Here is a 108,236-nt window from a genome sequence, read left to right on the forward strand (position 1 = left end):
CGTCGATCGAACCGAGGTCATCCTGTATCAGCTCGCGCGCCTGCGCGACGCCGGCCGCATCCCGAGCGCGCCAATCTTCGTGGACAGCCCGATGGCGCTGGCGGCGCTGAGGGTTTACGAAGAATCCATCGCTCGCGGCAGCTCTGAAATCCGCGCCGACATCGCGCATGCGAAAAATTTCTTCAATGACCAGGATCTCACCGAGATCAAAACCGTGGCGGCGTCGATCGAGCTGAACTCGATGCCGGGGCCGATGATCATCATCTCCGCGTCGGGGATGGCGTCCGGTGGCCGCGTCCTCCATCATCTCAAAAGACGGCTTCCCGACCGCCGCAACATTGTCATCCTCGTCGGCTATCAGGCCGCGGGAACTCGCGGCAGGTCGCTGCTCGACGGCGCTACGATGCTGAAGATGCTGGGAGACTACGTCCCGGTCGCCGCGGAAATTGTCGACGTCCCCGGCTTCTCTTCGCACGCCGATCAGCGCGAAATTATCAACTGGCTCAAGCTCGCTTCGGTTCGGCCGCAGATCGTTTATATCGTTCACGGTGAGCCGCCCGCATCCGAAGCTCTGCGCGCGCGCATCACCAATGAGCTGGGATGGAACGCCGTGGTACCGCGCAATCTCGAGCAAGTGCGTATAGGCTGACCAGGCTGTGACGCACTTCCGGCTCAGACACTTACCGCTCGACACGCTACGCGAGCACGTGATCGTCATTCACGAGCGCGCAGTCCGGCATGGAAACCTGGGCTTGCACCCGCTCGACCGGGCACGCGTCTTCGGCGTCGATCGCCAAACCGGGCTACCGCGCGAGATTACCGGCGTCCTCAACGTCTGCAGCGACGACCTGCTCGAAGCCGACGAGATCGGACTATCGGACGAAGCATTTCACGATCTCGGCTTGCCCGATGGCGCCGAAGTCCGCGCAAGCCTCGCGGTCGCGCCGCTGAGCGTGGATTTGGTCAGGGCCAAGCTCAGGGGAAGACACCTTGGACGCCAGGATTTCGACGCGATCCTGACCGACGTCGCGGCACGGCGCTATTCGCGCGTCGAGCTTTCGATGTTCGTGCTCGGGTGCGCTTTTCAGAAGTTTGATTTGTCGGAGCTGACTGACTTCACGCTCGCGATGATCGCCACCGGCGAGCAGCTCACGTTCGGCGGCTCGGTCGTCGCCGACAAGCACTGCATCGGCGGTGTTCCGGGCAACCGAACCACCATGGTCCTGGTCCCGATTCTTGCGGAACTCGGACTCAAAATCCCCAAGACTTCCTCGCGCGCTATCACCAGCCCGGCCGGCACGGGAGACACGATGGCGGTGCTGGCCGATGTCGCGCTCTCGCCGGATCGGCTGTATCGGGTCGTCGAGGAAGTCGGCGGATGCATCGCGTGGGGCGGCGCGCTCGAGCTGGCGCCCGCTGACGACATTCTGATCACCGTCGAGCGCCCGATGGAGATCGATACCGAGGCGCAGATGGTCGCCTCGATTCTCGCCAAGAAGAAGACCGCCGGCGCCACCCACGTTCTGATCGACATACCCATCGGGTCTTCGGCCAAGGTGAAGACTCCCGAATTCGCCGAGCATCTCAGCGGGTTGTTCATGGCCGTGGGCGAGCGGATCGGCCTGCGCCTCGAGATTGCGACGACCCCGGCGCTCGGCCCGATCGGCTACGGCATCGGACCGCGATTGGAGGCGCTCGACGTCCTTTCGGTCCTCCGATGCGAACCCGGTGCGCCCGCCGATCTGCGCGAAAAGTCGCTGATGCTCGCCGGTCGTCTGCTGGAGATGACCGGAGTCGAGCCGGCCTCGCGCGGCTATGAGGCGGCGCGCCGGACACTCGATTCTGGCGCTGCGCTCAAAAGGTTCGAGCGAATCGTGGACGCACAGGGACGACGCGAGATGCCTGCGCCGGCGGCTTGGCGGCGAAACTTCGCGGCTGGACAAGCCGGGATGATTGCCCAGATCGATTGCTGGCAGATATCGCGAATAGCAAAACGCGCCGGTGCCCCTTCCAATGCTTCCGCGGGCGTGAAGCTCTACAAAAGCGTCGGCGACACCGTGATGCGGGGCGAGCCGATTTTCGAGATTCACGCCGAAAGCGATGCGCAGCTTCAGGCCGCGCTCGAATACGCCAACTCCGCGCCCCGCCTGCTCCGCTATGCCGAAGGTGCTTAAGCCGACGCCAGGCGCCACAGTGATTGACTCGTGTACACTCCCAGTCAACACTCGGTTCGTTGGATGACTATGAATAAAACTACCGTTGTACGGCCGCTGTTCCTGGTCCTTGCCTTGACGCTGCTCGCAGGATGGGGCATCTCTTCCGCTCCCGATGCAACCGCGGCGTCAACTCCGGCTGCGCTGAGCGCCGACAACATCAACTTGATCTTTGTGGTAAGCGAGGATTTGGCTTACCGAGCTTCCGGGGACATCAATCCAGCCACGGCAAACCTCACCAACCGGGGTTTACAGCGGTCGCTCCGGATGGCCACGTTCCTGCGACGGCACGTATTGCGGAAGAAGAATGTAACCGGCATCTATGTGCTCGAACCGATGACCCATCTGCAAACCGCCGGCAATTACCCCGATATGGCGGCGCCCGAGACCGTTGAGCAGTTCGCCCTGCTCAACCAGATCACTCTGTCCAGCGCGCTCCCGCCGCTATATTTCCCATATACCGGCAACAGCTATCCGCTCAACGCATCCTATTCGTCAGCAGTGCCGCTGCCCACCGGAGTCGCTACACCGTCAGCATTCTGCGGTAATTGCCAGGGTCTCGATTTCAGCGACCAGAAAGGCGACAACGAAACCCTGGTCACCGGTATCATCGCGGCAAGCGTCCCGGGCTTTTATGTCTTCTCGGCGCCCTGGGAGATCACCAGCGCCCTGATGGCAAATATCAACAAGCTGGAAACTTATAACCTGACTCTTCCGGATAGCTATGCGGGTCCTAACTATATCTATGCGATCTCGATCGCGCCGTCGGGAAGCGCCAGCCTGGTTACCTTCGACAGCAATCTGCACCCGCCTTCCAGCTACCCTAAACTGCCTTCGCCGAGGCCGGTCAGCGTTGCATGCGCGATGCAGACGCCGTTCCTCGTCCAAGTGACCGGCGGTAGCGGCGGCGCCGTAATTCCGGCGAATATCAACACCAACGAAACCATTTACATAATTCGGCACGCAGACGCGCATCCGCTGGCTGATTGGACCGACGGCAACTATGTCTGCGCGGGGCAATGGCGCGCGCTGGATCTTCCCAACGCACTGCGCGGCAAAATCAGCCCCCAGCAGGTCTATTCGAGCGATCCCGCTCAGGTTAGTCCGGGCACCGAGGGCTTCTCGTGGTCGGGTGTTGCGCCTTCATTGACCGCCGAGCCATACGCAATCGCCAACAACTTGCCCTATGGTCTGGCCGCCAGCTTCGATACGACCTCGGCCCGCGCAACCAGTGATTTTTTCTTCACCGACGGCACCTTCTCCAGTCAGACCGTGCTGATGGCGTGGTCGTACCAATTCATCCAACCGACGGTAAATGCGCTGATCGCGGCCTATTTCCCGCATGCCGTCCCGCCCCCGCCACAAGCTCCCGATTGGCCGCCCGACGACTACGACACCGTCTGGAAGGTGACGCTTGACGCCGACGGCAACTTGACGGTGAACAACACGCTGTGCGAAGGCATCGACTCCGCGGCGCTGCCGGCCACCTGTCCGAAATTCTGACCGTCTCTACCGCGCCAGCCACGCGCGCGGCGCTTTGACCAGTCTATTCGGTATCAGCGAAATATTTCCGATTGAGGCTGTTCGTGTATCCGTCTTCTCTTAGCTTGAGCAGCTCTTCATCGATCGCCGTACGAAGCGGGCTGTTAAACGGCAGAGCAAATCCGTATTGCCGGGGATCGAACACAACGCCAACCTCGTTGAGCCGCAGCTCGGGATGCTGTCTGGTGTAGTATCGCAAGATCGGCGAATCGTACACGATCGCATCAACCCGGCGCTCCGTGAGCGCCGCAACTGCGCCCTGGAGGCCGTCAAAAGTCCGCGTGTCAAGCCCTGCGGATCGGCAGTAGGCCTCGCCGGTGCTGCCCGCAATGCTGCCCACCTTCTTTCCCGCCAAATCCTGAAAGCCACCTATATGACCGCGGATTTCGTTCATCGTCATCACGCTGGTCATACTCGATGTGAAGTAAGCGATCGCGATCACGCCGCACGCCAGAGAGATCCCTGCCAGCAAGTAGCCGAAAGGTCCGGGTACCAAACGCTTGTGAGATGAACTGCCGGCCGCGGACGTCGACATGACATGATAGAATGATTCCGCCATTCCGCTCAGCCAGGCACGGGGGAACTCGGGGTCCAGCCTGCGGTCGAAAATCGTCAGTACAAGTGTCGCTAAAATCATGGCGCCGAACGCGATCGCGAAGATTCGCAGGTGGCCCCACTCATATAGGCCCCTGAAAAGTTCAACAAGGCCGGCTCCCCGGTTGGAGGCGACCATCACCTGAAGGCCGGATTCAAAGTATGGCTGTGAAAAATCTATTTTCTCGAGACGGCTACTGGTGATGAAAAGGTCGGTCACCCCCACCTGCGCCTGACCCTCGCTCACCATGTCTATTAGTTCCGGCAGCGTCCTGGCTTCCACGTATTCGATCTTCCAGCCCTTCGCCGCCGCAATCGTTTCCCATAGCTCGATTGTAAAGCCGCCAAAGCCGGTCGAGGTTCTGGCGACGAACGGCGGATCGACGTAAACGACCACTCTCAGCGTCGGCGCGTTCCCCGACGAGGAGGCCGCCGCCCATGCCCCGCCCATGAGGACCACAATCACGACCGCGATAAGTGCTTTCTTCATCGCTCTATAATTTTATGCCGATTGGAGTTTCAAAAGACGCAATTTCGTTTGAATGGCGTCAAGCGATTAAGCGGACGCCAGGCGCTTGAGGCTGTCCGATTCGCCGATCACCACCAGCAAATCATCGGCTTCGATCCGCGTATCGGCGCCGGGAATCATCTCGAGCCGTTGGTCGTTGCGCTTCAACGCCACGATCCGAAGCCGCGGATTCTCCCGCTCCACCGCCGCGATCGTCTTTCCGGCCGCCGGGCTGTCGCGCGAGATCCTGATCTCTTCGAGATCGACCTCGGACTCGCGGCCGGGCACCGAGAGTTGCAGAAAATCCACCACCGACGGACGGATGATGCTCGCCGCGATTCTCATCCCGGCCCATTGATAGGCCGCGACCACCTGGTCCGCTCCCGCAAGCTTGAGCCGCCGCAGCCCCGCATCCGAGTCGCCGCGCGCGTAGATGAGAATCTTCGGATTTTTCTCGCGCGCCGAAAGCGTGATGTATACGTTGTCCGCATCCGATCCGGTTGCGACGATTATCGCGCGGGCCGAACCGATCCCGGCATCTTCGAGCACTGAATCTTCCAGCGCCGATCCCACCACGTGCATCACGTCGGCCGTGTCCAGCTCTGCTTGCCTCGCGGCGTCTGCCTCGATCACCACCATCGGTACCGCCGTGCGATTTAGCTCTTCGACTACCGCGCGGCCGAAACGCCCGAAGCCGCATACGATGACATGGCCCTGGAGACCGTGAATTTTGCGATTCATTGCGCTCTTCCCGAGAAACTCTCTAAGCCGTCCCTCGACCACAAGTTCCCCAATCACCGAAAACAGATAAATCGCGCTGCCGACGCCTGTGACTATCAGTCCAATGGTGAAAAGACGACCGGCCGGACTGAGCGGCTTTACCTCGCCAAACCCGACCGTCGAGATGGTAATGACCGACATGTAGAACGCGTCGAGAACCGACCAGTGCTCGATCAGGATGTAACCGGCGGCGCCGATTACGGTCATCACCGCGACCAGCGAGACTGCGAGCGCGAATCTGCGAGTTGGGGTCATCCTGATGGCGTGCGCGCGATCCTTGGCGACGAGCTATCAGCCGGGAAATCCCGCCAAGAATTACATGTCACACTCCAAATGGGAACGTCTCCGGGACGCCGCGTGCGCTGGCGCGTGGCGAAAAAAATGAGTGCATCCGATCGAAACACAAACGCGTCTTGACAAAAAGTCAGGTAGGCATAAAGAGCGGTATAGAGTGGGCCTGATTTCTGGGGGACGATTCCGCGTGCACGGGAGTTCGCCTCGACATCAGTTGTGCAGCGCAGACCTCGCGCAACGGAGGGGAAGATGAAAGGCGCCCATGGAAGGGCAAGGCTCGGAACGATTGCGATTCTGGGCATCGCCGCGTTCGCGATTATGGCCGCCGCGGCGCTGACCGTATCGGACGCGCAACTGCAAAGCCCATCGGTCTGGCCGATGTTCCATCACGACCTCTTGCATACGGGGCTCAGCCAGTACGACACCAGCACCAACCCCGGCACGCAGAAGTGGGCGTTCGCAACCGGCGGTTATGTAGAGTCCTCGCCGGCGATCAGCGCCGACGGGACCATTTACGTCGGCTCCGATAACCAGAACCTCTATGGTGTAAATCCCGACGGCTCGCAGAAGTGGGCGTTCGCAACCGGCTCTCCTCTTAACGCTGTGGGGGGCTCCTCGCCGGTGCTCGGCGCCGACGGGACCATCTACCTCGGCTTCTATATCTACCTATACGCGGTAAACCCAGACGGCACGCTGAAATGGAAATTCGCTACCGGCGCTGGCGTGCAATCCGCGCCGGCGATCGGTGCTGACGGGACCATTTATTTCGGCTCTAACGACGATCATCTCTACGCGCTAACCGACGGAGGTCAAGGCGTCGTCACGCAGAAGTGGGCGTTCAAAACCGGCGGTATGGTGTACTCCTCGCCGGCGATCGGTGCTGACGGGACCATCTATTTCGGCTCTAACGACGATCATCTCTACGCGCTAACCGACGGCGGACAAGGCACCGTCATAGAGAAGTGGGCCTTCACGACCGGCGGTTGGGTGTTTTCCTCGCCGGCGATCGGCGCCGACGGCACCATTTACATAGGCTCCGATGACGATAACCTCTACGCGCTAACGGACGGAGGACAAGGCACTGTCACAGAGAAGTGGGCATTCAAGACCGGCGCTGCTGTGACCTCCTCGCCCGCGATCGGCGCCGATGGGACCATTTATGTCGGTGCCTTTGATGGTAACCTCTACGCGCTGACCGACAACGGCACCAGCACCACGGAGAAATGGGCGTTCGCAACCGGCGCTATGGTGGAGTCCTCGCCGGCGATCGGCGCCGACGGCACCATTTATGTCGGCAACGATGACGGCAACTTCTACGCGGTGAACCCCGGCGGCACGCAGAAGTGGGCGTTCGCGACCGGCAATAGCTTTGTTTTGCGATCCTCGCCGGCGATCGGCACCGACGGAACCGTTTACGTAGGCTCGGATGACGACAACCTTTACGCCGTGGGGATCCCGAGCCCGACTCCAACCAAGACGGCAACCGCAACGAAGACGGCCACACCAACCGCGACGCCAACCGCAACGGCCACTCAAACCGCGACTGCGACGGCCACCTTAACCGCGACACCGACGGCGACGGCTACCTCAACTTCGAGCGCTACCGCTAGTGCGACCGCAACCGCCACTGCAACCACAACGCGTACTGCGACGGCAACGGCAACGGCTACTCAGACTGCGACTGCGACGCCCACCGCGACGGTAACGCCGACCGTGACCGCTACGGTCACTCAGACCGCGACGCCGACTGCGACCGGCCCGGCCACTCAAACCGCGACGGCCACACCGACGGCGACGCCCACTACTTCAATGTCGGTGACTGCATCGCTTGCTTTTGGGAATGTTCTTGTCGGGCAGACGCTTACAAAGAATCTGACGGTCCAAAACCACGGGACTTCCAATTCGCTGGTCATCTCGGGTGCGACACCGTCCGACTCTGAATATGCCCTAAGCGGCACAGGGTCGTGCGGTGCAATCCCGGTGATGGTCTGGCCCAGATCGTCCTGCACGCTTGGAGTCGCATTCACTCCTAACGCGACCGGCGCGCATAGCGCGACGCTGATGCTCACCGACAACGCGGGCACTGGCTCTCAAAACGTTGCGCTTAGCGGCACCGGCCTCGCCGACGTGACAATTACGAAGACTGGTCTGTCGTGGGGCGAGGAGAAGTTCGGGATACTCTATAAGGGAGCGTTCGCGGTGGTGAACCATCAGAACACGTCGGTGACGCTCAGCGAGAGTTTCAGCGGGTCCAATGCGGCCGATTTCAGCGTCGTGGGAGGGACCTGCGGGAGCATGCTGGCGGCCAAGTCATCGTGCACGATTGTGGTTGGATTCAGTCCCGGGGCGCTGGGTAGCGAAGCGGCGAGCCTCTCGGTCACGGCCAGCCCCGACGCGGAAAGTCCGCACCTGGTTTCGCTGACCGCCGGAGATACGATTCCCGCGACTGTGAGGCCGGCGCTTCTGCTTATTACGGCGCCGGTAGTTTACGAGGGTGCGGCGTCGGGAAGCAAGTACGTCACCGTGACCAATAAGTCTCCGTTCACGCTCCCGGTCAGCACCGCAATCACCCCCGCTGGCGAGTGCTACGCGGCGGCTGGCGGAACCTGCGGTACGGCGGTGGCTGGTAATTCGTCGTGCACCATCGAGGTGTGGTACACTTCATTTGGCGAATGCGAATTTGCAGATTTTGCCACGCTGGCGGTAACCATAAGCAACGACCCGACCAGCCCGCATAACGTGACTGTGGAGGGGGAGGCGGTTCCGTGTTCCGGAAAGCAATGCTTGTAGAAACGAGGATCGCGGCTCTGCGGAAGTGGGCGCATCTGACGATACGGCCAGCCCGCACAATGTGAGCCTCAGCGGCACCGGCTCATAGGCGGTGCGCTCGGGCGGGATCGATCCCGCCTCAATGGAACCAAACGCCCTGTCCGGCGACCGTGGCTGGGCAGGGCGTTTCGCTTACACGTCACACTCCAAATGGGAACGTCTCCGGCACGCCGCGCGTTGCGACTGAGGATAGCGGTGACACGGCTTTGGTTTCATCGAACCAGATGTACTCGTCGAATTGCCGCGGCAGAGACGCCTGGAAATAGTGACTCTCCAATTCCGATTGCGGCCGATAGATGACCCCGATAGCTCGTTCGAGGCGAGTCGGCGCGAGCTCATCCCGCACCGCCTGGCGCCGGGGCGCGCGCAGATGAACCGCGCACGCCGCGATGCCTGATTCGTGAAACAGCCGTTCGTAACTGCGTTCGTGCGCAGGCCGCACCTGCTTTATCTCCATCGGGCCGTCCCAATCCGATGCTGCCGCGACGGTCCCGTGATCGGTTCCGAATCCGATCAGGTACGCTGCGCCGCCGAACCGATTTCGGGACAGCTGCCCCACATTATGTTCTCCGCGCCTACCCATCTCCGTAGCGGACGCATCGCCCACGTGGGAGTTGTGCGCCCACACAATCGCCTTGCTGCCGACGCCCCGAAATTCGAGCAGCCGCTCGAGCGTGTCGAACATATGCTGGTCGCGCAGGTTCCACGACTCGACGGTGCCGTAGTACATGACGCGGTAGTATTGTTCCGCGGCGGCAATCAGGCGCGCATTCTGGATCGCGTCGAAGAATCGATCGCCGTCGCGCTCCGAATACTCGATTCGGCGCTTCAGCAGATCGCCCAGCATCTCGACTATCGGCTGTTCGCAAATGCGATACGGCTCGCCCAGTGCTACGCGCCCGTACACGGCGGGATCGTTCTCCCACGGCGTCAGGCAGCCGTAACGCTGCCTGGCGACGGCCGCCATCGCCGGATCGACACCGCCTAAGTATTCGATGACCGCGTGAATCGAAGTGAACAGACTGTACAGATCGAGTCCATAGAAGCCGGCGCGCAGCTCGGGGTCGCGAATCTCCGCATTGTAGGCGCGCAACCATTCGACCAATTCCAAAGTCTCGCGATTACGCCACATCCAGGTCGGGAAGCGCGTGAAGGCGTTCCATTGCTGCTGTCGCGCGGGCGCGTGATGCACGTATTGGTTGATTCGCGCGGCGTCGGGCCAGTCGGCCTCGACCGCCACCATCCTGAATCCGCGCCGCAAGATCAGCTCGCGAGTGATCCGCGCGCGCATCTGGTAGAACTCCGAGGTGCCGTGCGTCGCTTCGCCGAGCAGCACCACGCGCGCATCGCCAATCCGCTCCAGGATTGGCGAGAGATCGACTTCGCCGATGTTACCGATCGGCTCGGCAACCTCGCGGATGAGTTTCGCCACCGACTGCGGCCGGCTCGCGCGCGCCGGAGTCCGGCCCGATGCGTCTGCCCATCCTTGCGCGCCAATCAGCGGAACGAACTGCACGTCACCAAGATTTTCTTCCTCGCAGTGGTCCTCCGTGACCCGCGTGACTCGTATCAGTTCTTGAGCGCGAGAAGACGACGACCCGACCGGAATTACCAGCCGCCCGCCAACTCGGAGTTGTTCGAGCAGCGGTTTTGGTATCTGAGGACCGCCCGCCGTCACGATGATGACGTCGTAGGGCGCATGTTCCGGCCATCCCAGGGTGCCGTCCCCGGTGAGAACATGGATGTTGTCGTAGTGCAGTTCCGCCAGGCGCCGCCGCGCAATCGTCGCGAGTTCCTCATGGCGCTCTACGGTGTAAACGCTGTCCACGATCCGCGAAAGTACCGCTGCCGCGTAACCCGACCCAGTGCCGATTTCGAGCGCCTTCTCACCCGGCTTTGCCGCGACGCATTCGATCATCAGCGCAACGATGTATGGCTGCGAGATCGTCTGACCCGCCTCGATCGGCAATGGAGTATCCTGGTATGCAAACTCGGCGAGCCGGCTCGGAAGGAATGCCTCGCGAGGAACCGCGCCCATCGCATCCAGCACCGCCGCATCCGCGACACCGCGCGATGCGATCTGAGCGTCTACCATCCGCTGCCGCTTGATCGAGAAATCCTGCATCGGCGTCGCCCCCTTGAACCGTTACCATACAATGGAGTCCGTCAACTATCCTGATCCTGAGCTTGCAGCGGAGTATGCTGTAAATAGCGCAACGCGCTGAGGGTGGGCTATCGGAGATGGCCGCGGTCTTTTCGAAAATACTGTGTCCGATTGACTTCGAGCATGACTCGATGGACGCGCTCGGACTCGCCTGCCAGTTGGCGAAGCAGAACTCCGCTACGGTTTACCTTCTAACCGTGATCGGCGCGCCGCCACCCGCGGCTGCCGCACTGCCGCCCGTCGCGCTGAACCCTAATCCTGAATTTGAAGCAGCATGTATCCGCCGGTTGGAAGTAATTGCGCGGGAAAAACTGGCGGGAGCTTCACATGAGATTTTCGTCGCAACCGGGAACGCGGCGCCGGAGATTCTCAATCTCACCGCCGCACAAGGCATCGACCTGATCGTGATGGGTACGCACGGCCGCACCGGCTTGAAGCACTTCCTGCTCGGCAGCGTCGCGGAGCACGTGGTTCGCCAGTCGCCGGTTCCGGTCTTGACGATCCATCCCAAGGCCGCCGGGTAAAGGAGTGTTCTTATGTCTTTGCCGTATCGCAAAATCCTGTGCCCCGTGGATTTCGACGAAAACTCGATCGCGGCGCTCGAGGCCGCGGCGGAAATCGCGCGGCATTTCGACGCCACCGTTCATGTCCTGCACACCATCCTGTTGGTCATAGCGCCTACCTCGATGCCCGTGTACGTGGATCTCTACAAGGCGCAGGAGGACACGGCGCGCCGCAACCTTCAGGAACTCGCGCGCAAGCATCTGGCGGGAATCAAATACGAGATCATGGTTAATATGGGCGAACCCGCCGCATCGATTCTCAAGGCAGAGCGCGGGATCGGTGCGGATCTGCTCGTCATGTCCACCCATGGCCGCCGCGGCGTGTCTCGTTTCTTCCTCGGCAGCGTAGCCGAACTCGTACTGCGCGAAGCTCGATGTCCGGTGATGACTGTCCATCAACATGCACCTCAGAAACATCTGGTCGGCGCCTGGATGACAGCTAATCCTGTCACCGCGCAAATCGACGAGAAGCTCTCGACGATTCATGCAAAGATGCTCGAGGGCGGCTTCCGGAACATCCCCGTCCTTGCGGACGGGCGCGTCGTCGCGATGCTTACCGAAGGCGATGTCCGCTCGTTTGTGGGGCATTTCGACGACACGCCCGCCAAACGAGCGATCACCCAGGCGCTTGTGACCGTAGGACCTCAGACGCCCATTCGCGAAGCCGCGCGGATTATGCGCGAGCGAAAAATCGATGGACTGCCGGTCGTCGAGGACGGCCGCCTGGTCGGAATTATCACGACCAGCGATGCGCTCGCAGCGACAACCAGCGAGGGATGAGTCCGGGCTGCGAAGCTGACCGCCCAAGCGCGCAGCCACGCGGCCGTCACCTGTCTCTCAAGCGGGTTTTCGAACGCGCGCGGTTGCATGTGCGGTCAGAACTGGAATCGGTGATTCCCGCACGACGCGCTCGGCGACGCTGCCGAGCACCAGGTGGCCCAATCCCTTGCGGCCGTGCGTGCCCATCACGATCAAGTCGGCATCGAGGTCGCGCGCGGTCTCGAGCACTTGCTCGGCCGGATCGCCGCTTGTCACGATCGTTTTGCAGCGGACCGCGGCGGGAATCCGTTCCCGCGCGAGCTTTTCCAGTTGCTCGCGTTTGTCCTTCTCAACAATTGGGTAAGCATCCATCGGCACCGGCTGGAAGCCGGCCGCGCCGGCTGGCATCGGCGCGACGTTGAGCAAGTACAGCGCGGCGTCGTTCTGCTGCACCAGTTTCAGCGCGACGTCGAGAGCCGCCAACGAGTGCTCCGAAAGATCGATCGGACACAGGATCTTCCGAAATAGCTGAGTCATCGCCGCCTCCTGTGTTTCGCGCTAGTCCGTCAGACGGTGTTACTTCTCCACCGACTCCTTCAGTTCCTCGGGCGGCGTCCAGACATGACGCGATGGCTCGTCGACGTCTCCCTCACCGGGGCGTCTGCCCTCGTTGCGCGTTTTCTGGCAATCGATGCAATACGCGGCGAACGGCACGGCTTTCAGCCGCTCGAGCGGGATCTCCTCCTTGCATTTCTCGCAGATTCCATAACGGCCGCGTTCCAGGCGGCTAAGCGCGGCGTCTATCGCCTTGAGCTGAAATTCGTATCGCTCGATCAGGCCGGCGTCGGTCTCGATGTCTTCCAGCGAGCGGGCCACGTCCAAGCCGTCGGCGGGCAGTTCCACCGCGTCGTCTTGCTCCTCTTTGCGAAGCACGCGTACTCGCGCGAGCACTTCCTGGCGCGACCGCGCAAGGAGCTTGCTCAGATCCTTCAGTCGCGCGTCGGCCTGGCTTTGCCGTGATGTTTTGGTTTTCCCGCCGGTCTTCGATTTCATACAGGTTCTCCGCCAGTTGCTCGTAAATCGTCGTCCACAACACTGAAGTCCATTATGCCGCCAACCCGGTGCAAAGCGCCAATCAGACAATCCAACTCTGGGGTTTTGCGATAGCACGGAAGGCGCTACATTCGTTTTGGGTTGCCTGTGAAGCCCTGACGCTGGAGAACTGAGCATGAAAGATCTGAAAGTTCGCGACGTGATGTCATCGGACCCCACCACGCTTAAACGCAACGACAAACTCACCCTGGCCGACGACATCATGCTCTTGGGACGGATTCGCCATTTGCCCGTAGTCGATGACGACGGTCAGACCCTCGTCGGTATCGTGAGCCAGCGCGATCTGTTTCGCGATGCGCTCGCGCAGGCGCTTGGCTATGGCAGGCACGCGCAGCGCAAGATCCTGGACACTCTCTCTGTCAAGGACGTGATGACCAGCGAGGTAATCACCGCCGGCCCGGATATCTCTTTGGTCGAGGCCGCACGACTTTTGGCCGAGCGCAAGATCGGCTGCCTTCCGGTCGTCGAACATGGGCGCCTGGTCGGCATCCTCACCGAAGGAGACTTCGTCGCGCTCATCGCGCGCCGCGGCATTTAGCGTCGCAGCGCACCGGTGAAAAACGAATTACGAATCACCGCCGGCGCGGCGCCTGCTGGTGTCTCTCACTGATGTACCTTTGCTCCGGCCAACTGATGCAGTTTTAGTCCGGCGTTGACAGACCGCCCGGGACAGCTATTCTCGGCGGGCATTCGGAGGCGCGTGGCGCAAGAAAAATGAGCAATCAGCCTGACGCGAGCGCGGCCGCCGCCGATGCGGGGGTTTCGCGCGGCCTCGGTGACGAGGAGACCGCGCAGAAAAATAGCCGGCTGACCCACTCGATCGCGCGCGTGCTCGCCTTCGAAGGCTTCACGATGTCGATCAACGGCATCGGGTCACCATGGATCGCGAAGAGTTTTCACCTTGGCGAGTCGGGTATCGCGGGCCTGTTCGCATGGATTTCGCTCTCGGCGATCGGCGCGCTGGGACTCTCGCGGATGATCGATCGGGTGGGGCGCCGCCGGATGCTGCTCGTATGCATGGCCGGCACTTCCGCTAGCGCGCTCGCCGCCGCGCTCTCGACCAACATCGCGGCCTTTGCGCTGAGCGAGATCGCGCTCTACGCCTTCATCGGCGCGACGGTCGCCGACGGTATCGTGATTCTGGCCGAGGAACTCGCGACCGAGGAGCGCGCGCGGGGGCAAAGCTGGGCCGGGTTGGGGGTTGGCCTGGGCAGCGGGCTGTGCCTGATCGTGATGCCGATGGTGGCGAGCCATCACTCGTGGCGATGGATGCTGGTGCTGGCGTCGGCGATGGGAGTTGCCGCGTTGTGGCTGGCCGCCCGCGTCATCCCGGAGAGCGGGCGCTGGCAACGCGCTGCCGAGGCCGGCACGACTTCGGCCAGCAGCTTTTACGACGTGTTCGGACATCTCTATCGACGCCGCGCGGCCACGATTCTGGTCTGCTCGTTGCTGGCCAACATCGCGGGGATCGCGGCCAGCAGTTGGGCGTACTTCCACCTCGTCTCGGTCGTCGGGTTGGCGCCGAGCGCTGCCAGCGTCCTGATGCTGGTCGGAGGCGGGGTGGGGATGCTCGGCTTTCCGATCGCCGCGCGAAACTGCGAGCGTTACGGCCGCATCCCCACTATCTTCGTTGCGGCCTTGGCGAGCAGTCTCGGCGCGATCACCTTCTATTGGGGTCCACCGGCGCACTTGGGCCTTCGCTGGCTGTGGATCGGGGTCACGTATTGCTGTTTCACCGCTGGCCTGAGCGCGGGGCAGGTGGGCGGCAATTCGCTGGCCACTGAACTTTTCCCCACCGCGATCCGGGGCGCGATGATGGGATGGTTCTCGCTTGTCGGCGCGGTCGCCGCGGTCTCCGCACAGACCCTGATCGCGGTCCTCGCCGTGCGGCTTGGCGGTCTGTCGATCGTGGTCGGATACCTAAGCCTGCTCGCGATACCCAACGCGATCATCGTCGCACTCTTCCTGCCCGAAACGCGCGGCCTCTCGCTCGAAGCCGCCGCGATGGAAGAAGCATTCGAGAAGCCGGCTTAGTCTCCCGGGACAGTACTCAAGCCGGAATCGTCGGGCGCCGCCGCAATTAACCTCGAAGAAGGATGGCTTCCAAGTGCAGTTCAGCCCAGAATACGGACGACGGCCCACCCGCCCGCGCGGAGGTCGACCCGCTCGCCAGGAACATCAACGCAGCAATCGGAGAGTGACTTCGCGACTGCGGACCAAACGACCGGAGATCAGAATGCGCGTCATTCGGCTGCTCCGCTTGCTTGTCGCCGCAACCCTTCTTGCACCTCGCATCGCCCTCGCTGCCCCCGTTTGCAACTTCCCCGCAAAGGCATCGTCCGCGCTACAGCGCTTGACAGATGTTATGGCGACCGGACGCTTTGTTGATTACGATCCAACCTCCTCCCAGATCATCAATGGGCACTCAAGCAGGGCCGACGAGGAGAGTATCCTCCAGGATCTTAAGGTCCTTAGACCACGCTTTGATGGTCTCATCACTTATACATCGACAAACGGAGCCGAACGGATTCCCGATTTGGCCGTGCAACTCGGCTACCGGGCAGTCATCATGGGAATCTGGGACATATCCAGCACCAAAGAACTTGAGAACGCCCTTGCTGCGGTGAAGCGGAATCCTGAAATCGTAGTTGGACTCTCGATCGGCAGTGAATCCGTTTTCAGCAAACGAGCCAGCTTCAAGCAGCTTGCTGATGCCGTGAGGGCAGCTCGCGAGCATGCACCCGATTTAGCGATTTCTACGAGCGAGCCTTTTCATATCTTCCTGGAACCTGCTGCCGCTCAAATGTTGTCGGAGCTCGACTTCATGCTCGCCAATGTTCATCCGATCTACGAAACTTGGTTTAGTGTTGCTCCGGACCCGAACGCGGCAGATTTCGTTGCGAAGGTCACTGACGAGCTTGCGGCGCTGTACTGTGGGCCCATTTTGGTCAAAGAAACGGGCGTACCGACAGCACCCGCCGGGTCCGGATACACTCCTGCCCGACAAGCTTCGTTCTACCAGGCCTTGCGGCAGCGGCTCCCTCCGAACAATCGACGCGCGTTCGCGTATTTCTGCGCGTTCGACGCGCCATGGCGACTCAAAGACGCACCAGTTCTCGGCGTGCGTCCCGGGCCGCAAGAGGCGCATTGGGGTCTGTACGGCGAGAAGCGGCAGCCCAAACCGGTTGTCGGCACGATCCCAGCGCTTCCAAGCTCTTCGAAGCCAGAATGAACCCCAGGCCGCACGAGACTGCTGACAGCAGGGACCGTGCCCTGACGGCGGCCGCCACGGCGCTACGAAGCCGGTCCGAAGATGATCGGGATAGCCCTAGATACTCGATCCGGTCACTGAGACCTCGGGAATCGGTGCGCCGCTCGCCTTCAGCTGATAAGACGCGAACTTCGCGATCGTTCCGTCGGAGTAGTTCATAACCACCAGATCGCCGCTGTTGTCGAATACGGCTCCCCATGGCGCGTCAAGGATGCCACTGTTTAACGTCACCGCCGGAGAGGGTTTGCCGGAGCTGGCCAGTTGATCCTTCGTATACTCAACGACCGTGTTCGCGTCTTCGTTGGGGACCCAAAGGTTGCCCTTTTGATCGAATGCGATCTCTCCTGGGCTGCAGAGGTTGGTGCAGCCGCCGTCGTCGGACAACAAGATAGTAGCCGACTTGTTACCGCTGCGCGTCAGTTCGTCGGCGGAGAATTCGACGATCTGATCGCCCTTCTTGCTATCTACCCACGCATTGCCAGCTTTGTCGAACGTTATAAATTGCGGACCATTCATATCGGACGAGGTGATGACGACGGCGGGCGCTACATTTCCGCTGCCCGCAGCCAGCTGTCCTGCTGCCAGTTCATTGATCGAGCCCCGCTCGGCGTCCACTACCCAGAGGTTGCCCTCAGGGTCGAAGCCGCAGCCATAGAGCGAGCTGAACATAAACGAACTTTTGATGATCACCCCGGGCACCGGGTTCGGATCGTGCTCCAGGTTCTTGAGTTGCGCCGCAGTGAATCGCACTACCTCGTCGCCGCCGACAACCGCCCAAAGGTTATGAGAATCGTCGAATGCAATACCTGTGGCGGAGTCAAACGTGCTCAGATGAATTGGCGTTGCCGGTCCACTCCTGGCGAGTTGTCCTGGCGTGTATGACTCGATGCCGCCGCCTGAGCCGCTGGTGACCGATACCCACAGGTTCGCGCAACATGCGTGCGACGGCGTGCCGCAAGCCAGCATCAGCAGGGCGATGGCCGCAGCCATGCGGCGCCCGCGAAAAATATTGATGTTCATCTTCACTCCCCCGCCCGGTCCCCCGGGGCCCAATGTTGCCGTGGCGCTCGGCGTTGCAACGATGCCACCCTCGGCGTCTCTTCCTCGCTCCCGCTCAGCCGCCCCCGTGCCGCTGAGATCAGCCTTGCGCATAGCGCGGGACAGCGCCTTCAAGCGATACTGCACATCTGTTTTGCTTGCAAGTCACCGCTGTCCGAACGTAAACGCCTAGTAACGACGCACAATCCATGCCACGGCTTAATAGAGTCTCTCGCCGCTAGAGAGCATGCTTTTTAGTCTTCGTAAGACCCTTGCGGGAGATTCAAGGCAGAGCTTGGGCCTGTAGAGGCACCGTGCTGCTGGAAGCCAGCCCGAACTCTGCCGAAGAGCGCTCGGCCGACTTCAGGCAACTTCTACGGGCTCTTTTGATGATGCGTTTGCGCTGATTCCGAAGGAGACATTCGGGGGAAATTGTATCCTTTCGTTCCTTGGGCGCGGTCTAAAGCGGGCGCTATTTTTGGCATATTTGCTGCAGCTACTGAGCGCAACTGCCTGAACAGTGCTTCTTCATGGACACCAGGCGGAGAACATGCCGCAAAAGGTGAAAACGGAGACTGCGGAGCAAACTCGCCTCTCTCCTTCTGTGCTGCTCCTCTCTGATGACGAGGCGTTGGCGAAGCTCGTACTCGGAATCGTCAAGCGCCCTTGGAAGCTGGTTCGCCATGCAGCCGACAAATACGTGAGTCGCGAGGTGTTCGCTCAGCCAAATGTGCGACTCGTTATACTCGACGATCAGGCCGTCGAAGAAAACGATCGCGGCTGGCTACTCGAGCAGATTCGTAAGCACTTCTCCGCCCCGCCTTTGCTCTACGTCGCCGGTGGCCAAAGCGATGCCAACGAGAAACGGGCGCGCAGCAAAGGCGCCCACTACTACGTTTCGAAGCCGCTGTCGCTCGAACGATTCGGACAGGTGCTGCAATCATTTTTGCAGGCGAAGCAAGCCGACGGACAATCCGCTCATTCAACGGTGGAGAAATCCGGGATCAACGCGCGCGAATCGAGCGCCGAGACCCCAACGCGCATCGACACGGGGATCCGTTGTCTCTCGGAGGAACTCAATCGCGAAGGCTCCCAGCTAAGATCACGCCTGCTCGATGCGGCGCTGGCGGGATTGCGCCTCGCGCGCAATCCAGAGTCGCCCGAACTCAGGCGTGATGCTGCCCAGATTTGGGCGGCGATGCAGCCAACCCTATCCCATCACCTGGACGCCCAGGACGGCCGGTTACTTCCGTGGCTGGTGCAGCAAGGGCGTCTCTCGGCAGAAGCGGGGCGCAAGGTCCGCGCATTCCACGACCGGCTGCGAACCCTGATCGGCGCAATCGTCGATACCGGCGCGGACCGTCTTACTGAAGCTCAGGCGCGTGACGCCGGAAAAGCGTTAAGCGGCCTCGCGGTCTACCTGGACGACGCAATCGACAACGAAGAGTGCAGGCTCTTCCCAACGATTCAGAAGGCGCTCTTCGGAATCGATCGCCGCAGTTGAAATCGAATCGTAGTTCAAGGAAGCACCTCCCGATCGCGGTGCCTTACCGATGCGGGCCAGCGTCGCGCAGCCCGTCGACAGCGGCGGATCGTTATCGACCCGATGAAATAATCTGCTAAGTTAGCCGGGAACCATGATCGATCGCGGGATTAAGCGACTGTTAGGCGTCGCGGTGCTGGCGGCAGCCGCCGGGTTGTACGGGTGCGCGTCATCCACGACTGATCAAGACGCTGCGGTGAGCGCTTCATGCCAAGGAAAGAATCAGCAGGACTGCGAAGCCCGCGATAATGCCCGCCAGCTACGCGACGCAGCGGACTACAAAAATGAGCCCGCCTTGGGATACCTGCAGTCGCCGCCGGGATTGCTGCCGGTGCCTCTCACCTCGCGGAATGCTTCCTCGAATTAGTTGAAAGAACGGGCGCGTTGCGCTCTGCCCGACCGCGTTATCCGCCAATGAAGCGTCTCCAGTCTTCAGGTCGGACTCCCGCACAAAAACAAACAGGCCCCGGACCGACGCGTAGGCGCGCCGGATCCGAGGCCCCCTGGGAGAGGCTATTGGATTATCTTCTCATCGAAGAAATCAGTCCGTTCGTAATCATCCTCCGCCACTGGTGGTGAGCGTGTGGATGACTGTGATCATTGCCGGTCCGACGATTAGCGCGATCATCGAGGGCAATACGAAGATGACCAGCGGGAACAGAATCTTAATCGACGCCTTCTGCGCGTCTTCCTCGGCACGTATCCGGCGATGCTGTCGCAATGCGTCCGAACTGGAGCGCAAAGCAGGTCCGATCTGCGCGCCAAGCTGTTCACTCTGAACCAAGGTTGCGGCGAGCGGTTTGATATCATCAACCGCAGTCCGCTCGGCCAGCCCGCGCAACGCCTGCCCGAGCGACGCGCCCGCGGAAATATCGGTAGCGACCAGATTCAACTCGGTGCCGATTTCCTGCCCATGACGGTCGCATTCCGCGCCGACGATTCGAATCGCCTCGAACAGTCCCATGCCCGCTTCGACGCATACCACCAGCAGATCGAGCACGTCCGAGAGCTGCTTTGAGATGTTCTCCTGCCGCGTCCGCGCGCGCCGTCCCAGGTAGTAGGCGGGCACGAAAATTCCGATCGCGACGCCGGCCAGTCCAAACAGCAGCGGCTGAACCGCCGAGCTATGAAAAAAGAGTCCGACCAACAAACCCAATACGCCGCATCCGATCGCCAGCAGCACGCGGATGACCTGGTAGGTCTGTGGCGCGCTGGACTTCAGAAATCCCGCCTGTGCCAGAGTCTGCTGGAGCTTCTCCCCGGTGGGAGTATCCATGTTCGGCGGCGGGACGCGCTTGGAGGCCCATCTGAAAAGCATGCGGAGCACGTTGTCGTCCTGAAGGTCGCCTGCCAGTGCGCCTTGCGAGGCTCGCATCCTGACCGCCAAATCTGCGAATCGTTCATCGACCGCCCGGCTCTGCGGCGAAATGGCGAGGTACAGGGCCACGCACGCCGCGCCAGCCAGGAGGAAGACCGCTAAGCCAATTATGAATGGACTCATGTTAGTAGGTCACCCGCAGCAGTCGCCTGATGGTCAAGATGGCGAGCACGTCCGCTCCGATCGCGAATTTCAAAATCTTCTGACCCATTGGGTCATGGAACAATTGATCGGTGTAACCGGGCTGAATCAAGCTGAATATACAGAGCACCACGATTGGCAGGCAGCCGACGACCATGCCGCCGAAACGCGATTGCGCGGTCAGCGCTCTGATCTGCATCCGCAAGCGCTGGCGGATTCGCACGATTTCGGATAGCCGCCCGACAATCTGAGCCAGGCTCGAGCCGACCTCCGTTTGCACGCGCACTGCGATGACCAGGAGCCGGAGGTCGTCCTGAGGAACTCGCTTGAGCATGTCTTCGAGCGCGCGCGGCAGTGGCAGCCCGATCCGGTTCTGTTCGAGCACGGTGCGGAATTCGCCGCCCAGCGGATCGGCGAACTCGCCGATCAGGACTTGCAGCGCACGCTGCAGCGAATGTCCCGCCTCGAGCGACGATTTGATCAGGTCAAGCGCGAACGGCAACTGGGTCGCAAAGGCCGCAAGGCGCCGCTTCTTGCGGAATTGTATGAAGGCGAGCGGCAGGCTGGCCATCACCAACCCGCTACCCAGCGCGATCCACATGCCGTGGAACAGGATATTGCCGCCGAACAATCCCGCGCCGAACAGCAGCACTATGATCAACAGGATGTCGGCGACCCTCATGTACAAGCCCGCCTGCCACATCATCTCTTCGAGGCTGCGCAGCAGGTCCAGGTTGTAGAGCGTGCCCAGCAGCGGTCCCTGCTCGGGCCGGCGCCTGCGCATGACGTCGACCTCCAGATCGTCGGCGGGGCGCGTCAGGCGTCGTGCCACCTCGCGCTGTTGCTCGACATCGGTGCCGCGACGGCTGGTGAAGATCAGCACGCCCACGAAGACGAGCGCGAATATGCCGCTTGCCATCAAAAAATCCATGGTATTTATCCGATTGTGCTGCGGAAAACCTTGGCGTCGAGTTTGTAACCCGCAGCTTCCAGCCGCTGCGAGTAGTTTGACCGAATCCCGGTGGCGAGAAACTGTCCGAGCACTTCGCCACCCGGCCCGATTCCGGTGCGCTTGAATTCGAACAGATCCTGCATCATCACCATCTCACCCTCCATCCCGCTGATCTCGGAAATGCGCATCACTTTGCGCGAGCCGTCGGGTAGCCGCGATACATGGACGATGATATTGAGCGCCGACGCGATTTGCTGGCGCATCGCGCGTTGCGGAATCGACACTCCCGACAGCAGCATCATCATCTCGAGGCGCCCCACGCTGTCGCGCGGAGTGTTGGCGTGGATGGTGGCGATTGAGCCGTCATGGCCGGTCGACATCGCTTGCAACATGTCGAACACTTCGTCGCCGCGGACCTCGCCGACGATTATGCGGTCCGGCCGCATACGCAAACAGTTCCTGACCAGGTCGCGCTGGGTGACCTCACCCTTGCCTTCGACGTTGGGCGGCCGCGTTTCGAGCCTGACCACATGCGGCTGCTGGAGACTCAATTCGGCCGAGTCTTCAATCGTCACAATTCGCTCGTCGGCCGGGACGAACAGCGACATGCAGTTAAGCATTGTCGTTTTACCCGAGCCGGTGCCGCCGCACACCAGGATGTTGAGCCGCGCGCGCACGATGGTGCGCAGAAACTCGACGATCTCGGGCACCAGCGTCTTCTTCCCGACCAGGTCATCGATGTTGTAGCGCCTGCGGCCGAATCGGCGAATCGACAGCGCCGGGCCGTCGAGCGTCAGCGGCGGAATGATCGCGTTGATACGCGAACCGTCGGGCAAGCGCGCGTCAACCATCGGCGACGCTTCGTCAACCCGGCGTCCGACCTGCGACACGATTCGATCGATGATCAGCATCAGGTGCTGATCGTCCTGGAACTTGACCTCGGTGGCGTGAAGCTTGCCGCCTTTTTCGACGTAAACCTGGCTGTGCCCATTGACCAGGATGTCGGTGATTTCATCGTCCCACAAAAGCGGCTCCAACGGCCCGAGTCCCAGCAGTTCGTTCTTGATCTCCTCGATCAGGTGATTCTTGTCGACGTCGGTGAGCAGGCGCCCCTCATCGTCCAGAATGGCGGAGATCGCCGTGGTGACTTTCTGCGCCGCGAGGCCCGGCTCGAGGCTTTCGAGCCGGGTGACGTCCAGCATCTCGAACAGCCGGTTGTGGACCGCAAGCTTGAGCTGCTGGAAACCCTCGGCCTGCACGTCTTTGACGGCGCTCTTTTTAGCGCCTATCAGCGAGCGCTGAAACGGAACCGGGGTGGCGTTGTTCTGCTGGGAAATTCTCTCAACCAGTTTCATTCGGGCACCTCAGGTGCGCGCGCCGATAACATTCAACAGGCGCGAAACCAATGTATTTGCGGAATTGCCGTCGGTGGTTTCATTGCCCACCTCGAGCCGGCGCGCCAGCTCCTCGACGCTCTTGGCCAGCGGCGAGTTCGGCGCCACCTGCCACAAATCCTGTGCGCTCAACTGCACGCGCTCGAGAACTTTTTCATCGCGCGGAATCCGCGTGTAAATCGGCTGCGCCAGCGTATGGCTGAGCTGCTCTTCACTGATCGGATGACCCGGCACGAAACGGCTCAGAATGAAGCTCGGTTCGATTCCCGGCAGCCCCAGCCGCCCCACCAGATCGACGAATCGCCACGCGCATCGTGCCGCGCCGATCGACTGGTCCAGTACATAGAACAGATTTTTCGAGCGCTCCCAGGCGGCGACCGTGTTTGCGTCGATATGCGTGCCGCAATCCACGATCACGTAGTCGAACAGTTGACGCGTCAGATCGAGAATCGCACCGACCGTCGCGTCAGTGACCAACTCGCTGTCCTCGATGCGCTTGGGCGCCGCGAGCAGGTAGATTCCCGACGCATGCTTGCTGAGCGCTGATTCGAGTTGAATCGAATCCAGCTTTCGCGTCCCCTCGGCCAGAGCCATGATCGTGCGCTCGGGTTCGAGATTCAGGTACACCGACAACCCGCCGGTCTGCAGGTCGAGATCTATTACCGCAACCCGCTTTTCGAACGCGTAGCGCAGGGCCAAGGCGAGGTTCGCCGCCAGGCTCGTCACTCCGGTGCCGCCGATCAGGCTCACCAGCGAAACGATCGTGCCGCCGCCGTTGTGAACGTTGTGAACTTCTTCGCGCCGGCGGGTCTCGCTTATCTTGAGCAGTGCCCGGGTCGCGTCTCCGGGATCCAGCGGCATGAACAGAAGCTCATCGGCTCCGGCCCTCAGCACCCGCTTCATCAGGTCCGGAGAACGATCATGCAGCAGCGCGAAAAGAGCCGGGCGGGGCTCCTGCAACGCCTGCGCGCTCAGATAGTTCAGAGATACTTCGTTGTCGCCGTTGAACACCACCATCGTGACGTCGACGGAGGCGTCGGCCGCGGCTTCCGGATCCGGTTCGACTTCCAGGATGTCCAGCACCGGGTCGCCCATGGCGGCGAGGGCATCCCGCACTTCGGCGCGATGCTCCCCGTCCCCGCCAACTAATTGGACCTTCAGCCCGCCGTTACGTACTTCGCTTTTTTTACCGAGCGCTGACACTTTACATTCTCCCTGCTTCAGCTATGTGGTGTCATATCATGCACTAAATACTCGGTTGTGTCTCGTTCTCCGCCCAACCTCGAACTAGAATCTCGGCCGTGACGCGTCAGGCTGCGCCAAACGACGCGTCTCGATCTGCTCATGCGTCAGCTCAGGCACCGCAGTCGGGTTGTAAACCGAGGCGCCATCGGGCAGCGGGCGCACGATTTGCGGGGTTACGCTTATGACCAGGTCCGTTTCGGTGTTGTTATAGCTGGTGTTGCGGAACAGTCCGCCGAGATACGGGATGTCACCCAAGTACGGGACTTTTTGAACCTGAGTCGTCTTTTGGTGCAGGATGAGGCCCGCGATGATCAGCGTCTGATTGTCCTTGAGCTGTACCATTGTTTCCGCGCGCCGAGTCACGAATGCCGGTATGGTGAAGCCGAACATCGACACGCCTGCGGCGTAATCGGGCTGCGATACTTCAGGCTTCACCAGCAACTCGATATCATCGCGGCCGATGACGGTTGGAACGAATTCGACCATGGTACCGAACTGCTTGAAGACGATTGAGGTATTCAGTGCCTGGGCGATGACGATTGGAATTTCGCCACCCGACAGGAACTTTGCCTCTTCACCGGAATTAGCCAGCAGCTGCGGTTGCGCGAGAAGCTTCGCGAGGCTGTGGGTCTCGAGGAACTGGAACAGCCCCTGCAACTGGTAGTCACTATTCCCCAACGCCAAGCCATAAGTGAGCGACGGCGACAGCAGCATCCCGATAAGCGATCCACCTGGCGGCAGGGTGTTACCGGATGAACTAGTGGTTCCGTTGGCAGCCGTGAAGCTCGTCGAAGCGGAAAACGGCGTCGCCGGAGAGCCTGGAACTTGGACCAGCGATACTCCCGCATGGCTGAGCGCGAGCGACAGGGCGGTGCCCTGGTTCTCGATGGCGGAGCGGTCCAGTTCCGCCACCATCGTTTGCAGCAACACCTGCTGCTTGCCATTGGGATCGATTCGCACCGGGCGTTCGACGTACTGGCCTTGTTGATTCCAGACCGCCAAAGTCGTGAAGCCCGGCTTATGGCCTATCAGATTGACCTGGAACGGATTGATCACCTGGATATCGGCGACGGTAGTGTCAGCGATCGACACGCGGCGCAGCCGGTTCCTAAAGTCGATAATTCTCGACGCGCCCGTCTGCAGCTGCACTCCATCGTCGGGCAGATAGTGGGGTCCGCCTGAAATCGCACCCGATTCCAATACGCCGCCATTTAGGCTGATCGACGGGTCGCTGCGATAGCGCTCGCTCGACAGTGCTTCAGCCGTCTGATTGTAGTGCGGCGGAGCATATGAAGCCGCCGGAACCGACGGAGCGTAATTGAACGTCGACGTATTAACAGTAGCCAGCGCGGTTCCTGTCTCGGGCGCTGTCACCATCGGCGCAGGTGCCATTGGCGCCGTGGTCACCGGCGCGGCTGCGGCTGGCGATGCGGCTGCAACTGTTTCCGAGCCGGCCACGGTCGTGGCGGTTCCTGTCGATGAGGACGAAGACGAGGAAGATGACGAAGACGGACTCACCGGGCCTGCGCCCGCATCGAGCGTCGCGACTACTGGAGCAGCCGCACTGCCCGAGGACCGGCCGGAGCCCGAGATTGGCCCCGGGCTGGTGCCGGGATGATTGATGTTAAAGGCGTTGCCGACTGATCTGACCGTCACGTCATAGTTGACTTGGTCACCATTCGCCGTCTTGATCTGAATGTTCCATTCACCTGCTTCCGCACCCAGCAGGACGACCTTGCCCGGCTCCTCGTTGTGCACGATCAGCGCGTGTGGATTCGTGATCACCTTCACCCCCGGAACATCGCCGGGGCTGACGTTGTTGATTACGTAGCTCTCGCCCGCATTCAGCGCGACAGACATTCCCGCGCCGGTGCCGTCGGCGGCAAGCAGCAGGCCGGGTTGAAGCATGAGTATGCTGATCGCTGCAACCGGCCACGAAAGCAGTCCATATCCTCGTCGAGCTTTCATCTTCTTCACCTTGCCTTCTTCGTGGGTTGCTTATGGTATGTCGATTGTTTTCGGCGTCGGCACGTGATCCGCCGCCGCATTGATGGGCGCCCTGGCCGGCGCGATATCGCTGTTCACGGGCGCCGCCACGAGGTCGTGATGATTGGAATCAGGAGTGCTCGAATCCGCCGATGAGGGCGCCGCAGCGGCGCCGTCGTCGTTGTTGTTATCAAATTGTGCCGCCGCCTTGCGTGAATGGCCCGGCGAGTTCTTTGTGCCGTCGCCGCCCGCCGCCGCTTCGTTCACAAACGAGACTGACTCGGACGACTTGCCGTTGCGAAGAATCTCGATCTCGACCGGCTTGGTCCGGCGCGGTGCCGCTATCTCATGATGAGGCTCCTCGGGCTTCGCAGCCATCACCGGAACATCGGGCGTCAGGCTGTAGGACCGCAGCATCTGAGCGGTGTCGGTGCCGTTGGTCAGAACGATTTTGTTATCATTGTAATTGCGCATCGCCAGACGCAGCGTTCCCGAGCGACTTGCCAGCGCCAGGCGCTCGGCCTCCTGCGGCGTGACCAGCAGCGTGACGACTTTCACCACCGTCGGCGCGTCCTTCGTTTCCTCGACTTCCTGCGCCACGGCGAGCACTTCGACGTTCTGCAGAACTACTTTCGAAAACGCCCGGTCAGGGCCTGTGCTGCCGCCTTGGGTCGATACCAGCACGTCCACCCGGCTATGTGGCAGCACGAAGCCCGCGACATCGCTGACTTCATCCACCGGAACCGACACGGCGCGCATCCCGAACGGAATTAACAGCGGCATCACGCCCGCCGTCTTGTCCCCGCTGAACAGCTTGGAGCGCACCACCGGCTCGTTGGCTACCAACGAGTTCCTCACGAAGCTGCCGATGACCTGTTTGGGATCGGTGTACGCGCCATCCGGGATACTGTCGGCCGACCAGCGCGTCAATTTTACTTCGCCCAGGTCAATTTTTGTGCCGAGCGGAAGATCGTACGCCGCGACCACCACCTGTACGTTATGCGCCATCGCCTGCTGTACTTGGGCCTCTCTCGATTTCAAGGCGGAGTACACCATTACCGAAGCCAGCATCGCCGCCAGCCCTGCTAGTAAGACGAATACCATCGGTCGTCTCATATCGCCCCTCCCCTCCGGCCGCTTCGTGCCTGACCGGCAATCTTCAGATAGTTAAATATACAAGCCATTTTATTATTCTTTCATGCCAACCGAGTACTCGGCAGAATGGCGGGGAAACCAACTACTATTAGATGTAGATGCGAGCCGGGAAAAGTCTCAGGTTTGATGCAGATGGGCAGAATAATACTCTTACGGCGTGTAATTGAATCTACCGCCACGATACGTACCCCCAAATGTGCGGGTCGCTGACTATACGAGAGGACCCACGTGGTTGACTAACGCCGAGACGATATTACCCGCATTCTGAATTAGAGCAATACATGCCGCGGCGACTTTTGCGAGGATTATTGCCTCGGTCATGAGTCTGACCACGCGAACTTACCGATTGTCCGGTAAGCACTCTCCTGCTGGCTCATTGACTTCCCCTCCCAGGGTGGTCGTCACTTCTGGAGTCGTCTCTCTTTGCGGGGCCTCTGTTGGAGCCCCGCCAGGAGACCACGGCTCCTGACGACCGTCAAGCCATCGACAGCTAGATGTTTGAGTCAACCAACCCGAACAGCAAACCGATTGTCGTCCCCGTCGTCTGGTAGCTCACGAAAACGACCGCCGCCACTATCAGCTGCCTGATTATTTTTAAGTGGGGTGGCGGATGGGTTAGTCCGCCACCCCGGGATTTCATCCTTCTGGCCTACAGCTGGCTGTCCACCCTGCCCAGCAAAGACCCGATGTCCGAGCCCATGGTCTGGTAACCCACGTAAACCACGACCGCGACTGCGGCCAGGATCAACGCGTATTCTGTCATCGTCTGACCGCGCTGATATTCGCGCACCTTCACAATCATCCTCGTGATCATATCCATTTTCCCGTGTCCTCCTGTCGTTTTTTTAGCCGAAATTGGCATTGTCCCCATTAATTAATCCGTAGCCTCGTTCAACCTCGCACCGCAGTCCAACGGCACCATCCTGCTTCGAATTCTTCTCCCTTTGAAAGACGATCATCGCTTGCGGCAACTTTTGCTGGTGCCAGAGCGAGATTTAAGGGGAGCATCTCTCGTGCCATCTTGATCTACTCAGCAATCTCTTCGACTTTCTTAATTTATGCCCGATTACCATAGGCTAACGCGCGCAGTGGTGCAACTATCGGTTGCTAAGGCGCAACAAATTCAGTCAGATAAGACGTGCCATTAGGAAGTAAAGACAGTTAAAGACGGCTTCACTAAGAATAGCTTAGCTAAGCAATATAAACCAGAAAAATATTCTTCGTATCGAGCTAAATTATTAAATACTTGGCATGAAATTCAAATAGTGTGCACGAAATCACGCTACAATTGGTACGCATAACATTACAAATAGTGGGCATGAGGTTCCGGATCGGGATAGCCGGCCGGCTTCAGTTGACGGGTTCGAAGGTAATCAGATCGCCCACCTGCGTCGAACTCTCGTCCGCCGCACCAGCCGGAAGTTCGAGTGCCGTTCGTGCTCCAATTACGATCGAGGAGACGTGCCACGGCCTCAGGCGCCGATTGATCTTGATGACCGTGTTGCCGCGCCCCAGGAAAACGATATCGATCGCGAAACGCATGAAGAACATGTGCATCCACATGAACGGCGTGAATCGCCCGTTATCGAATAGCATCCCCGTTCCGGGCTCGAGGCCGTCGCGACCCAGCAACCCGCGTCTCTGACCGCCCCGACCGCCGGCGTTGTCGAGCCGCGCGCAGAGCACGGTCCCGCGGGATCGATTGATCGCTCGGAGTGGAGATTGCGGCGTCGGCGCCGGCGGCCCATCGGGTGGTTGGGGCTGTCTCATTCCGTCATCATGTAATAAACTCGCGTAAGTTTCATGGGATACCTTCCGATATTTTTCGACGTGACCGGCCGCGAATGTGCCGTAGTCGGTGGCGGCGAGGTCGCCGCCGGCAAGGTCGAATCGCTGTTGGAGGCCGGCGCTCGCGTGACGGTCGTGAGTCCGCGGCTGTCGCCGTCGTTGGAGGCAATCGTTGCGCGAGGGCTCGTGACTCACATTGCTCGTGATTATGCGCGCGGCGATATGCGCGGATGCGTGCTCGTCTATGCGGCGACCGACGATCCGAAACTCCATCGCGAGCTTGCCGCCGAGGCGCGCGCGCTCGGAATCCCGATAAACGTCGTCGACGTCCCCGAGTTGTGCACGTTCATCGCGCCCGCGGTTGTCAAGCGCGGCGCGCTCCAAATCGCAATCTCGACCGCAGGTGCGTCGCCCGCCTTTGCGTCCCGGCTGAAAAGCGCACTCGAGCAACAGTTCGGGACCGAGTACGCGGTCACGCTCGAAGTGCTGCGCGCCGCTCGCCGGCGGTTGCACGCCGATGAAATCGATCCCGCCGATCGCATGCGGCGGCTGAAGGACCTCGCCAACTCCGCGCTGCCCGAGGCGATTGCCATCGGCGACCTGGCCGCGATCGAGCGGATACTCGCCACTTGTTTGGGTGGCGGTGTTGGTCTGGCCCGGCTCGGAATCGACTCGGCCGCGCTCGGCCTCACGCGCGCAACGGAAGTTCCGGAGTGAATCGCATGCCGATGGACACGCTATGGCTATTGCCCGCGCTTGCTTGTTACGCGCTCTCTGCCGCGTTGTTCGTGTTCGATCGCTTGTCGGGCCGTACGCAAGCGACCGGCTACGCAGTTGCGATACTTGGCGCGGGCGTGGTCTGTCACGCTTGCGATTTGGCGGCGCGCGGTCTGCAGGCCGGCAATATCCCGGTGGCCAATTTTGCGCAGGCGCTGTCGTTTCTTGCGTGGCTTACCGCGCTGGCGGGGCTGGTGATGATCGTGCGCATGAGACTGGCGGTGATCGGCGCATTCGTGGCGCCGGCGGTAACACTGGCTCTAGGAGCCGCTTCTCTCACGATGAGCAGCGGGCGCGTGGTTTTGCCGGCTACCCTGCGCAGCGTATGGCTGCCGATTCACGTCACCCTCGCCATCCTGGGCTACACGATGTTCGTGCTGGCGGCGAGCGTGAGTATCGCCTACCTGGCCTACGAGTCGCGGCTGAAGTCCAAGCGCGCGATCGGTCCGGCCAACGAAGGCGGCCCGAGTCTCGAAAAGCTCGACCGAATCAACTATCGCCTGCTGGGATGGGGCTTCGTAATGCTCAGCCTGGCGATCGTGAGCGGCGCGATTTGGGCCGACGCGAGGTGGGGGCATTTCTGGTCATGGGAGCCCATTGAATCCTGGTCGCTGGCGATTTGGGTGCTCTACGCGGGTCTGCTCGAATCCCGCCTTACGATAGGATGGCGCGGGCGGCGCGCCGCGGCGCTCACTTTAGTGGTGTTCTGCTTGTTGGTCGGTTCGATCGTGGGCGTTAATCTGATTTTCCCGGGCAAACACGGCGGCAGTTTCGGCTGAGAATGGATCAGACTTTATTTATCGTTGGCATAAACCATCGCAGCGCTGCCGTCGGGTTGCGTGAACGCCTGGCGTTTGCCGAAGACGAGATCGCCGCTGCGCTGGGCCGGTTGCGGGATTCGTCGCCCGCGGTCCTGGAGGCGGCGCTGATTTCGACCTGCAATCGTGTCGAGGTGGTGGGCGTTGCCTCCGATACGGTGCGCGCGGCCGATGAGACGCTGACGTTCATGGCCGCGGATCGAAAGGTCGCGCATGCCGCGTTTGCCGATGTGATTTATAGTTCCGCCGGGCGCGATGCCGCGCGTCATCTGTTCCGCGTCGGCGCGAGTCTCGATTCGATGGTCGTTGGCGAACCGCAGATATTGGGCCAGCTCAAGACTGCCTACGCGCAGGCGGCCGAGGCGGGCACCGTCGGCCCGATTCTGCATCGCGCCTTCCACAAGGCGTTCAGCGTCGCCAAGCACGTGCGCAAGGGCACGCTTATCGGTCATGGAGCGGTCTCCGTCAGTTCCGTGGCAGTCGCGCTGGCGGGCCAGATTTTCGACACGTTGAAAGACAAGACCGTGATGCTGATGGGTGCGGGCAAGATGGCGGAGTTGACCGCCCGCCAGTTGAACGCGCTCGGAATCGAGTCGCTGCTGATCACCTCGCGCACGTTCGATCACGCAGTCGCGCTCGCGCGCGAACTTGGCGGCACCGCGGTGCCGTACGACAACTACAAGCCGTACCTCAAGATGGTGGACGTGCTTATCGGTTCGTTCGCATCCACCAAACCGGTGCTGGGCCCCGAGGAATTCGAGTCCGTGATTCGCGAGCGCCGCTACCGGCCGATGTTTCTGATCGACATGGGCGTGCCGCGCAATTTCGACGAGCGGCTCAACGCCCTGCAAAACGTCTATCTATATGACATCGACGATCTCGGCGCGCTGGTTAAACGATCGCTCGGCGATCGCGAACGCGAAGCGGAAAAGGCCGAACAGATCGTCGAGCTCGAACTCGAATCGTTCCTCAGGTGGCTCGCGGGCCTCGACCTGACCCCAACTATCAAGGACATCCGCTACAGTGTCGAACGGCTGCGCGACGTCGAGATGGGACGGCATCGCGGCTGGCTGGCGCAACTCGAACCCGCGGTGCGCGACCGAGTCGAATTGCTTACTCACGGACTGACCAACAAACTTCTTCATCGCATTCTGTCCGGCCTCAAGCATCGCGACAACAAGACCCTCGATGCCGCGTTTGCCGCCGAGGTCGCCCGCCGCCTGCTGGGCGCTGAATTGGACGCGCAGGTCCACGATCTCGACGACGTGGACGACGATGACGACACGGGCATCGAGTGACCGCGCGGCGCGCTGAACCCACCATGTCGCTCAAACCCAAGCTCAAGATCAGAATCGGTTCGCGGCCCAGCCAGCTGGCGCTGGTCCAGACGTCGATGATGCGGGCGCGGGTCGCGGCGCAGATTTCCGACGTCGATCCCGAAATTGAAATCGTCGAGATACGCACCAGCGGCGACAAGCTGACGTCGGCGTCGCTCGCGCAAGTGGGCGGCAAGGGACTCTTTATCAAGGAGCTCGAGCAGGCGCTCGCCGATCGCAGGATCGACGCCGCCGTCCATTCGATGAAAGATCTTCCCGCAGTCCTGCCGGCGCAGTTTTGCCTGGCGGCGGTGCCGGCGCGCGAGAATACCGCCGATATCCTGGTGACGCGCGACGGCTCGGCATTGTCGGCGCTGCCGGCGGGCGCGCGGCTTGGCACCTCGTCCTCGCGCCGGCATTTCCAGGCGCTCAGGATGAATCGGGGGCTTGAGGTTCTGCCGCTGCGCGGCAACGTCGATACGCGTTTGAAGCGCGTCGCCGACGGCAGCTTCGACGCGATCATAATCGCGATGGCGGGGGTGAAGCGGCTGGGGCGGTTGCGCGAGGTGAAGTTCGTCGAGCTCGACGGCCGCGATTTCATCCCGGCCGGAGGGCAGGGCGCGCTTGCGATCGAGATGCTGGCCGGCCGCGACGACCGGGTTTCAAATGAACTCGATCGCGCGCTCAGTGGTATCAACGACCCGCGCGCTTTTTACGAAACCGCGGCCGAACGATCGTTCCTGGCCGCGATCGATGCGTCATGCACGACGCCGGTCGGCGTACGGGCAAGTATCGTAGGCGACACGCTCGCGCTCGCGGCGATCCTGTTCAGTCCCGACGGTGCGCGAGAGCTGTCGGAGTCGATGGAAGAGCCGCTCGCGCCCGGCCTTGCGCCGTCGGCGGCCGAAAATTCCGGCAAGCGGCTCGCGGGAAAAATGCTCGCGCGGGACGCTGCCGCGATTCTTCGGTCCTGAATGAGCGCATCCGCCAAGCATCGGAATCGGGGCAAAGTTTTCCTGGTCGGCGCGGGTCCCGGCGCCTTCGATCTGATCACGATGCGCGGCGCTGACGCTTTACGCCGCGCCGACGTCGTGATTTACGACCACCTGGTGAGTCCGGAACTGATCCGGCTCGCGCCGCCCAAAGCCGAGTTGATTTACGCAGGCAAGCAAGGCGGCGCGGGAAAAAGTATCGAGCAATCCGAATTGAACGCTATGCTGATCGAGCGCGCGCACAAGGGGCGCATCGTGATCCGGCTCAAGGGCGGCGATCCGTTTATTTTTGGACGCGGCGGCGAGGAGGCCGAGGCGCTGGCGCGCGCCAACGTGCGGTTCGAGGTGATCCCGGGGGTCACGTCGGCGATTGCGGGGCCGGCCTTCGCCGGTATTCCGCTGACGCATCGCGAGCACGGCTCGTTCGTCGCGTTCGTCACCGGCCATGAGGACGAAAGCAAAGGCGCGCACACGACGGTTCCGTGGGACGAACTGGTTGCGGCGGCTCGCAGCGGCGGCACGATCGTTATCCTGATGGCGACGGCGCGGATGCGCGCGACGCTGGATCGAATCCGCGCGGCCGGACTTGCGGCGGAAACTCCGGCGGCTGCGGTCCAATGGGCGACGACCGCCGCGCAGAAAACCGTCAGCGCGACGCTCGCCACGCTCGCGGACGAATCCGCGCGTGCCGGAATCGGCGCGCCGGCTGTAATCGTGGTCGGACAATGCGCGGGCCTGCGCGCGCATCTCAAGTGGGTCGAGCGCATGCCGCTGTTCGGCCGCACCGTGGTGGTGACCCGATCGCGTGAGACTGCGTCGGAGTTCGCCACGGCGCTGCGACGGCTGGGCGCGGAGGTGGTGGAATTTCCGACGATCGAAACCGTGGCGCCCAGGAGCTACGCGGCGCTGGACCGGGCAATCGCGCGGCTGTCGTCATCGGCGCGCGATTCCTTCGACTGGATAATCTTCACCAGTGCCATGGGAGTCGAGAGTTTTGTCGAACGGCTGAAGTCGCGCGGCCGCGATATTCGCGAGCTGGGGGATGCGTCGATTGCGGCGATCGGACCGGCAACCGCGGCGCGCCTGGCCGATTATGCGCTACGCGCCGCAGTGGTTCCCGACGAGTATCGCGCGGAGCAGATTATTCCCGCGATTGGAATCAAGCGGATTCGCGGCAAGCGCTTCCTGATTCCGCGGGCCGAAGTTGCGCGCGAGGCGTTGCCCGAAATTTTGCGTCAAAAAGGTGCCAGAGAAGTCGAAGTCGCGCCCGCCTATCGCACCGTCAAGCCCAAGGGCGCGCAAATCGAGCGGATGCGCGAGCTGATCGCGTCGGAGTCGATCGATCTCGTGACGTTCACCAGTTCCAGTACGGTCACAAATTTCTGCGACCTGATCGGCGCGCCGGCGAGCCTGCTCAAAGCCGCGGCGATCGGCCCGATCACCGCATCGACTGCCACCGAGCGTGGATTCGAGGTGGTCGTCAGGCCGGACAAATACACGATTGCGGCTCTGACCGAGGCGATTGCCGAGTATTTCGCGCCGCGCAACGGGCAGGGGTGACCGCAGGGGTGACCCCTGCACCCAGTGTTAAGGCCGCCCGCCGTTGGCGGGCGCGGCCCGTGCTCAGCCCTGCCTCAGGCGCGGAGTTTGCGGGCGACGTCTTTGGCGAAATACGTCAGGATCAAATCGGCGCCGGCTCGCTTGATTGCGGTCAGCACTTCGAGCGTGGCGCGCTCCTCGTCGATCCATCCGTTGATGCCCGCCGCGCGGATCATCGAGTACTCACCCGAGACGTTGTACGCCGCGACCGGCGCGTTGAACTCATTCTTCACGCGCCAGATTAGATCGAGGTAGGGCAGCGCCGGCTTCACCATCACGATATCCGCGCCCTCCTCCAAATCGAGCGCGACCTCGCGCATCGCCTCATCGCCGTTGGGCGGGTCCATCTGGTACGAGCGCCGATCGCCGAATTTCGGCGCCGACTCCGCCGCCTCGCGAAACGGGCCATAAAACGCAGAGGCGAACTTGGCCGAGTACGCCATGATCGCGACCTGACTGAATCCGTTGCTGTCGAGCGCGGCGCGAATCGCGCCGACCCGTCCATCCATCATGTCGGATGGCGCGACGATATCGGCGCCCGCGCGCGCGTGCGACAGCGCCGAGCGCGCCAGCAGCTCGAGCGTCGCGTCGTTATCGACGTCGTTGCCGGCCAGCGCGCCGCAATGCCCGTGGTCGGTGTACTCGCACATGCACACGTCGGTAATCACCGCCATCCCGGGCACGCGCTCCTTGATTTCGCGTATCGCGCGCTGCACCTCGCCGTTGTCGTTCCACGCCTCGCTGCCTTGCGGGTCCTTGCGTTCGGGGATTCCAAACAGGATGACCGCGGGCACGCCGGCGGCCCACGTCTCGCGCGCCTCCGCGACGATGTTGTCGACCGACATTTGCGCCACGCCCGGCATCGCTTCGACTGCCTTCTTCACGCCGCGTCCGGGGCACACGAACATCGGCAAAATAAGGTCGTCGGTCGACAACCGCGTCTCCCGAACCATCCGTCGAATTGTTTCAGTGCGTCGCAGCCGCCGCGGGCGATTGATTGGAAATGCCATAGTTGTTCCCCGGGTGGATTATATAGGACGAGCAAACCCAACCCCTAACCGCTTCCCAATGTGAGAACCGGAATATCGCGGAGAGGAGGGGAGGTGCGGATCAAGCTTTGGGTTTGAGGTGCGAGTCGTAGTACGGGCGCATCGAGCGCAGCGCGCGCATCTGATGATAGGCGAGTTCGTCGTCGGCGTAGCGATGCTCGGGGCCGAGCACGCATCCGGCCCGCGCATGGCATCGCGGCGCGCAATCCGCCTCGACTTCGACGCGATGCGTCACGCATTTGGGGATGTCCCATCCCGAATCGACGCTTACCGCACGGGCGGGACACGCCGGAATACAGGTCCGCGCGGTGCATCGCGGGCATGGGTCGAAGCCGAGCGCGTCGCCCGGTGAATCGAGCTCCTCGTCGAGCAGTAGCGCGGCGCGAAATGCGATCCACGGTCCATATAGAGGATGCACGGTGACGCCGAGGATGCTCGGCCCGGCGACTCCTGCGACTTTGCCCAGCTCGATGAAGTTGAGCGTTGGGCGCCCGTTCATGAACGGGTAAACCGCGGTGCATCGCGCGCCCGATGCGCGAAGCGGGCCGGCCACGTCGCGCTCGACAACTTCGCGAGTGAATTCGTCGAGCGGATTTGCCCGCTCCCACCATCGCGGATGGCGCGCCGCGTGAGATTTGAGCGCATCCCAGAGCGCGCCGCCGCCGTTGCCGATGACGACGATCGAGCGTGCGTGGGGATCGATCGCCGAGGCGCGCGAAATTTCCTTGACCGCGGCCTGGTTGTCGTAGCGCGCCACGGGAATCGCCGCGACCAGGTTGAGTCCATGCGGCGCGGCGGCGCGGCGGATTTTATCGAGAGTCGATGACACGAAAAAATCCTACGGCAACTGGATTGCGAAAATTGCGCCGTCGCCGCACAAGCCGCCCGCCTCGCTCATCCCGTAGAGCGTGTTGTCGAGAATGATGACGTTGTCGATGGGGTTCGCGGCGTCGGGCGCGTTCTGGAAGTCGTAAATTCGGGAGTAGTTGTTGCCGCTCGTGTCGATTTGAAAAACTGTGCCGTTGCCCTTGTTGCCGCCCAGGCGCGTGGTGCCGTAAAGCGTGGTGCCGTTGAGCATCAACGAGCCGTAGGGATTTATGCCGTCGTTGGTCGAGGGATCGCCGAGGTTGTGCAGAATTGTGAAGTCGTTGCCGTTGGTGTGGATCGAAAAAATCACGCCGTTGCCGTATTTGCCGCCGTAGGTCGTCAAGCCGAACAGCGTCGAGTTGTATTGCACGAAAGTGCCGTGGTCGGTGGTCGCGCCGTTGTTCTTGTCGATGCAGTTGGGGGTGCTGTTACCCGGACAACTGAATTGGTGCAGCTTCTTGAATTTCCCGCTGCTCGTGTCGAAAGAGAAGATGACGCCGACGTCATCCTTGCCGCCGGCGCGCGTCATGCCGTAGAACGTCGTGCCGTTGGGGTCGAGGATGAGCTGGCCGTGCGGATCGGCGCCGTGGTTTCCGTCGAAGGAGTGCAGCCTGGTGTAGGTGCTGCTGGACGGGTCGAAGGAGAAGATCGTGCCGTCGCCGGTCGAGCCGCCGTGCTTGCCGCCCTGCGAGGTCATTCCGTATAGCAGGTCGCCGACGGCGACGAAGCAACTGTGCGGCTGATCGCCAACGTTGTTCTTGGTGCTCTTGGGAAAGTCGAACAGGGGCGGAGACGAGTAGCCAGTCCCGTCGTCATTGATGCTGAAGATGGTGCCGTTGTTGTGCTCGCCGCCGGTGAGAGTCGTGCCGTACAGGACTGTGCCGACCAGGGTCATCGCGTTGTGGCGCGGATCGTTGCCGTCGGTCTTGGCGCCGGTGAAGAAGTGATCGACAGCGTAATTCGACCCGTCGGGCATGATATGGAAAATCGTGCCGTCGCCGTTGCCTTGCGAGGTCGTGGTCGAAGTGCGGCCGAACAGCAGTCCCGTGCCGGCGACGTAGGTCAGCGAGCCCTTGGGGTCGGCGCCGTCGTCGATTTTGCATTGGCCGGCGGTGGGCCCGACGCCGAAGGAATAGAGCACGCTCTCGGTGCCGGTGGTGGCGGCCGCGGGAGAGCGGTCGTCGGTGCGTGCCGGCGCTGATATCAGCGATAGCGCAGCGGTAAGAGTCGCGACCGCGGCGAAGATGCATTTGCTATCGAATCGCATGCGAAAAAACATATTCGGGATTCCTTTTCCTTTTGAGCACCGGTCCAGTTCCAGTGTAAGCGAGCCGATTGAGCAAATCGATCCGGGACGGGGCGATCCCGCTAGGCGATCTTGTAGGTGACGAGCGCGTCGGCGATGAGGGCGCCGGACGCGTCGGCGATTTCGACGCTCAGGCTGGCGATGCGCTTGCCCATCCGCTTCACCCGGGCGCGGGCGATCAGGTCGGAATTCACGGCGAAGCCCGTGTAGTTCACCGTGATCGAGATGGTCGCGGTGCGCACGGTCTCGGCGAGAGACCATACCGCGGCGCATGCAGCAACGTCGGCCAGCGAGGCGATCGCGCCGCCGTGAACGGGAGCGGCACGGCCGCCCTCGTTGAGCAGGCGCAAGTCGAACGGCATCCGCACCAGCGCCGCGCCGTTGGCGGCGGATTCGATCTTCAGCCCGAGCATCGCGGCGAACGGTGCGCCTTCAAGCACGCGGACAAAGCGGCTTCGATCCTGGTCGGCCATTATTCTTGCAAACCAAGCGCGTCGGGCAGTTCCGCGAGGTCCGCGATGACGATGTCCGGCGCGGGAATTCCCTCGGGCAGCTGGCGATCGCGCGTGCGAATCCACGCCGAATGCATCCCGACGCCCTTGCTGCCCGCCACGTCGTCGAGCGGAGTATCGCCGACGAACAGGATATCGGCGGGCTCGAGTGCCATCAGGTCGAGAATTTTTTTGAAGATGAGCGGGTTGGGTTTTCGGTAGCCGGTGTCGGCCGAGATAATCACCGCGTCGAAGAGCTCGCGGATGCCGGTGTCATGCATGATGAGGTGGCCGGTCTCGGAATCGTCGAAGTTCGAGATCAAGCCGACGCGCAGGTGCCTGGCGATTCTTTTCATCGCGTCGATTCGCGGCGCCGGCGCCCAGGTGACCTCGCGCACCCGTCCCATGTGGATTTGGCGCAGACTTTCGGCCAGCGGCGCCGCCAGGTCTTCGCCGACGCCGAGCAGTTTGAGCGTGCGCGAGAAGCGCTCGAGGCAGGTAATCTCGATGGCGTCCGCCTTCGCTCGCTCGCTGAATATCTCGCTGTAAACCGACGCGTGCGCCTCCGCGAAGGCGTCAGGGTCGAAGCTTCCGCCCAGCGCCGTTTCCAGCGCGGAGAAGAGCAGGGGACTCGTGCTTCGAATTTCGCGCCCGCGCCATTGCATGACCGGCAGCGCTTCGACATTCCAGTTGACGAGCGTGTCGAACAAATCGATCACGACCGCCTTGTAACGATGCTCAGCCACGCGCGGTCAACGCTCCCGAAGTGCCGACGATTGCGGCGAGGTTCAACAGCAGCACGGTGCCATTGAGAAACACCGACATCCGGTGCAGCCGGTCGAACTCCGCCTTGCGGGCAGCGTCCGGATTTGGATCTTCATAGACGCTGCGGATGGCGTCGGCTCGCGGCAGAATGACCGTGCCGGCATAAAAGGTAATTCCGAGCGCGATTGCCAGCACGAGCGTGGTGGCGCCCCACCACATCCGCGGTCCGCGCACCGCCGTGAAATACACCGCGGGGATGAGGCTGACCGTTCCCGCGACATAGCCGAGCATGTAGTAGCGCGGGAAGATTACGCTGATCACCTGGCCGGCTTCGGCGGCCGGCAGATGCGTGAAAATTGCCGGCGCGGTGAAGAACGAGAAGAAAACAATTCCGCCAAGCCAGCATCCAAGTGCGGCCAGGTAGATCGACAAAATTAAAATCATTTGGCTGTCAGATTCCCTGTTGTTCGCCGGTCAGTTGAGCCAGCGGTTGGGCGCGCCGGGCAGCGGCTGGCGCTCGGAAAATCCACTGTTCACGCTGTGCCATGCGACGACGCGCGGCTCGCCGAACTGCCAGCACAGGAAAACAACTTCGTCGTCCGCGTCATAGGGAAAATCGATCAGCCCCAGGTCGATATCCTTGAGGATGCATCCGAACGATTCGATCTGGGCGGCGGCGTCGGCCATGTTGGTCGCGAACGATCGCAGCTCGGGGTAACGCCCGACGATTTCGCTCATCGTGCAATGCAAGATTGAGGGATCGGTCACCGACAATTCGTCGATCCGCGCGCGCAACGACGTCGCCTGCATCTGCAGTTGGCGCATCAGAATTTCCAGACGTGGAATCAGCTCGTTGGCTTCTTCCTCACTAAATAGCTTATCGAATCCGATATTAGGCAATGTTTCCTCATCAGTAGCGCGAGCCGGTCACCGTGATTAACTTGTTAGATAAGAGGTGACCTTGTCCGCCCCACGGCCATATATTACGGTGAAATTTGGGTTGTGTGGAAGGCGTGGCGGGGTTTGCCCCTACGAGGTTCGATTGGCCTATGGCAGATAAACCGAAAGGGGAAAAACGCTTCGAGATTGAAGAGGATCTGAGCAAGGCTGAGATTCCCGAGGTCCTGCCGGTGCTGCCGTTGCGCGGCATCGTGATCTTCCCGAGTCAGATTCATCCGTTCCTGGTTTCGCGGCCGTCGTCGCTCAAGTTGATCGAGGACTGCGGACAGACCTCGAAGGTTATCGCGCTGGCGGCGCAAAAGAACCCCGAAGACGAGCAGCCCGCGCCCGAGGGATTGTTCCAGCTCGGCACCGCGGTGCGCATCCTCAAGATGTTGCGCTATCCGGATCAGAGCGTGCGGGTGCTGGTGCAGGGATTGGCGCGAATCGAACTCGGCGAGTTCACTCAGCGCGAGCCGTACTTCCTGGCGCACGTGAAGCGGCTCAATGAGCCGGTTACCTCCGACCGGGAAATCGACGCGCTGCACGCGCATCTGGTGAGCCAGTTTACCAAGTTCGTCTCGCTGGTGCCGTACCTGCCCGACGAATTGCAGGTGATGGCGATGCAGGTGAAGGAGGCCAGCCGGCTTGCCGACATGGTCGCCTCTTACCTGAAGATTCCGATCGAAGAGGGGCAGGATCTCCTCGCGACGCTCGACGTTCGCGCGCGGCTGGAAAAGCTGATCGCGATTCTGGGCCGCGAGATCGAGATGCTCGAACTCGGCCATAAGATTCAGTCCCAGGTTCAGACCGAGCTCAACAAAAATCAGCGCGAGTATTACCTGCGCCAGCAGCTCAAGGCGATCCAGAAGGAACTGGGCGAGGGCGACGCGCGCACTTCCGAAGTCGAGGAGATCGAAAAGAAGATCGAAGAGGCGAAAATGTCGCCCGAGGCGCGCAAAGTCGCCGACAAGGAACTCGAGCGCCTCAAGATGATCCCGCCCGAGTCGGCGGAGCACACCGTGGTGCGCACCTATCTCGACTGGCTGGTCAGCCTGCCATGGGGTGTGTCGACCGAGGACAATCTCGACATTCGCCACGCGCGCCAGGTGCTTGACGAGGATCACTACGACCTCGAAAAAATCAAGGAACGCATCCTCGAGTTTCTCGCGGTGCGCAAGCTCAAGCACGACACCAAGGGACCTATCCTGTGCTTCGTCGGACCTCCGGGAACGGGCAAGACCTCGCTGGGCAAGTCGATCGCGCGCGCGCTCGGCCGCAAATTCGTGCGCCTGTCGCTCGGCGGCATCCGCGACGAGGCCGAGATTCGCGGCCATCGCCGCACTTACATCGGATCGCTGCCGGGCCGAATCATCCAGGGGCTTCGCAACGCGGGCTCGAACAATCCGTTGTTCATCCTCGACGAGGTGGACAAGCTCGGCATGGACTTCCGCGGCGACCCGGCGTCGGCGCTGCTCGAGGTGCTCGATCCGGAACAGAACAACACGTTTTCGGATCATTACCTGGACGTGCCGTTCGATCTTTCGAAAGTATTGTTCCTGACCACCGCCAACATGCTCGACCCGGTTCCGCACGCGCTGCGCGACCGGATGGAAGTGCTCGAGCTGCCGGGATACACCGAGGAAGAGAAGCTGCAAATCGTGCAGCGGCACCTGATCCCCAAGCAACTCAACGAGAACGGACTCGGCGATCAGAAGATCGAATTTTCCCAGGAGGCGCTGCAGGAGATTATCCACAGCTACACGCGCGAGGCCGGGCTCAGAAATCTCGAGCGCGAGATCGCGCGGGTCTGCCGCAAGATCGCGCGTTCGATAACCGAGGGAGAAACCGCGCCCGCGATCGTTTCCGGAGCCGACGTGCAACGCTACCTCGGCGCGCCGCGCTTCTTTTCCGAGGTCGCCGAACGCACGAACGAGCCGGGGGTTGCCACCGGGCTGGCATGGACGCCCAACGGCGGCGAGATAATGTTCATCGAGAGCACCCGGATGTCAGGGCAGAAAGGCCTCAACCTTACCGGCTCGCTCGGCGACGTGATGAAGGAATCGGCGCAGGCCGCGCTCTCTTACGTGCGCACCCACGCGGCGGAGCTGGGAATCGCGCCGGACTTTTTCGAAAAATCCGACATCCACGTCCACGTTCCCGCCGGAGCGATTCCCAAAGATGGGCCGTCGGGCGGCGTGACGATTGCAGCGTCGCTGGCGTCGTTGCTCAGCGGCCGGCCGGTGCGATCCGACGTCGCGATGACCGGCGAAATAACGCTGCGCGGCAAGGTGCTGCCGGTGGGCGGAATCAAGGAGAAGGTGCTCGCGGCAAGGCGCGCCGGGATCAAGACGATCATTCTGCCGCGCCGCAACGAGCGCGACCTCGAGGACATCCAGCCCGAAGTGCGCAAGGAGCTCGAAATGATTTTCGTCGATACCGTCGATGAGGTCATTCGGCACGCACTGCGCGACGGCGACGCCGTGCAGGCTGCCGTCGAGCCCGTGCCCGCTCCCGCGGCGGAGCCGGCGCCTGCGCCCGCGGCGGCGCCCACGCCGCCGGCGGCGCGGCGAACCGAGCGGACGGTGCTGAATTAATCAGGATATCGCGAGAAGCTCACCAATCAGCCCGGCATAATCTGGAAAATGATGCGCGCTGCGATGCTGGAACGGTCCAGCCGCGGCGCGTATGTTTTTGACGGCCATCGGGCCCGCGGAAAACTGGTCTCGTGAAGATAGCGATCGTTGCGGCGGAAGCCGCCCCTCACGCAAAAGCCGGCGGTCTCGCCGACGTGATCGGCGCGCTGCCGGGGGCATTGAAGGCGGCCGGCGAGGAACCGTCGCTGATCGTGCCCGGCTACGCTTCGATTGTGGACTGCGTCGAAGCTGCGCCGGTCTTGCGCGACATCACGATGCGATTGGGCGCCGGCGTCGAACGTTTTTCGGTGTTGCGCGCGGCCGATCCGCATGGCGTGCCGATGTACCTGATCGATCATCCCGGATTTTTCGGCCGGCGCGGAATCTATGGCGAGCAGGGCAAAGACTATCCCGACAACCTGCGGCGCTTTGTCTTCTTTGGCCGCGCGGCCGCGCTCGCAGCCGCGGAGATAGTCGCGCCGGACATAGTACATGCTCACGATTGGCATTCGGCGGCCGTGCCGATCGCGATGCGTGCCGACGCCGCGCTGCATCCCCGGTTCGAGAAGGCGCTTTCGATTTTCACGATTCACAATCTTGCATTCCAGGGGATCGGCACACGCGAGGACTTCGCGCTGCTGAATCTCGACGCGCGATATTTTTCGGTCGATTGCCTGGAATTTTACGGCCACTTGAATCTGATGAAGGGCGCTATCGTTATGTGCGACGGCGCGTCCACCGTGAGCCCCGCCTACGCGCACGAAATCACTACCGACCCCGAACTCGGCTTTGGACTGGAGGGAGTGCTTCGCGACAAGGGCGAAAATTTCGTCGGAATCCTCAACGGCGCCGACTACGACGAGTGGAATCCCGCCACCGACCGCGCAATCGCCGCGACTTACACGCCCGCGAAACCCGACGGCAAGCGTGCATGCGCGCGCGCGTTGCGCGATTCACTGGGTCTGCCGACCCGCAACGATTGGCCGATGGTCGGGATGGTCACCCGCATGACCGGGCAAAAAGGCGTCGACTTGCTCAAGGACGCGCTCGACGCCGTGATGCGCCTGGATTTGCAACTCGTCATGCTCGCGAGCGGCGATCCGGTGCTTGAGAAATTCTTCAAACGGGCCCAGGCACGCTACCCTGAAAAACTCCGGGCGATCATCGAGTTCAACGACCCGATCGCCCATCGAATCCAGGCTGGCAGCGACGCCTTCCTGATGCCGTCGCGATTCGAACCGTGCGGACTCACCCAGATGTACGCGCTGCGCTACGGCACGGTGCCCGTGGCGCGAGCCACCGGAGGACTGCGCGACACGGTAAGCGAGTTCGATCCCCGGCGCGCGACCGGCAACGGCTTCGTCTTCGACAAGTTCGACGCGGCTGAAATGGTCGCGGCGATGGGCAGGATGGTGGCGACGTTCAGGGATCGCACGACGTGGCGGCGTCTGATGCAAAATTGCTTTGCGTCGGACTTCTCGTGGGAACGGGCGGCGGGGCAATACCTCGCATGGTTCACGCGGCTGCGAAAAGTTCGCGGCCTCAGCTAGAATCCGGCCGTGGCAACCGCGCTTCGCGAATATCTCGTTTACGCCGACGGCTCCTGTCTCGGTAACCCGGGGCCGGGCGGATGGGGCGTAGTGATCCGCGATCCCGATGGCGTTGAGGCCGAACTCAACGGCCACGATCCTTTAACCACCAACAACCGGATGGAATTGATGGGCGCGATCGAGGGCCTGCGCGCGACCCAACGCGGCGCCCACGTTGTGGTCCGCAGTGACAGCAGGTACCTCGTCAATTCGATGACGCTTCATTACAAGCGCAACAAGAATCACGATTTGTGGAAACTGCTCGACGCCGAAGCGGCGGCGCGACACGTTCGATTCGAATGGGTTCGCGGACACGACACCGATCCGATCAATAACCGCGCCGATGAACTCGCCGTGATGGGTGCGAATGGCCGGCTGGTTGCCGATGGAGCGTTGCCGGAGAAGAAAAAGACGCGCGGTGCGGCGCGAGGATCGAAGACCGGCGACTCAGCCGCGGAGATCGAGCTCATGGGGCGGCTCAAGCCCGGCGAATCGATTCGCGAATGCGCGGGATGCGGCGCGAAGTTTGTAAGCCTCGGCGGCGGCGCCGAAAACGACTTCTGCTCGCACGCCCGCTGCCAGCTTGAAGCGCGCGGCCGCTGACGCGGTCGTTCTCGTTCTGCTGAATGGCGTTACCAGATCGATGGAACCAACGCGTCCGTCCCGCGTATGTAGGCGTCGTACTCTTCGCCAAATTGCGCGCGCATCTCGGCCTCTTCGGACTTCATTCGTCGATGCGCGAAAACGCCCCCGGCGATCAGCGTCAGGACCGCGGTGATTGGCGCTCCGTAGATCAGCGGCCATCCGAACGTTACCAAATATCTGCCCGCGTAGATCGGATGCCTGACGTAACGATAAAAGCCGCTCTTGACGAGCACCGGATGCCCGGCCGTCCTGCCCGAAGTGAAAAATCCGAGCTGAACGCGCGCGCCAAGCGCCAGCCACATCCCCCACAATGCAATCAGCAGTCCCAGCGCGCTGACCCATGCGGGCGCTGAGCCGCCATAAATGTAAGTGCGCTCAAACGGCGCCGCCGCAAACGTCACGAGGATTGGAAGCTGCACGGCGATCCGCTGGCTGAGTTCTTCGTGTGCGGAACTGTCCTCGGCGTCTTCGCGCACAATCAAATCGGCAAAGCGAAAGCCCGCGTATGCCGCCAGGTATGCGAGCACATAGCGATGCTCGGTGAAGTAGGAGGTGATCCCGAGTCCCATCGCGATCGCGCCGACGACGGCTATCAGTAAGATCGCCTCCTCCGCGAAGCGCAGCGCCAGGCTGCGGATGAAATGCGGATGCGCGCTGGGTGTGGCGGCGTCGGCGCTGGCGAGCAACGCGGTGGCCGGCTTCAATCCTCCGGTTGCCTTGCCGTTGGACTGGGGCGCGTCCTGATCCATTTCACTCGCCATCACGCCACTTTTGCAGATGCACTGAGAATGATCAAAGAGAGGCCGCGCGCAAGCCGATCCGCAGCGAGACAGGTGCAGCGGGCCGATTGCGCTGATTCGCGAAAAAGGAAATTTACCGCGAATCTCGAAAATCTATCAATTTGTACTCGCATTCTGCGATTTTCAATAAACCATTGAATTTGATGAGTTTTTACGACCTATCAAGCGGTGGTTGCAAACGGTCAGTTCGAACAGTTGTTGCTAAATCGAGAGTTTTTCTGATGGCACACAGGTTGCTTTACCCACATCAGTCACTGAACACGGGAGGACCTGAACATGAACGCAACGACCAACGAAGCAACCATCGCGGGAATCGCCAACGCCAACGAAGCGGCCGAATCCACCACCGGAGTCCGGTTCGCGCAAAACAGTCTGCTCAGCGAGCTGCCCGGCGTGGTGTTCGGTTTGATCACGCTCGGATACGTCGTCAGTTCGCTGCTGGCATTGGCCTGAAATCGTCCGACGGAATTTACGGGAGGAATTTGAAATGAACGCAACCACAACTGAACCAAGGCTCACGGGAATCGCATCGATCAACCAGGCGGCTGCCGTCAGCGATGTGACTCGGCTCGCACAGTACAACATGCTGAACGAAATCCCGGGCGCGATTTTCGGCATCATCACCGTCGTGTACATCGTGGGTTCGCTGCTCGCACTCGCGCACTAAATCATGGATTCCGTTCTTTCAGGGTCGCGCTTGGCCAGCGTCGCAAACGTGAGCGGGCGCCCGGAGGCTCGGGTTGCGCGGCCGGATTCGGCGCGCGCGGAAATGCGCGATGCGGTGGCGGGCTGGTCCAGCGTCCGCGATACCATCGTGAGCGCCACCCAGATGATCGCGGCCGCCAGCACGATCGTGAACCATGCCATCGCGCGAATTCGCCGCAGCATCGAGTTCAGCTGTTCGACGGTAAACGCCTCGCCGTCGCCGTGTGCGGCCACCTCTTCCTGCCGGCCGATTCTGAACGCCAGTCCGAAGGTGATGTAGGTCTGGATGAAGATGAGCACGAAGGCGAGCGCCAGCTTCAGCTCGAGCACCGAACCAATCCGCGCGAAGTAGTCGAACTTCATCGACGCTTTCAAGTCCGTCAGGCGCGTCGCGCCGCTAATCACAATAATTCCCAGCACCGCGATCGTGAACGGGTTGTAGAACTTGAACCCGGCGATCAGGCTCGAGCGCCGGGCCGCCTCGTTGGGCGCGGTCTCCGCCGCCGGAATAAGCATATAGATGACCGCGAACTGCGCGCCGACGTACGCAGCCATCGCGCACAGATGCAACCACGTCAGGAATTCGCCGCCGATCATCGCCAGGCTATTTTCCGCGGACCTTCATCGAGTCGGCGCAGGGCGAAGCTCGGCGTATGCGTGAAGTCATCGCCGGCCGGCTTCTTGCGCTTCGAGCCAGCGCTCCGCGTCGATCGCCGCCATGCATCCCGTGCCCGCGGCCGTGACCGCCTGCCGATACACACTGTCGGCGACGTCGCCGGCGGCGAACACGCCCTCGATGTTGGTGTAGGTCGATCCCGGTTTCACCTTCAGGTAGCCGACCTCGTCCATCGTGAGCTGGCCCTTGAAGAGCGAGGTGTTTGGCTGATGGCCGATCGCGACGAAGACGGCGTCGGTCTTCACGTCGGTGAGTACCCCGGTCTTGACATTTTTCAACCTGGCGCCGCTCACGCCGTCCTTCGGGTTGCCAAAAATCTCGTCGATTACCGAATCCCAGATGAACGCGATCTTCGGATTGTGGCGCGCGCGATCCTGCATGATCTTCGACGCACGCAACGCGTCGCGGCGATGCACGATGGTGGCTTTGGTGACGAACCTGGTCAGGAAGTTCGCTTCCTCGATCGCAGTATCTCCGCCGCCAATCACGAGCGCTTCCTTCTCTTTGAAGAATGCGCCGTCGCAGGTGGCGCATGCGCTCACCCCGTAACCCATCAAGCGTTTTTCCGATTCGATTCCGAGCAGCTTTGCCGACGCGCCGGTCGAAATGATCACGGCCTCGGCCTTGACCAGCTTGCCGTCCACCACCAGCTCGAAAGGCCGCTTGCCCAGGCGCGCCTCGGTCACTGCTCCGGTCATGAAACGCGTGCCGAAGCGAGTCACCTGGCGCCGGAACACGTCCATCATCTCGGGGCCTTGGATGCCGTGCTCGAAGCCGGGATAGTTCTCGACCTCGGTGGTGATGGTGAGCTGGCCGCCGGGTTCATTTCCTTCGATCAGGAGCGGGCTGAGATTGGCGCGCGCGGTATAGAGCGCCGCAGTTAGTCCGGCGGGACCGGAACCGAGGATTACGACCTTGTTGATTTCGTCAGCCATTTAATCTGTCCTGAGCAATACTTTGAGATGTTTTGTTGAACTGGAGTCATGAGTTTATTGTATATTCGCGGGCGGTCAACATAAGCTCTAATCACTTCCTTCAATGGCGGGCAAGAAACAATCCCAAAAGCCGAGCGCCGTCGCCACGCGCCTGACGCATCTTGATGCCCGCGGGCGAATCCGGATGGTCGATGTCGGCACAAAACCGGTAACCCGGCGCGAGGCGATCGCACGCGGCCAAATCCGGATGGCGCCGGCGACCCTGCAAGCTATCGTCGGCGGGAAACTCAAAAAGGGCGAGGCGCTGGCAGCGGCGCGCATCGCGGGAATAATGGCGGCGAAACGCACCCATGAGATGATTCCGCTCTGCCATCAGATCCCGCTCGAAGTCGTCGAAATCGATTTCAGGCCCGATCCCGCCGGCTCCTCGATCCAAATCCAGGCGCGCACCGTCACCGACGCGCGTACCGGCGTCGAGATGGAAGCGATGGTCGCGGTGACTGCGGCGGCATTGACGATTTACGACATGGCCAAGGCAATCGATCGCGCGATGGAAATCGGCGGAGTCCGGCTGGTCGCAAAACGCGGCGGCCGCAGCGGCGACTTCACCCGCGCCGGCGAGCCGCCATGGCCGGCGCATTGAGCGCGCCGATCGCGCCAATCGCGCGCGCAGTCCTCAAGCGCGGCCGGGAAGGACCGGTCCGCGGCGGCAATCCGTGGATCTTCTCGCAAGCGGTCGAGCGGATTGAACCGCCTTCGATCGAAGCCGGCGCTCCCGTCACCGTGCACGACGCCTCGGGCGTGCTGCTCGGCATGGGTTACTGCAATCCGGCGACGACGATCGCAATCCGGATGCTTGCGTGGGGAGAGGCGCCCCCAATCGAAGAACTGGTTGCGCGCCGGCTCAGCGGCGCACTTGAACTTCGCCGCCGTTTCATCCGCGACGATACGAATTCGTACCGCCTCGTCAACGGTGACGGCGATGGGCTGTCGGGCGTGGTCGTCGATCGGTTCGGCGACGTGCTGGTCGTGCAAATCCTGACCGCCGGCACGGACCGGATGCGCGCGACGATTGTCGCCGCGCTCAGCGATCTGCTTCATCCGCGCTCTATCATCGAACGAAGCCACGGCGCGGTGAGAAAGCAGGAAGGCCTCGACGACCACGCCGCGGTTTTAGCCGGCGAAGCTGTGACCGGGACGATCGCGGCCGAGAACGGAATTAAACTCAAGATAGATTTCGAGCACGGGCAGAAGACCGGTTATTTTCTGGATCAACGCGATAACCGCGCGATGGCGGGCCGGATCGCGTCCGGGGCGCGGGTGCTCGACGCGTTCTGCTACCAGGGTGGATTCTCGATGGCGGCGATTGCGGGCGGCGCCGCGCGGATCGTCGCCGTCGATACCTCTGCGCGGGCGCTCGAAATCGCGCGGCAAAATCTCGAACTGAACGAGTACCCCGCCGGCGCCGTCGAGTTCGTTCACGGCGAAGCGGGCAAGTTCATGGCCGAGACGGCCGAGCGCTTCGATCTGATCGTGCTCGATCCGCCGCCGCTGGCGCGCAGCCGAGGCGATGCGGACCGGGCGGGGCGGCTATACGTGGAACTCAACTCGGTGGCGATGCGGGCGCTGGCGCCGGGCGGACGTCTGATGACGTTTTCGTGCTCGACGCATTTCCGCGCCGAGGATTTCGTCCGTGCGGTGCGATTTTCCGCATCCAACGCCGGGCGCAAGCTTCGCTTGCTTGCGCATCTGGGGCCCGGCCCGGACCATCCTGTGCTGCTCGGTCACAGCGAGGGCGAGTACCTGACCGGCCTGTTGCTGTCGGATCTGTAATTCGCGGATCCCACCGTGGCAGGGGTGACCCCTGCACCCAGTGTTAAGGCCGCGCTCCGTTGTCGCGCGCGGCCCCTGCCAACGGCTTAATACTGCGCTGCCGTCGCCACGGCCAGGGGTAACCCCTGCACTTTAGTAAGAAGAGAAGATGCTGGCTTCGCCCTGTTAGAACTTTTTTTGTGTCATTCTTGAGCGGAGCGAAGAATCCCGGATCTTAGCCCGCCTGTTATTTCACGGGAGGCGTCACGGACACGCGGTGGCCGGCTGCAACGCGGCTGGTAGGTGAGGGTTCTGCGACCGCATCACAAAAGCGAGCGGCCGCATGGCGGGGCGCGCGGGAGTTCGCCGGGATCGTAGGTGGAACGCGCCGGGCACAGCCGCACGAGCCGAGCTTCCGGTAGACAACGCCTGCGTGGTAGGTTGCAGGCTGCCCCGTCAATAGGGGGCAGCCCCTTTTTTCAGGAGCTGGCATGCCACTGTACATGGATGTTCATAACCTCCAGGGAGTAACCGCGGAGCAGATTGACCAGGCGCACGTCGCCGACCTCAAGGAGCAGGGGAAGTACGGCGTCAAGTATCTCAAGTACTGGTTCAACGAGAGCCACGGCAAGGCTTTCTGCCTGGTCGATGCGCCCAGTGCGGAGGCGGCGCAGTTAGTGCACCGCGAAGCGCACGGCCAGGTCGCAGAGAGAATTATCGAGGCCGATCCCGAGCTGGTAGAGGCATTTGTCGGCGGAGGAGAAACGAGTCCGTCAGGAGCGGTCCTCGTCCCTGGTGGCGCCGGCATCGAGCGAGACTCTGCCATCCGGACCATTCTCTTCACCGATATCGTCGGCTCGACGAATGAAGCCTTGGGAGACGATGCGGGCATGGCCCTGCTAGACGTCCACAACACGATCGTCCGCGACGCTCTGGCCGCGGCAGACGGCCGCGAGGTCAAGCATACCGGCGACGGCATCATGGCGTCCTTCGTGTCGGCGGCGGCGGCGGTTCACTCCGCAACCCGGATTCAGCGCGCCCTCGCCAAGCATCGGGAGGAGCACACAGAGCATCCACTCAAGGTTCGGATCGGCGCCGCGGCAGGCGAGCCCGTCGAGCGTGAGCACGATCTCTTCGGCGCGACGGTGCAACTGGCCGCGCGGCTTTGCGCCCACGCCGAGCCCGATCAAATTCTGGTGTCGAACGTGGTTGCCGAGTTGTGCGTCGGAAAGGGCCTGCCCTTCAATGACCTGGGAGAGGTTTTGCTAAAAGGTTTCAGTCACCCGATCCGGGTTCAAGCTGTCGAATGGTCCGGCGCAGCATAGGACTCTGCGGCAACCCCATAGAATCCTACAACTATGGGATTTGAATTGGCGACGATCTCCCCGCAGCGAATCGAGACGTTCAGGTGAGTCTAACTACCGTCTCCGGCCCAGATTTCCTTGAGTGAGCGATCGGGACAAGAGCTGCTATGGCTTGATGTTCTGGTTTAGGTGGAACAAGTTGCCGGGGTCGTACTTTCTCTTGATCGACACCAGCCGGGTGTAGTTGTCCTTGTAGTTATCCCTGATGCGGCCCTGGTCGTCACCGGCCATGAAGTTGACGTATCCACCGGCCAGCGAGTGGGGCTCCAGCGCCTTGTAATAGTCCTTCACCCACTTGATGTTCTTCTGGTTGTCGGCGGGATCGGGCCACATGCCGGCGATCGTTGTCGCGAACTTGGCGTCGCGGTAGGCGAACGCGGTCGCATCGGAGGGAACACGGTTACAGGCGCCGTTGATCGGATAGATGTGCATAGTCGAATTCACAACCGGCACCTTCGGCCCGAACTGGGCGTGTGCCGCAATCGCACCGTCCGTTAGCTCGGTCGCGAAAGAGGACTTCCAATAGTGCTGCAGGCCCGGCGGGAGTAGCGGGTCGAACAAGCTGTTCATCGCATAGAAGGGCATCGGTGCAACCATCTCGGCCACGGCCTGCGCAGGCTTTCGGAACGCCGCCATCTGGTTCTTGCCGTCCTTGAGTGCGCCGGCCCAGCAGGCCACGATCGCACAGAAGGTCTTGCCGTGCTCCTTCTTGGGGATGAAAGGCAGCGGCGGCGCGATCTGAAACGCCGGGAAGAGTCCCATCTGCTCCGGCGCTGTCGCCACGTAGTCGCGGTAGAAGCTGAGCACGTCACGCGCCTTGTCGACTGGATAGAAGAAGAGGCCCGCGACGACGTCCTTGACCGGGTGCAGCTGGAATTCGAACGATGTCACAACGCCGAAGTTGCCGCCGCCACCGCGCAGCGCCCAGAACAGGTCTTCATTCTCCCTGGCGCTGGCGACGACGAATCGCCCATCGGCGGTGACGACGTCCGCGGACAGCAGGTTGTCGAGCGAGAGACCAAAGGCTCGCGACAGGTAGCCGATTCCGCCGCCCAGTGTGAGGCCGGCGATCCCGGTGCTCGCGATGATCCCGCCGGTGGTCGCCAGTCCGAAGGCGTAGGTGGCGTGGTAGAAGTCGCCCCAGGTGCAACCGCCCTCGGCTCGCGCCGTCTGCTGGCGGGGATCGACGCGAATGCCATTCATCCTGCCCAGGTCGATTACGACGCCGGCGTCGCAGGTGCCGAAGCCGGGTACGCTGTGCGAACCACCTCGCACCGCTAGATCGAGTCCATTGTCGCGGGCGTAGTCGATGCCCGCCATCACGTCCTCGACGTCGACGGCCCTCACGATGACCGACGGGCGCCGGTCGATCATCCCGTTGTAGACCTTGCGCGCCTCTTCGTACTCCGCGTCACTTGTCGTTATCACCTGACCACGAGCGCGCGCTCGCAACATATCGACCGTCGGCTTTCCCATTGCGATAACTCCTTGCGCGGGTGAATCGAGCCAACAATGCCACCAAGACACAGTTACCTCAAGGAGTGGCGGACTGATTGCCGCAAGCAGGCCCGGCGGGGCGGATGATAGGTGGAGCAAAGGCGGCTAGAACCTTGCGGACATAAGCCATTCGGTCTATACGGCGGGTTGGAAGCGGAGAGTTAAAACGGAAATTGTGGCTCAGTCACGAAAAATTGTGACTCAAGCACGAAGATGACCGGGGCAATCCCGCAGTGGCGAGCTCATCCGCCGTTGCGGCTGCGCGCGCTCAATGCGGCCGGCCGCACCGCGCAGAGATTGGGCTTCGGGCGCGCGCCGCTCGATGCGGCGTCGCTGATCGAGGCCGCACGTGAGGCGACCGGGCTGGAAGACTTCGGTCCCGACCGCTTCCGCATCGGTCTGCGCACGCTGATCGAGTCTCTGGAACACGAAAGTCGCCTCAGCCCGATGGGACGCGTCGGGGCCCGACGCGAGTTCGTGGGCCATCTGGTCAACCGGCTGCGCGTGCTGGACTATCGCAAACGCCATCCGGAAGTGGCGGCGGAAGAGATCCGCAGGCCGCTGTTCGTCATGGGGATGGCGCGTACCGGGACCACGCATCTGTTCGGGATGCTCGCGCAAGACCCGGCGAATCGCGCGCCCCAGACCTGGGAGGTATCCAATCCCTGTCCGCCGCCCGAGACGGCCACCTACGACAGCGACCCGCGCATCGAGGAGGCCGAGCGGCGCTTCGGATCGATGAAGCGGGCGATCCCCGGTTTCGACGCGATTCATCCAGTGAGCGCACGGCTTCCGCAAGAGTGCCTCATGATCCACGCGATGGACTTCCACAGCATGCTGTTCGAGGCAATGTACAACGTTCCGTCCTACGAGCGCTGGCTGGAGCTTCAGGACATGCGGCCGACGTATCGGTTACAACGCGATTTTCTTCAGCATCTGCAGTCGCGCTGTCCGGGGGAGCGATGGGTGCTCAAGTCGCCGGCCCATCTGATGACGCTCGACGCACTGCTCGACGTGTATCCCGACGCGATCATCGTTCAGACGCATCGCGACCCGCTCGAGGTGATCGGCTCGGCCGCCAGCCTTCACTGCACGCTGCGTTCCGCCTCGTGCGACGGAATCGATCCGCACGACGTGGGACGAGACCAACTCGACTTCTGGTCGCGTCATCTGGACCGTGCGATCGCGATCAGGGACGGCAGCGCGGACCAGGCGAGCCGGTTCTTCGACGTCCAATTCGAAGACCTGCTCTCGGATCCGCTGGGATGCGTCCGGCGCATCTACTCGCACTTTGGGATGGATCTGACGGACGAGGCGCAGGCGCGGATGGGCAAGTTCATGGCGGAAAACGGGCGCGAGAAGCATGGCGTGCATCGCTACCGGCTGGAGATGTTCGGGATTGACGCTGCAGAAGCATCCGATCGTTTTGCCGCCTATTGCCGGCGTTTCGCCGTCAAGCGCCGAACCGGGCTCGGCGGATAACGAGCAGACCCCTGACCCACGATCGACGCGCTCGCGCGCCGAGGACTTCGTGCGAGCGGTGTGGCTTGCCAAGACCGCCTGATTGCTTGAGTATAGAGCAACTTTTTCCGCGGGATTGGCGCAATGGAGCGAAACCTCCACGCATACAGCTTAATCAAGACGCTATTTGTTCTAATCGCGCTCGCGACCGCCGCGTGTCATCGCGAAGTTGCTTTGCCGCCGTTGCCGCTTAGCAATATCACGCTGACCGACAAGTTTTTCGATGTATGGCCGACCAGCCCGACGCGCGCGTTTGTCGTCGGCGATCGGGGCAAGGTGCTGTTGACCGAGGACGGCGGCCGTCATTTCAAGCGGATCGACATCGGCACCCAGCTGGGTGTCTTCGGAATCCAGATGACCGACGATCGCAACGGTTACCTGTGCGGGCAGGACGGCCTGGTGATGCGCACGCGCGACGGCGGCAAGAGCTGGGAGCGTCTGAACTCGCGAACCAACCTGTTCATTTTCGGCCTGTCGTTTCCCGACGCGCTGCATGGCTTCTTTGTTGGCGACCGCGCGCTGGTGCTGAGCACGACCAACGGTGGCGAGAGTTTTACCAAGCGCCAGTTGCAGCGGCTCTTTCCGCAGGAGCTGTCCGACTACGCGCTGCCGTACGAGGAGCCGGTGCTTTACAGCGCGAGTTTCCTCGACGTCGATCACGGATGGGTGGTTGGCGAGCTCGGGCGGATCTGGGCGACCGAAAATGGCGGCAAGAGCTGGCAGGAGCAGCAGCAACCACTGGTGGCGCAATGGAAGCGTCCGCTCGGACCCGGCGACGATGCGCGCTTCGCGGATTTTATACTGCCGACTTTGTTCAGCGTCTCGTTCCGCGATCAAAAACATGGCGCGGCGTGCGGACTGGAGGGATGGGTGGTGGAGACCGACGACGGCGGCAAGAGTTGGCGGTTTGCCCATCAGGCGGACAAGCCGGGCGCGGCGCCTGACACGCTGGTTCCGGGAGCGGCGCAGATTCCGGCGCGCGATCCGCTGTTCTCGATCGATCTGTTTGCCGGCGACCAGGGAATCACCACCGGACTGACGGGCACCGTGCTTCGCCTTCAGCCCAACGGCGCATGGGCGCACGATCCGAGCGTGCCTGCGATTCCGTTCCCGTTCAGCCAGGTGCGGTTCTTCGACGCGCAGCACGGATGGATCGTCGGCTACGGCACCATCCTTTACACCGAGGACGGCGGCAAGACCTGGCGCCAGTGCCGGGGTTGAACGCGAACGCGCGAGTGCGGGGAATCCGGAGAACCCAATGACCTGGTATCGGTTTGGCGAATGGATTCTGCGCTGGCGCTTCATCGTGCTGGCCCTGGTCGGCGTGCTCACCGCATTCTTCGGCTACTTCGCGGCGCAAACCCAGCTGGTTACCAGCTTCGGCGAACTGCTCCCGCAGAACCATCCGTTCATCCAGGTCGCGCACAAGTACGACCAGTACTTCGGCAGCGTCAACAACGTCACGATCATGATCGAGGCGAAAGAGGGGACGATCTACACCCCCGCGATCATCGGCAAAATAGTCCAGATGACGCGCGACATGGATGTGGTTTACGGCATCCAGCACGGCTCGGTGCGCTCGGTCGCGACTTCCAGCTATTTCCGCCCGCTGGCCGGCGGCGTGATTCTCAACACCCCGGTGCTGCCCAACGGCGACATTCCCAAGACCGCCGGCGAGCTGGATGAACTCGAGAGCAACGTCCACAAAAATCCCGGCGTGATCTTCGGCCGTTTCGTTTCGCTCGACGACAAGGCGGCGGTGATCGAAGGCAGCTTCCTCGAAACGCGACTCGACTACACGCGCATCTTCGACGAGATTCGGCGAAACGTGGTCGAGCCGGAGCGCGACGAGTCGGTGCATATTTACTACGGCGGACAGCCGATCCTTTACGGATGGGTGTATCACTACACGCCGGAATTTCTCTGGATCTTCGTCGCCACGGTGCTCGCGGTCTGGATGCTGCTCTATCTTTATTTCAGCGATTGGCGCGGTGCGCTGCGGCCGACGATTTCCGGCGTAATTTGCGCCATCTGGGGGCTCGGCTTCATCCGGCTGCTCGGTTTCGGACTCGATCCGCTGGTGCTTGTCATTCCGTTCCTGATAACCGCGCGCGCCGTCAGCCATTCAGTGCAAATGCACGATCGGTACTACGAAGAGTTTTACCGTCTGCGCGACAAGGAAAGGGCTATCCTGTCGTCGTTTTCCGAGCTGTTCGTTCCTTCGCTGTCGGGTATTTTGGCCGATGCGTTCGGCGTGCTCATCATCCTGCTCGTGCCGGTTCTGTTTCTGCAGAGGCTCGCGATCACCGCGAGCTTCTGGATCGCCGCGATCATCGTGAGCGAGCTGATACTCAATCCGATCGTGTACTACTACCTCGACCCGCCGCGCATCGAGGTGATCGAGCGCCGCGAGCATGGCTGGTTCAAACGATTGCTGCAGTCAATCGCCAAACCGATGCTGGAAAGGTCGGGCCGCATCACCACCTTCGCCGCCACGATCGTGGTGATTGTGCTGTGCGCGTTTTTCTGGACCGGACTCAAAGTCGGCGACCCGTCGTCGGAATCGCCGATTCTGTGGCCCAACTCGCCGTATAACCGTTCGATGGCCGCCATCCAGAGCGAGTTTGGGGCGATCGAGCAGTTCGTGGTTGTCGCGGAGCTTGCCCGGCGCGATTCGCTCAACGATCCCAAGCTGTACCACGTCATGGACGAGTATGAGCGCTACATGGAGCGCGATCCGGCGGTTGGGCGCACATTCTCGGTTGCCGATCTGCTGTCGAACGGAGGCTCCGCGCTCAGGGAATTCCAGCCCAAGTGGAATGTGCTGCCGACCACCACGCGCGGCACCGGACAGCTGCTCGGCGGATTGCTGGCCGGCGCGTCTCCGCTGTCGACCGCCTACATCATCACGCCACGGCGCGACGCCACCCAGATTACGGTGTATTCCAAGGATCGCGAGGGCGAAAACGTCCAACGAATCGTGTTGCGCAGCCAGCGATTCTTCGACGAGCCCAGGCATCACGTGCCCGGCGTGACGTTTTCTCTCGCCGCCGGAATAATCGGCGAACTCGCCGCCGCCAACCAGGAAATCATCGACAATGATCTTCTACTCAACGTACTCGCGTTCGCCACTATCTACATAATAATACTCATAACCTATCGCTCGTTCATGGCGGGACTCTATTTGCTATTCCCGCTGGCGCTCGCCAACGCCGCGATCAATGCCTTCATGGGCGCGCATGACATCGGTATCAACATTAATACTCTGCCGGTAGTCACTGTCGGCGTCGGGTTTGGAATTGACTATTCCATCTACATAGTAAGCCGGATTATCGAAGGACTGGCGCTGGGCGGCGATCTCAAGGGCAGTACCTATACTGCCTTGATCACCTCGGGGAAGGCCGTCGCATTCACCGCACTGACGCTGGTCGCGTCGGTTCTGTTCTGGTACTGGTCGAGCATCCGCTTCGACGCCGAGATGGGGCTGCTGCTGGCGGTCTGGATGTTCGTTTCGATGCTTGGCGCCATGACCATTCTGCCCGTCTTGATCGTGACTTTCGATCCCGCCTTCATCCGCCGCGAGAAGGAACGCACGATCGCATCGAGGCGCCCCGACCTGGAAAGCCGCACGCTGGCCGCATTTTCCTGATGATCGACTCTCATGAAAAATCCAATTCGGTGGCCGCGATGAAACTCGTGGTTCATCATCAATGAACTCGGGCCCGATCATCCGCGCGGAAGAACTGCGCAAGCGCTACGGCCAGCGCGTGGCGCTCGACGGTGTATCGTTTACCGTCAACGCCGGCGAGATCGTCGGCCTGCTCGGTCCCAACCGCGCCGGCAAGACCACCACGCTCTCGATTCTGTCGGGCGTGATCGCTCCGGACTCGGGCCGCGCTTCGATTGCCTCTTACGATCTCGCCGCCGCGCCGCGCCTGGCGCGCCGTAGCCTGGGCCTGGTTCCGCAATCGCTCGCGCTTTACCCCACGCTCACCGCGCTTGAAAACCTGGTGTTCTTTGGACGGATACAGGGGATGGCCGCGCATGAGGCTTTGAGCCGCGCGCGCAGTTTGCTCGAGGAAGTCGGGCTGAGCGATCGCACTGACGATGTGGTAAACGAATTTTCCGGTGGCATGATGCGCCGGCTGAACATCGCGTGCGGAATGGTGCACTCTCCGGCGGCGATCATGCTCGACGAGCCAACCGTCGGTGTCGATCCGCAATCGCGTGGGCGGATCTTCGCGGTGGTCGAGGCGGCCAAGCAAGCAGGCGGCGCGATCCTCTACAGCACGCACTATATGGAAGAAGCGGAACGGCTATGCGACCGAATCGTGCTGATCGATCACGGGAAAATAGTTGCACAGGGCACCGACCGGGAACTGATCGCATTGGCGGGGACGGAACCGCGAATCGATATCACGACCAAAAGAGCGCTGCCGCCCGGATGGTCCGGCGGGATCACGGGCGTGGGCGAGCTGCCGTGGGAGGGCCTCGACGGCTTGGGGGCTGCGGCCACGCTGCGCACGCTCGACCAGGTGCCCGACGTGATTCGCCGGGCCGCCGAGATTGGCGGCGAGGTCGTCGAGTTCCGCGTCCATCGCCCCAATCTCCAGGACGCTTTCCTGAAACTCACCGGCCGCGCGCTTCGCGATACGCCATGAACATGATGCGCGCCACCACCAACGGACGGGTTGCATGAGGCGATGATGCTGCGCGCGGTGTGGCTGACTATCGGCAAGGAATTCCTGCTCATCCGGCGCGACCGCGTCGGCTTGTTCATGCTGCTGATTGCGCCAATCGCGGTAATCGCTGCCGCCGGTTTTTCGCTGGCGAAGATTTACGGCGGCCGAACCGCTCCGCGCGGCGAATATTCGGTGGCCATTCTCGACGAAGACCACGGCGCTGTCGCGCGCGCGATCCTCGACGCAATTGCGCATCGGCCCGAGCTCTCGGTGATTCATTGTTCGACCCGCCGCGAGGCTCAGCAGACTGTCCGCGAGCAAAAATTGGCGGTGGTCGGAATAGTCATTGCTCCCGGAACCACCGATGCGATCGAACATGGCCACGGCGCGCAGCTCATTCTTTATACCGATCCGGTCAAGTACCTGCAGACCACAAATATCGAGCTGACGCTTGCGGAGTTGTGCCGGCAAATCAGCGCCGGCGCCGCCGCCCAGGCGCAGGCGCAAGCCGCCGAACAAGCTCGCAACTTGACCCGTCAGCTCGAGCAAGCGCGCGAGTCCGCCGAGCAAGCGCGCGCCGAAGCCGCTCGCCTCGGCGCCTCGGCCGCCGCATCGCGCGCCGCGCTCGCGGCGCGGATTCGCGCGCAGCTCGAGACTGCTTTGACCAACGCGCGCGATCAAACCAGGGGCGCGCTCGACGCCGAATTGAATCGGATTCAGCGCAAGATCGACGCCGACGCCGCCGCGCAGCAGGCGAAACTCGATGAGCTTAAGGATTATTTGAAGCGCCTCGAGATCGCGCACGGCCAGTTCGAGACATGGTTCGGCAAACTCCAGCAACTCGCCGGCAGCCACGCCGCCGACATCCCGCCGCCGCCGGCCATCCCGACTCTGCCGGCCGATCTGAATCTCAGCGCGATCAAGCTCGAACCCGGCGCGGATTTCAAGGACGTCCGGACCAGGCTTGAAGGCGCGCTCACGATTGCGCCGATCGATCTTAATCTGCCCGAGCTGCCGGCGATGCCAAAAATCCCGGCGGTCAACATTCCGGTCCTGCCTCGAATCGATTCGAGCCTCGCGATTCCCGGCACGCTCGGATACGTCGAGGTCGATTTGACCGGCAGGGAAAACGGCGCGGTGGCGGGATTCAATGCATTCGATCTCCAGGTGCCGGGCTTCGCCGTGACCTTTCTCTTAATCGGTATGTTGATGGGGGTGTCGCTGGCGCTGATCAACGAGCACGATTGGGGCACGCTCAAGCGTCTGCGCTCGGCGTCGGCGCCGCTGTGGACTACGCTCATCGGAAAGTTGCTGGCCCGCTTCGTGGTCGGCTTCGTCCAGATGGCGGTGCTGTTCGCCGCCGGATACGCGCTGTTCGGGATTTCGCTCGGGCGCACGCCGGCCGCGCTGATGATGCCCGCGGCGGCGATCGCTTTCGCAGGCGCGGCGTTCGGATTGATCGTCGCCGGAGTGGGGCGGACGCGCGACGCGATTCTGCCGGTGGGTGCAATTGTGATCATGACGATGGCGGCGGTCGGCGGATGTTGGTGGCCGATCGATTTGGAACCCGCCTGGATGCAGCAGGTCGCGCTGGCGCTGCCAACCACGTGGGCGATGCGTGCCTTCAATGATTTGATGATCCGCAACCTCGCCGCGTCGAGCGCGCTGGTTCCGGCCGCTGTCAACTTCGGATTCGGGATCATCTACACTGTTGCAGGCGTCGCAATCGCGCGCCGGCGTTTCGGCTGATCGCGCAACAATGGAGCGCTTGCCAATTGAAAAAATTTGCAAATGAATCTCGCGCCTTCCTGACGCGCACGCTGATTGCGATCGCCGGCGCAGTCGTGCTGATTGTTTTCGAACCGTGCGCCGCCAGCGCAGCCGCGATGCGATTCAAGATCGACGTTGACCGCAGCACGGTAAGCGTGTCGGTCGCGGAGCCGGCCGCCTTCATCCGCGGCAGCGCGACCGGGACGTTTCGCATAATCGACGGCGCGGTGAGCGGCGATCCCGCCAACATCCCGGGCACCGCGAAGGTGCGGATACTGATTGACGCATCCAGCTATCGCAGCGACCATGTGTCGCGCGATCGAGCTGTCACCGAACAATCGCTCGAGGCGGACAAATTTCCCACCATCGGATTCGAGAGCAACAGCGTCGTCGGCGTCGTGATGGGCGGTCACAACGAAGGCACCGCGATAGTGACCGGCTTCCTTACCCTTCACGGCGAAGCGCATGCCATGACCATGTCTGTCCACGCGGCGCTCGACGCGAACGGCGTCTTCAGTGGCGACGGCGAAGTGAAGTTCAATTACGAAGATTTCGGCGTCAAGGTCCCCGGCGTTTTGTTTGGCGCGATTCTGGCCGGCGATGAGGCGACGGTTCGCTTTCACATCGTAGCGGTGAATGCCGCAACGCCGGCTCGGGACGCCTCGCCCGCCGCTGCGACTGCGCCTTAGCAGTAATCTCCGTTTGTCCCCGCGGCCATCCATCAACTACAAGCTTGAGCATGGTGGAATTAGCGATTGCTCCGCGCGGCGCAAAACTTCCGGCCGCGGTAACTGAGTTGGCATCGGCGATCGAAGCCGACGGCGGTGCGGCGCTCGCCGCCTATCAAGAGCCGATTGGCGATCACTGGCATCTGTTCGCGATGCTTCCGATTGCGAAAGTGGAGGCGACGCCGTATCAACGCGACCTCTCGCCGGCGCACCTCAAGCGAATGATCGAAGTGATGAAGAAGCTCGATCGTTTTACCGAGCCGATCGTCGCCGTTCACTCCGCCGGCACTTACTGGACTCCCAATGGCAACCATCGCCGCGCCGCCGCGGTGAAATCCGGCGCCAAAATGATTCCTGCGATCGTGATACCGGACCCCGAGGTCGCCTTTCAGATCCTCGCGCTCAACACCGAGAAAGCGCACAACCTGCGCGACAAGGCGCTCGAGGTAATTCGGATGTATCGCGCGCGTCTCGAGGAGCGGCCCAAATCCGCCGAGAAGGACTTCGCCTTCGAGTTCGAGCGTGCGCATTACATCACGCTCGGCCTGCTTTATGAAAAGAAACCCAGGTTTTCGGGTGGTGTTTACGCGCCCCTGCTCAGCCGCGTGGACGGATTCCTGACCAAACCGCTCAAGGATGCGATTGACGATCGCGAGGAGCGCGCAGCCCAGGTCGAGCGCGCCGACGAATTGGCGGTTGAACTGGTGGCCGCGGGCAAGCAGCGCGCCCTGATGCATCCTTATCTGAAGAACTTTATCGTCGCGCGATCCAATCCGCTCACGCGTGCGCGAAAAAATCTTCCGACCTGCAAGGCGGCGCTGGCAAGTCTGATCAAGGCGCTCGAGGAATTCGATCTGGGCAAAATCCACTTCGGGCAGATTCGCGATGCGGCCCAAATCGCTGCCGCCACCTCGGTCGCCGACCCCGGCTGAGCTGTCAGAGGTTTGGTTTCGCCGCCCACAATCCGGAGAACGTATGCTGAGTAACATTGAAGCCGACGATTTTCCATACTCCGTCCAATTTTACGAGTGAGATCTTGATCTCCGCCGGGCCGCGGTCGAATTCGGCCTGCGCCACGTAAATGGCGGTGATGGTCCTTCCGCGGGGCCAATTTAAATCGATGTTCGCCTCGCCTTTCGATCCGTCGTACTTTTTCAGCGGACCGAGTGATCGAAGCACTCCCATCATTAAATGCAGATCTGCTGGATCTTTCACCGTAGCCATGAATTGAGGACTGGCACGGTCGGTAAGGTCCTTTTCGTTCCACTGGGACGTGATTGCGACGATTGCAGCGTCCGCGTACGTCTTGCTCTCCTTGTCGAGCCCGCGTCCCGTGTACGCGATAATTGAGACGAGGATTATCAGGAGAAGGAAGACGGCGACGCACAAGCCTCCAAATATCTTTAATACTTTTTTCAAGGAGGGTGACTATTAGCTATCTGGTCTGCATGATGAGATCCAGTAGCACACCTCCGCGGCCGCTTCACTCCAGACCAGGTGTTCGGTAGCCACGAGCGGGCGGCACTATGGCCGTCAATCTCAAGATGTTAGGGTTTCCAGCGTACCGGGAATTCTCAGTAGCGAGAGAGGAAAAGGAGCCTGGGGCGTCAATATGTCATTCAACGAATATGCCTCCTTCGACGGCCTGACCCTGGGCCGCATGGTGCGAGAGCGCAAGATCACCCCGGCTGAACTGATGGACGCGGCGATTGCGCGCGCGGAAAAACACAACGCGAAGCTCAATGCGATCGTTTTCAAGGATTACGATCGCGCGCGCGCCGTGGCGCGTGCGCACGCGGCCGGTGATGCGCCGTTCGCGGGCGTGCCGCTGCTGCTCAAAGACATCCTGGGCGACTGCGCCGGGATGCCGACGCGCTCGGCGTGCGCGTTCTTTCCGGCCACGCCGATGCCGGCGGACTCGGAGCTGGTGGCCCGCTACAAGCGCGCGGGCTTCATCCCGTTCGCCAAGACCAACGCGCCCGAATTGGGAATTCCCCCTGTGACCGAGTCGCGTCTTTACGGGCCGGCGCACAACCCGTGGAACCTCGAGCGTACGCCGGGCGGATCCAGCGGCGGCTCAGCCGCGGCGGTCGCGGCAGGGATCGTGCCGGTCGCTCACGGCAACGACGGCGGCGGCTCGATTCGAATCCCGGCGGCGTGCTGCGGATTGGTCGGACTCAAGCCGACGCGTGGGCGTATCTCGCTCGCGCCGAATCTTGGCGACATTCTGGGCGGCCTCGTGAACGAGCATGTGTTGAGCAGAACCGTCCGCGACAGCGCGGCTGCACTCGACGCGACCGCGGGTCCGATGCCTGGCGATCCATACTTTCCGCCGCTGCCCATCCGGCCCTATCTGCAGGAAGCGTCGACGCCGCCCAAGCGGCTCCGAATCGGGTTCTCGACCGTGAATCCTCTGGGCGGCGCCATTCATCCGGATTGCATCGAGGCGACCCAGCGAGCGGCGAAGCTGTGCGCGGAACTCGGACACGAGGTCGAAGAAGCGGCGCCGCAAATCAATTACCAGATGCTCGCGCAGCTCTTCGAAACCGTCTATTTGGCGGGAGTGGCGCTCTCCATCGAGGCGGCGCGCATGCTGACCGGCGCCGAGCCGGCGCCCGACAAGTTCGAGACCTTCACGTGGAACCTGTACGAACGCGGGAGGCAGATAACGGCGCCGCAATATCTGATTGCGCAGGCGCTGCTCCAACAGGCCGCGCGTCAGTTTGCCGCGTTCTTCGAATCACACGATCTGTTCCTGACGCCCACTTTGGGCCAGCCGCCGCTGCGGATCGGCACTATCGATTTCATGAGTCCGGCCACGACGCTGCTTGACGAAAAGATTGCGGGCTTCGCGATTCCCTGCCCCGTGTACAACATCACCGGGCAACCGGCGATCTCGCTCCCGCTCCATTGGAATCGCGAGGGCTTGCCAATCGGAACGATGTTCGGTGGGCGCTACGGCGACGAAGCGACGCTGATCCAGATCGCGGGCCAGCTCGAACAGGCGCAGCCGTGGATCGGTCGCAAGCCGCCGGTTTGGGATTGATGTTCAGCTACGCGCGAGGCCGGGGAACACGGCGGCAGCTCTCGGAGGACTAACGATGAAGCTGGAACACGAATTCACTTACGTCGCGACACTCAAGCCGCCGGTGCAAATCGGCGCGGGCCCGTTCGGAACGCGGAACTTTTTCGAAGTCACCGGCGGGACGGTCGAAGGCAAACGGCTGAAAGGTAAAATTATAACCGGTGGCGGCGATTGGCTGCTGATCGGACCGGATGGATTCGGGCGCCTCGACGTGCGCGCCCAGTTCCTCACCGACGACGGCGCCTCTCTGTATGTGCACTACACCGGACTGCTCGAAATGAACCAGAAGGTCTCCGACGCGCTCGCCAAAGGCGCGAGCACCGATTACGGCGACCAGTATTTCCGCACTACGCCTCGGTTCGAGACCGGCGACCCGCGTTATGCGTGGCTCAACCAGAGCATCTTCGTCGCGGAAGGGCGGGTGGGACCCGGCCAGGTCGAGTACAAGGTGTACCGCGTGGCCTGACTACGAACGTCCAGTCTGATGCGGTCGCAAACATCTGACGCCTTGAATTTACGATCCGAACTCGGAACCAGGATGGAGCTTCCCGCCGAGATGGTGCGCGCATCGCGAAAGATTCATCGAGCGATTCTCGCCGCCGCCGCATCCGTGCTTTTGTTCGGCGCGTCCAAGCCGGTTGTGGCGGCGACGATACCGGCCGCCTGTTCCGCCTCCGAATCGAGCGGCGAATATTGCGTAGGCGCATCCAGGCGCGAGATTACGCCGGCCTCGCCGGTCTATCTTGGGGGCTACGGTTTCGGTCCAGTCCGGCGATCGACCGGAGTCAGGAGTCCCATCTACGCGCGTGCAATCGCGATCTCGCGCGGCGAAGGGACCGTGGTCTTCTGCGCGATCGATACGCAAGGGCATTTTCTCGCCTACCAGGGGAACGACGCGCCGTATGGCGCGGCAGACATCCGCCGGCGCGTGTCGAAAGACGCAGGCATTCCCGAGCGCGCCATAATCGTTGCCAGCACGCACGATCATTCAGGACCTGACGACATTGGAGTATGGGGCGGCGTGCCACCGGAATACTTGAAGCTCGTCGCCGATCAGACGGTCGCCGCAATCGAATCTGCTCTGCGCGACGAACGGCCGGCGTCGCTGTACTCCGGGCAAATCAATACCGCGCCGTCCCATCTCCTGAGAAGCATCGTCCCCGGCTATCCGCTCGACACGAAGCTGCGCGTGCTGTTTGCCAAAAGTTCCGACGGCGCGCCGTTTGCGACGCTGATCAACTTCAGCGCGCATGTCACCGCGCTCGGCAAGGACAACACGCTGATCTCGCCCGATTGGCCCACTACGGCTGTGGAAGCTGTCGAGAAGGGCCATCCCGATTCGACGGCACTCGTGATGGTCGCCTCGGTCGGCCGCACCCAGCCTGACCTGAAGGCGATCGGAACGCGCGGGCCGTCGGCAGCCGAAAGCTTCGGTGCAACGGTTGCCAAGCTCGCCTTCGTAGCCGAGGCGCTCGCGGTGAAAATCGACGGCCCGATCGCGACCGCCGAAACCATCCTCGAAGAGCCGGCCGACAATCCTGTGCTGACGAGTCTGATGACCAACGGAAGGGCCGGTGTCGACCGCGTGATGCGCTCGAACCGTGAACCCTTTATGGCGGCCGACAAAGGCAAAATACGCACAGTGGTGGGCTCGGTGCGAATCGGCACGCTCTTCTTCGCTGCGGTGCCGGGCGAGTCCTTTCCCGAAACCCAAATCGCGATGGAAGCGCGCGTGACCGCGCAAGGGCATTACCTCTTCTCGCTTGCCGAGGATCAGCTCGGCTACGATCCGCCACCCTACGAGGTGGGCATGGTCGATTTCGAAAGCCCGCTCGACGAGGGACTGTTCATCATCAATGCTAACTTCGGCACCGACGTGACGCGCACCCTGCTTGCCCAAGCGCGCGAACTCGGCTTCCCCGTTTCCGACACACACTACACCGGTGATGAGAGCCGGGAAGCACGCGGCCTGGCCGATTCAATCGAGGGGACGGTCGGCAGCGTCGAGGAAACGATCGTCAGGCCGCTTATCCTGCTGACACTGTGGCTGGGGTACGACCGCTTCCATTAGACGGACGCGCATCGATAGATGATGAACTCAAGTGATGATCCCAGCGGGGTTGACAAGCAGTTCGGCAGCGGCCGATTCTGCGCGCATCTCCGAGAGGCAGTGACATGAGTATTTTGCAAGAGGCGTTCGTCCCCGACGAGCGCACCATCTTCGGCTGGATCGAGACCGTCTTTGCCCGCGGCGTGCGGCGACCCGGCTATCCGGCCGATCGATGGACCGAGAATTTTTGCCTTGAGCGGTTCCGCCAACTCGGACTGGAGAACGTCCGGCTCGAGCCCGTGCGGCTGCCTTACTGGGAGCCGCTCGAGTCGGTGTTGATCGTGCGTGCGGATGGCCGCGAGTCGCGCATCTCCTGTTTCTCCCTGCCGCATTCGGCGACCACCGACGGTGACGGTCTCGACGCAGCGCTCGTCCAGTGGCGCGACGACACGCCAGCCGCCGTCAAGGGCGCGCTCGCGCTGGTGGACGTGCCGCTGATGCGTGGCCCGGCGGATCTTGCGCTGATGCTCGCAGGGGCAGTGACCAGAGAAACAGATACCAACTGGCGCCGCTACGATCCGGGCGGCACGCTTGCCGGAGCCATCCAGGTGCTGCCCTTCAGTTCTCACTTGATGGCGGTTATGGACGCATCGATCGCGGCAGGGGCGAGCGGATTCGTCGGGGTGTTGAGCGATTACCCCGGCGACTCGCACCGGTACTACGTACCCTACGACGGCGTGGCGCGCGCGATCCCCGGAGTCTGGATCAGCGGGATCGACGGCGCACGGCTGCGCCGGATGTGCGACGCGGGTCGCGTGCAGGTCACGCTGGTCAGCCGCGCAATCCGCCACGACATCACCAGCTATAATGTCGTTGGCGAACTGCCGGGCGCCGATGACGACAGCGTGATTGTCGGCTCGCATCATGACGGCCCGTGGGCGTCTGCCGTCGAGGACGCGTCAGGCGTAGCGATGGTCCTGGCGCAGGTCAGTTACTGGTCGCGCATCGCGCCCGCCGATCGCCCGCATCGCCTGGTCTTTCTCCTCAACGCGGGGCACATGGCCGGCGGCGCCGGTGTACACGCGTTCATCGAGCGGCACAAGGCGGAACTGGCTCGCGTGGTGCTCGAAGTCCATCTCGAGCACGCCGCCGCCGAGATAGTCGAGCGCGACGGTGGCCTGGCACCCTCCGGGCATCCCGAGCCGCGATGGTGGTTCACGAGCAGGCTCGCGCCGGTCGAGGCAATCGTGCGCGAGGCGATCGTCGCCGAGCATCTCGAGCGCTCGATGATCCTGCCGCCCGAGGTCTTCGGCCCATCGCCAACCACCGACGGCGGTCCCTTTCATCTTGCCGGCGTGCCGCTGGTCAACTTCCTCACCGCGCCCTTTTACCTGTTCGACGCTATCGACACGCTCGACAAGATTCACCGGCCGAGCCTGGTGCCCGTGACCCGTGCCGCAATCCGTATCGTCGGGGCGACGCATGGGATGAGCGCGGGCAGGCAGGGCAGGGGGTGACCCCTGCACCCAATGTTAAGGCCGCGCTCCGTTGTCGCGCGCGGCCTCTGCCGGGGGCGCGCCGTGTTTTCCTTTCTTAATACCGTCCTCCCGTGCCAACGGGTCTTAATACTGGCCAGCCGTGCCAACGGCCAGGGCTCAGCCCTGCTCGCGTCGATAACGCGGCGCAACTAGACTTGGCGCATGCTGGCGTTCACGTCATGAGCACCGATCGCGCCCACGTTGCCGCCAATACCGACCGCTTCTCGGGCTTCGCCGAACTCTACGACAAGTACCGGCCGCGACCGCCTGAAGTCATCGTGGATCTCCTGACGCAGTTGGCCGCAAAGGATCGCCCCGTGGTCGTCGATCTCGGCAGCGGCAGCGGCCTTTCGAGCCTCATCTGGACGCGACGGGCAGCCGAGGTCGTCGGCGTCGAGCCGAACGCCGACATGCGCGCGCAGGCTGATGAGCGCCGCGGGGCAGACTCCAGCGCCGGCGCGGTCAGGTTCATCGAGGGGCTCTCGACCGCGACCGGCCTTCCCGACCGTTACGCCGACATCGTGACCTGCTCGCAGTCTCTGCACTGGATGGAGCCGATCGGCACGTTGGCCGAGGTCGCACGCATTTTGCGCGACGGCGGCGTGTTCGCCGCTTACGACTGCGACTGGCCTCCGACGCTCAATGCCGAAGCCGAACAGGCCTACGACGCATGCCGGGCAAAGGCCGAGGCGATCGAGCGCTCGCGGCGTCTCGCGCCCGACGTGCTCAAGTGGAACAAGGGCGGGCATCTGGAAAGGATCAGGCAGAGCGGGCGGTTCCGCTACGTCAAGGAGGTCGTGCTTCATCACGTCGAGAATGGAGGCGCCCAGCGGCTGGTCGGGCTCGCGCTCAGCCAGGGCGAGATCGCCTCGCTGCTCAAGCACGGCATCGGCGAGGATGAGATCGGGATCACGGCGTTGCGCGAGGCGGCGCGCCACGCGCTCGGCGACGCGATCGTGCCGTGGTTCTGGAGCTACCGCCTCAGGATCGGCATCAAATAGCAGGGGTGACCCCTGCACCGCAGGGCTGAGCCCTGGACCCACCGTTAAGGCCGCGCTCCGTTGTCGCGCGCGGTCTCTTAATACTGGTCAGCCGTGCCAGCGGGGCCAGGAGGTGAGGTTGCCCCGGATGTGTGGACACTCGGGTTATGGGGAAAGAGACGGAATGCAAAATGAAATGAGCAATGTTTTAAGCCTCAACGTTTGGAAAGTTCGACAGCCAAAACATCCCGCTCTGCCTACAACTTTTTGCGGGCATAGTTCCTGCTCCCTATCCGGGTGGAGGCTACCAAACCAAACAAGCCCGTATGAAGAGAATAGAAGCAGTAGTCGTGCGCTCGGCCCTGGACGACTTCCACCGATGCGCCAGACGGCTCGGAATTTTCGGATTCGACTTATCTGAGGAGCATCCCAAGCTCCCGTATCACCAACGACTCGCCACCGCCATCGAGTGCGCTCCCGATACCCCGTCGAGGTTCAAAATAGATTTCGCGGTCCTCGACGAAGAGACTAAGCCCACCATTCACGCCGTTCTCGAATCCGTCCATCCCGAAAGCATCGGAATTTTCAAATTTGATCAGGACACCCGGCCGGAAACACCTGCCCGGCGCATCTCACTCCTAAAGATTAGCAGCTTGCCTTAGGCGACACGGCCGGCGAGGTTGGCCTCCCCACCACGACAGAAGAGGTCGTGCTGCCGGCAGAGCTTGCGCGTATATTGAACCCGCGATGATCAGCCTGCACGAAATCGTTATCGTCTCGATGCTGGGACTACTGACGACGTCCTCGTCAATCCTGGGCGCTGCGCTGGGTCTGTATGTCCCAATCTCCAAGCGCACGATGGCTTGCGTGCTGGCCTTTGCTGCCGGCGCCCTCATCAGCGCGTTGGCGATAGAATTGGCGTTCGAAGGCGCCCAGGAACTGCATCAGCAGGGTTTCAACGCCAATGCGTCAACGGCTTTCATCGGCAGCGGCTTCGCGCTGGGCGCAGTCATCTACTATTTCACGGCTTTGTTCCTCGACCAGAAGGGGGCGGCGATACGCTACCCGACGCGATTTCGCGAATATGCGCTGGGACAGAAGCAGAAGGATGCGAAGGAGACAATTGAGCTGCTGTCGAAATGCGATCTGCTGCGCCATCTGCCGCCCGAAGAGGTCGAACGAATCCTGCCCTGCGTCCGCACCCGCCATCTCGACGGCGGTGAGATTCTCTTCAATGCCGGCGATGCAGGAGACGCGCTTTACATCGTGGCGCGAGGCAAGGTCGACGTGTTGTCGGCTGGCGATCATCGCAACGGCGGACACGTCAGCGGAGAAAAGCTCGCGGAACTGGGCGAAGGTCAGGCATTCGGCGAGATGGCCCTGCTCAGTGGAGAGCCGCGTACTGCGACGATTCAATCAGCCGCCCAAACGGACCTGTTGGAAATCGGCCGGGAGGACTTCGATCGTCTGCTTTTGAACGACCGTCAGTTGGCGACCGCGGTGGAACGGCTCAGCCACCAACGGGCGCTCAAGAATCTGAGTTCCGGCGCCGGTAATCCTTCGCGGTGGGCCAAGGTGGCGGCCAGCAATCTCGAGCATCTGAGCAGGAGTGAAGCGGAAAAGATCCTGGTCGAGGCCGGCCATGGCGCGGGGATGGCAATCGTTCTCGGAAACATTCTGGATACGATTCCCGGATGTTTGGTGATCGGTGCGAAGTTCGCCGGCTTGGCGACTTTGTCGATCACACTCATCATGGGGATGTTCGTGGGTGGAATCCCGGAGGCGGCGGCAAGCGCTTCGATGCTCAAGCGGGCAGGCTATAGCCCGGTTGCGATTTTTGCCTTATGGTCGGCCGTTCTTGTGGCGGGAATCGTGGCGGCGGCGGCCGGAAAGATATTCGTCGGTTCCGGATCTCACGTGGCGATTTTCTCTCAGGCGGTAGCCGGAGGCGCGGTGCTTGCACTGGTTGCGCATGCGATGATTCCGGAAGCCATCCATGAGGGGGGATCGTTGGTTGTGCTGCCGACGGTCGCGGGCTTTCTGTTCGCGTTGTGGCTGGCGCTGGCTCAGTCGTTCGCTTGATTCAACGCTCAAGAGATTCAAGCTTTTCGCGCCGGTGATAGCCGCGAACGCTCGATAGCCGATCGAGCGCGCGTGCTAGGAAGTGGCGCCGATGCCCCAGTGCAGAGCGTTACGAATCAGCGTCTGGTATTGCGGCGTTTCCCACGAGCCGCGAAAAACCATCGGCGTAGCTCCTGAAGGCTCGACGCTCGAATCGACAAACGGCTGAACGTTGCTTATCGGCGAGTGACAGTGGCCCAGCGCGATGTAGGCGACTTCGCCCATCCCGGTCTGGCGCGTGTATCCGAGTACGCGGGTTTTGCCGTCGGGCAGTATCGAGGTATCGGCGTCGTAAACGAAACCGAATCCGGGCGGCGATGGGTCTGTTTCGAGCACGGTCGTGAGTATCACGTGGCTGTTGGCGGGGTCCTCAAGCTCGATGAGATAGAGTTCGTCCTTGACCTCGAAGGACGCCGGCAGCCCCTGCGTGAGCGCATGCTCGCGATCGGCTACGTCAACGCGAAACTTGCGCACCGGGGGATGGTTGAGAAAGAAGCAGCCAAGCGTGTCGTGATAGCCGCCCTTCACCATTTTTCGGACGTAACGCTTCCCGCTCACTGGCGCTGCCTTCCCACCGCTGGTGCCGTGAAGCGCGAGCCATCGTCCGCCCGCTTCGAGCCAGTTGCGAATGAACTGGTTCTGTTCGTCATTGGGATACGGCCCGGCAACGTAGGTGATCAGTAACCGGCTGCCGGGCAGCCACTTGGCGACATCGGCGAAGTCATTGCCGCTGGTCGTAAGCACCCCCGAGTTCTGTTGCAGAAGGCCGAGCAGGCACAACCGCACGAAATCCATGTCATGGCCGGCGAAGGAACCAGGAGGAAATCCTCCGGTGATAAGATGGACTCGAATCGGGGTTGTCATATTGCGTTCAAGTCTAGCGGAGAAACGCCGGTCGCGGCACCTCTATCGATGCGCGACACTCGCGTGAATTCGTACTACAACATCAGCTTGACGAGTGAAGACGTTTCCCGAAATTCCCGACAATCCCGCAGGACGCCAGCTTCGATGGTATCTGGAGCGCGTTGTCTCGGCCGGCGAAGGCGCCTCCGAGGCGGAGCTCGACGCTCGATGCGCCTTAAACATGTCCGTCCGCGCGCCATTTCCTTATCGGCATGAAGTGCTCACCGGAGGATGGAAGCGCTGCAGGGATAGCTACGGCGATTTCACGGTGGCGTCGGTCGAGCAAGCGTCCGACTTCAACTTGACGGTCATCCAAACCAGCGGCGATAGGAAATGGCGGCTCTCGATCGAGGTCGAGCACACCGAGCCGCATCGAATAACCGTGCTTGCTCGTGATCGTATCCTCGATTTCGAGGTGGTGTCGCGCGAAGCGACTATGGCTGACGCGGCCGTGCTCGCCGATATCGAGCGGCGATGCCCGATCGTGCTGGGCGACGGCGTCACGATGACTATCGAGCGCGGCGACGACTACTTTGCGTTCACGCGGCTGATGGATAATTTTCTGGCTGCGGTGGGCTTCGTGGATGGAAAACCAGCCGGCGTCAACGTAGCCGCTCTGCATACCGTGCGGGTCGCAGCGCGCGACTATCGAATCCACGCGTTCGCTCACCTGCGCATTCTTCCGGAGCATCAGAAGAAAGGCTTGTGGGGTGCGATAAATCGCGTTTTCGACGAGAAGTACCCGGAGGGTTCGTCGGACGGAAGCACCGCGTATCCGTCGGTCGACAATGCGGCGATGCTGCGAGGCTTCGCGGGGGCGCCTCGATGGAGCACTCATCAGATTCGCGCACAACTGCCGTGCGCATCGCTCGCCGGCCCGCAAGTCGGACGACCGGCTACGCCGCGCGATGCGGCGCGGATCGTCGAAATTCTCAACGCGACCCACCAATCCGACGAGATGTACCTGCCGTACACCGTGGACTCGTTCAGCGCTCGTGTCGAGCGTTCGCCGCGAGACTACTGCTGGGAACGGGTGCGGATGACAGATCGCGCGGTGGTGGGAGTATGGCCCGCCGGCGACACCGTACGGTTTATCATCGAATCGAAGGGAGAGCGGACGGAGTCGCGGCGCGGTCTTGCGCTGGATTGGGGATTTTTGCCGGGCGCGGAGGACGAGTTCGAAGCGATTATCCGCGCGCAATGCGGATGGCTTTCCGATCGCGGCCTGGACCGACTTTCGCTCTTCACGTCGGAGGCGTCCGCCGGATACGAGCGCGTGCGCGCGCTGGCAAGCGAGTTGGAACGGTTTGTGGTGATTTCACACGGTATCCCGGAGCCGGCGGGCGCTGCATCTCGCGGCCTGTACGTGGATCCGATTTACTTTTAGGATGATGCACCTTCAACTTTCGTGGGCGCCTCAGGAACATCATCTGTTCGACTGTCGTCGATCAGCTTGGCGCCGCTGATAGCAAAGTGATTGGAGGAGATGCGCGATGAAAGCTGCTGTCTATTATCAAAACGGTGGTCCCGAGGTTCTCAAGTACGAGGACGTTCCCGATCCCGTATGCCATCCGAAAGGCGTTGTGATCCGCGTCGAGGCCGTGAGCATCGAGGGCGGCGATACGCTCAATCGTTGGCATGGAGCATTGCTCACCAAGCCGCACGTGGTTGGCTACCAGGCCGCCGGCGAGATTGTCGAGGTTGGTTCGGAGGTAACCGACCTTCGGGTCGGCCAGAAAGTGACTACTGTTTACAACTTCGGCTCTCACGCCGCGTTGCGAGCGGTGCCGGCCCGCAACGCATGGCCGGTCCCAAAAGGACTCGACATCCAGCTTGCCGCAGCTATCCCCGTGCCGTTCGGCACCGCCGACGATTGTCTGTTCGAGTACGGCAAGCTCAAGGAGGGAGAGACGGTGCTGGTGCAGGCGGGCGCGAGCGGCGTCGGCGTTGCCGCAATTCAGCTTGCCAAGCGGGCAGGCGCGACCGTGCTCGCGACCGCGTCGAGCGACGCGCGGCTGGAACGGCTCAAGCCGCTCGGTCTCGATCATGGGATCAACTACCGGACCGATGACGTCGTAAAGTCGGTCATGAAAATTACCAACAACCGGGGCGTCGATCTCGTGGTTGACCCTGTCGGCGGCGCGACCCTGCAGGGCAGCCTGCTATCGCTGGCCTATCGCGGCCGCGTCTCGATGGTTGGCGCGGCGGGCCGCGAACCGATGACGGTGGACGTCTCCCCGCTGATGGCGGGCAACCGCTCTTTGACCGGAGTTTTTCTGGGCGCGGAAATAGGCACCGAGCGCGCGCATAATATGATCCAGCGCCTGATCGAGGAGATCGCCCGCGGCGAATACACGGTCGTGATCGATCGAACCTTCCCGCTATCGGAGGCGGGCGCCGCCCACGCTTACATCGAGAGCCGGCAGGCAGTGGGCAGGGTTCTTCTGATCCCATAGGGTTACAATCTTCGCGGACCCAGCTAGCGAAGAATGCCGGCGGCAACCAAAGCAAAACCTCGTAGCGAAGCGCCAACCGCGGCGCCGCGTCCGGCCGCAGCGCGGTGGGGGATTCCTGTTTCGCCGAGGCTCCGCGCGCAAGCCGGCGGGCTGACGCTGCTGGGGCTTGCGCTGATCGTAAATGCAATATTGCTCGCGCCGGAGATTCGCATCGAGCGGGTTCCGGTCAACGACCTGAGCTTTCATATCGCAGCGTCGCAGCGCCTCGCCCGTAGCCTTATCACGGGTGATTCGCTGCTCGATCCATGGGTGTCGCAATGGGCGCTGGGCTTTCCGCTGTGGCACTTCTATCAGCCGATCCCACACATGGTGGCCGGGCTGTGGCTGGCGCTCACGAGTCATTTCGCTTCGGCGCCGGCGTCATTCGCAGTGCTTTACTATCTGTTGCTGGCAGCGGTGCCGGCCTGCACCTACATCGGCGCGCGGCTACTGGGCCTGGAGCCGATCGCCGCGGGATTCGCGTCGATTCTGATCATCGCAGTGAGCGAGGTGGGCGACTTCAGCCGCTACGGGCTGTCTTACGGCGCGTATGTTCGGCGCGGCTCGGGCCTGTACACGCAACTGATGTCGTTCGATCTGCTGATGCCGGCGCTAGGACTCGCCGCCCACTCTCTGAACACGGGCCGGCGGCGAATTCTGGCAGCCTGCCTGGTTGCGGCCACCGCACTCTCGCACGTCGTGTTCGGCTACGCGGCGATTCTTTCGATAGCAATCATGGCGCTGGTCGGACCGCGGGGCGATCGCTCGCGCCGAGTCGTCCGCGCCGCATCGATCCTGATTCCTGCCGTCATCCTGCTTGCGTGGTTCGTCGTTCCGATGCTGCTGGCCAGCGGCGAGATCAACCGGTGCCGATGGGATGACGTTTGGAAGTTCGATTCGTGGGGTGCGGGCAACGCGCTCAACGAACTGTTCTCGGGGCGCTTTCTCGACTGGGGCCGCTTGCCGGTAATGACGTTGGCGCTGGCGGCGGCGTCGTTGCTCGCGCTGTATCGCTGGAAAAGGCCGATGCCGCGGCGCCTGCTGGTTCTCACCGCGGTGTGGCTCCTGATCTTTTTCGGCCGCACGACCTGGGGATATTTCATGCTCGCGCTGGGGCTGCCCGGGACGTTTCACGTCAGCCGTTTCGAGTCGGTTTTTGAACTGTTTGCCGTGCTGTTGACGGCCTGGGCGTTGGCTAAAATCGTCGCCGCCGCATGGCGGGTCGGATACTGGGGCAAGGTTGCGACGGTGATTGCGCTTGGCGCGATCGCGGTCGTGATTTTCGCCGAGCGCGCGAGTTACCTGAAGCAGAACGACAATTGGGGAGACGAAAGTCTCGCGGCGATTGCGCGCGAGGGTGGCGACCTCGACGCCGCGCTCGGCGACATCCGCACCATCCTGCGCGAGCGTCCGGGCCGCGTCTGGGCCGGTCCGGCGGGAATGTGGGGCGCCAAGTTCAAGATCGCCGGGTCGCAGCCGTACTCGTTTCTCTCGCTGGCGGGGTTGGATGAACTCAGCTTTCTCTATCATAGCTTGTCGTGGAACTCGGACGTGACGGCCGAACTCGACGACCGCGATCCCTACCAGGTCAAGCTGTTTGCGATGCGCGCGGCGCTGGCGCCCGTGACTCAGCCGATGCCCCCCGAGTTCAAGCGTCGCGCAGTTCACGGCGCCCTGGCGGTTTACGAGGCCTCCAGCGAAGGCTACTTCGGCCTGGTGGACATTGGCGCCCGTTACGATGGCCCGTTGTCGACCGTGCTCAATCGCGACTGGGGATGGATGCAGGATTCCGCGGTGCGCGCAGGCGCGGTGGTCGCGCTGGGCGGCGATATCAGCGGATTGCCGCAATGGAAGATGTTTCAGCCGCCGCCCGCGCTCGATCCGCGATTTTCGACTCCGCGCGGGGAAGTAATTTCCGAAAGCAAGCAGGGCGAGACCTATCGCGCGCGGCTGGCGGTGCTGCGCCCGTGCTACGCGTTGCTCAAGATCACATATTTCCCGGGCCTGCAGGCCACCGTTGACGGAAAGCCGGCGCCGATCTTTCGCGTGTATCCCGATTACTGCGCGATTCCGGTCGTACCCGGGGAGCAGCGGATCGAAGTGCGATACCGTCCGGGGCCACTCAAGCCGATATTGCTGCTTGCCGGAATCATTGTGGTGGGATTGATCGCTCAAGCGATGCGCAGGCCGGGCTACGCCGCGATGGAACGCAGGATTGCGGCGCGGGTGGCGGAGCTGGCGACTCCCTGGGCGACTGTGCGGATACGGACGGCGCTGGCGCTCGCGGTCCTGATCCTGCTCTTCACGCGCCCGCTGTTCCGCGGCTACCAGCTCGACGGCCATGACACGCTGGAGTACCCGCCCCGGCTGACTGAATTCGCCAAAATATTGGGCGACCATCAATTCCCTCCCGTATGGGCGCCGGATCTCAGCAGTGGGCATGGACAGCCGCTGTTCGAATTCGCACCGCCGCTGATCTACGCGGCGGCATTGCCCTTCTTCAAAGCCGGCATGCGGCTGGCGGATTCGCTTCAATTTGGGCTGGCGATGCTGTTCGCGCTCGGCGCGACCGCGGTCTTTCTGATCGGGCGCAAGCTCGCGTTTTCTCGGGTCGCCTCGATCGGCGCCGCGGCCGCATGGCTGTTCGCTCCCTACCAGGCGCTGGATATCTACGTGTGTGCGCGATTTGCCGAGTCGGCCGCGCTTGCAGTGGCTCCCGTGGCGCTGCTCGGGCTGATCGCGGCGGTTCAGCGCCCGACCGCAATCAGTGTGGCACTCGGCGCGATTGCAGTGGCGATGCTGCCGCTGGCGCATAATGCGATCGCGCTGCTGATGTTTCCGGCCTTCGCGGCGATCGTCGCCGTTCGATCGGCCGTCTCGGATCATCGGCTGAAGACCGCCGCGGCCGGCGCTGGCGTGCTTGCCGGCGGGCTGGGACTCAGTGCGTTTTTCTGGCTTCCGGCGCTGCTCGAGCGCGATTTCGTCAAGACCGACCTGCTGCGGACCGGCTTTCTCAATTGGACCAATTACATAATCTCGCCGTTCCAGTTGCTTTGGTCGCCGTGGGGGTACGGCTACGCGATGCGCGGTCCGGGCAACGGCATCTCGTACTCGCTGGGGCTGGTTCACATCGCCTTGGCTCTGGCGGGACTGTGCATCGCGATGCGCGCGGCGAGCCGTAGCCGCCGCCTTGACGCGGTGGTCTTTGCCGGCGCGTCGATTATAGCCGCGCTGTTGGCCACCGATTTGTCATGGACGATTTGGGCGCACGTCGCCACGCTTCAATACCTCGCTTATCCGTGGCGCACGCTATGCGTTCCGGCGCTGTTCATGCCGCTGCTGGCGCTCTATGCCTTCGACCGCATGGGCGCCCGGCTGGCATCGGTCGCGATTGTAGTGCTGGTGCTGGTCAATATCGCGCACACCGAACCCAAGGGAATTCAGACTTATGATGAAGCCTACTTCAGTGCGGACATGATCGCCCGCCTGGGGATAAACACCACCACTCGTGAAGAGTACGAGCCGCGGACAGTGCAGTACCGTCCAGCCTTCGATAGTCGCCTGCTCAAAGGGGTCCGCTCCGCGCCCGTCGTGCATCAACTCGCTGTCAGCTCGGATAGCCAGTCGTTCAAGGTCGATGCGAGCGAGCCCGCGCTGATGCAGGATTCGCTTTTCGACTATCCGGGATGGACGGTGCTGGTTGACGATCGGGAAGTTGCGGCTTCGCCGGCCTCAGTCAGCGGAGAGATCACCTTTAACGTTCCTGCCGGGATACATCATGTAGAAGTCGAGCTGCGTCCGACTCCCGTCCGCCGCTGGTCGTTCTATCTGTCCTTAGCCACGGCGGTTTTGATGATCTCGTTCGTGATGTTCGCGATCATCACCGCCCGGAAGCGGCCATTACCCGCAAGCCGCCGGTATAATAGTACGGTCCCGGATCGGTGAACTCCTTCTCCATGCCTTGATACTGGAACGGCCAATCGTTCGCCGTCCACCTTGGCTCTAAGCTCTGAGCGCCCTGTATGCCGACCCGGCGGAATAGCACATGAGCGCAACCGCCGGACCAAATAGCGAGAATAGCACAGCGTAGCTGGCCTGCTCCATTGTCGTAATGACTAGCAGAGCCAGCAATGCCTGCCAAACCGTTAAGCACTGCACCTGTCTTCTGACAGCCATGGAGCGCCTGATCTGCTCTGGAAAATCGGTCCAACCGATGGCGAACAGAAGTACCGCGTTCGAAAACAGGACGATGTCCCAACGAAGCACAGGGGTCGCGGCTTGAAGCCAGTTCGACCCCAGAGCAAAGATGCAGGCTATTACTCCAACTATGCTGGCTAGGAGGAACGCCGAAAGGCCCACGGCCAGCAGCTTTTCTGACTTAGGACTGAGTGTGAGCATCCTTTAGTCTTCCACGGGACGAGGTTATTGGTTTGGAAGAGGGCCCCTAGCTGCGGGACCCAGCCGAGAATTGGGAAACGCCGCACCATAGCAGAGCCCTATCCCGCCGAAGTAAGAGCCGCAAAGAACCCCCATCGCTCCACAGGCAGGGATGTCACCTCCTCCGCACCCGACCCCCGTGAGGATGCACCCAACCGTCAACTCTGGGTTGAACGCTGTGAACACCCCACCGCAAGCAAAGAAAGGGCCCAGTCCCGTGGGAGTCTGCGCTCGTGGGGGCGCCTTGCGGTACTCTGGCGCCTGCAGCGGGGTCGTGCCGCAGAATTCAGCGTCGCCGCACAATTCCGGCTTGCCATTGGACGCTTCGTCCGGTATCAGACCGTTCGGGAAACCCAGTATCACGGGATACAACGGGTGGCGTTTGTGGCGCAGCTGGCGCGGCGTCGGAGGCTCGCTGCTGCTGCCGCCAAAGAGGTCGTCGAGCAACTCAAAGAGCCCCTCAGCTATTAATCCCACAACAACGACCGGCGTTGCGTAACCTAGGGAAACGCCTTCAGCACCGACTAGAAATGCGTTGTAGGCGGCGATGAACCCAGCCGTCGCGGCTTCGGCACCCGCACCCACGCCAAAAGCTTCGCCAGATTCCTGAGGGCTTTGCGAAAAGTTGGGAGAAGAACCGCCGCCGGAGGGCGCCGCGAGGGGATTGCCCGCCGGCCCGCCACCGCCGCCTCCCCCGCCGCTGCCCGCCGAGCCGCCGCCGGCGCCTTGGCTGCTGGTCTGACCGGTCTCCGACGGCGAGCGCATGATCTGAGCACTGTAGAACTGGCCGCCGCCGGTATAGTAGTACGGTCCCGGATCGGTGAATTCCTTCTCCATGCCCTGATACTGGAACGGCCAATCGTTCGCCGTCCCGCTCACCGTCGGATTTCCCGCCGGATCATAGGTGTACGTCGTCGCCGGCGGAGACTGGGTCGAGGCGGCATTCACCAGCGCGATGGTCGAGCCCGACGCATCGATCAGCGGCACCGAGGTGGTTTGAACACCAAAGATATTGGTGAATGTGCCCGCCAAAGCTCCGCCCCCCGGCAGAGTCAGGAAGTTGTAGGATACTCCGTAACCCGAGCTCCAGCCAATCATCGCTGCGCCGTCGTATTCGAAGTCCGCTCCCCCGGAACTCACACGCCGCCCCAGCCCATCGTATGCCTCCCCGGTGCCCGAGATGGCTGAGAGCTGGTTGCGGGCACTCCAGGCTGCGGCCGAGGCGCTTCACCTTATACAGGCAAACTATCAGGCCGGCACTGTCAACTACCTGCAATTACTAATCGCTGACTATCAGTATCAGCAGGCGAACCTTGGCTATGTCTAGGCGATGGGACAACGTCTTCAGGACACCGCTGCACTTTTCGTCGCTCTGGGTGGAGGATGGTGGAATGCTCCCCAAAGCGCCATAGGCAACTCATCAGCCGAGAAACCCGGTAGCAGCCTTATTCCGCAAGTGGGCGCGCAGAAGGTCGGCGCGAATCCGCTATAGGCCAACGAACTTCGAACGTGACGATCTGAAAGGGGCGCAGATCCAGCTCGACGGTACCGTCGCGGCGCCGCTTGAGCTTGACGCCTTTCAAAGGCCGCCCGGCGAGATCGATCAATCGAGCTCTCCGGCCGTGGCCGAAGCTGAATCGCGCGGTCTCCGGCGACTCGGAAGCGCTGAACGCGCGTACGATGTAGGCATCGACGCGATGCGTCGTGCGCGCGGTGGAAAACACAACTCGCGGATTGTCGCAGGCGCAAAGTCGATTCTCAGACACATCTTTCGCGGAGCGAGCCTGGAACACGCGCGGCGGATACGCATACGCCTGGCCTAGCTGAACGACCCCGGAGTCCGCATACGAACCGCGCCAGGCCGTGATGGCAAATTGAAAACGATGCTGGCCGATTTCCTGGGCGTCGGGCGTTTCGAACTCCGGGCCCGCATCACCCCGGCGCATCTTCAGGTCTCCGCGCGAAAGCCATCCGACGCATCGCAACAGCGTCAACAGGATTGTCGTACCGCCGCCGTCTCGTCGGACCTCGGTCTCGTAGATTCCACGGCTCATCATGGCCGCCGAAAACTCCGCGGATTCCACCGCGGTGAACGTCCGATGCGGCGCGGTCGGATAGACATCTTCCGAGAGTCCCGCCGGCTCGGTTGGATCGAGCGGGCGGCGGACGATTCCGAAATTCGTGTCGGAGAGCGATTCCATCGTTGCGATCGGCGTGGATAGCGCGACGCGGATGCGATGGTCGCGCGCGCGATTATCTATCACTGCCTCAAAATCCACACGTTCGAGTCCCAGGTAGATGGTGGCCGTCAGTTGTATCGGAATCTCGACGGTCTGCGCCGTGCGCGCCGTGCGATCCGCCGTGAGCGCGCCCGGGAGAGCGTAAACCACCGAGAGTGCGATGCGACTTCTCATCGTTGAGCGCTCGATCACGCTGGCGGCGATCGATACCGGCGTCGAGATCGGTGCTGAATCGGCGACCGGGTCGAAGTTGTATTCGTCGCCGCGATCGCCGTCATCTTCGAAATAAGTTTCAAGGGTCCGATTGTTTTTCAGGTCGTCGATTTTAAGCCCGCGCGGCGATGAACTGAGCCTGAAGTATTCGTTCTCGATCGATTCGATCCCGGCGCCATTGGCCGGCGTATCAGTGGCGAGTTCGTCCGCGCGAACGAGCCGATAAAGGCTGAAGCCGGCCTGCGTGAGAGTGTTATCAACGAAAGTGATTTGCGCCCGCGCGGCCTCCGTAGCATGGATCCGAAGGGTCGCCTCGTCAGGCAGCTCCAGGATTTGCCGGCGAAAGCTGTCCGGATCCAGGTCGCTCGCCGGGCTGCCGCTGACGAACACGCGGAGGTCGAACCGGTTGTCCCCGACGCGTTCGAGTTCGAACCGGTTCACGTACTGGTCCATCACCTGGGCGCCGGTGATCAAGCCTTTGAGGTCGGCCGCCTTCAGCTCGATTTCGAATGGCTGCGCCAGCCGCGCGACATCGATGGCGACGGGAATCCGTCGCCCGCCGCTATCCACCGCGACGTAGCATGCGTGGGGATCCTCGACGTTGGTTTCACCCGTGACGAGCGCGCGGCGGGCGAAGGTCGGATTGAACACCGCGAGCGCGGCTTCGCCGCCGGTTTGTGTTGAAAGCACGACATTCGCTGCGCGGCGCGCCACGACCTCGCCGATCATTGCGGCCTGATCGAAGCGATAGCGCATGTCCTGATGGACCTGGTCGATCGAGCATCCGCAGATCGAGTCGTGCGGATGGTTCTGAATCTGTATGCGCCAGGCAACCTCGAGCAGCGCGGTCAGTTCGTCGGCCTGATTCAAATGAAAAGCGAGCGCGGCAAGCGGATCGGCAATCCGCTCGAGCAGGTAAGCGTTCTGGAAGTCTCGCTGCTTTATCCAGGCTCGTATCGAGCTGACGCCCGGCGTGATATTCGAGCGGGCAGGAGATCGCAATTCTCCGCGGACGCGAGCCGTGCCGTTGCGGGGAAGCTCGGAAAGCCGCTTCGCATAATCGTCGAGCGTGCCGACTTCAGCGGTGAATGGCGCGCGTCCGGCGGCTTCCTTCAGGCGCGCGAAGACGATCGGATTGGGTTCCGCGTGGTCGGTGCCGTTCATCACCAGGATCGGAGCGCCGGCGGAGAACTCTCGTTCGCGCGCGGCGATCTCGCCGGCTCGCGCGATCGTTGCATCGGCCGAGTCGGTCGGCAGACTGGCGCCGTTGGAATAGCCGAATGGCAGAAAGACCGTGAACAGCGAGCTGCCGTCGAGCGCTTCCCAGATGAATCGATTGCGATTCACTTCGCGTCCTACGCCGCGGAAAACGACTGCCGCCTCGAGCCCGAAACCCGACAGAATCTGTGGAAGCTGAGCGGCGTGACCGAATTGGTCGGGCAAATAGCCGGTTTGCGCGGACTTTCCGAATCGCCGCGCGATACGGCTGCCGATCTCAAGATTGCGAATCAGCGCTTCACCGCTGGCGAGAAAGCTGTCCGCGAGCAGGTACCATGGACCGATTTGGAGCTTGCCGGCTTTCACCAACTTCGCGATTCGGCGCGCACTGTCGGGCCGTACTTCGAGGTAATCCTCGAGCACGATCGTCTGGCCGTCGAAGTGAAAGCATGGCAGCGCTCCGCTTTCGAGAAGCGCAAGCATCTTGTCCGTCATCGTGAGCAGCCGCGCACGCATCCGCTGAAACGATTGATACCACTCGCGATCCCAGTGAGTGTGAACGACGAAATAGAGATGCTCCATGAACCGCTCCTCGCCGCTTAGAGTCCCATCGCGACGCATAGCGACGCAACATCACCGATGCGCTCGCCCAATGCAGCCGGCACCACCTGACAAGATCCGGCAGACGCGGGGATGGCCTCGCGCGCCATCACCTCGCGTGCGGGTCCGAGTATCATCTCGCCCGTACGCATCGCCAGCCCACCGATCACAATCCGCTGTGGATTGAGGATATCTACCAGAATCGCCAGAACCTGGCCGAGCCGCTCGCCCGTGGAACGAACGATTCGCATCGCGACCGCATCGCCGCGCTTGGCAGCCGCGCAAACGCCGCGAGCCGTGAGCGTCCCGCGATGAGCCGTCAGAATAGTGCTGCGCCCATGCATCCGCGCGTCTTCGACGGCTCGCATCGCTACCCGCTCCATCCCGCCGCCGCTTGCCCATCCCTCGGCTGAACCGCGCTTGTTATGTCCGACCGGGCCGCCGCGGGTGAGCCGCACATGCCCAATCTCTCCGGCGAGATCGTCAGTGCCGTGATAAAGCCGCCCATCAACGATGATTCCGGCGCCAAGTCCCGTGCCCATCGTGAGGAAGACGATGTTGTCGAATCCATGCCCCGCGCCGTAGCGATGCTCGGCGACGGCGCCGGCGTTTGCGTCATTCTCGACGTTGCATCGAACACCGAATTGCCGCTCGAGGATTGCTTTGACTGGAACATCCACCCACGTGGCAAGATTGGGCGGCGAATGGATAATCCCGCGCAATCGATCGAGCGGGCCGCCACAGCTTATGCCGATACCGCGGATTGCCGAACTCGGAAGACCGCGCCTGCTACGGATGGCGCCGATTCCCTTACCGATCAGGTCGAGCGCGCGGTTGGGTCCCCTGGAGGGCAGGGTGGCGAACTCGAGACGCTCGCTAACCTCCGGCGGCCGCTGCGAGACGACGATCGCCGTCTTGGTGCCACCGATATCGATACCGATCCAGACTTTTGCGGGCACGCGAACTCGCCCTCGACCATTTCAGTAGCGGGCCAGCTGTATCAAACGATCACCGTTTTCACCAGCCGCTGCGGTATGCTGGTCAGCGAAGCGGGTGAATCTACTTTCCCGCAGCCATCGCTGACTCGGGCAATTCCTGCGACTTCGTCGATTCGTGGCGCTTAAGAATATTGTAATAAGGATCGCGCAGCGCAGCAGTGAAGCCGGCGGCTTCGATGCATTTCACCACGTCACGGAGCAGCGCCTCGTTTGGGTCGGGCAAATCCTTGCCGGCTGCCGTGATGCAAGCGTTAATCGCGTTGATCGACCCGGTGCCGCAGAGATCGTTTGCTCCTGAGCGCAGCGCCCGGCTGGCGACCTCGAAGCCCATCGTGCGCCAGACCGCGCGGTGATTTTCGATGTTGTCGAGGGCGAGTCGCGCGACCGCCACATCGCGCAAGTACTCATTGACGACCGCATCATTATCGGCAGCAGGAGTGGCCTCGCTCAGGCGAGTATGCTCGAGGCGTGCGGGCCATATCTTGTACGCCGAAAAGCCGCAACCGTAACGGTCCAATCCGCGATCCTGTTGATCGCGCAGCGCGATCAGATGCTGAACGCGTTGCTCCAGCGTCTCGCCGAATCCGATCACCATCCCCACCCACGGGTTGTGGAGGCCGGCCTTCATGGTTGAGTCGATGATTCGGAACCAGTCTCCGGTCTTCATCCGTGTCGGCGCGGTGCGTTCGCGCACTTCGTCAACCAGGATCTCGGCCGCGGCGCCGGGCGTGCCATCGAGTCCGGCATCCTTGAGCTCGCAGAGAATATCCCACGCATTGCGGCCGGTCAGCTTCTCCAGACCGAGAATCTCCTCTGGGCTGAACGCATCGATGTGGATTTCCGGATAGCGCGATTTGAGGAAGCGCAGCAGATCCAGATACCACTGAAATGGCAAGTCGGGATTGATGCCGCCCTCGAGCAGAACATCGCGACCGCCGATTCGCCTGAGCTCGTCCATCTGCTCCGCGATTTCATCGAGCGTGAGGGTGAAGGCGCCCTCCTGGTGCCGGGCGCGATAGAACGCGCAAAATCTGCACGCGACGACGCAGATGTTCGTGTAATCGATATTCCCGCCGATGGAATAGGTCGCAATCTCCGGGTTGCTACGGCGCTGACGTACTTCGTGAGCGGCAGCCGCCAGGTCGTGGGTGGGCAAATCGTACAGCCCGCGTATCTCGCCGGCGCTGAGCCGATGCCCGGTAACCGCGCGATCGAGCAGCTTGACGGAAGCGTCTTCGCGAGTTGATTGAATCATCGTAGTTCTCCTGTTTATCGCCGCGCGCCGGTCACGAATATCTATTGTCTCCGCTTGTCCGTGAACTCGGACCATGCGCTCATAAATTTATCGGCTCCGCCACGCGCTATCTTTGCCAGCGCGAAGCGTTCATCGGGATCGAGAAGCGACCAGCGCTCCTGCGGCAGCTTAAGCTCGGCGATCAGCCGCGCAACATCGGGCGGCACCTGGCCGGCGTCGGGCGCCGCGTCGCGCGATCCGGGTTTCATGATCGCGAGCTCGGTTCCCGCGCGGCTCTTCACCGCGTCGCGCAGAAAGGCCGCCAGCACGTCGCATTCCTCCGGGGATGCGACCGGGAAGTGGCAGATCACCAGGCGTTCGGACCGCGAGAGCGCCTGCCACTCCTTCAAATGGAGCTTCACGCCAGCCAAGTCCAGCTTGCGCCGTACCGACAGCGGTATGAACTCGAGCGTCTCGTACAGTTCCTTTTCGAAGTCGAAGCGCCTGAACATCGGGCTCCCCGCGCGCAGCTTACGGCGCAGCCTCGGTCATTGCCCTGACGGTGAAGAAACTCTTGTCCACCGCACCCATGTTGATGTACCAGGACTCGCGCTCGGTGGTGTCCTGTGCAGGGAGGAGGCGATGAGCGGCCGATCCCGGTACAGCTGCGCTATCCAACATTGGGGACCGGGAGGTCGATCAATTCGTTGTGCAGGAGCTGAGGCCGCCGGACGTTGTTCGCCGTGAAAAAGCTCTTGCCAACGTTGTTAACGTACCAGGTCCCGCGCGGCGCCGTCAGCCGGAGCGTGCGGTCATCGTCGAGGATCAGCTCGCGCTCCCGCAAGTAGTCGAGCACCGGAGCGTAGAGGGTGTCCATCTCAACGCCGAATAGTTCGCGGAAGGTCACCTTGCTGAGCTCCATGGCGCGAACCCCGAGCGCCGGATAGCGTGACATCCACTCCGCGGCGTCGACTCGTTTCCCCATTAGCACCGGCAGGCGCCCGGCATTGACCGCGGCGACATAGTCGTGGAGCCCGTGGATGTTTACGTAGACGTGGCCGTTTATCCCTGAGGAGGTGGAGCCCGCGCCGAATCCGAGCACGTCGAGCTGGGGCGCCTGCCAATTGCCGAGCAGATATCGCGAGGCGCCGCCGGGCCGGCCAAAGCAGGTACAGGCGTACTGCTCGTACCCGGCGGAAACGCATCGCTGGGTCGTCTCCTCCCACATCTCGAACATTACCTCCAGCGGCTGGACTGGAATCCAGGTGTTCGACGCCACCGCCCGCTTGAACAGTGGCGTGCGCGGCACCACGGAGAATCCGTAGAAGCTGATAGATGAGGGTTCCAGAGCAAGCGCGGTTTCCACGTCCCGGGTCCATTCTTCCCGCGTCTCGCCGGGCTTGTTGTACATGAGATCGAAGCCGATCTTCGGAAACCCCGCCTGGCGCGCCAGTTCGACGGCCCGGATGCCGTCGATGCCCTGATGCGGCGCGCCGAGCGACTGCAAGCGTTCATCGTTGAACGACTGGATGCCGAAGCTTACGCGCGTCACCCCTTTCGACCGCAAGAAGGCGAGCTTCGCGGGCTCGGCCGTAAGCGGATGAAACTCGATCTCGATCTCGGCGTCCGGGGCAAAAGACAGGCGCGCGCGGAGGTGATCGATCAGGCCGCCGAGCTGCTCCGCGCTGAGCACCGAGGGAGTTCCGCCGCCGAAGTACAAGGAGGTAATCTCGCAGCCCTGCACATACGGCATCGCGGCGTACGCGTCGATCTCCTTCTTCAGGGCCGCCACATACGCCTCCCGATCCTCATCAGAAGCGACGTACTTCGAAAAGAAGCAGAAATCGCAGGCTGATTTGCAGAACGGGATTCCAACGTAGCAGCAGATCGGCCGCTTCGCCCAGATGTCGGTGGGAGAGATCGGTTCCAGAGCCGTGGGATAGAGCACGACGAACTCGCGATCCACCGCCGGATACTCCCGCCAGGCGATCTCGAAGGGAAGGTGTTTCCACCAGTTGGTGACGTCGCGCTTGCCGTTTACGGGCATATAGGTCTCCTTCCTCGCGCGGTGCGTTCAGCCCCCGAGCACGTGCATTCCTACATTTCCGCGATCCATTGAAGCGGAGCTGTCGACGAAGCCGGGGGACTTATTCCGGATCGCCGCTTCCATCCGCGATTCAAGCAATTCTGAATTGACCGTGGGACGGATCGCGCTTTTGAGATCGACGCCGGTGGGCGAGAACAGGCACGCGAACAGCCTGCCATCTGCCGTTAGCCGGACGCGATCGCATCGCGCGCAGAACGGATTGGAGATTGTCGAAATCACACCGAGGCGGAAGTGTCCGTTCAAGAGATAGTAGCTCGCCGGTTCCTCGGTGCGCGCCAGCGGCTTGATCTCGAAGTCCCGCGCCAGCAGCGCGACGATCTCGCGCTCGGTGAAGACCTTGTCGGCACTCCAAAGACCGCGGCTGTCCAGCGGCATGAACTCGATAAAGCGCAGCGGGATGCCGGCGCGATATGCCCAGGCAGCGAGCGCTGGAATTTCCGTATCATTGGTCCCGCGCATCACCACGGCGTTGAGTTTCACCGGCAGTCCCGCCGCTCGCGCACTGTCGATCCCGCGCAGAACTTCGCGCAGGTCGCCGCCGCCGGTTACCTGGTGAAATCGGTCGGAAGACAGCGAGTCAAGGCTGACGTTGACGCCGTCGAGGCCGCAATCCGCCAGTTCGCGCGCGTACCGCGCCAGCAGGGCGCCGTTGGTCGAGAGCGAGACGCGCCGAAGGCCGCGGGCTCGCAGGCCGTGGAGCATCGACACAAATCGTGGCGCACCGCTGCGCAGGAGGGGCTCGCCGCCGGTCAGGCGTATCTGTTCGACGCCGAAGCGAGCGACGAAAACGGTCGCCAGATGATGAAGTTCTTCGAGGCTGAGGACGACATTCTTGGGACCCCAGACCGGAGACTCCGGCATGCAGTAAACGCAACGGAAATTGCAGCGATCGGTCAGCGAGATGCGCAGTTTCTTCATGGTGCGTCCGAATCGGTCGCGCAGCTGCGACGGCTCGGTTCGGACGGTTGCGCTTTGGTTATCTGATAGCACGGGTCGTCTATCCCATGCGCCGCGCGAACGGCGTGGCGCTCAAGAGAGCTGCGGTGGGTGGTCTCGCGGTCAGCATCTCAGAAAGGATAACCTCCGAAGCGCAGAAATCCGCCAACGACGATCGCGAGGCACGACGCGTATACGTTGTAACGCGCCAGAGTCTTCATCCAGCCCGCATAGTTTATGGCGTCGGTGCGAGAGCCCTCGACCTGCTGACGGGTGGCATCGTACGGAAGTTTCACGACGACGCGCGGGCGCAGGTAGAAGGTCAGGATTGCGGCGGTGATTATCAAGCTAAGCCAGATCGTCATCATCGTCGCCAAGGCGGCGCCGTAACCGGTGATGTAGAATCCGGGGTCGGCCAACGACGAAAAATTGCCCAATCGCCACAGCAGCAGGGGTCCGCTCAGCGCGGAACCCATCAGAGCGATCCAGTTCAGCCAGGCGAAGTCGGTGCCGAGTTTGTCGCCGAGCCGCGCGGCCTGGCCGGGCGGAATGAGATCGAGACGCGGGGTCAAAAGGAAATCGAGAAACACATTGGAGCCGACAAACACGGCCGCAAAAAGCATATGAAACGCGGCCAGAACTTGTAGGTCGAGAGATTGAGTTACTTGGTTCACCTGCCACTCCGATAGCTTCCGACTCGAATCGTTTGCACATCATCGGCGAGCGCCTGCGCGCACCGCGTTGGCTCGCCGCTCACGTGTACGGCGCGATCCGCCCACTTGCCGCAATAGTCACACTGGTTGCAATCGAGCAAACAATGGTCGTCCTGGAAGAAGCGCAGGAAGCCATCGAGCTCCGCGCTGTCGATTCGGACGGCCAACGGCTCCGGCTCCTCGCCGAAGAGCTTGTGAGGGGGCTGGATGCCGACCAGGAGGCGGGCGATGTCCTCGCAGTGCCTCGAGTGGTACGCATTGGCGACCATGGCGATCCAGTCGGTGTGCGAGCTTGGTCCCTCTTCCATCTTTTCACGGCCGGCGATCTTGAACAGGTCGATTCCGAGGCTCTCGTAGACGCCCAGATCTTCGGGTCTGACCCATGGTGAGCGAAGATGCTCGGCGGCGTCATTGAGCTTGAACAGCGAGCAACGGTAGTAGCAGTAGTCGACGTAGTATCGGCTGGTGATACTTTCCCCCGAATGGGAAATCATATTGGAGTGATACTGGCGGATGGGGCAACTCAGCAGGCACCCCTCATTGACCACCAGCGAGATACGGCAGCCGACCGCCTTGCGGATGGCGTCGAGACGGCGGAAGTCGCGATTAATCTGGGGATCGAGATGAATCACGGTGGCGCCCAAGTCGTCGAAGAATTTCGCCTTGCGGGCGTCGTTAACCGATGCGAGCACCGAAATGTGGAGCTCGAGAGCGGGGAAATTCTCGCGCACCAGCTCCATGACGAACGGATTGGCCGTGACCACCGCCGCCGCGCCGATATCGACCAGCCACTGGAGACGCTGCAAGAGCTGACCGCGGCCTTCTTCGGAATATTCCTTGTTGCCCAGACAGGTGGCGTTCATGACGTAGACGAGACGAATGCCGTGCTGCGAGGCTTGTGAAACATGCAGCGCGATATCGTCTTCGCTGGCGTCGGACAGCATCTGCGAGGAGCGAAGCGTAGCCTCGCTCGGCAGGCTTCCGTAAATGTAATCGGGCTTGAACGGCGCAATTTGCGCGATGAGTTCGGGATCCCAATTGGTCGGGAGCATCAGTTTCATCGGCGTCTCCATCAGCTCCTGGGGAGTTGTAGCTCGCGGCCGTCGAGCACCTGGCGGAAACCCCAGTTGACTCTGAGGTCGCCGAGCCAGACGAGGTTCGCAGTGGCGACCCCGAGTTGCTCGCGCAGGCGCGCCTGCAGTTTGGCCGGGTCGTGCGCCGCACCTTCGACGGCGACGGTCAGGACGCCGGCGCGCGCGTTGGCCTCGCGGATCAGCAAGACGTTGCGGCCCACCAGGGTGGGGTCTTCCTCGATGCACATCCGGACGTCGTAGGCGGTGATTATCCGGTCGCCGACGAGCACGCTGCTCTCGGGACGTCCGTAAATCTTCAGTCGGCGAAAACCGCAACCGCACGGGCATTGCCCGGGCGCGAATGCGGCAATGTCACCAGTGTCGTAACGCACGAAGACGCTCCCCGCAGTGGAGAGCTTGGTAACGATCAGACGACCGCGGGAACCGGGCACGACCGGAATGCCGGCATCGTCGATGACTTCGAGGTAGCAGACGTCCTCGTGCACGTGGGGAGCGGTATGCCATCGGCATTCGTCAATCGCAGCGCCTTCCTGCGTTCCACCGCGTTCGAAGACATCCTCGACTTCGAGGCGGTCGCGAAGGAACTCGCGCATGCGCGGGGTAAGCGGCAAACCCACGACGACGACCGAGCGTACTCCCTTGAAAAGCTGGTGCGGCCGATTCGTGATGCCGTGGCTGCCTCGAATCAGGGAGAGCAGGAACGGCGCGGTGGTCGTGATGAATTCCGGCCGCTGCGCGGAGAGCGTATGCAGGAAGGACTCGGTGAACTCGGAGCCCATGCTTCCCCAGAAAAACGCGCAGCGCCCGCCCAAGCGTGCGATCGCGTGAGCCTCGCAGGCGGCGAGACGGTGCCATACCGGGCTCATCAACAGGGCAGTCATCCCGGAGCGGAATCCCGCCCAGCGAAAGCCGCGCATCGTCGGCTGTATGTACGCTTCCTCTTCCTCCGCGCTCAGCCATACGAGCAGCGGAGCGCCGGAAGTGCCGCGCGTGCTGAATGCGACCGGGCCCTGATGCGGATTGGTCCAGCCGTCACCCGCTTCTACAAGGTCATGCTTTGAAATCGTCGGGAAGCGCTCGAAATCTTCGAGCGAACGAAGCAGCCCGGGTTCGACGCCGGCCCGGTCCCACAGTTTGCGGTAGAATGGAACGTCGAAGTAAGCGTGGTTGGTGACCTCGCGCAGACGGCCGGTCTGCCAGGCAGTCAATTGCGCGCCCGAAAGGGTCTCGATGAAATCGTTTCGCGCGCAGCTGGAAGTAATGTCAGGCATCGCCGATCAAATACCTCGTCCGCGAGGTGACCATCCGATACACCAGTCGTGGATGCCCGCCGCACAGTGCGAAGGCCTGAACAGTTCGCCGCGCGACAGGTAGTAGGGTGGCGCGGCGAGGCGGAGGTTGCGAATCATCCGTCCGTCAACTTCGTAGAACCCTTCGCGGAGGTGGAAGCAGTCGCACTTGACGCACTGGGGTGCGAGCAGCAGGGCGCTTTCGACGTGCATAAAATGACGCGACGGCTGGAGGCGGACCGGATTTAGTGCGGGAGGCTCGTCGCCGAACACCACAATCGTCTTCATCGTGCGCTGTGCGAGATCCGCAAATCCCTTTTTGCGCAGCTCCGCCGAAAGCAGCTCAAGCACGTCTTCTCTGATCACGAGCGCATCGACGCTCAGTTGCGCCAACAGGGCGGGCGTGAGGGTGACCCGCTCCGCGGAAGCGTCGAGGCAAATGAAGCGGCCATCGAAACGCTCGGCGACACCGCGACCAAGGCCGGGCATCAGCAGACTCGAGCCGAGAAACGAGATGGGACTGCTGCCGTAGTCCTGGACCGCGATCGTTGAGCCGTCGGGGATGCCCATCATCCGGTAACACCAGGCGAGATGCTCCGCCCAGATGTCGAGGTCTCCGTCGCCGAAGGCAAGCTGGCCGCCGGGAACGTCGAACAACAGATATGGATTCTCAGTTGGCACTCGCGGCTCCCTGGCCGACGCGCGGGATGCCTTGCAGGGCAACCACGCCAACATGATCCATCGTCGCGACCTGGTGCGTCCTCAGCGCGGTGCCGATTTTGGCACCGACGTTCAGGGCCGGCTCGACGTAGCCGACCATCGCGGACAGCGCCTCGACGCCAACCTCCGCCTGATCGAGCATCTCCCACGGCACGATCGAAATCTTGCCGCTATCCGGATCGATCGGAATCAGAGAGACATTGACCAGCGGAAATCCGTGTCCATGCGGCGGAATCCAGGTGGGATGAGCGGCGACCAGAGGGCCGACCTCGGACAGTCCCCAGATAGGAAAGATCGGGCGGCCGCATAGCGCTTCCATATGCCGCCGCCATCGCGCCGCGAAAGATCCTGTCGATACGAAGACATAGGCAGACTGACTAATCATCGGCGGTATCCGGCCCCCCGCCAACATTGCATCGGCCTGGCTTCGCTGAATGATCATGTAGTTGTCAGTCACGAAGTCGGTCAGCTCGCCGGTGTCGAACTCTTCGAGGCTGGCAAATACAACCGGCTTACCCTGTGAAATGGCCAGCAAAATACCTGTCAGCATCTCCCACGAGCCGATCGTAGGTTCGGTGCATACAAACGGGATCTCGCGCAGCCGGGGAATGAACGCCGCCATCGAGGCAGCCATCGCCGACACCGAGAAATGTGAATGCGCGACCAGACCACGGCCGCTCGGAATCAGTATCGCGGGCTCCGTCGCACGTATAGCTGTTCCCGCCTCGCTGAATGTCCCTTGCAGTTCGCTCCTGGCGACCATTCTAACGCCCTCGGCTTGCGCAGGCCCGGCGCCATCGGAGGTGATGAGCGCAGACGCCTTGCCCTCGGCAAGCCGGGACGGAAGCTGCTCGGCGGAGTCCGCGGGATTTGCGAGCAAGACGCGGCGCCCGGCGAACAAGCCGGCAAGGCACAGGCACAGGCTCTCGAGCGGATCAGGATCGGAGATCGCGATGGTGCCGGTGAGGCCGGCGGCCTGGATGCCGCCGGCCAGACTCAGGCTTTGCTCGAGTAATTCACCGTAAGTGATGCGGACATTTTTGTCCGCGACCGCGATGCGGTCCTTCATCGTCGCGAATCGCTGCCGGAACAGACGGCCGAGCGGCTGCTGTGCTACCGGAACTCGTCGCGGGATGCCTGCAGGCCAATACCATGATGGCAACGCACCGCCGACTTTGGACATGACTATCCCTGAAAGGTCGCCTTCTCGTATGCAATGTTGGTTTGCCTGTCACTCTGTGATGGCGCCCAGCTGAACAGCGTGTACTCGAAATGCCGATAGCCACCGGCAAAATGGAGTCCTTTGGGCGGCCCAGGCATCAGGCCATCCGCGGGCATGCCATTGGGATGCTGAAACGGCTCCCAGGCATGGTAGATGACCAACTGATCCGGTCGCACGCATGCCGACGGCTTCGCTCTCACCAGAAATTCGCCGTAGTCGTTGTACACGCGAATGAAGTCGTGGTCCTCGATGCCCTTTTCGCGCGCGGCAGTACTATTGATGAATGCGAACGGCTCGCCGCGATGCAGCTTCATCATTTCGAGCGAGGTGTGCCAATTGGCGTGGACGCTCCATCGAACGTGGCCGCCGGTGATTCTCATGGGCTGATGACCGCCGATGTCGGGCGGCCGCTTACAGCGCACGAGGGCCTCGTCCGCTTCGACGAAGTATGGGTGATCGATGTAGAACGCGATGCGCCGGGTGGTGGTCGCGTACGGGACCTTCAGTTCCACCTGGTCTCTCATCGGCACATGGACCTGGCCCGGGATCATATCCGTGCTCTGGCATACCATTCCGTGCCAGGGCGGACGCCCGCTCAGCCAGGCCTTGCCGTTCTTGCGCATATTGGTGAGGCCAACGTCTTCACCGTCAAGGCTGGTGAGCCATCCCAGCTCGCCCAGCGCATGCAGGCAGTCATCGACCATGCGCTCTTCGTCGGCGTTGCTGTCGCCATAGCGGTCGCCATAGGTCGCGCGCCAGCACAAGTCGTCGACGATGACCTCGCGGTTTTCGCCGGCCTTGTACTTTTCGATGCCGCGGGCCTTGAGGTGCTTGGCGATGCTGGTCAACAGGCCCAGCGCAATCTGGCGGTCCGATCGGGACTCTCCCTGCATCGGCACCGACTGGTCGGTGAAGCATAGGAGGCGCGTGCCGGGCGTGGAGTACTTTACATCCGCATACTCATAGTAAGAGGCGGCCGGCAATACATAGTCGGCGTAGAGACCGGTGGTACTCCAGCGGGGATCGAAGACAACGATCGTTTCGAGCTTCGGCCACAGAGTCTTTATATAGGTGTTCATGCCGCCGCGATGACGGCGCAGGGGATTCGATCCTGATACGAACATGGCGCGCGGCGTCTCTTTCTGGTCGAATCCGTCCCACCAGCCCTTGGCGACTGCGTCTTCGGCGTAGTCACTGATCTTCTTGTCGGTATAGGGATCGTGCAGGTGCTTGTCCCAGACTTCCTTGTATCCGGCGTGTCGATACCAGAGAAAAACCCCGGGCGTGAGCGTGCCCGACATCTTCAGGCCCTCATGGGTCGCGCCGTTGGCGACCTCGACCGGCGGCATCGTGGGGTCCATCTTAAAGCGCATCTTGTAATCGTCATGCATCATCTGGGACAAGGTCGCGGCCCCGGCGATCGGGTTGGCCGATTCGATCACCTGCCTGGGCATCCCGGCGACAGCCGCCATCGAGGCCGAAATCTCCGTTCCCGGCGACCATCCCTGGGTGCCGGCGCCCGGTTTGCCGATGCTGCCGGTCAGCGCAAGGATGTAGCAATAGGAGCGCTCGAGCAGGTCGCCGTGATAAAGCTTGCCTTGAACGAAGTTGATATAGCCGAAAATCTTGCGCGGCGGCCGGCATAGCTCGGCGATCTGCTGGAGCGTGTCCGGGTGAACACCCGACATCTCGTGGACCTTGTCCGGGGTGTAGCCGAGAAGCCGCTCCTTGAGCAGGTTGAAAACGCTTCGGACCTCGATGCTGGTGCCGTCCTTCAGGCTTACGCTGGTGCGCGTGTCGAGGGCATAGTCGGCGGCCATTTCGAGCGTGCCCTTGGGCATCTGCACAAGCTTTCCGGTGGCGCTGTCGATGGAGTAGAACTGTTCGGGGTCGCCGCCCTCGCGCAGGTGGGACTCTGAGAGGAACCGGCCATCATCTGAACGAACCAGGATTGGCGCATCGGTCTGTTCCTTGACGAAGGGCTCGTCGATCCATCCCTTGTCGATCAGAATCTTTGCCACTCCGAGCCACAGCCCGGGATCGGCCGACCAGTCAATCGGTACCCAGATGTCGGCGAACTGGCATGAAGGATTCTTGTCCGGTGCGACGGCGATTATCTTGGCGCCGCGATAGCGGGCTTCAAGGAGGTAGTGAATGTCGGGGATGTTCGCGTACACCGGGTTGGACATCAGGATGATGGTGTCGGCCAGAAACCAGTTTTCGATGCCGGGCTCGTGATGCATCTCGCCAAAGGTCAGCCACTGGCCGACCTTGAAGTCACCGCTCACGAAGTCGAGATCGAGGCTGACTCCACCGAGTAAGGAAGTCATGCCAGTGGTCGAGCCCTCGGCGGCGCCGCGAAACACTCCGATGCCATTGGCGCAGTGGTCGTCCATCAGAGCCTTGGGGCCGTACTTCTGGATGACGCCGGCAATCTTATCGCCGATTTCCTCGAAGGCCTGCTCCCAGGAGATCTGTTCCCACTTACCGCTGCCGCGCTCGCCCGCCCGCTTCATCGGGTGCAGCACTCGGTCGGGTCCGTACATCGCGCGCGAATGTTGATAGCCCTTCTGGCATCCACGCGGATTGTAGTCGGGCACCTTCGAGTCGGGGTCCTCGAACTCCGGATAGGAGCACGAGATCTCCTCGCGAATCACCTTGCCGTCCTTGGCATAGACCCGGAAGGGACAACTGCCGGGGTAGCAGTTGACCCGATGAGTCCCCCACTTGCAGCTATCCCATTCAAAATATTGGCGCTGCTCCTGCACGGAATCCCGTCTGGGCCCGGAGTTCTGAGGCTTATCCGATTCGTTTGCCATTTTCTTAGCCTCTATGACTACGCAGGGAGAGTTGCCTTTTCGAAGTCAATGTTGGTCTGCCGATCCGACTGCGAAGGAGCCCAGTTCCACAGGGTGTACTCGTAATGGCGGTAGCCGCCTGCGAAGTGGAGGCCCTTGGGCGGGCCGGGCAGCAAGCCATCGTAGGGCATCCAGTTTGGATACTGATACGGCTCCCATGCGTGGTAGATCACGAGCTGGTCGGGCCGGGTACAGGAACTGAGCTTCGCCCGGGTTATGAAAGAGCCGTAGTCATTGTATACGCGGATATAATCATGATCCGCGATGCCCTTGTCCTTCGCGACGGTTTCGTTGATGAACGCAAAGGGCTCGCCGCGATGCAGCTTCAACATCTCGTAGGACACCACCCAGTTCGAGTGAACGCTCCATCTAAGGTGTCCGCTGGTAAGCCGCAAGGGCTGCGCACCGCCGATGTTGGGCGGCTGCTTGTAACGGACCAGATGCTCGTCGGCCTCAATGAACCACGGATGGTCGAGGTACAACTCCATTCGCCGCGTAGTAGTCGCGTATGGCACCTTTTGTTCGATCTGATCGCGGAACGGCCAGAATATCTGGCCTGGAACGATGTCGGCGTTCTGGACCACGGTCGCGTGCCAGGCGGGGCGGCCGCTCAACCACGCTTTGCCGTTCTTGCGCAGGTTGGGAAGCGTGAGTTCCTCGCCGTCGAGGCTTTCGAACCAGCCCATCTTTCCCAGCGCGTTATAGGTGTCGTTTACCAGCTTCTCCTCGTCGTCGTTGCTTTCGCCGTAGCGTCCGCCGAAGGTGGCCCGCCAGTAAAGTTCCTTGACGACGATCTCACGGTTACCGGACTTGTACTTTTCTATGCCGCGCTTCTGTAGATGCTCCTGTATGCGCTTGAGCAGCGCGAGCGTGATCTGGCGGTCGGACCTGGACTCGCCGAGCATCGGCACGGTCTGATCCGTGAAAGTGCTGAAGCGGGTCGCCGGCGTCGAGTACTTGGCGTCGGCATACTCATAGAACGATGCGGCCGGCAGCGCGTAGTCAGCATAGAGTCCCGTGGTGCTCCAGCGCGGATCCAGCACCACGATCAACTCGAGTTTCGGCCACAAGGTTTTCAGATAGGTGTTCATGCCGCCACGGTGACGGCGCAGCGGATTCGATCCGGATACCAGCATTCCCTTTGGAGTGACTTCCTTGGCCGGGTGTACGAACCCATTCCACCAGCCATTGGCGAGCGATTCCTCGGCGTACTGGCTGATTTTCTTGGGCGCGTTCGGGTCGTCGAGAAACTTGTCCCAAACTTCCTTGTACCCGGCGTGGTGGTACCAGAGCCAAACCGGCGGCGACAGTGTGCCGCCCATCCTGAGACCTTCACGCAGCGCACCCAAAGAAGCCTCGGCCGGAGGTATCGTCGGGTCCATTTTGAAATATGTCCGATAGTCCTCCTGGATCTTCTGCGACATATTCATCGCGTGCAGCAAAGGATCTCCCGTCTCGAGCACCTCGTTGGGCATCCCGCCGACGACGGCGGCGCCGCCGATATACTCGGCTCCGGCCGACCAACCCCGCGATCCCGTGCCGGCCTTGCCGACGTTTCCGGTGAGCGCGAGCATGTAGCAGTAAGAGCGCTCCAGTAGATCGCCATGGTAGAGCTTGCCGGCGTTCCAGTTGACGAAGACGAACACCTTGCGCGGCGGCTTGACGAGTTCGGCCAACTGTGCGAGCTGGTCGGGGTGGATGCCCGATATCTCGTGCACCTTTTCCGGCGTGTATTCTGCGACTCGCTTCTTGAGCAGCTCGTAGACCGTTGTGACCGCGATCTGCTTCTTGTCCTTTAGGGTAACTTTCCAGTTGCCCTCGAGCGCATAATCGAACGGCATCGCCAGCGTGCCCTTGGGCAGCGGCTCGGGCTTGCCGGTGGCAGTGTCGATCGCGAAGTACTGCTCCATGTCCCCGCCGTCGTTTAAATCGGCTGCGCGCAGGAACTGCTGATTGTCCATGCGAACCAGCACCGGGAGATCGGTCTGCTCCTTCATGAACTCGAGGTCGAGCCATCCCTTATCGATCAGGATTTTGCAGACGCCGAGCCACAGGGCCGGGTCGGCCGACCAGTTGACCGGCAGCCACATGTCAGCGAACTGCGCAGTGGCATTCTTGTCGGGCGCGATCGCGACCACTTTCGCACCGCGATAGCGCGCCTCGAGAATATAATGGATGTCGGGAATGTTCCCGTACGCGGGATTGGAAAGAGCGATGACGGTATCTGCGAGGAACCAGGTCTCGATTCCCGGCGCGTGCTGGAATTGCCCGAAGGTCAGGTACTGGCCGGGGTTGAAATCACCGATGAGAAAGTTGAGATCGTAGCTGACCCCACCCAAGCGCGACACGAAGCCGGTCGAGGCGCCCTCGCCACCGCCGCGCAACACGCCGGCGCCATTGGTTCCATGGTCGTCGGAAATCGCCTCCGGCCCGTATTTCTGGATTATGTCGACGAGCTTGCTGGCGATCTCATCGTAGGCCTGGTCCCAGCTGATCCGTTCCCACTTGCCGCTGCCCCGCTCGCCCGCCCGCTTCATCGGGTATAGCAGCCGGTCGGGGCCATACATCGCTTTCGAGTGCTGGTAGCCCTTCTGGCATCCGCGCGGATTGTAGTCGGGCACCTTGTAGTCGGGGTCGTCGAACTCCGGATAGGTGCACGAGATCTCCTCGCGAATCACCTTGCCGTCCTTGGCATAGACGCGGAACGGGCAACTGCCCGGATAGCAGTTGACGCGATGGGTTCCCCATCGGCACTTATCCCATTCCCAGTAGTTGTCGTCGGCCTCGGCGACTGCCTGGCGGGCCTCGGGATTTTCGTCGTCCTTGCGCTTGCTCATGACTGGTGCCCCTTCCCGGCCTCGACACCCTGCTCGATCGGATCGACCGGAGCTTCGACCTTGAACGGAGTGAAGGCCTCCGACCATTTGTAGATGATGAGCAGGTCCATCAATTCGGAATGTTCGCCGCGCTCGGCGCGTGCGCGATGCTCCTTGAGCGTAACCAGCGCCTGGTCAACGCCGGGTCCGAAGTACTTCCGAAGCAGATCGGCCGGAATATCGGCTTGACCGGTCGGCTTATTCCCGGCGCCGAAAGTCGTTGGCCGGACAAACGGCGGTATGTAGTAAACGTTGGGACCGGTGTTGTAGTCGGGACGCAGCGGCAGGGCGACTTTGTATTCGTTGACCAGCTTGGCGACGAAGCTCTCCTTGTCGTCCAGGTAACCGAAGTACATCCCGCGTGCGGGACAGCTCTTGGCGCATACCGGAGCGTAATTGTTCTCCACCCGGCCCGCGCAGAAGTCGCACATCTCGTAAGTGCCTGCGACGATGTTCTCCATCGGAATCTTGTAGGGACATTCCGCGGCACACACGCCGCATTCGTCGCACGAACTCGGATCGATGACGACGATCCCGTCCGCCTCGCGCTTGTGCAACGAGTTCTTGTGCCCGTTCCCCTGGCTCGACGGCATGCCGCCGCCGCGCGCGAAGTGATCCCGGCAGGCGTTGATGCAAGGAGCATCCGTGCAGTGATTGCAAAGCCGCGGCATATAGAAAAAATAACCGTTCGGCCACTCGCCGCCGCCCTGGTCTTCTTCCCAGATGGGTCCCCACTTCACCGGGTCTCCGGTTTCCTTGGTCACCGGATGCAGGTACTTGGCGCCCACCGGAGAGGTGTAGACCTCCTCCCAGTTGAAGTTCCACGTTCCGCCGTAGTCGCGAACCCGGTCCGGAACCTTGCGCCCCAGTTCCATCCATCCCTTGGGCCATCCCTCGCCGGGCTTGGTTTCGCACCATATGTACCGGAGCATCTCGGTGCCGGGATGGTTAAGACGGTGAGTGCTGCAGGCGACCGTGCAAGTCTGACACCCGATGCACTTATCGAGGTTGATCACCATTGCGAGCTGTCTTTGGCTCATGGCATTGCCTCTCTAATCCTTCATGCTGACGTAAATGAAATCCCGGTCCCTCGTTCGAAGGCGCTGGCCCCAATTCGAACGCATCCTGTCGCACCAGGGCGCGTGACCGCACCCGGGCGTGACGCCCCACAAGCAGGACGTCTCAGCTGGTATTCGGCTTGCGCATTTAACCTCACCGGTCATTAGGAATCTTGGGAACGCGGTCGTGTTTTACGTATGCACCGCTCGTGCCATGGAGTGCCGGCGCGGGTGACTGCCGAATTCAATTTCTGTGGTGCATGTGTCGCTTATGGCTACAGCCGCTATGGTGCCATCCGCGCCATTTTTTTCTGGAGCATGCCTTCATCCGGCGGTGGATGGCATGCGTCGGGGTTCGGTCCCATTCTCGTCGGCCCCTAACGCTCGTTAGGCTAGGAGCACGGAGCAAGGTGCGGTCTCATTTCTGCAACCCGGGTTTCAAACCTGCGACTGATGATAGCCGGCCTGCGCAATCAACCTAACAAGCGTTAGGCAACAGTGCGGATGGCGGCTTTCGACGCGCGACATCCGCCATTATACGGTCGGGAAGAAAGATCGGACCAACGGATGCGGGAACCCGCATCCGCCGCGGATTCCCAGCCGCTGATGCCTGGATCTAGTGCCCAGCCGTGCCGGCCGCCCCGCCTGCGGAGCCGGGCTTGCCCTTGGGCCAAAGCGTTTCGACTTCGCGCGCGAACGCGCCGTAGATCTCGTTAACCAACTCGGCATGCCTGATCAGAATTCGCATGTCGCCGGTGATTTTGATCTTGCCCTTCAGTCCCGCGTCGATGAGATCGATCTGTCCAGCCGCGACCTCTTCGAATACCGATGAGGGAAGCTCGAAGATGAACTCGAAATCCTTGCGCGGCGGTGGCGCGTCGGCTTGCCGGTACTCGAGACATTTGCCGTCGGTGAACAGCACCACGAAATTGCGCACCTCGCCGGCCGGGAGATAGAGCGAGCGCGCATCGCCGACAATCTTCGCCAGCACGTGGAAGGTGCCACGCGGGGAATTTTTATCGACTTTCGGATTTTCGTTGAGCAGCTTTTTGATCGCCTCGTACCATTCGGTTGTGTAAATCGCAGGCATGATATTCCTCTCGCGGCCGATCCGGTTCGCTTAATAGAGCCGATTTTCCTTCTGCCACGGTCTGGCCAGGCCATAGTCGTTTGCAATGACCTTGTATGCGTTGTAGCCGCCGGCCGCGCTGATTCCTCCGCCGCCCGCCGACGCGCCGCACATGTAGAGTCCTTCCATCTCGCTGCGATAGATGTGCGCCCGCGGCATCCCGGGATTCATAATGCTGAGCCGGCCGTGCGAGAAATCGCCCTCGGGCATCGCCATCCGGTTTTCCATGTCGAGCGACACGTAAAGCTTGTCGGCGATTACATTGGCGCGTGTCATGTTGGGAGCGTAAGTGCCCCAGAGCTCCAGGAATTTCCCGTTGTAGTCGCGCCGGACGTTGTCCCATTCCTGCGCGCTGAGGCACGAAGCTTTCGGGAAGAAGAACCATCCGTTCATCGTGTGCATTCCCTTGGGCGCCTGGCTGGGATCCCACAGCGAATTGACCCAGGTGCCGGCGCCGGGCAGGTCGGGAATCTGGCCGCCGTAGGCCTGCAGGATATAGTCGGAGACCTCTTGGGCATTTTCGAATCCGACGATGGTGTAGAAGCACTTGTTGATGTCGGGATTATGCCGCGCGGATTTGTAGTCGGGCGCCGCGCGCAACGCGAATGACGGCGTGCCGAGCACGTGCTCGGGTCCAAACCGCCAGTTCGACATCCGCTCTTTTCTGAATTCGCTGAGCTTGTCCCATCCGATGAGATCGACGAAGGTGGTTTTCGGATCGGCGTTGGAGGCGACCAGTTTGCGCGCCTCGATGGTGCGCCCGTCCTTGAGCCGCACGCCGGTTGCGCGTCCGCCGGAATTGAGAATCTCGACGACCGGGCTGTTGTAACGAAGGTCCGCGCCCGCCGCGAGCGCCGCGGCCGCCATCGAATGCGCCAGCGTATGCGTCCCGCCGATCGACATGTAGTGATTCGCGCACAGCCAGATCACGCACATCACGAAGCCAAAGCCGTCGGCGGTGTGCAGGTTCGCGCCCCATTCCACGCACTGGCGGTACATGGTCGCGCGCAGCTCGCTCGACTCGAATACCTCGTCGATGAGCACTTTCGGGCACTTGTTCATCTCTTGCGGCTGGAACCCGAGGTCAAGCCAAAGCTGCAGCAGCCGGCCCATGATGGCTTCGCTGCGCCCCCCATCGAGCTTCACCTCGGACGCGGGCGGGCTGTAGAGCAGCGCCGAGATATAATCGTTGGCCGCCAGCACCTTGCCGCGAATCGCAGCGAAAGCATCGGCGTCGCGGCGCGAGTAGTAGGCGATACTCGCATGCGTGCGGTCCGCGAGTTCGGGCCGGTAGATGACCAGCGGCGGCCTGCCATCGGCAAAGGTGATTCCGACCTGCGCATCCGGCTTGATCACCCGCGCCCCGAAGCTGGGCAGGTCGAAGTCGCGATAGAACGGCATCATCTCGATGAACTCCATGTACTGGGCATGGAGGTTGTGCCAGAAGCCGGGAACGGTCGCCTCATCGGTGTGTGCGCCGCCGCCTTCGTCGTGGCGCCGCTCGAATATCCCGACTTTCAAGCCCGCGCGCGCGAGATATGCGCCCAGGCATAGACCGTTGTGGCCGGCTCCGATAATTACCGCGTCATAAGATGCGTCTGGCATGCGGCTCTCCTAATGGTTGCCCTCAGGGGCGAGCTTCATCAGCCGATGAACCCGAAGTGGAAAGAAAAGATTGCCGATCCGCGAGGTGACTTTCAGGCGGCCTCGAAGATGCTCGATCAGCGGATTGCTGCGGCCCTGCAGCAGCTTGGTCAGTGACTGGTACGAACCCGCGATGGTGGCGTCGAACGGCCCAGCGTTGCCGTCGCTAATTGCGATTTCATCGCCCCGAAAATCCACCGTCACGGAAGCATCGTAATCGGTCGCGGTCAGTCCGAGGCGGCCACGCAAACGCGACGCGCTTACCCGCCGGCGCGTCGAATCGGCGAGTTGCTGCTCGAGGAACTGCTGCACGATCGAGGCGAGCCCGCTCGTCGCGTTGTCATCGAGTCGCACCGGGATATCTGCGATAGCGGTCATTTCCACCAGCGCTCGACGTGCTGATCCTGCGCGATTATCTCCAGTGCGTTGTATGCCGGCGCGAAGGTCACGAACCCGTGGGGATGCTGCGTAGCGCCGCACATGTAAAGATTCCCAATCGGAGTCCGATACTCTGAAAGAATCGGGCCGGGGCGATTGTCCAGCATGTTGCCGAGATCGATCAGGCCGCCGATCCAGTCGGCAAACACCATGTTCGGCATTCGGCGCGTGATATCGAGCGGCGTGTAGGTCGCCCAATCGATGAAGGAATCGTCGCTCAGGTTGGGCGCGGCGGTTTTCCAGACGTCGATGCAGCGCTGGCCGTACTCGCGCGCCACCTTGTCCCACTCCTGCGGACCACCCTTGGCGAGGTTGTAGGGCGCCATCTGGCGCAGCAGACCGGTGTAGAATCCATGGGGCGCGTCGGTCGGATCGTAGAGCGAGTTGACCGCGGCGTTGGGCCTCGGATTTAGAAGTTTGCCGGCGCGCACGTCGCGCCAATCGTCATTGAACTGCTTCTGATTTTCGTAACCGAGGTTAATCACCCAGGCCCGGTTGACATCGGGATCGAATGACGCCGCGCGATACTCGGGAAGCTTGGTCATCGCCAGATGCACGCTGAAGAAGGTCGAATCCATGTGCGGGAAGTGCTCGACTTCGGCGGTCAGCGGAGCGGGCAGGTTCTCGCGCCCGATCATCTGGAAGAAAGTCTGCTCGAGGCTGATAGAACTGGCGACCAGATGCCTCGCGCGCACTTCGCTGCCATCTTCGAGGCGGACGCCGACGGCTTTTCCCTTCTCGACGATAATCTTCTCGACGCCATGATTGAGGAAAACGCGCCCACCGGCTTGCGCGAGCGCTTCCCATAGCGAATGGGCCAGCGCGTGCGATCCGCCAATGCAGATGTGCCAATTGTCGATCTTGCTCAGCAGCAGCGGGAACGAAACCGCCAGCCCCTTGCGGTCGGTCGCATAGCCCGCGAGCGACGCGTGAAATGAGAGATGCGCCTTGACTCGATCGTTCTCGAAATGGTGGTCGAGGAATTCGTTGATCGTCTGATGACGCAGATGAACGCTCAGGTATTTGCTCTTTTCTTCGACGCCCCAGGCCACCAGTGCCTTGGTGATCTCCTTCATCGAAGTCGGCGGCGAATACATCAGCGTGCGCAAAATCAGGTCGCGGTAGCCGCGCGCTTCTTCGTAAACCGCGCGAAAAGTGTCAGCATCCTTGCGCGAAAAACGCGCGATCGATTCACAGGTCTTGTTGAGATCGGTATGCACCACCAGCGCAGTACCGTCTTGAAATACGCTCGCCATCTGCACCGGTGGCTGGACGTAACGAAGTCCATGGCGGGTGACCAGCTCGAGGTCGTCGTAAACGGGGCAGATGCCGACCAGAGTGTGATAATTCGCGTGAACGTTGTGCAGGAAGCCCGGCCGCGTCAGTTCCTCGGTGCAGAGTGCGCCGCCTTCTTCGGTGCGCTTCTCGAAAACGCCGACGCTCCATCCGGCTTTCGCCAGGTAGCCGGCGAGCGCCATCCCGTTGTGACCCGCACCGATTATCACCGCATCAAAGGTTGCATCGGACATCGAAGGCTACCTCGCTTACCGCATCTCTAATGGGCGCCGCTCGCCGCGGCCGCGGTTGTGAACGATCCCATCTCAAGTATGGCGTCTCAAGTATCGTGCCTGAACTAAACTCAGGGTGATTCTTTTATAACTGGTTAGTCAGTCATATGACTGCCGAGTCACCACCCAAATGAGACGCAATTGCCATGCCTGAAACCAAACGCATCATATAGCTAATTATAGCATCCAATAACTCGTCAGTGTTCAGGTTTCGGCTGACTTTCGTAGTTTTTTCGCCCAGCGCACGGTGTCCCTGAACGGACCAATGGACAACCGCGCGCCATTGCGCCGATCCGGGCTTGGAGGCTCGCGATGTAGATTTAGTAGCGTCGGCGGGATTTTTTGGGGCGAGGGTCCGGTTCCGACAGCATGCGAGCGCCCGCCACGCTTCGGTGTGTCCGGTCGCGTCACTCGCGGACGGGGATGATTCCGATTGATGCAGCGGGACGCGCGCTCATTGCGCGTGTCCCGCAATCTTTGTGCTCAGCGCACCAATTCAAGCAAGCTCACGGCTTGCCGATCACTTCATGATTGAGCCGCGATGGCAGCCACATTCTTCGTTCGATTTGAGGTTTTGGTCTTTTTTCTCGATCGAGGCTTCTTGATGGCAGATGCGACCGGCACGCCAGCATCCGAATTCATTGCGTCCACAGGCTGCAGGTCGTTGAGCTCGACGTTAGTTTGCTCGGGTTTGGCGAAGATCGCGCTCGGAGCAAAATTCGGCCGATCGTTGCCCTTCAGGTGGGCGTCGCGCAGTTCAAGATAACGCATTCGGGTGGTGCTGATGCCAACGAAGACAGGTCCGTCGATTCCATTTTTTCCGACCGAGCGGCACTCGAAGCGGGTATTGATGATCGGAAACGGCTTTCGGGCAGCGATGGACAGCACGGAACCGGGCCACCATCTGCCTTTGCCGACGCGGACGATCCAGACCCAGACAGGAGCACCTGGACTAAGTTCGCAGATCCGATGAACTTCCATTTGGTAGTCTTCCCTCCACAGTTCTTACGTCAACGGCTTTCAGCCAAGCGCGGAAATTTCTGAAATACGAATCGTATGTGGGGCACCCGGCTGGCCTGCTTCGTTCCAATCCGGCGCTGAGGGCTCCCCGCAAACCAGTCGAATAAGTTCACGATTTCTGGCGGGGGACGCAGCGCGCTGACTGCGGTTGGTCACGGCAGGCTTCTCGGGGCCGCGCTTGGCGCCGCGGTGCCCAAATCACGCTCGGCGTCAGCGAGGGCCGCGAAGATTGAGTCTGCCGTGACGGCGGCCATCAAGGTTCGCAGCGTTTCAGGCCGGGAACACATCTGCGGCAGCTTCGCCAGCCAGGGCAAGTGCAGTTCGTGATACTTAAGGCCGAGTACGAAAAACAGATGAGTGGGTTTGCCGTCGAGAGCGTCGAAATCGACCCCGCCGCGCGATCGGCCCAGGATCATGAACGGTTTGACTACCTGCTCAGGATGGCGATTGAGCGTGTGCAGGAAGGCGAGTCCGTTACCGGTCGCGCTCGGCATGATATTCTCGCGCTCGATAAGAGCGCCGACGAACCAGGTCTTGTCCCTCACCAAATTCAGCCGGCTGGCCAGATTCGCCAGCTCCTCGATGACTCCGGTTTTGGTGTTGGCCTCCAGGTCGGGAATTATGTGGCTTGGCTGAAAGCAACTCGCGAGGTCCAGCATTCTGCGCGCCGCCGGTGCGCCTCTGGAAACGTCAACGCTCCGCGGCGTGACTCCCAGCATTTGATCGTCGAGCCAGGCGTCCAGCATCGCCTTGCGGAAGCGCCATTGATTTCCGATTTTGACTCCGGGTAACTCGCCCTCGGATACCAATTTGAGCACGGTTCGCTCGTTGAGGTTCAGGTAATCGGCGAGTTGGCGAACCGTCATCAACCTATCTGCCGATTCAGGGTAGGTTTCCGTCGTTCTACGGAGGATGTTTGGCACGTGCGTAAGAATACCTAGAAATCCTATAGAATACAATCGATTACTCAAAATTCGGAGCAAAAGTCCGCACTGTTCGAAAACGCGCATGCGAACGTTTGTGCAATCGACGTGAAGCAAAGATGGGAGGCGGCCGAAAGGGCGCTGTCGTCGTATGCTGGACAGGGGCTTGCCGGATTGGCGAATATCGCAGAGCATCCGTGGAGTACCAGAGCGCACGAGAAGCGAGAGTCAGCTTGGACAAGGTTTCAGTACTGGCGAGCGGTGGCCTGGACAGCTCGGTTTTGATCGCGAAATTGGCAACCGGCGCCGAAGTTTACCCGATCTACGTGCGGTGCGGGTTTGCGTGGGAAGAGATGGAGCTCGACGGTCTTCAATCCTTCCTCGACGCGCTTGGCAACCTGAACGTAATGCCTACAACGGTGCTCTCCGTCCCCAGCGACGTCTTGTACGGCGACCACTGGAGCGTGTCGGGCGCGAGTGTTCCCGGCGCCGACGAGCCCGACGAGAACACCTACCTGCCGGGCCGGAACATCATATTGATTGCGTTGGCGGCGGTTTGGGGCAGCACGCACGGCGTCTCGCGGATCGCGATCGGATCGCTGGGCGGCAATCCGTTTTCCGATGCGACCCCTGAGTTCTTCGATAGCTTCGCCCGTGCGCTGAGCATGGGACTGGGACGCAATGTGATGGTCGAGGCGCCGATGAGAGGCATGAATAAGGACGACCTGATCAGGATGTTCAAGGACCTGCCGCTCGAGTTGACCTTGACTTGCATGGCGCCCAAAAAGGGCGCTCGGCACTGCGGGCAATGCAACAAATGCCGCGAGCGTCAGCTCGCCTTTCGCAATGCAGGTGTCGTGGATCGAACAGCGTACGTCCGCTAGGGAAGCTCTGCACAGGTTGCTGCGCAGAGGTGACTGACAGAAGTGATCATGAGGATTGGGTTCAGCGAAGTGGCATCGAGGGGCGGATGGCGCCGCGGTGGTCGGCACCGCGGCTG

The 108,236-nt window shown here is 61.8% G+C and carries 89 protein-coding genes; 41 read left to right on the plus strand and 48 right to left on the minus strand.

Annotation, left to right across the window (positions count from 1 at the left end; translation table 11 throughout):
- From ABSB13_RS00005 to ABSB13_RS00015, 3 genes are all read left to right on the plus strand, one after another.
- Positions 1–649 (plus strand): MBL fold metallo-hydrolase RNA specificity domain-containing protein (locus ABSB13_RS00005; protein ID WP_428104327.1); only part of this gene is annotated, 649 nt, incomplete at its 5' end.
- A 7-nt stretch (positions 650–656) separates the two neighbouring features.
- Complete coding sequence (locus tag ABSB13_RS00010; RefSeq protein ID WP_428104329.1) at positions 657–2,174, plus strand: thymidine phosphorylase family protein; 1,518 nt, start codon at positions 657–659, stop codon at positions 2,172–2,174.
- A gap of 69 nt (positions 2,175–2,243) precedes the next feature.
- A complete protein-coding gene (locus ABSB13_RS00015) occupies positions 2,244–3,716 on the plus strand; it encodes a hypothetical protein (RefSeq protein ID WP_428104331.1) in 1,473 nt (490 codons plus the stop codon).
- 43 nt (positions 3,717–3,759) lie between these two features.
- Here the strand turns inward: ABSB13_RS00015 and ABSB13_RS00020 are convergent, their stop codons facing one another.
- The gene (locus ABSB13_RS00020) at positions 3,760–4,839 is read right to left on the minus strand and encodes a transporter substrate-binding domain-containing protein (protein ID WP_428104333.1); all 1,080 of its coding nucleotides are present in this window, start codon (positions 4,837–4,839) and stop codon (positions 3,760–3,762) included.
- Between the two features lie 66 nt (positions 4,840–4,905).
- Positions 4,906–5,892 (minus strand): potassium channel family protein, encoded by a 987-nt coding sequence (locus tag ABSB13_RS00025; RefSeq protein WP_428104335.1) that lies wholly within the window; start codon positions 5,890–5,892, stop codon positions 4,906–4,908.
- A 288-nt stretch (positions 5,893–6,180) separates the two neighbouring features.
- On the opposite strand from ABSB13_RS00025, the gene ABSB13_RS00030 reads away from it, so the two are divergent.
- Positions 6,181–8,721, plus strand: a complete 2,541-nt coding sequence (locus tag ABSB13_RS00030) for a choice-of-anchor D domain-containing protein (RefSeq protein WP_428104337.1) — start codon at positions 6,181–6,183, stop codon at positions 8,719–8,721.
- Between the two features lie 178 nt (positions 8,722–8,899).
- On the opposite strand, the gene ABSB13_RS00035 is transcribed toward ABSB13_RS00030, so the two are convergent.
- Entirely contained in the window at positions 8,900–10,885 is a 1,986-nt protein-coding gene (locus tag ABSB13_RS00035) for a protein-L-isoaspartate(D-aspartate) O-methyltransferase (RefSeq protein ID WP_428104339.1), read from the minus strand.
- 116 nt (positions 10,886–11,001) lie between these two features.
- Between ABSB13_RS00035 and ABSB13_RS00040 the strand changes: the two genes are divergently transcribed.
- Complete coding sequence (locus ABSB13_RS00040; RefSeq protein WP_428104341.1) at positions 11,002–11,448, plus strand: universal stress protein; 447 nt, start codon at positions 11,002–11,004, stop codon at positions 11,446–11,448.
- A 12-nt stretch (positions 11,449–11,460) separates the two neighbouring features.
- Complete coding sequence (locus tag ABSB13_RS00045; protein ID WP_428104343.1) at positions 11,461–12,267, plus strand: universal stress protein; 807 nt, start codon at positions 11,461–11,463, stop codon at positions 12,265–12,267.
- A gap of 57 nt (positions 12,268–12,324) precedes the next feature.
- On the opposite strand, the gene ABSB13_RS00050 is transcribed toward ABSB13_RS00045, so the two are convergent.
- Both ABSB13_RS00050 and ABSB13_RS00055 read right to left on the minus strand, forming a co-directional pair.
- Positions 12,325–12,783: a universal stress protein gene (locus ABSB13_RS00050; protein WP_428104345.1), complete on the minus strand. Its 459-nt coding sequence runs from the start codon at positions 12,781–12,783 to the stop codon at positions 12,325–12,327.
- Between the two features lie 39 nt (positions 12,784–12,822).
- Positions 12,823–13,299 carry a TraR/DksA family transcriptional regulator gene (locus tag ABSB13_RS00055; RefSeq protein WP_428104347.1) on the minus strand — a complete coding sequence of 159 codons (477 nt, stop codon included), beginning with the start codon at positions 13,297–13,299 and terminating at the stop codon, positions 12,823–12,825.
- Between the two features lie 175 nt (positions 13,300–13,474).
- Between ABSB13_RS00055 and ABSB13_RS00060 the strand changes: the two genes are divergently transcribed.
- From ABSB13_RS00060 to ABSB13_RS00070, 3 genes are all read left to right on the plus strand, one after another.
- Positions 13,475–13,897, plus strand: coding sequence for a CBS domain-containing protein (locus tag ABSB13_RS00060; RefSeq protein ID WP_428104349.1), 423 nt, complete (start codon positions 13,475–13,477; stop codon positions 13,895–13,897).
- Between the two features lie 176 nt (positions 13,898–14,073).
- Positions 14,074–15,393, plus strand: coding sequence for an MFS transporter (locus tag ABSB13_RS00065; protein ID WP_428104351.1), 1,320 nt, complete (start codon positions 14,074–14,076; stop codon positions 15,391–15,393).
- A gap of 331 nt (positions 15,394–15,724) precedes the next feature.
- Positions 15,725–16,591, plus strand: a complete 867-nt coding sequence (locus ABSB13_RS00070) for a glycoside hydrolase family 17 protein (RefSeq protein ID WP_428104353.1) — start codon at positions 15,725–15,727, stop codon at positions 16,589–16,591.
- Between the two features lie 96 nt (positions 16,592–16,687).
- Here ABSB13_RS00070 and ABSB13_RS00075 read toward each other — a convergent pair whose 3' ends face one another.
- Positions 16,688–17,803 (minus strand): NHL repeat-containing protein, encoded by a 1,116-nt coding sequence (locus ABSB13_RS00075; RefSeq protein ID WP_428104355.1) that lies wholly within the window; start codon positions 17,801–17,803, stop codon positions 16,688–16,690.
- A 496-nt stretch (positions 17,804–18,299) separates the two neighbouring features.
- Between ABSB13_RS00075 and ABSB13_RS00080 the strand changes: the two genes are divergently transcribed.
- Positions 18,300–19,172 (plus strand): hemerythrin domain-containing protein, encoded by an 873-nt coding sequence (locus ABSB13_RS00080; protein WP_428104357.1) that lies wholly within the window; start codon positions 18,300–18,302, stop codon positions 19,170–19,172.
- Between the two features lie 595 nt (positions 19,173–19,767).
- Here ABSB13_RS00080 and ABSB13_RS00085 read toward each other — a convergent pair.
- From ABSB13_RS00085 to ABSB13_RS00120, 8 genes are all read right to left on the minus strand, one after another.
- On the minus strand, positions 19,768–20,712 hold the full coding sequence (locus ABSB13_RS00085; RefSeq protein WP_428104359.1) for a type II secretion system F family protein: 945 nt from the start codon (positions 20,710–20,712) through the stop codon (positions 19,768–19,770).
- Between the two features lies 1 nt (position 20,713).
- Positions 20,714–21,649 carry a type II secretion system F family protein gene (locus tag ABSB13_RS00090; protein WP_428104361.1) on the minus strand — a complete coding sequence of 312 codons (936 nt, stop codon included), beginning with the start codon at positions 21,647–21,649 and terminating at the stop codon, positions 20,714–20,716.
- Positions 21,650–21,666: 17 nt separating this feature from the next.
- A complete protein-coding gene (locus ABSB13_RS00095; RefSeq protein WP_428104363.1) occupies positions 21,667–23,037 on the minus strand; it encodes a TadA family conjugal transfer-associated ATPase in 1,371 nt (456 codons plus the stop codon).
- Between the two features lie 9 nt (positions 23,038–23,046).
- On the minus strand, positions 23,047–24,279 hold the full coding sequence (locus ABSB13_RS00100; RefSeq protein WP_428104365.1) for a CpaE/TadZ family protein: 1,233 nt from the start codon (positions 24,277–24,279) through the stop codon (positions 23,047–23,049).
- Positions 24,280–24,363: 84 nt separating this feature from the next.
- Positions 24,364–26,289, minus strand: a complete 1,926-nt coding sequence (locus tag ABSB13_RS00105) for a type II and III secretion system protein family protein (protein ID WP_428104366.1) — start codon at positions 26,287–26,289, stop codon at positions 24,364–24,366.
- A 30-nt stretch (positions 26,290–26,319) separates the two neighbouring features.
- Positions 26,320–27,423: a Flp pilus assembly protein CpaB gene (cpaB, locus tag ABSB13_RS00110; RefSeq protein ID WP_428104368.1), complete on the minus strand. Its 1,104-nt coding sequence runs from the start codon at positions 27,421–27,423 to the stop codon at positions 26,320–26,322.
- 688 nt (positions 27,424–28,111) lie between these two features.
- Positions 28,112–28,282: a hypothetical protein gene (locus ABSB13_RS00115; RefSeq protein ID WP_428104370.1), complete on the minus strand. Its 171-nt coding sequence runs from the start codon at positions 28,280–28,282 to the stop codon at positions 28,112–28,114.
- A 530-nt stretch (positions 28,283–28,812) separates the two neighbouring features.
- Positions 28,813–29,232 (minus strand): DUF192 domain-containing protein, encoded by a 420-nt coding sequence (locus tag ABSB13_RS00120; protein WP_428104372.1) that lies wholly within the window; start codon positions 29,230–29,232, stop codon positions 28,813–28,815.
- 33 nt (positions 29,233–29,265) lie between these two features.
- Here ABSB13_RS00120 and ABSB13_RS00125 point away from each other — a divergent pair, with 33 nt between their 5' ends.
- From ABSB13_RS00125 to cobA, 5 genes are read left to right on the plus strand one after another with little or no spacing between them, the layout of a single operon-like run.
- On the plus strand, positions 29,266–29,967 hold the full coding sequence (locus ABSB13_RS00125) for a precorrin-2 dehydrogenase/sirohydrochlorin ferrochelatase family protein (RefSeq protein ID WP_428104374.1): 702 nt from the start codon (positions 29,266–29,268) through the stop codon (positions 29,965–29,967).
- 5 nt (positions 29,968–29,972) lie between these two features.
- Complete coding sequence (ccsB, locus tag ABSB13_RS00130; RefSeq protein ID WP_428104494.1) at positions 29,973–30,806, plus strand: c-type cytochrome biogenesis protein CcsB; 834 nt, start codon at positions 29,973–29,975, stop codon at positions 30,804–30,806.
- A 2-nt stretch (positions 30,807–30,808) separates the two neighbouring features.
- Positions 30,809–32,143, plus strand: a complete 1,335-nt coding sequence (gene hemA / locus ABSB13_RS00135) for a glutamyl-tRNA reductase (RefSeq protein ID WP_428104376.1) — start codon at positions 30,809–30,811, stop codon at positions 32,141–32,143.
- Positions 32,144–32,166: 23 nt separating this feature from the next.
- Positions 32,167–33,135 carry a hydroxymethylbilane synthase gene (gene hemC, locus ABSB13_RS00140; RefSeq protein WP_428104378.1) on the plus strand — a complete coding sequence of 323 codons (969 nt, stop codon included), beginning with the start codon at positions 32,167–32,169 and terminating at the stop codon, positions 33,133–33,135.
- Entirely contained in the window at positions 33,136–34,713 is a 1,578-nt protein-coding gene (gene cobA, locus ABSB13_RS00145) for a uroporphyrinogen-III C-methyltransferase (RefSeq protein WP_428104380.1), read from the plus strand.
- A 74-nt stretch (positions 34,714–34,787) separates the two neighbouring features.
- Here cobA and hemB read toward each other — a convergent pair whose 3' ends face one another.
- The 7 genes from hemB to ABSB13_RS00180 form a co-directional block, all read right to left on the minus strand.
- Complete coding sequence (gene hemB / locus ABSB13_RS00150; RefSeq protein ID WP_428104381.1) at positions 34,788–35,762, minus strand: porphobilinogen synthase; 975 nt, start codon at positions 35,760–35,762, stop codon at positions 34,788–34,790.
- A gap of 100 nt (positions 35,763–35,862) precedes the next feature.
- Positions 35,863–36,630: a hypothetical protein gene (locus tag ABSB13_RS00155; RefSeq protein WP_428104383.1), complete on the minus strand. Its 768-nt coding sequence runs from the start codon at positions 36,628–36,630 to the stop codon at positions 35,863–35,865.
- Positions 36,631–36,639: 9 nt separating this feature from the next.
- Complete coding sequence (locus ABSB13_RS00160; protein ID WP_428104385.1) at positions 36,640–37,947, minus strand: choice-of-anchor tandem repeat GloVer-containing protein; 1,308 nt, start codon at positions 37,945–37,947, stop codon at positions 36,640–36,642.
- An 89-nt stretch (positions 37,948–38,036) separates the two neighbouring features.
- A complete protein-coding gene (locus tag ABSB13_RS00165; RefSeq protein ID WP_428104387.1) occupies positions 38,037–38,447 on the minus strand; it encodes a PaaI family thioesterase in 411 nt (136 codons plus the stop codon).
- On the minus strand, positions 38,447–39,211 hold the full coding sequence (locus ABSB13_RS00170) for an HAD family hydrolase (protein ID WP_428104389.1): 765 nt from the start codon (positions 39,209–39,211) through the stop codon (positions 38,447–38,449). The genes ABSB13_RS00165 and ABSB13_RS00170 overlap by 1 nt, the downstream gene beginning before the upstream one ends.
- Positions 39,204–39,674 carry a DUF4149 domain-containing protein gene (locus ABSB13_RS00175; RefSeq protein WP_428104391.1) on the minus strand — a complete coding sequence of 157 codons (471 nt, stop codon included), beginning with the start codon at positions 39,672–39,674 and terminating at the stop codon, positions 39,204–39,206. Before ABSB13_RS00175 ends, ABSB13_RS00170 begins: the two co-directional genes overlap by 8 nt.
- A gap of 30 nt (positions 39,675–39,704) precedes the next feature.
- The gene (locus tag ABSB13_RS00180; RefSeq protein ID WP_424673227.1) at positions 39,705–40,130 is read right to left on the minus strand and encodes a DUF2203 domain-containing protein; all 426 of its coding nucleotides are present in this window, start codon (positions 40,128–40,130) and stop codon (positions 39,705–39,707) included.
- A gap of 149 nt (positions 40,131–40,279) precedes the next feature.
- On the opposite strand from ABSB13_RS00180, the gene lon reads away from it, so the two are divergent.
- The 3 genes from lon to ABSB13_RS00195 all read left to right on the plus strand — a co-directional run bounded on the left by lon (position 40,280) and on the right by ABSB13_RS00195 (position 44,997).
- Complete coding sequence (lon, locus tag ABSB13_RS00185) at positions 40,280–42,766, plus strand: endopeptidase La (RefSeq protein ID WP_428104393.1); 2,487 nt, start codon at positions 40,280–40,282, stop codon at positions 42,764–42,766.
- A 131-nt stretch (positions 42,767–42,897) separates the two neighbouring features.
- Entirely contained in the window at positions 42,898–44,355 is a 1,458-nt protein-coding gene (glgA, locus tag ABSB13_RS00190) for a glycogen synthase GlgA (RefSeq protein ID WP_428104395.1), read from the plus strand.
- A gap of 9 nt (positions 44,356–44,364) precedes the next feature.
- Positions 44,365–44,997 carry a ribonuclease H family protein gene (locus tag ABSB13_RS00195; protein ID WP_428104397.1) on the plus strand — a complete coding sequence of 211 codons (633 nt, stop codon included), beginning with the start codon at positions 44,365–44,367 and terminating at the stop codon, positions 44,995–44,997.
- Positions 44,998–45,026: 29 nt separating this feature from the next.
- On the opposite strand, the gene ABSB13_RS00200 is transcribed toward ABSB13_RS00195, so the two are convergent.
- Positions 45,027–45,800 carry a methyltransferase family protein gene (locus ABSB13_RS00200; RefSeq protein ID WP_428104399.1) on the minus strand — a complete coding sequence of 258 codons (774 nt, stop codon included), beginning with the start codon at positions 45,798–45,800 and terminating at the stop codon, positions 45,027–45,029.
- 315 nt (positions 45,801–46,115) lie between these two features.
- On the opposite strand from ABSB13_RS00200, the gene ABSB13_RS00205 reads away from it, so the two are divergent.
- Both ABSB13_RS00205 and ABSB13_RS00210 read left to right on the plus strand, forming a co-directional pair.
- Positions 46,116–46,292, plus strand: a complete 177-nt coding sequence (locus ABSB13_RS00205) for a hypothetical protein (protein WP_428104401.1) — start codon at positions 46,116–46,118, stop codon at positions 46,290–46,292.
- A gap of 34 nt (positions 46,293–46,326) precedes the next feature.
- Entirely contained in the window at positions 46,327–46,506 is a 180-nt protein-coding gene (locus ABSB13_RS00210; RefSeq protein WP_424673233.1) for a hypothetical protein, read from the plus strand.
- Here ABSB13_RS00210 and ABSB13_RS00215 read toward each other — a convergent pair.
- Together ABSB13_RS00215 and trxB are read right to left on the minus strand one after the other, a co-directional pair.
- Positions 46,503–47,141, minus strand: coding sequence for a hypothetical protein (locus tag ABSB13_RS00215; protein WP_428104403.1), 639 nt, complete (start codon positions 47,139–47,141; stop codon positions 46,503–46,505). The two genes, ABSB13_RS00210 and ABSB13_RS00215, sit on opposite strands and share 4 nt — an antisense overlap.
- Positions 47,142–47,207: 66 nt before the next feature.
- A complete protein-coding gene (gene trxB, locus ABSB13_RS00220) occupies positions 47,208–48,155 on the minus strand; it encodes a thioredoxin-disulfide reductase (protein WP_428104405.1) in 948 nt (315 codons plus the stop codon).
- Between the two features lie 103 nt (positions 48,156–48,258).
- Here trxB and moaC point away from each other — a divergent pair, with 103 nt between their 5' ends.
- The 3 genes from moaC (at position 48,259) to ABSB13_RS00235 (ending at position 51,292) form a co-directional block, all read left to right on the plus strand.
- Positions 48,259–48,798, plus strand: a complete 540-nt coding sequence (moaC, locus tag ABSB13_RS00225) for a cyclic pyranopterin monophosphate synthase MoaC (protein WP_428104407.1) — start codon at positions 48,259–48,261, stop codon at positions 48,796–48,798.
- A complete protein-coding gene (locus ABSB13_RS00230) occupies positions 48,783–49,988 on the plus strand; it encodes a class I SAM-dependent rRNA methyltransferase (RefSeq protein WP_428104409.1) in 1,206 nt (401 codons plus the stop codon). The genes moaC and ABSB13_RS00230 overlap by 16 nt, the downstream gene beginning before the upstream one ends.
- A 470-nt stretch (positions 49,989–50,458) precedes the next feature.
- Positions 50,459–51,292 (plus strand): nickel-binding protein, encoded by an 834-nt coding sequence (locus ABSB13_RS00235; protein ID WP_428104411.1) that lies wholly within the window; start codon positions 50,459–50,461, stop codon positions 51,290–51,292.
- 144 nt (positions 51,293–51,436) lie between these two features.
- On the opposite strand, the gene ABSB13_RS00240 is transcribed toward ABSB13_RS00235, so the two are convergent.
- On the minus strand, positions 51,437–52,807 hold the full coding sequence (locus ABSB13_RS00240; protein ID WP_428104413.1) for an FAD-binding oxidoreductase: 1,371 nt from the start codon (positions 52,805–52,807) through the stop codon (positions 51,437–51,439).
- A gap of 234 nt (positions 52,808–53,041) precedes the next feature.
- On the opposite strand from ABSB13_RS00240, the gene ABSB13_RS00245 reads away from it, so the two are divergent.
- The 7 genes from ABSB13_RS00245 (at position 53,042) to ABSB13_RS00275 (ending at position 62,461) form a co-directional block, all read left to right on the plus strand.
- Positions 53,042–54,310: a sulfotransferase family protein gene (locus ABSB13_RS00245; RefSeq protein WP_428104414.1), complete on the plus strand. Its 1,269-nt coding sequence runs from the start codon at positions 53,042–53,044 to the stop codon at positions 54,308–54,310.
- A gap of 123 nt (positions 54,311–54,433) precedes the next feature.
- Positions 54,434–55,570: a WD40/YVTN/BNR-like repeat-containing protein gene (locus ABSB13_RS00250; protein ID WP_428104416.1), complete on the plus strand. Its 1,137-nt coding sequence runs from the start codon at positions 54,434–54,436 to the stop codon at positions 55,568–55,570.
- Positions 55,571–55,607: 37 nt separating this feature from the next.
- On the plus strand, positions 55,608–57,998 hold the full coding sequence (locus ABSB13_RS00255) for an efflux RND transporter permease subunit (protein ID WP_428104418.1): 2,391 nt from the start codon (positions 55,608–55,610) through the stop codon (positions 57,996–57,998).
- A 61-nt stretch (positions 57,999–58,059) separates the two neighbouring features.
- Positions 58,060–59,010: an ABC transporter ATP-binding protein gene (locus ABSB13_RS00260; protein WP_428104420.1), complete on the plus strand. Its 951-nt coding sequence runs from the start codon at positions 58,060–58,062 to the stop codon at positions 59,008–59,010.
- Between the two features lie 42 nt (positions 59,011–59,052).
- Positions 59,053–60,780: an ABC transporter permease gene (locus ABSB13_RS00265; RefSeq protein WP_428104422.1), complete on the plus strand. Its 1,728-nt coding sequence runs from the start codon at positions 59,053–59,055 to the stop codon at positions 60,778–60,780.
- Between the two features lie 26 nt (positions 60,781–60,806).
- A complete protein-coding gene (locus tag ABSB13_RS00270) occupies positions 60,807–61,490 on the plus strand; it encodes a YceI family protein (RefSeq protein ID WP_428104424.1) in 684 nt (227 codons plus the stop codon).
- Positions 61,491–61,540: 50 nt separating this feature from the next.
- Positions 61,541–62,461 carry a ParB N-terminal domain-containing protein gene (locus ABSB13_RS00275; protein WP_428104426.1) on the plus strand — a complete coding sequence of 307 codons (921 nt, stop codon included), beginning with the start codon at positions 61,541–61,543 and terminating at the stop codon, positions 62,459–62,461.
- Positions 62,462–62,465: 4 nt separating this feature from the next.
- On the opposite strand, the gene ABSB13_RS00280 is transcribed toward ABSB13_RS00275, so the two are convergent.
- The gene (locus ABSB13_RS00280) at positions 62,466–62,948 is read right to left on the minus strand and encodes a hypothetical protein (RefSeq protein ID WP_428104428.1); all 483 of its coding nucleotides are present in this window, start codon (positions 62,946–62,948) and stop codon (positions 62,466–62,468) included.
- 193 nt (positions 62,949–63,141) lie between these two features.
- On the opposite strand from ABSB13_RS00280, the gene ABSB13_RS00285 reads away from it, so the two are divergent.
- From ABSB13_RS00285 to ABSB13_RS00310, 6 genes are all read left to right on the plus strand, one after another.
- A complete protein-coding gene (locus ABSB13_RS00285) occupies positions 63,142–64,575 on the plus strand; it encodes an amidase (RefSeq protein WP_428104430.1) in 1,434 nt (477 codons plus the stop codon).
- A gap of 55 nt (positions 64,576–64,630) precedes the next feature.
- On the plus strand, positions 64,631–65,080 hold the full coding sequence (locus ABSB13_RS00290) for a DUF3237 domain-containing protein (protein ID WP_428104432.1): 450 nt from the start codon (positions 64,631–64,633) through the stop codon (positions 65,078–65,080).
- A 42-nt stretch (positions 65,081–65,122) separates the two neighbouring features.
- Positions 65,123–66,685, plus strand: coding sequence for a hypothetical protein (locus ABSB13_RS00295; protein ID WP_428104434.1), 1,563 nt, complete (start codon positions 65,123–65,125; stop codon positions 66,683–66,685).
- A gap of 104 nt (positions 66,686–66,789) precedes the next feature.
- The gene (locus tag ABSB13_RS00300; protein WP_428104436.1) at positions 66,790–68,181 is read left to right on the plus strand and encodes a M28 family peptidase; all 1,392 of its coding nucleotides are present in this window, start codon (positions 66,790–66,792) and stop codon (positions 68,179–68,181) included.
- 200 nt (positions 68,182–68,381) lie between these two features.
- A complete protein-coding gene (locus ABSB13_RS00305) occupies positions 68,382–69,203 on the plus strand; it encodes a class I SAM-dependent methyltransferase (protein WP_428104438.1) in 822 nt (273 codons plus the stop codon).
- 726 nt (positions 69,204–69,929) lie between these two features.
- Complete coding sequence (locus ABSB13_RS00310; RefSeq protein ID WP_428104440.1) at positions 69,930–71,264, plus strand: cyclic nucleotide-binding domain-containing protein; 1,335 nt, start codon at positions 69,930–69,932, stop codon at positions 71,262–71,264.
- A gap of 75 nt (positions 71,265–71,339) precedes the next feature.
- On the opposite strand, the gene ABSB13_RS00315 is transcribed toward ABSB13_RS00310, so the two are convergent.
- Positions 71,340–72,167: a ThuA domain-containing protein gene (locus ABSB13_RS00315; protein ID WP_428104442.1), complete on the minus strand. Its 828-nt coding sequence runs from the start codon at positions 72,165–72,167 to the stop codon at positions 71,340–71,342.
- 94 nt (positions 72,168–72,261) lie between these two features.
- Here ABSB13_RS00315 and ABSB13_RS00320 point away from each other — a divergent pair, with 94 nt between their 5' ends.
- The 3 genes from ABSB13_RS00320 (at position 72,262) to ABSB13_RS00330 (ending at position 78,646) form a co-directional block, all read left to right on the plus strand.
- The gene (locus tag ABSB13_RS00320; RefSeq protein ID WP_428104444.1) at positions 72,262–73,593 is read left to right on the plus strand and encodes a hypothetical protein; all 1,332 of its coding nucleotides are present in this window, start codon (positions 72,262–72,264) and stop codon (positions 73,591–73,593) included.
- A gap of 106 nt (positions 73,594–73,699) precedes the next feature.
- On the plus strand, positions 73,700–74,662 hold the full coding sequence (locus ABSB13_RS00325) for a quinone oxidoreductase family protein (protein WP_428104446.1): 963 nt from the start codon (positions 73,700–73,702) through the stop codon (positions 74,660–74,662).
- A gap of 33 nt (positions 74,663–74,695) precedes the next feature.
- Positions 74,696–78,646: a hypothetical protein gene (locus tag ABSB13_RS00330; protein ID WP_428104448.1), complete on the plus strand. Its 3,951-nt coding sequence runs from the start codon at positions 74,696–74,698 to the stop codon at positions 78,644–78,646.
- 477 nt (positions 78,647–79,123) lie between these two features.
- Here the strand turns inward: ABSB13_RS00330 and ABSB13_RS00335 are convergent, their stop codons facing one another.
- On the minus strand, positions 79,124–80,278 hold the full coding sequence (locus tag ABSB13_RS00335) for a hypothetical protein (RefSeq protein ID WP_428104450.1): 1,155 nt from the start codon (positions 80,276–80,278) through the stop codon (positions 79,124–79,126).
- A 55-nt stretch (positions 80,279–80,333) separates the two neighbouring features.
- Between ABSB13_RS00335 and ABSB13_RS00340 the strand changes: the two genes are divergently transcribed.
- Positions 80,334–80,465 carry a hypothetical protein gene (locus ABSB13_RS00340; RefSeq protein WP_428104452.1) on the plus strand — a complete coding sequence of 44 codons (132 nt, stop codon included), beginning with the start codon at positions 80,334–80,336 and terminating at the stop codon, positions 80,463–80,465.
- 118 nt (positions 80,466–80,583) lie between these two features.
- On the opposite strand, the gene ABSB13_RS00345 is transcribed toward ABSB13_RS00340, so the two are convergent.
- The 20 genes from ABSB13_RS00345 to ABSB13_RS00440 all read right to left on the minus strand — a co-directional run bounded on the left by ABSB13_RS00345 (position 80,584) and on the right by ABSB13_RS00440 (position 107,179).
- Positions 80,584–83,391 carry a glycoside hydrolase family 38 N-terminal domain-containing protein gene (locus ABSB13_RS00345; protein ID WP_428104454.1) on the minus strand — a complete coding sequence of 936 codons (2,808 nt, stop codon included), beginning with the start codon at positions 83,389–83,391 and terminating at the stop codon, positions 80,584–80,586.
- A gap of 17 nt (positions 83,392–83,408) precedes the next feature.
- Complete coding sequence (locus tag ABSB13_RS00350; RefSeq protein ID WP_428104456.1) at positions 83,409–84,368, minus strand: ROK family protein; 960 nt, start codon at positions 84,366–84,368, stop codon at positions 83,409–83,411.
- Positions 84,369–84,468: 100 nt separating this feature from the next.
- Positions 84,469–85,662 carry a radical SAM protein gene (locus tag ABSB13_RS00355; RefSeq protein WP_428104458.1) on the minus strand — a complete coding sequence of 398 codons (1,194 nt, stop codon included), beginning with the start codon at positions 85,660–85,662 and terminating at the stop codon, positions 84,469–84,471.
- Between the two features lie 41 nt (positions 85,663–85,703).
- The gene (locus ABSB13_RS00360) at positions 85,704–86,153 is read right to left on the minus strand and encodes a nitrate reductase associated protein (RefSeq protein ID WP_428104460.1); all 450 of its coding nucleotides are present in this window, start codon (positions 86,151–86,153) and stop codon (positions 85,704–85,706) included.
- 158 nt (positions 86,154–86,311) lie between these two features.
- Positions 86,312–87,688, minus strand: a complete 1,377-nt coding sequence (locus tag ABSB13_RS00365) for a coproporphyrinogen-III oxidase family protein (protein WP_428104462.1) — start codon at positions 87,686–87,688, stop codon at positions 86,312–86,314.
- 27 nt (positions 87,689–87,715) lie between these two features.
- Complete coding sequence (gene moaA, locus ABSB13_RS00370; protein WP_428104464.1) at positions 87,716–88,738, minus strand: GTP 3',8-cyclase MoaA; 1,023 nt, start codon at positions 88,736–88,738, stop codon at positions 87,716–87,718.
- A gap of 77 nt (positions 88,739–88,815) precedes the next feature.
- Positions 88,816–89,358, minus strand: a complete 543-nt coding sequence (locus ABSB13_RS00375; RefSeq protein WP_428104466.1) for a hypothetical protein — start codon at positions 89,356–89,358, stop codon at positions 88,816–88,818.
- Positions 89,355–90,458 (minus strand): U32 family peptidase, encoded by a 1,104-nt coding sequence (locus ABSB13_RS00380; protein ID WP_428104468.1) that lies wholly within the window; start codon positions 90,456–90,458, stop codon positions 89,355–89,357. The genes ABSB13_RS00375 and ABSB13_RS00380 overlap by 4 nt, the downstream gene beginning before the upstream one ends.
- A gap of 11 nt (positions 90,459–90,469) precedes the next feature.
- Entirely contained in the window at positions 90,470–91,762 is a 1,293-nt protein-coding gene (locus ABSB13_RS00385; RefSeq protein WP_428104470.1) for a phenylacetate--CoA ligase family protein, read from the minus strand.
- Positions 91,763–91,768: 6 nt separating this feature from the next.
- Positions 91,769–92,461: a hypothetical protein gene (locus ABSB13_RS00390; protein ID WP_428104472.1), complete on the minus strand. Its 693-nt coding sequence runs from the start codon at positions 92,459–92,461 to the stop codon at positions 91,769–91,771.
- Positions 92,451–93,683, minus strand: a complete 1,233-nt coding sequence (locus ABSB13_RS00395) for an AMP-binding protein (RefSeq protein WP_428104474.1) — start codon at positions 93,681–93,683, stop codon at positions 92,451–92,453. Before ABSB13_RS00395 ends, ABSB13_RS00390 begins: the two co-directional genes overlap by 11 nt.
- 2 nt (positions 93,684–93,685) lie before the next feature.
- Positions 93,686–96,541 carry a molybdopterin-dependent oxidoreductase gene (locus ABSB13_RS00400; RefSeq protein ID WP_428104476.1) on the minus strand — a complete coding sequence of 952 codons (2,856 nt, stop codon included), beginning with the start codon at positions 96,539–96,541 and terminating at the stop codon, positions 93,686–93,688.
- A 17-nt stretch (positions 96,542–96,558) separates the two neighbouring features.
- Positions 96,559–99,417 (minus strand): molybdopterin-dependent oxidoreductase, encoded by a 2,859-nt coding sequence (locus tag ABSB13_RS00405; RefSeq protein WP_428104478.1) that lies wholly within the window; start codon positions 99,415–99,417, stop codon positions 96,559–96,561.
- Entirely contained in the window at positions 99,414–100,496 is a 1,083-nt protein-coding gene (locus tag ABSB13_RS00410; RefSeq protein ID WP_428104480.1) for a 4Fe-4S dicluster domain-containing protein, read from the minus strand. Before ABSB13_RS00410 ends, ABSB13_RS00405 begins: the two co-directional genes overlap by 4 nt.
- 634 nt (positions 100,497–101,130) lie before the next feature.
- Complete coding sequence (locus ABSB13_RS00415) at positions 101,131–101,604, minus strand: SCP2 sterol-binding domain-containing protein (protein ID WP_428104482.1); 474 nt, start codon at positions 101,602–101,604, stop codon at positions 101,131–101,133.
- Between the two features lie 30 nt (positions 101,605–101,634).
- A complete protein-coding gene (locus ABSB13_RS00420) occupies positions 101,635–103,248 on the minus strand; it encodes a phytoene desaturase family protein (protein ID WP_428104484.1) in 1,614 nt (537 codons plus the stop codon).
- Positions 103,249–103,257: 9 nt separating this feature from the next.
- The gene (locus ABSB13_RS00425) at positions 103,258–103,665 is read right to left on the minus strand and encodes an SCP2 sterol-binding domain-containing protein (RefSeq protein ID WP_424673629.1); all 408 of its coding nucleotides are present in this window, start codon (positions 103,663–103,665) and stop codon (positions 103,258–103,260) included.
- Positions 103,662–105,254: a phytoene desaturase family protein gene (locus ABSB13_RS00430; protein WP_428104486.1), complete on the minus strand. Its 1,593-nt coding sequence runs from the start codon at positions 105,252–105,254 to the stop codon at positions 103,662–103,664. Before ABSB13_RS00430 ends, ABSB13_RS00425 begins: the two co-directional genes overlap by 4 nt.
- A gap of 564 nt (positions 105,255–105,818) precedes the next feature.
- On the minus strand, positions 105,819–106,274 hold the full coding sequence (locus ABSB13_RS00435; protein ID WP_428104488.1) for a hypothetical protein: 456 nt from the start codon (positions 106,272–106,274) through the stop codon (positions 105,819–105,821).
- A 191-nt stretch (positions 106,275–106,465) separates the two neighbouring features.
- Positions 106,466–107,179 (minus strand): PTS sugar transporter subunit IIA, encoded by a 714-nt coding sequence (locus ABSB13_RS00440; RefSeq protein WP_428104490.1) that lies wholly within the window; start codon positions 107,177–107,179, stop codon positions 106,466–106,468.
- A gap of 290 nt (positions 107,180–107,469) precedes the next feature.
- Here ABSB13_RS00440 and ABSB13_RS00445 point away from each other — a divergent pair, with 290 nt between their 5' ends.
- Complete coding sequence (locus tag ABSB13_RS00445) at positions 107,470–108,120, plus strand: 7-cyano-7-deazaguanine synthase (RefSeq protein ID WP_428104492.1); 651 nt, start codon at positions 107,470–107,472, stop codon at positions 108,118–108,120.
- Positions 108,121–108,236: the final 116 nt, after the last annotated feature.

It is taken from the genome of Binatus sp. (SeqCode) (assembly GCF_050013435.1).
Classification (GTDB): Bacteria; Desulfobacterota; Binatia; order Binatales; family Binataceae; genus Binatus.

Excerpts from the sequence above, each read along its gene's own strand:
- ABSB13_RS00015 (WP_428104331.1), top strand. The coding sequence starts at position 2,244 with ATGAATAAAACTACCGTTGTACGGCCGCTGTTCCTGGTCCTTGCCTTG.
- ABSB13_RS00020 (WP_428104333.1), bottom strand. The coding sequence starts at position 4,839 with ATGAAGAAAGCACTTATCGCGGTCGTGATTGTGGTCCTCATGGGCGGG.
- ABSB13_RS00025 (WP_428104335.1), bottom strand. The coding sequence starts at position 5,892 with ATGACCCCAACTCGCAGATTCGCGCTCGCAGTCTCGCTGGTCGCGGTG.
- ABSB13_RS00030 (WP_428104337.1), top strand. The coding sequence starts at position 6,181 with ATGAAAGGCGCCCATGGAAGGGCAAGGCTCGGAACGATTGCGATTCTG.
- ABSB13_RS00035 (WP_428104339.1), bottom strand. The coding sequence starts at position 10,885 with ATGCAGGATTTCTCGATCAAGCGGCAGCGGATGGTAGACGCTCAGATC.
- ABSB13_RS00040 (WP_428104341.1), top strand. The coding sequence starts at position 11,002 with ATGGCCGCGGTCTTTTCGAAAATACTGTGTCCGATTGACTTCGAGCAT.
- ABSB13_RS00045 (WP_428104343.1), top strand. The coding sequence starts at position 11,461 with ATGTCTTTGCCGTATCGCAAAATCCTGTGCCCCGTGGATTTCGACGAA.
- ABSB13_RS00050 (WP_428104345.1), bottom strand. The coding sequence starts at position 12,783 with ATGACTCAGCTATTTCGGAAGATCCTGTGTCCGATCGATCTTTCGGAG.
- ABSB13_RS00055 (WP_428104347.1), bottom strand. The coding sequence starts at position 13,299 with ATGAAATCGAAGACCGGCGGGAAAACCAAAACATCACGGCAAAGCCAG.
- ABSB13_RS00060 (WP_428104349.1), top strand. The coding sequence starts at position 13,475 with ATGAAAGATCTGAAAGTTCGCGACGTGATGTCATCGGACCCCACCACG.
- ABSB13_RS00065 (WP_428104351.1), top strand. The coding sequence starts at position 14,074 with ATGAGCAATCAGCCTGACGCGAGCGCGGCCGCCGCCGATGCGGGGGTT.
- ABSB13_RS00070 (WP_428104353.1), top strand. The coding sequence starts at position 15,725 with ATGGCGACCGGACGCTTTGTTGATTACGATCCAACCTCCTCCCAGATC.
- ABSB13_RS00085 (WP_428104359.1), bottom strand. The coding sequence starts at position 20,712 with ATGAGTCCATTCATAATTGGCTTAGCGGTCTTCCTCCTGGCTGGCGCG.
- ABSB13_RS00090 (WP_428104361.1), bottom strand. The coding sequence starts at position 21,649 with ATGGCAAGCGGCATATTCGCGCTCGTCTTCGTGGGCGTGCTGATCTTC.
- ABSB13_RS00095 (WP_428104363.1), bottom strand. The coding sequence starts at position 23,037 with ATGAAACTGGTTGAGAGAATTTCCCAGCAGAACAACGCCACCCCGGTT.
- ABSB13_RS00105 (WP_428104366.1), bottom strand. The coding sequence starts at position 26,289 with ATGAAAGCTCGACGAGGATATGGACTGCTTTCGTGGCCGGTTGCAGCG.
- cpaB (WP_428104368.1), bottom strand. The coding sequence starts at position 27,423 with ATGAGACGACCGATGGTATTCGTCTTACTAGCAGGGCTGGCGGCGATG.
- ABSB13_RS00115 (WP_428104370.1), bottom strand. The coding sequence starts at position 28,282 with ATGGATATGATCACGAGGATGATTGTGAAGGTGCGCGAATATCAGCGC.
- ABSB13_RS00120 (WP_428104372.1), bottom strand. The coding sequence starts at position 29,232 with ATGAGACAGCCCCAACCACCCGATGGGCCGCCGGCGCCGACGCCGCAA.
- ABSB13_RS00125 (WP_428104374.1), top strand. The coding sequence starts at position 29,266 with ATGGGATACCTTCCGATATTTTTCGACGTGACCGGCCGCGAATGTGCC.
- ccsB (WP_428104494.1), top strand. The coding sequence starts at position 29,973 with ATGCCGATGGACACGCTATGGCTATTGCCCGCGCTTGCTTGTTACGCG.
- hemA (WP_428104376.1), top strand. The coding sequence starts at position 30,809 with ATGGATCAGACTTTATTTATCGTTGGCATAAACCATCGCAGCGCTGCC.
- hemC (WP_428104378.1), top strand. The coding sequence starts at position 32,167 with ATGTCGCTCAAACCCAAGCTCAAGATCAGAATCGGTTCGCGGCCCAGC.
- cobA (WP_428104380.1), top strand. The coding sequence starts at position 33,136 with ATGAGCGCATCCGCCAAGCATCGGAATCGGGGCAAAGTTTTCCTGGTC.
- hemB (WP_428104381.1), bottom strand. The coding sequence starts at position 35,762 with ATGGCATTTCCAATCAATCGCCCGCGGCGGCTGCGACGCACTGAAACA.
- ABSB13_RS00160 (WP_428104385.1), bottom strand. The coding sequence starts at position 37,947 with ATGTTTTTTCGCATGCGATTCGATAGCAAATGCATCTTCGCCGCGGTC.
- ABSB13_RS00165 (WP_428104387.1), bottom strand. The coding sequence starts at position 38,447 with ATGGCCGACCAGGATCGAAGCCGCTTTGTCCGCGTGCTTGAAGGCGCA.
- ABSB13_RS00175 (WP_428104391.1), bottom strand. The coding sequence starts at position 39,674 with ATGATTTTAATTTTGTCGATCTACCTGGCCGCACTTGGATGCTGGCTT.
- lon (WP_428104393.1), top strand. The coding sequence starts at position 40,280 with ATGGCAGATAAACCGAAAGGGGAAAAACGCTTCGAGATTGAAGAGGAT.
- ABSB13_RS00200 (WP_428104399.1), bottom strand. The coding sequence starts at position 45,800 with ATGGCGAGTGAAATGGATCAGGACGCGCCCCAGTCCAACGGCAAGGCA.
- ABSB13_RS00205 (WP_428104401.1), top strand. The coding sequence starts at position 46,116 with ATGAACGCAACGACCAACGAAGCAACCATCGCGGGAATCGCCAACGCC.
- ABSB13_RS00210 (WP_424673233.1), top strand. The coding sequence starts at position 46,327 with ATGAACGCAACCACAACTGAACCAAGGCTCACGGGAATCGCATCGATC.
- ABSB13_RS00215 (WP_428104403.1), bottom strand. The coding sequence starts at position 47,141 with ATGATCGGCGGCGAATTCCTGACGTGGTTGCATCTGTGCGCGATGGCT.
- trxB (WP_428104405.1), bottom strand. The coding sequence starts at position 48,155 with ATGGCTGACGAAATCAACAAGGTCGTAATCCTCGGTTCCGGTCCCGCC.
- moaC (WP_428104407.1), top strand. The coding sequence starts at position 48,259 with ATGGCGGGCAAGAAACAATCCCAAAAGCCGAGCGCCGTCGCCACGCGC.
- ABSB13_RS00230 (WP_428104409.1), top strand. The coding sequence starts at position 48,783 with ATGGCCGGCGCATTGAGCGCGCCGATCGCGCCAATCGCGCGCGCAGTC.
- ABSB13_RS00235 (WP_428104411.1), top strand. The coding sequence starts at position 50,459 with ATGCCACTGTACATGGATGTTCATAACCTCCAGGGAGTAACCGCGGAG.
- ABSB13_RS00240 (WP_428104413.1), bottom strand. The coding sequence starts at position 52,807 with ATGGGAAAGCCGACGGTCGATATGTTGCGAGCGCGCGCTCGTGGTCAG.
- ABSB13_RS00245 (WP_428104414.1), top strand. The coding sequence starts at position 53,042 with ATGACCGGGGCAATCCCGCAGTGGCGAGCTCATCCGCCGTTGCGGCTG.
- ABSB13_RS00250 (WP_428104416.1), top strand. The coding sequence starts at position 54,434 with ATGGAGCGAAACCTCCACGCATACAGCTTAATCAAGACGCTATTTGTT.
- ABSB13_RS00255 (WP_428104418.1), top strand. The coding sequence starts at position 55,608 with ATGACCTGGTATCGGTTTGGCGAATGGATTCTGCGCTGGCGCTTCATC.
- ABSB13_RS00260 (WP_428104420.1), top strand. The coding sequence starts at position 58,060 with ATGAACTCGGGCCCGATCATCCGCGCGGAAGAACTGCGCAAGCGCTAC.
- ABSB13_RS00265 (WP_428104422.1), top strand. The coding sequence starts at position 59,053 with ATGATGCTGCGCGCGGTGTGGCTGACTATCGGCAAGGAATTCCTGCTC.
- ABSB13_RS00275 (WP_428104426.1), top strand. The coding sequence starts at position 61,541 with ATGGTGGAATTAGCGATTGCTCCGCGCGGCGCAAAACTTCCGGCCGCG.
- ABSB13_RS00285 (WP_428104430.1), top strand. The coding sequence starts at position 63,142 with ATGTCATTCAACGAATATGCCTCCTTCGACGGCCTGACCCTGGGCCGC.
- ABSB13_RS00290 (WP_428104432.1), top strand. The coding sequence starts at position 64,631 with ATGAAGCTGGAACACGAATTCACTTACGTCGCGACACTCAAGCCGCCG.
- ABSB13_RS00300 (WP_428104436.1), top strand. The coding sequence starts at position 66,790 with ATGAGTATTTTGCAAGAGGCGTTCGTCCCCGACGAGCGCACCATCTTC.
- ABSB13_RS00305 (WP_428104438.1), top strand. The coding sequence starts at position 68,382 with ATGAGCACCGATCGCGCCCACGTTGCCGCCAATACCGACCGCTTCTCG.
- ABSB13_RS00310 (WP_428104440.1), top strand. The coding sequence starts at position 69,930 with ATGATCAGCCTGCACGAAATCGTTATCGTCTCGATGCTGGGACTACTG.
- ABSB13_RS00315 (WP_428104442.1), bottom strand. The coding sequence starts at position 72,167 with ATGACAACCCCGATTCGAGTCCATCTTATCACCGGAGGATTTCCTCCT.
- ABSB13_RS00325 (WP_428104446.1), top strand. The coding sequence starts at position 73,700 with ATGAAAGCTGCTGTCTATTATCAAAACGGTGGTCCCGAGGTTCTCAAG.
- ABSB13_RS00330 (WP_428104448.1), top strand. The coding sequence starts at position 74,696 with ATGCCGGCGGCAACCAAAGCAAAACCTCGTAGCGAAGCGCCAACCGCG.
- ABSB13_RS00345 (WP_428104454.1), bottom strand. The coding sequence starts at position 83,391 with ATGGAGCATCTCTATTTCGTCGTTCACACTCACTGGGATCGCGAGTGG.
- ABSB13_RS00355 (WP_428104458.1), bottom strand. The coding sequence starts at position 85,662 with ATGATTCAATCAACTCGCGAAGACGCTTCCGTCAAGCTGCTCGATCGC.
- ABSB13_RS00360 (WP_428104460.1), bottom strand. The coding sequence starts at position 86,153 with ATGTTCAGGCGCTTCGACTTCGAAAAGGAACTGTACGAGACGCTCGAG.
- ABSB13_RS00365 (WP_428104462.1), bottom strand. The coding sequence starts at position 87,688 with ATGCCCGTAAACGGCAAGCGCGACGTCACCAACTGGTGGAAACACCTT.
- ABSB13_RS00380 (WP_428104468.1), bottom strand. The coding sequence starts at position 90,458 with ATGAAACTGATGCTCCCGACCAATTGGGATCCCGAACTCATCGCGCAA.
- ABSB13_RS00385 (WP_428104470.1), bottom strand. The coding sequence starts at position 91,762 with ATGCCTGACATTACTTCCAGCTGCGCGCGAAACGATTTCATCGAGACC.
- ABSB13_RS00395 (WP_428104474.1), bottom strand. The coding sequence starts at position 93,683 with ATGTCCAAAGTCGGCGGTGCGTTGCCATCATGGTATTGGCCTGCAGGC.
- ABSB13_RS00400 (WP_428104476.1), bottom strand. The coding sequence starts at position 96,541 with ATGGCAAACGAATCGGATAAGCCTCAGAACTCCGGGCCCAGACGGGAT.
- ABSB13_RS00405 (WP_428104478.1), bottom strand. The coding sequence starts at position 99,417 with ATGAGCAAGCGCAAGGACGACGAAAATCCCGAGGCCCGCCAGGCAGTC.
- ABSB13_RS00410 (WP_428104480.1), bottom strand. The coding sequence starts at position 100,496 with ATGAGCCAAAGACAGCTCGCAATGGTGATCAACCTCGATAAGTGCATC.
- ABSB13_RS00415 (WP_428104482.1), bottom strand. The coding sequence starts at position 101,604 with ATGCCTGCGATTTACACAACCGAATGGTACGAGGCGATCAAAAAGCTG.
- ABSB13_RS00420 (WP_428104484.1), bottom strand. The coding sequence starts at position 103,248 with ATGCCAGACGCATCTTATGACGCGGTAATTATCGGAGCCGGCCACAAC.
- ABSB13_RS00425 (WP_424673629.1), bottom strand. The coding sequence starts at position 103,665 with ATGACCGCTATCGCAGATATCCCGGTGCGACTCGATGACAACGCGACG.
- ABSB13_RS00430 (WP_428104486.1), bottom strand. The coding sequence starts at position 105,254 with ATGTCCGATGCAACCTTTGATGCGGTGATAATCGGTGCGGGTCACAAC.
- ABSB13_RS00435 (WP_428104488.1), bottom strand. The coding sequence starts at position 106,274 with ATGGAAGTTCATCGGATCTGCGAACTTAGTCCAGGTGCTCCTGTCTGG.
- ABSB13_RS00440 (WP_428104490.1), bottom strand. The coding sequence starts at position 107,179 with ATGACGGTTCGCCAACTCGCCGATTACCTGAACCTCAACGAGCGAACC.